The 115,343-nt window shown below is 41.7% G+C and carries 98 protein-coding genes and 1 pseudogene (2 of these 99 only partly in view); 50 read left to right on the forward strand and 49 right to left on the reverse strand.

Features of this window, described 5'->3' with window-relative positions; all coding sequences use genetic code 11:
- Together LP316_RS03850 and chrA are read left to right on the forward strand one after the other, a co-directional pair.
- A protein-coding gene (locus LP316_RS03850) for a hypothetical protein (RefSeq protein ID WP_193022767.1) crosses the window boundary here: on the forward strand, positions 1–12 show its 3' end. The gene continues 399 nt to the left of window position 1, outside the view; only the last 12 of its 411 coding nucleotides appear in the window; its start codon lies beyond the left edge, outside the window; its stop codon occupies positions 10–12.
- A gap of 370 nt (positions 13–382) precedes the next feature.
- A complete protein-coding gene (gene chrA, locus LP316_RS03855; RefSeq protein WP_193022768.1) occupies positions 383–1,546 on the forward strand; it encodes a chromate efflux transporter in 1,164 nt (387 codons plus the stop codon).
- Between the two features lie 65 nt (positions 1,547–1,611).
- Here the strand turns inward: chrA and yihA are convergent, their stop codons facing one another.
- On the reverse strand, positions 1,612–2,253 hold the full coding sequence (gene yihA / locus LP316_RS03860) for a ribosome biogenesis GTP-binding protein YihA/YsxC (RefSeq protein WP_193022769.1): 642 nt from the start codon (positions 2,251–2,253) through the stop codon (positions 1,612–1,614).
- 194 nt (positions 2,254–2,447) lie between these two features.
- Here yihA and LP316_RS15975 point away from each other — a divergent pair, with 194 nt between their 5' ends.
- The 4 genes from LP316_RS15975 to LP316_RS03885 all read left to right on the forward strand — a co-directional run bounded on the left by LP316_RS15975 (position 2,448) and on the right by LP316_RS03885 (position 8,021).
- Complete coding sequence (locus LP316_RS15975; RefSeq protein WP_226960796.1) at positions 2,448–3,677, forward strand: c-type cytochrome; 1,230 nt, start codon at positions 2,448–2,450, stop codon at positions 3,675–3,677.
- A gap of 130 nt (positions 3,678–3,807) precedes the next feature.
- A complete protein-coding gene (locus LP316_RS03875) occupies positions 3,808–4,419 on the forward strand; it encodes a paraquat-inducible protein A (RefSeq protein ID WP_193022770.1) in 612 nt (203 codons plus the stop codon).
- A 70-nt stretch (positions 4,420–4,489) separates the two neighbouring features.
- Positions 4,490–5,023, forward strand: a complete 534-nt coding sequence (locus LP316_RS03880) for a paraquat-inducible protein A (RefSeq protein ID WP_193022771.1) — start codon at positions 4,490–4,492, stop codon at positions 5,021–5,023.
- Positions 5,016–8,021 (forward strand): PqiB family protein, encoded by a 3,006-nt coding sequence (locus tag LP316_RS03885; protein WP_193022772.1) that lies wholly within the window; start codon positions 5,016–5,018, stop codon positions 8,019–8,021. Before LP316_RS03880 ends, LP316_RS03885 begins: the two co-directional genes overlap by 8 nt.
- A 15-nt stretch (positions 8,022–8,036) precedes the next feature.
- Here LP316_RS03885 and LP316_RS03890 read toward each other — a convergent pair whose 3' ends face one another.
- Positions 8,037–9,041, reverse strand: coding sequence for a 2-hydroxyacid dehydrogenase (locus tag LP316_RS03890; RefSeq protein ID WP_193022773.1), 1,005 nt, complete (start codon positions 9,039–9,041; stop codon positions 8,037–8,039).
- Positions 9,042–9,111: 70 nt separating this feature from the next.
- Positions 9,112–10,650, reverse strand: coding sequence for a methyl-accepting chemotaxis protein (locus LP316_RS03895; RefSeq protein WP_193022774.1), 1,539 nt, complete (start codon positions 10,648–10,650; stop codon positions 9,112–9,114).
- Positions 10,651–10,913: 263 nt separating this feature from the next.
- Here LP316_RS03895 and LP316_RS03900 point away from each other — a divergent pair, with 263 nt between their 5' ends.
- Entirely contained in the window at positions 10,914–12,419 is a 1,506-nt protein-coding gene (locus tag LP316_RS03900; protein WP_193022775.1) for a S10 family peptidase, read from the forward strand.
- A 71-nt stretch (positions 12,420–12,490) separates the two neighbouring features.
- Here the strand turns inward: LP316_RS03900 and LP316_RS03905 are convergent, their stop codons facing one another.
- On the reverse strand, positions 12,491–19,048 hold the full coding sequence (locus tag LP316_RS03905) for a LamG domain-containing protein (RefSeq protein ID WP_193022776.1): 6,558 nt from the start codon (positions 19,046–19,048) through the stop codon (positions 12,491–12,493).
- Positions 19,049–19,354: 306 nt separating this feature from the next.
- On the opposite strand from LP316_RS03905, the gene LP316_RS03910 reads away from it, so the two are divergent.
- Together LP316_RS03910 and LP316_RS03915 are read left to right on the forward strand one after the other, a co-directional pair.
- The gene (locus LP316_RS03910; RefSeq protein ID WP_193022777.1) at positions 19,355–20,287 is read left to right on the forward strand and encodes a hypothetical protein; all 933 of its coding nucleotides are present in this window, start codon (positions 19,355–19,357) and stop codon (positions 20,285–20,287) included.
- Between the two features lie 237 nt (positions 20,288–20,524).
- Positions 20,525–21,073: a PEP-CTERM sorting domain-containing protein gene (locus LP316_RS03915; RefSeq protein WP_193022778.1), complete on the forward strand. Its 549-nt coding sequence runs from the start codon at positions 20,525–20,527 to the stop codon at positions 21,071–21,073.
- A 56-nt stretch (positions 21,074–21,129) separates the two neighbouring features.
- Here LP316_RS03915 and LP316_RS03920 read toward each other — a convergent pair whose 3' ends face one another.
- The 4 genes from LP316_RS03920 to coaBC all read right to left on the reverse strand — a co-directional run bounded on the left by LP316_RS03920 (position 21,130) and on the right by coaBC (position 25,525).
- Entirely contained in the window at positions 21,130–22,083 is a 954-nt protein-coding gene (locus LP316_RS03920; protein ID WP_193022779.1) for a sulfotransferase family protein, read from the reverse strand.
- Positions 22,084–22,100: 17 nt separating this feature from the next.
- Positions 22,101–23,564 carry an aminoacyl-histidine dipeptidase gene (locus LP316_RS03925; protein WP_193022780.1) on the reverse strand — a complete coding sequence of 488 codons (1,464 nt, stop codon included), beginning with the start codon at positions 23,562–23,564 and terminating at the stop codon, positions 22,101–22,103.
- Between the two features lie 69 nt (positions 23,565–23,633).
- Positions 23,634–24,218, reverse strand: coding sequence for a nucleoid occlusion factor SlmA (gene slmA / locus LP316_RS03930; protein ID WP_193022781.1), 585 nt, complete (start codon positions 24,216–24,218; stop codon positions 23,634–23,636).
- A 104-nt stretch (positions 24,219–24,322) separates the two neighbouring features.
- Positions 24,323–25,525 carry a bifunctional phosphopantothenoylcysteine decarboxylase/phosphopantothenate--cysteine ligase CoaBC gene (gene coaBC, locus LP316_RS03935; RefSeq protein WP_193022782.1) on the reverse strand — a complete coding sequence of 401 codons (1,203 nt, stop codon included), beginning with the start codon at positions 25,523–25,525 and terminating at the stop codon, positions 24,323–24,325.
- 97 nt (positions 25,526–25,622) lie between these two features.
- Here coaBC and radC point away from each other — a divergent pair, with 97 nt between their 5' ends.
- The 8 genes from radC (at position 25,623) to mutM (ending at position 29,847) form a co-directional block, all read left to right on the forward strand.
- On the forward strand, positions 25,623–26,300 hold the full coding sequence (radC, locus tag LP316_RS03940) for a RadC family protein (protein WP_193022783.1): 678 nt from the start codon (positions 25,623–25,625) through the stop codon (positions 26,298–26,300).
- A 120-nt stretch (positions 26,301–26,420) separates the two neighbouring features.
- Positions 26,421–26,720, forward strand: coding sequence for a PilZ domain-containing protein (locus LP316_RS03945; RefSeq protein WP_193022784.1), 300 nt, complete (start codon positions 26,421–26,423; stop codon positions 26,718–26,720).
- A 43-nt stretch (positions 26,721–26,763) separates the two neighbouring features.
- On the forward strand, positions 26,764–27,432 hold the full coding sequence (locus LP316_RS03950; protein WP_193022785.1) for an AAA family ATPase: 669 nt from the start codon (positions 26,764–26,766) through the stop codon (positions 27,430–27,432).
- A complete protein-coding gene (locus tag LP316_RS03955) occupies positions 27,419–27,766 on the forward strand; it encodes a replication protein RepA (protein WP_193022786.1) in 348 nt (115 codons plus the stop codon). Before LP316_RS03950 ends, LP316_RS03955 begins: the two co-directional genes overlap by 14 nt.
- Positions 27,767–28,013: 247 nt before the next feature.
- A complete protein-coding gene (gene rpmB, locus LP316_RS03960) occupies positions 28,014–28,250 on the forward strand; it encodes a 50S ribosomal protein L28 (RefSeq protein WP_189769050.1) in 237 nt (78 codons plus the stop codon).
- 9 nt (positions 28,251–28,259) lie between these two features.
- Positions 28,260–28,415: a 50S ribosomal protein L33 gene (gene rpmG, locus LP316_RS03965; protein ID WP_033078277.1), complete on the forward strand. Its 156-nt coding sequence runs from the start codon at positions 28,260–28,262 to the stop codon at positions 28,413–28,415.
- A 110-nt stretch (positions 28,416–28,525) separates the two neighbouring features.
- Positions 28,526–29,053 (forward strand): hypothetical protein, encoded by a 528-nt coding sequence (locus LP316_RS03970; RefSeq protein WP_193022787.1) that lies wholly within the window; start codon positions 28,526–28,528, stop codon positions 29,051–29,053.
- Positions 29,032–29,847, forward strand: coding sequence for a bifunctional DNA-formamidopyrimidine glycosylase/DNA-(apurinic or apyrimidinic site) lyase (gene mutM, locus LP316_RS03975; RefSeq protein WP_193022788.1), 816 nt, complete (start codon positions 29,032–29,034; stop codon positions 29,845–29,847). The genes LP316_RS03970 and mutM overlap by 22 nt, the downstream gene beginning before the upstream one ends.
- Positions 29,848–29,932: 85 nt before the next feature.
- Here mutM and coaD read toward each other — a convergent pair whose 3' ends face one another.
- Both coaD and LP316_RS03985 read right to left on the reverse strand, forming a co-directional pair.
- The gene (coaD, locus tag LP316_RS03980; RefSeq protein ID WP_193022789.1) at positions 29,933–30,415 is read right to left on the reverse strand and encodes a pantetheine-phosphate adenylyltransferase; all 483 of its coding nucleotides are present in this window, start codon (positions 30,413–30,415) and stop codon (positions 29,933–29,935) included.
- Positions 30,416–30,501: 86 nt separating this feature from the next.
- Positions 30,502–30,903, reverse strand: coding sequence for a nuclear transport factor 2 family protein (locus LP316_RS03985; RefSeq protein ID WP_193022790.1), 402 nt, complete (start codon positions 30,901–30,903; stop codon positions 30,502–30,504).
- Between the two features lie 512 nt (positions 30,904–31,415).
- Between LP316_RS03985 and LP316_RS03990 the strand changes: the two genes are divergently transcribed.
- A complete protein-coding gene (locus tag LP316_RS03990) occupies positions 31,416–32,072 on the forward strand; it encodes a TetR/AcrR family transcriptional regulator (protein WP_193022791.1) in 657 nt (218 codons plus the stop codon).
- On the opposite strand, the gene LP316_RS03995 is transcribed toward LP316_RS03990, so the two are convergent.
- Positions 32,069–32,812 carry a 3-deoxy-D-manno-octulosonic acid kinase gene (locus LP316_RS03995; RefSeq protein ID WP_193022792.1) on the reverse strand — a complete coding sequence of 248 codons (744 nt, stop codon included), beginning with the start codon at positions 32,810–32,812 and terminating at the stop codon, positions 32,069–32,071. The two genes, LP316_RS03990 and LP316_RS03995, sit on opposite strands and share 4 nt — an antisense overlap.
- Positions 32,813–32,990: 178 nt before the next feature.
- On the opposite strand from LP316_RS03995, the gene LP316_RS04000 reads away from it, so the two are divergent.
- A complete protein-coding gene (locus LP316_RS04000) occupies positions 32,991–33,242 on the forward strand; it encodes a YdcH family protein (protein WP_193022793.1) in 252 nt (83 codons plus the stop codon).
- A gap of 88 nt (positions 33,243–33,330) precedes the next feature.
- Here LP316_RS04000 and waaA read toward each other — a convergent pair whose 3' ends face one another.
- A complete protein-coding gene (gene waaA, locus LP316_RS04005) occupies positions 33,331–34,629 on the reverse strand; it encodes a lipid IV(A) 3-deoxy-D-manno-octulosonic acid transferase (RefSeq protein ID WP_319020970.1) in 1,299 nt (432 codons plus the stop codon).
- A 268-nt stretch (positions 34,630–34,897) separates the two neighbouring features.
- Here waaA and LP316_RS04010 point away from each other — a divergent pair, with 268 nt between their 5' ends.
- The 4 genes from LP316_RS04010 (at position 34,898) to glpG (ending at position 38,496) form a co-directional block, all read left to right on the forward strand.
- Complete coding sequence (locus LP316_RS04010) at positions 34,898–36,094, forward strand: glycine C-acetyltransferase (RefSeq protein ID WP_193022795.1); 1,197 nt, start codon at positions 34,898–34,900, stop codon at positions 36,092–36,094.
- A gap of 69 nt (positions 36,095–36,163) precedes the next feature.
- Positions 36,164–37,198 (forward strand): L-threonine 3-dehydrogenase, encoded by a 1,035-nt coding sequence (gene tdh, locus LP316_RS04015; protein ID WP_193022796.1) that lies wholly within the window; start codon positions 36,164–36,166, stop codon positions 37,196–37,198.
- 96 nt (positions 37,199–37,294) lie between these two features.
- Complete coding sequence (gene glpE / locus LP316_RS04020; protein WP_226960797.1) at positions 37,295–37,630, forward strand: thiosulfate sulfurtransferase GlpE; 336 nt, start codon at positions 37,295–37,297, stop codon at positions 37,628–37,630.
- Positions 37,630–38,496 (forward strand): rhomboid family intramembrane serine protease GlpG, encoded by an 867-nt coding sequence (gene glpG, locus LP316_RS04025; protein ID WP_193022797.1) that lies wholly within the window; start codon positions 37,630–37,632, stop codon positions 38,494–38,496. Before glpE ends, glpG begins: the two co-directional genes overlap by 1 nt.
- 42 nt (positions 38,497–38,538) lie before the next feature.
- Here glpG and LP316_RS04030 read toward each other — a convergent pair whose 3' ends face one another.
- A complete protein-coding gene (locus LP316_RS04030) occupies positions 38,539–38,919 on the reverse strand; it encodes a flagellar basal body-associated protein FliL (protein WP_193023802.1) in 381 nt (126 codons plus the stop codon).
- 93 nt (positions 38,920–39,012) lie between these two features.
- A complete protein-coding gene (locus tag LP316_RS04035) occupies positions 39,013–40,368 on the reverse strand; it encodes an MATE family efflux transporter (protein ID WP_193022798.1) in 1,356 nt (451 codons plus the stop codon).
- 94 nt (positions 40,369–40,462) lie between these two features.
- Between LP316_RS04035 and LP316_RS04040 the strand changes: the two genes are divergently transcribed.
- The 3 genes from LP316_RS04040 (at position 40,463) to LP316_RS04050 (ending at position 42,899) form a co-directional block, all read left to right on the forward strand.
- Entirely contained in the window at positions 40,463–41,029 is a 567-nt protein-coding gene (locus tag LP316_RS04040; RefSeq protein WP_226960798.1) for a chorismate--pyruvate lyase family protein, read from the forward strand.
- Positions 41,030–41,037: 8 nt separating this feature from the next.
- Positions 41,038–41,901 (forward strand): 4-hydroxybenzoate octaprenyltransferase, encoded by an 864-nt coding sequence (gene ubiA / locus LP316_RS04045; protein WP_193022800.1) that lies wholly within the window; start codon positions 41,038–41,040, stop codon positions 41,899–41,901.
- Between the two features lie 149 nt (positions 41,902–42,050).
- Entirely contained in the window at positions 42,051–42,899 is an 849-nt protein-coding gene (locus LP316_RS04050) for a M48 family metalloprotease (protein ID WP_193022801.1), read from the forward strand.
- A gap of 182 nt (positions 42,900–43,081) precedes the next feature.
- On the opposite strand, the gene plsB is transcribed toward LP316_RS04050, so the two are convergent.
- Positions 43,082–45,523 carry a glycerol-3-phosphate 1-O-acyltransferase PlsB gene (gene plsB, locus LP316_RS04055; RefSeq protein WP_193022802.1) on the reverse strand — a complete coding sequence of 814 codons (2,442 nt, stop codon included), beginning with the start codon at positions 45,521–45,523 and terminating at the stop codon, positions 43,082–43,084.
- A gap of 269 nt (positions 45,524–45,792) precedes the next feature.
- A complete protein-coding gene (locus LP316_RS04060) occupies positions 45,793–47,619 on the reverse strand; it encodes a DUF885 domain-containing protein (RefSeq protein ID WP_193022803.1) in 1,827 nt (608 codons plus the stop codon).
- 211 nt (positions 47,620–47,830) lie between these two features.
- Between LP316_RS04060 and LP316_RS04065 the strand changes: the two genes are divergently transcribed.
- Genes LP316_RS04065 through prsR form a run of 4 tightly spaced genes read left to right on the forward strand, consistent with a single transcriptional unit; the run spans position 47,831 to position 55,303 of the window.
- The gene (locus tag LP316_RS04065) at positions 47,831–48,835 is read left to right on the forward strand and encodes an efflux RND transporter periplasmic adaptor subunit (RefSeq protein WP_193022804.1); all 1,005 of its coding nucleotides are present in this window, start codon (positions 47,831–47,833) and stop codon (positions 48,833–48,835) included.
- 3 nt (positions 48,836–48,838) lie between these two features.
- A complete protein-coding gene (locus LP316_RS04070; protein ID WP_193022805.1) occupies positions 48,839–51,874 on the forward strand; it encodes an efflux RND transporter permease subunit in 3,036 nt (1,011 codons plus the stop codon).
- A complete protein-coding gene (gene prsK / locus LP316_RS04075) occupies positions 51,875–53,920 on the forward strand; it encodes an XrtA/PEP-CTERM system histidine kinase PrsK (protein ID WP_193022806.1) in 2,046 nt (681 codons plus the stop codon).
- A 33-nt stretch (positions 53,921–53,953) separates the two neighbouring features.
- Positions 53,954–55,303, forward strand: a complete 1,350-nt coding sequence (gene prsR, locus LP316_RS04080) for a PEP-CTERM-box response regulator transcription factor (protein ID WP_193022807.1) — start codon at positions 53,954–53,956, stop codon at positions 55,301–55,303.
- 43 nt (positions 55,304–55,346) lie between these two features.
- On the opposite strand, the gene LP316_RS04085 is transcribed toward prsR, so the two are convergent.
- The 6 genes and pseudogenes from LP316_RS04085 to LP316_RS04110 all read right to left on the reverse strand — a co-directional run bounded on the left by LP316_RS04085 (position 55,347) and on the right by LP316_RS04110 (position 62,012).
- Entirely contained in the window at positions 55,347–56,285 is a 939-nt protein-coding gene (locus LP316_RS04085; RefSeq protein ID WP_193022808.1) for a glycosyltransferase family 2 protein, read from the reverse strand.
- A gap of 14 nt (positions 56,286–56,299) precedes the next feature.
- Positions 56,300–57,343, reverse strand: a complete 1,044-nt coding sequence (locus LP316_RS04090) for an XrtA/PEP-CTERM system-associated ATPase (protein WP_193022809.1) — start codon at positions 57,341–57,343, stop codon at positions 56,300–56,302.
- A gap of 4 nt (positions 57,344–57,347) precedes the next feature.
- Positions 57,348–58,934 carry a TIGR03016 family PEP-CTERM system-associated outer membrane protein gene (locus LP316_RS04095; RefSeq protein WP_193022810.1) on the reverse strand — a complete coding sequence of 529 codons (1,587 nt, stop codon included), beginning with the start codon at positions 58,932–58,934 and terminating at the stop codon, positions 57,348–57,350.
- A complete protein-coding gene (locus tag LP316_RS04100; protein ID WP_193022811.1) occupies positions 58,903–59,787 on the reverse strand; it encodes an XrtA-associated tyrosine autokinase in 885 nt (294 codons plus the stop codon). Before LP316_RS04100 ends, LP316_RS04095 begins: the two co-directional genes overlap by 32 nt.
- Positions 59,788–59,790: 3 nt before the next feature.
- Positions 59,791–61,379 (reverse strand): annotated as a pseudogene (locus tag LP316_RS16175) (XrtA system polysaccharide chain length determinant).
- A gap of 33 nt (positions 61,380–61,412) precedes the next feature.
- Positions 61,413–62,012, reverse strand: coding sequence for an XrtA/PEP-CTERM system exopolysaccharide export protein (locus LP316_RS04110; protein WP_413470670.1), 600 nt, complete (start codon positions 62,010–62,012; stop codon positions 61,413–61,415).
- A 253-nt stretch (positions 62,013–62,265) separates the two neighbouring features.
- Here LP316_RS04110 and LP316_RS04115 point away from each other — a divergent pair, with 253 nt between their 5' ends.
- Genes LP316_RS04115 through LP316_RS04130 form a run of 4 tightly spaced genes read left to right on the forward strand, consistent with a single transcriptional unit; the run spans position 62,266 to position 67,036 of the window.
- Positions 62,266–63,669: a TIGR03013 family XrtA/PEP-CTERM system glycosyltransferase gene (locus LP316_RS04115; protein WP_193022813.1), complete on the forward strand. Its 1,404-nt coding sequence runs from the start codon at positions 62,266–62,268 to the stop codon at positions 63,667–63,669.
- 35 nt (positions 63,670–63,704) lie between these two features.
- Positions 63,705–64,769, forward strand: a complete 1,065-nt coding sequence (locus LP316_RS04120; RefSeq protein WP_193022814.1) for a Gfo/Idh/MocA family protein — start codon at positions 63,705–63,707, stop codon at positions 64,767–64,769.
- The gene (locus tag LP316_RS04125; RefSeq protein ID WP_193022815.1) at positions 64,769–65,743 is read left to right on the forward strand and encodes an NAD-dependent epimerase/dehydratase family protein; all 975 of its coding nucleotides are present in this window, start codon (positions 64,769–64,771) and stop codon (positions 65,741–65,743) included. The genes LP316_RS04120 and LP316_RS04125 overlap by 1 nt, the downstream gene beginning before the upstream one ends.
- 9 nt (positions 65,744–65,752) lie before the next feature.
- The gene (locus LP316_RS04130; RefSeq protein ID WP_193022816.1) at positions 65,753–67,036 is read left to right on the forward strand and encodes an O-antigen ligase family protein; all 1,284 of its coding nucleotides are present in this window, start codon (positions 65,753–65,755) and stop codon (positions 67,034–67,036) included.
- 102 nt (positions 67,037–67,138) lie between these two features.
- Here the strand turns inward: LP316_RS04130 and LP316_RS04135 are convergent, their stop codons facing one another.
- From LP316_RS04135 to LP316_RS04210, 16 genes are all read right to left on the reverse strand, one after another.
- Positions 67,139–68,638, reverse strand: a complete 1,500-nt coding sequence (locus tag LP316_RS04135) for a polysaccharide biosynthesis C-terminal domain-containing protein (protein ID WP_193022817.1) — start codon at positions 68,636–68,638, stop codon at positions 67,139–67,141.
- Positions 68,639–68,647: 9 nt separating this feature from the next.
- On the reverse strand, positions 68,648–69,676 hold the full coding sequence (locus LP316_RS04140) for a glycosyltransferase family 4 protein (protein ID WP_193022818.1): 1,029 nt from the start codon (positions 69,674–69,676) through the stop codon (positions 68,648–68,650).
- Positions 69,677–69,761: 85 nt separating this feature from the next.
- Positions 69,762–71,459, reverse strand: coding sequence for an asparagine synthetase B family protein (locus LP316_RS04145; protein ID WP_193022819.1), 1,698 nt, complete (start codon positions 71,457–71,459; stop codon positions 69,762–69,764).
- On the reverse strand, positions 71,456–72,628 hold the full coding sequence (locus LP316_RS04150) for a hypothetical protein (RefSeq protein ID WP_193022820.1): 1,173 nt from the start codon (positions 72,626–72,628) through the stop codon (positions 71,456–71,458). Before LP316_RS04150 ends, LP316_RS04145 begins: the two co-directional genes overlap by 4 nt.
- Positions 72,612–73,607, reverse strand: coding sequence for a polysaccharide deacetylase family protein (locus LP316_RS04155; protein ID WP_193022821.1), 996 nt, complete (start codon positions 73,605–73,607; stop codon positions 72,612–72,614). The genes LP316_RS04150 and LP316_RS04155 overlap by 17 nt, the downstream gene beginning before the upstream one ends.
- A complete protein-coding gene (locus LP316_RS04160; RefSeq protein WP_226960799.1) occupies positions 73,604–74,773 on the reverse strand; it encodes a hypothetical protein in 1,170 nt (389 codons plus the stop codon). The genes LP316_RS04155 and LP316_RS04160 overlap by 4 nt, the downstream gene beginning before the upstream one ends.
- Positions 74,773–75,915, reverse strand: a complete 1,143-nt coding sequence (locus LP316_RS04165; RefSeq protein WP_193022822.1) for a glycosyltransferase family 2 protein — start codon at positions 75,913–75,915, stop codon at positions 74,773–74,775. The genes LP316_RS04160 and LP316_RS04165 overlap by 1 nt, the downstream gene beginning before the upstream one ends.
- A complete protein-coding gene (locus LP316_RS16105; protein ID WP_193022823.1) occupies positions 75,916–76,425 on the reverse strand; it encodes a serine O-acetyltransferase in 510 nt (169 codons plus the stop codon).
- A gap of 105 nt (positions 76,426–76,530) precedes the next feature.
- On the reverse strand, positions 76,531–77,640 hold the full coding sequence (locus tag LP316_RS04175) for a glycosyltransferase (protein ID WP_193022824.1): 1,110 nt from the start codon (positions 77,638–77,640) through the stop codon (positions 76,531–76,533).
- 22 nt (positions 77,641–77,662) lie between these two features.
- The gene (locus LP316_RS04180; RefSeq protein WP_193022825.1) at positions 77,663–79,267 is read right to left on the reverse strand and encodes a right-handed parallel beta-helix repeat-containing protein; all 1,605 of its coding nucleotides are present in this window, start codon (positions 79,265–79,267) and stop codon (positions 77,663–77,665) included.
- A gap of 115 nt (positions 79,268–79,382) precedes the next feature.
- Positions 79,383–80,396: a THxN family PEP-CTERM protein gene (locus LP316_RS04185; protein WP_193022826.1), complete on the reverse strand. Its 1,014-nt coding sequence runs from the start codon at positions 80,394–80,396 to the stop codon at positions 79,383–79,385.
- Between the two features lie 151 nt (positions 80,397–80,547).
- On the reverse strand, positions 80,548–81,885 hold the full coding sequence (gene xrt / locus LP316_RS04190) for an exosortase (RefSeq protein ID WP_193022827.1): 1,338 nt from the start codon (positions 81,883–81,885) through the stop codon (positions 80,548–80,550).
- A gap of 6 nt (positions 81,886–81,891) precedes the next feature.
- On the reverse strand, positions 81,892–84,642 hold the full coding sequence (prsT, locus tag LP316_RS04195) for an XrtA/PEP-CTERM system TPR-repeat protein PrsT (protein WP_193022828.1): 2,751 nt from the start codon (positions 84,640–84,642) through the stop codon (positions 81,892–81,894).
- A gap of 47 nt (positions 84,643–84,689) precedes the next feature.
- A complete protein-coding gene (locus LP316_RS04200; RefSeq protein WP_193022829.1) occupies positions 84,690–85,541 on the reverse strand; it encodes a ThiF family adenylyltransferase in 852 nt (283 codons plus the stop codon).
- A gap of 27 nt (positions 85,542–85,568) precedes the next feature.
- Positions 85,569–86,330: a PEP-CTERM/exosortase system-associated acyltransferase gene (locus tag LP316_RS04205; RefSeq protein ID WP_413470665.1), complete on the reverse strand. Its 762-nt coding sequence runs from the start codon at positions 86,328–86,330 to the stop codon at positions 85,569–85,571.
- 203 nt (positions 86,331–86,533) lie between these two features.
- The gene (locus tag LP316_RS04210) at positions 86,534–87,367 is read right to left on the reverse strand and encodes a patatin-like phospholipase family protein (RefSeq protein ID WP_193022831.1); all 834 of its coding nucleotides are present in this window, start codon (positions 87,365–87,367) and stop codon (positions 86,534–86,536) included.
- Between the two features lie 118 nt (positions 87,368–87,485).
- Between LP316_RS04210 and LP316_RS04215 the strand changes: the two genes are divergently transcribed.
- The gene (locus LP316_RS04215; protein WP_193022832.1) at positions 87,486–88,244 is read left to right on the forward strand and encodes a S1 family peptidase; all 759 of its coding nucleotides are present in this window, start codon (positions 87,486–87,488) and stop codon (positions 88,242–88,244) included.
- A gap of 29 nt (positions 88,245–88,273) precedes the next feature.
- On the opposite strand, the gene LP316_RS04220 is transcribed toward LP316_RS04215, so the two are convergent.
- The 3 genes from LP316_RS04220 to gpmI all read right to left on the reverse strand — a co-directional run bounded on the left by LP316_RS04220 (position 88,274) and on the right by gpmI (position 91,992).
- Entirely contained in the window at positions 88,274–89,020 is a 747-nt protein-coding gene (locus tag LP316_RS04220; RefSeq protein ID WP_193022833.1) for a divergent polysaccharide deacetylase family protein, read from the reverse strand.
- A 287-nt stretch (positions 89,021–89,307) separates the two neighbouring features.
- Positions 89,308–90,447 (reverse strand): murein hydrolase activator EnvC family protein, encoded by a 1,140-nt coding sequence (locus tag LP316_RS04225; protein ID WP_193022834.1) that lies wholly within the window; start codon positions 90,445–90,447, stop codon positions 89,308–89,310.
- A gap of 3 nt (positions 90,448–90,450) precedes the next feature.
- On the reverse strand, positions 90,451–91,992 hold the full coding sequence (gene gpmI, locus LP316_RS04230) for a 2,3-bisphosphoglycerate-independent phosphoglycerate mutase (protein WP_193022835.1): 1,542 nt from the start codon (positions 91,990–91,992) through the stop codon (positions 90,451–90,453).
- A 186-nt stretch (positions 91,993–92,178) separates the two neighbouring features.
- On the opposite strand from gpmI, the gene LP316_RS04235 reads away from it, so the two are divergent.
- Genes LP316_RS04235 through gpsA form a run of 4 tightly spaced genes read left to right on the forward strand, consistent with a single transcriptional unit; the run spans position 92,179 to position 94,418 of the window.
- Positions 92,179–92,607, forward strand: coding sequence for a rhodanese-like domain-containing protein (locus LP316_RS04235; RefSeq protein WP_193022836.1), 429 nt, complete (start codon positions 92,179–92,181; stop codon positions 92,605–92,607).
- A gap of 6 nt (positions 92,608–92,613) precedes the next feature.
- Positions 92,614–92,871 (forward strand): glutaredoxin 3, encoded by a 258-nt coding sequence (gene grxC, locus LP316_RS04240; RefSeq protein WP_193022837.1) that lies wholly within the window; start codon positions 92,614–92,616, stop codon positions 92,869–92,871.
- 42 nt (positions 92,872–92,913) lie between these two features.
- Complete coding sequence (secB, locus tag LP316_RS04245) at positions 92,914–93,408, forward strand: protein-export chaperone SecB (RefSeq protein WP_193022838.1); 495 nt, start codon at positions 92,914–92,916, stop codon at positions 93,406–93,408.
- 5 nt (positions 93,409–93,413) lie between these two features.
- The gene (gene gpsA / locus LP316_RS04250) at positions 93,414–94,418 is read left to right on the forward strand and encodes an NAD(P)H-dependent glycerol-3-phosphate dehydrogenase (protein WP_193022839.1); all 1,005 of its coding nucleotides are present in this window, start codon (positions 93,414–93,416) and stop codon (positions 94,416–94,418) included.
- 91 nt (positions 94,419–94,509) lie between these two features.
- Here the strand turns inward: gpsA and trmL are convergent, their stop codons facing one another.
- The gene (gene trmL, locus LP316_RS04255; protein WP_193022840.1) at positions 94,510–94,974 is read right to left on the reverse strand and encodes a tRNA (uridine(34)/cytosine(34)/5-carboxymethylaminomethyluridine(34)-2'-O)-methyltransferase TrmL; all 465 of its coding nucleotides are present in this window, start codon (positions 94,972–94,974) and stop codon (positions 94,510–94,512) included.
- Positions 94,975–95,170: 196 nt separating this feature from the next.
- Here trmL and LP316_RS04260 point away from each other — a divergent pair, with 196 nt between their 5' ends.
- Complete coding sequence (locus LP316_RS04260) at positions 95,171–96,049, forward strand: cation diffusion facilitator family transporter (RefSeq protein WP_193022841.1); 879 nt, start codon at positions 95,171–95,173, stop codon at positions 96,047–96,049.
- Between the two features lie 47 nt (positions 96,050–96,096).
- Here the strand turns inward: LP316_RS04260 and LP316_RS04265 are convergent, their stop codons facing one another.
- The 6 genes from LP316_RS04265 to rsgA all read right to left on the reverse strand — a co-directional run bounded on the left by LP316_RS04265 (position 96,097) and on the right by rsgA (position 102,198).
- Positions 96,097–97,164: an alpha/beta fold hydrolase gene (locus LP316_RS04265; protein WP_226960800.1), complete on the reverse strand. Its 1,068-nt coding sequence runs from the start codon at positions 97,162–97,164 to the stop codon at positions 96,097–96,099.
- Positions 97,165–97,203: 39 nt separating this feature from the next.
- Entirely contained in the window at positions 97,204–99,045 is a 1,842-nt protein-coding gene (locus LP316_RS04270) for a M56 family metallopeptidase (RefSeq protein ID WP_193022842.1), read from the reverse strand.
- Positions 99,046–99,051: 6 nt separating this feature from the next.
- Positions 99,052–99,441, reverse strand: coding sequence for a BlaI/MecI/CopY family transcriptional regulator (locus tag LP316_RS04275; RefSeq protein WP_193022843.1), 390 nt, complete (start codon positions 99,439–99,441; stop codon positions 99,052–99,054).
- A gap of 88 nt (positions 99,442–99,529) precedes the next feature.
- A complete protein-coding gene (locus LP316_RS04280; RefSeq protein ID WP_193022844.1) occupies positions 99,530–100,279 on the reverse strand; it encodes a glycerophosphodiester phosphodiesterase in 750 nt (249 codons plus the stop codon).
- The gene (gene asd, locus LP316_RS04285) at positions 100,279–101,106 is read right to left on the reverse strand and encodes an archaetidylserine decarboxylase (RefSeq protein ID WP_193022845.1); all 828 of its coding nucleotides are present in this window, start codon (positions 101,104–101,106) and stop codon (positions 100,279–100,281) included. The genes LP316_RS04280 and asd overlap by 1 nt, the downstream gene beginning before the upstream one ends.
- Positions 101,107–101,163: 57 nt before the next feature.
- Positions 101,164–102,198, reverse strand: coding sequence for a small ribosomal subunit biogenesis GTPase RsgA (gene rsgA / locus LP316_RS04290; RefSeq protein ID WP_193022846.1), 1,035 nt, complete (start codon positions 102,196–102,198; stop codon positions 101,164–101,166).
- A 244-nt stretch (positions 102,199–102,442) separates the two neighbouring features.
- On the opposite strand from rsgA, the gene orn reads away from it, so the two are divergent.
- The 3 genes from orn to LP316_RS04305 all read left to right on the forward strand — a co-directional run bounded on the left by orn (position 102,443) and on the right by LP316_RS04305 (position 107,280).
- Positions 102,443–102,991, forward strand: a complete 549-nt coding sequence (gene orn / locus LP316_RS04295) for an oligoribonuclease (RefSeq protein WP_193022847.1) — start codon at positions 102,443–102,445, stop codon at positions 102,989–102,991.
- Between the two features lie 146 nt (positions 102,992–103,137).
- A complete protein-coding gene (locus tag LP316_RS04300) occupies positions 103,138–103,626 on the forward strand; it encodes a DUF4442 domain-containing protein (RefSeq protein ID WP_193022848.1) in 489 nt (162 codons plus the stop codon).
- A gap of 96 nt (positions 103,627–103,722) precedes the next feature.
- Entirely contained in the window at positions 103,723–107,280 is a 3,558-nt protein-coding gene (locus tag LP316_RS04305; protein WP_193022849.1) for a hypothetical protein, read from the forward strand.
- A gap of 18 nt (positions 107,281–107,298) precedes the next feature.
- On the opposite strand, the gene queG is transcribed toward LP316_RS04305, so the two are convergent.
- On the reverse strand, positions 107,299–108,486 hold the full coding sequence (gene queG / locus LP316_RS04310; protein WP_226960801.1) for a tRNA epoxyqueuosine(34) reductase QueG: 1,188 nt from the start codon (positions 108,484–108,486) through the stop codon (positions 107,299–107,301).
- Between queG and LP316_RS04315 the strand changes: the two genes are divergently transcribed.
- From LP316_RS04315 to hflX, 7 genes are all read left to right on the forward strand, one after another.
- Positions 108,465–110,006 (forward strand): NAD(P)H-hydrate dehydratase, encoded by a 1,542-nt coding sequence (locus tag LP316_RS04315; RefSeq protein ID WP_193022850.1) that lies wholly within the window; start codon positions 108,465–108,467, stop codon positions 110,004–110,006. The genes queG and LP316_RS04315 overlap by 22 nt on opposite strands.
- Positions 109,975–110,448, forward strand: a complete 474-nt coding sequence (tsaE, locus tag LP316_RS04320) for a tRNA (adenosine(37)-N6)-threonylcarbamoyltransferase complex ATPase subunit type 1 TsaE (protein WP_193022851.1) — start codon at positions 109,975–109,977, stop codon at positions 110,446–110,448. Before LP316_RS04315 ends, tsaE begins: the two co-directional genes overlap by 32 nt.
- A 38-nt stretch (positions 110,449–110,486) precedes the next feature.
- On the forward strand, positions 110,487–111,809 hold the full coding sequence (locus tag LP316_RS04325) for an N-acetylmuramoyl-L-alanine amidase (protein ID WP_193022852.1): 1,323 nt from the start codon (positions 110,487–110,489) through the stop codon (positions 111,807–111,809).
- A gap of 9 nt (positions 111,810–111,818) precedes the next feature.
- Entirely contained in the window at positions 111,819–113,645 is a 1,827-nt protein-coding gene (gene mutL, locus LP316_RS04330) for a DNA mismatch repair endonuclease MutL (RefSeq protein ID WP_193022853.1), read from the forward strand.
- 3 nt (positions 113,646–113,648) lie between these two features.
- The gene (gene miaA / locus LP316_RS04335; protein WP_193022854.1) at positions 113,649–114,584 is read left to right on the forward strand and encodes a tRNA (adenosine(37)-N6)-dimethylallyltransferase MiaA; all 936 of its coding nucleotides are present in this window, start codon (positions 113,649–113,651) and stop codon (positions 114,582–114,584) included.
- 87 nt (positions 114,585–114,671) lie between these two features.
- Entirely contained in the window at positions 114,672–114,941 is a 270-nt protein-coding gene (hfq, locus tag LP316_RS04340; RefSeq protein ID WP_193022855.1) for an RNA chaperone Hfq, read from the forward strand.
- A gap of 33 nt (positions 114,942–114,974) precedes the next feature.
- Positions 114,975–115,343, forward strand: the start of a protein-coding gene (gene hflX, locus LP316_RS04345; protein WP_193022856.1) for a ribosome rescue GTPase HflX. Its footprint extends 912 nt past the window's final position; 369 of the gene's 1,281 nt are visible here — the first part of the coding sequence; the start codon lies at positions 114,975–114,977; the stop codon falls past the right edge of the window.

Consider the following 115,343-nt stretch of genomic DNA (forward strand, 5'->3'; position numbering starts at 1 on the left):
ACCCTCAAATAAGGTACTTAATTGACTTATTGATCATTCAGAATCGTTATATTCTTGGTCGTCTATACAGACTTATAAACATAATTTTCAAACAATCGTTTAATTTTTTAGAGTAATCACTTTACAAGCGTAAAGTAATTACTCTATAATGCATTTGTTCCTTGCGAACACCTGTTGTAATAATTTGTATATTTTCTAGCTTTCCCCATAGCTAATCCGCCGATGATTTTATCATCGGCTTTTTTCTTTCTGCCTTCCGTTAAACAAGCTAAAGCTTTACTTGCCTTGCTCAAGCATCCCGTTAATCACTCACGGAATCTATCCTTTTATTTGCTTTGGTTATTTTTTACAATTCGATAACTTCAGTTTGTTGTTGAACTTCATGAAACAATACCTCGACATTTTTGTTAATTTTTTTACTTTAGGTCTAATTAGCTTTGGCGGCCCCGCAGCTCATATTGGCTATTTCAATCACAAGTTTGTCCAAAAGCTCGGTTGGTTGTCACAACAAGAATATGGCCAACTCGTGGCGTTGAGTCAGTTTTTACCTGGGCCTGGCTCGAGCCAAGTTGGCTTTGCTTTAGGGTATAAAAGGGCAGGGGTTATTGGCGGCTTTACTGCATTTATTGCTTTTACCATGCCTTCAGTAGTATTGATGTTGTTGTTGGCAAGTTTGAGCCAGCTATGGGTTGATAATGTCTTGTTTTTTGGGGTTGTTCACGGCTTAAAACTATTAGCAGTCGTCGTGGTGGCTGATGCAGTATTGACTATGTTTACTAGCTTTTGCCAATGCCAACGGACCAAATCTATCGCGGTTATTGCCGCCCTATTTTTACTAGTGGTCTCGGGTATTGCTTCGCAAATGTTAGTTATTGTCGTTGCTGCATTATGGGGTGCTAAGTTTTTAGCAAGTGAAGCATTGCTCCAAAACCGCAAAGTTGATGTCAGGTTTAAACTTGATTGGTTGCCTTTTGGTTTGTTTATTTTATTGTTTGTTGGCTTGCCTGTTATTGCGTCATCATCAAATATAGCGAGTATTTTTGCTGATTTTTACTATGCGGGCAGCTTAGTGTTTGGCGGCGGACATGTTGTATTACCGCTGTTACAAGAGTTACTGGCTGATACGCTCTCAACGGATACTTTTTTAACGGGATATGCGGCGGCACAAGCCGTACCAGGGCCAATGTTCACCTTGGCAACATTTTTAGGTTTCCATTTGGCGCCAGAAGCCCCAATACTCGGTGCTTTAACCGCAACTATAGCTATTTTCCTTCCCGGATTTTTACTGATGTTAGCGTTTTTAAAATATTGGCAAACTATCGCGCAAATGCCCAAGCTGTCTGGCGCTATTCAAGGGGTAAATGCTGCCGTTGTCGGCTTGTTATTTAGCGCTTTGTATCAGCCACTATTTACGTCTGCCGTCGTAAGTGCCCAAGATATGGCGATGGTGGTACTAGGATATTTTTTATTGAAACAAGTGCGATTGCCGATTGTTTATTTAGTCTTAGGTTTTGCCGCTACTGGCGCATTAGTGGCTTGGTTGTAAGCCCGAGCAATTAGCTGATAACAAAAAGGCAGCCTGCGCTGCCTTTTTCTGTAGGGGGAACGCGATTACACGTCGTTTTCTTCTATTTTAGCGCTGTCATCAGGCGTGGCAAACCAATTGCTGATCACTTGCGTTGCTTGGTCAACGCCGGTGCGCTTGAGTGAAGAAAAGGCGAAAACTTTAATATCACCGCCGAGTGGTTTTAACTTCTTTTTGACAGACAGTACTTCAGCACTCGCTTTACCTTGTGAGAGTTTATCGGCTTTAGTTAATAGCGCCAAGACGGGTAATTCGCTATCAACTGCCCATTCAATTAATTGGTGATCTAGGTCTTTAAGCGGGTGACGAATATCCATTAGCACAACTAAGCCTTGCAAGCTTTCACGTTTTTCTAAATATTCTCCTAGTGCTTTTTGCCACTTCTTTTTCATTTCAAGTGGGACCTTGGCAAAACCATAGCCAGGTAAGTCAACAAGACGTTTACCGTCTTCAACGTCAAAAACATTGATCAGCTGTGTTCGGCCAGGCGTCTTACTGGTACGCGCCAAACTCTTTTGGCGTGTTAGTGTGTTTAACGCACTTGATTTACCAGCGTTTGAGCGACCTGCGAAGGCAACTTCAATGCCATCGTCATTAGGTAATTTTCGAATATCAGGTGCACTAATGGTGAAATGTGCTTTATTTAAATTAATCGTGTGATCTGACAAAGTCGATTCCTCGTGAAAGAATTGTCAATATTATATCTAATTTTTTGATCCCGCGGATAAATAACCTGAAATTTAGTAGGTTTTTTTACAGCTTGTTATTACACCGTGGCAAGAATCGTGTAAAATATGCCTAATTTTTACAGTTATACGAAGGTTAATTGAAATTAACCACCTATAAAAAAAGAGAGTGATCAATGAAAAAAGTAATCTTTTCTCTAGTGTTGGGTGTTGGAATGTTAGCTTCTGCAAATGCATCAGCTGGCGACGCTCAAGCTGGTAAAGCTAAGGCTGCAACTTGTGCAGCGTGTCATGGTGCAAACGGCATCGGTACTGCAGATATGTATCCAAACTTAGCTGGTCAGCACGCTGACTACATTGTTAAACAATTAAAAGCATTCAAAGATGGCTCTCGTAAAGATCCTTTAATGTCGCCAATGGCTGCTCCGTTATCAGACACAGATATGGCTGATTTAGGTGCTTACTTCGCGGCGATGGATAGCTCAGGTGAAACTGCGTCAGCTGATGCAGGTTCAACTACTGTAACTGCAGCTGCACCAGCTGCTGCGAAAATTGTTCCTAATGCTGCAGCAGGTAAGCACTTGTACGAGCAAGGTGCTGAGGCTCGCGGTATTACAGCGTGTATTGGCTGTCACGGTAAAGATGGTGATTCTTTAGTGTTAATCAATCCTAACCTATCTAATCAACACCCTGAGTATATCGAAAAGCAATTAAACCACTTTAAAGATGGTTCGCGTGAAAATGCAGCAATGAATCAAGTTTCGATGAACCTAACTGAGCAAGATATTGCTGATTTAGGTGCGTATTTTAAAGATCCAGCTGTTAAAGCCGTTGCTCAAGCAAGTGGTTCTAAGTCTGCGCCAGTGATTGTTTCTGGCGATGTTGCAAAAGGTAAGGCGCTATCAGGTACTTGTGTTGCATGTCATGGTGCAGATGGCAACTCGTTAGTTGCGATGTATCCGAAAATTGCTGGTCAGCACGAAGAGTACATTACCAATCAGTTAATGGACTTTAAATCAGGTGAGCGTGCCGACCCAATCATGGCAGGTATGGTTGCCTCATTATCTGAAGAAGACATGAAAAATTTAGCGTCTTACTATGCGTCACAAAAAATGTCTGAAGGTACAGGAACAGACAACGAAAAAGGCCGTAAGTTATACCTAAGCGGTGACGCAGCACGTGGTATTACAGCATGTACAGCTTGTCATGGTTATGATGGCGCAGGCATGGCTAAAGCTGGTTTCCCAAGCGTAGCTAACCAACACGTTGATTACTTAAAAGCACAGCTTACTAAGTTCCGTAGTCAAGACCGTGCAAATGATAGCAACAAGATGATGCGTAATATTGCGGTCCGCTTAAAAGACGAAGATATTGAAGCGTTAGCACAATACATGTCGTCTTTATAAAACGCGCATTACCCAAAAAAAAGCAGCTTAGGCTGCTTTTTTTGTCTCTGGCTTTTAGCAATTCGGTTTGCTATTTTGAATTTCCTTCATTTATTATTAAAGTATTCATACTGTTGTTAAGTAGCCATCTATGAGCCACGAAAAACTCGCATGCCCTCGATGTGACGCACTATATCCTGCAATTAAGCTTGCTGATAAACAAATAGCGTTGTGCCCACGCTGTGGCTGTAAAATGGCCGAGGCAAAAGCTGATTCGATTAATCGCACCCTAGCTATATCTCTTGCTGGCTTGCTGATGTTCATCCCCGGGATTTCTATGCCCATGGTCGGCGCAACGCTTGTTGGCCAGTATGCTGAAGTTTCACTTATTGATTGCTTGTTTGTGTTACTGCGAAGCGAATTTTTTATTGTCGCACTTGGTTTGTTTTTGTTTACCATCGCCATTCCATTGATTCGATTATTAACCGCGTTTTATATCTGCTTAGCGATAAAGCGCAATCGAGTTACCCATACCCATTTACAGTTTTTCCGCTCCTATCATTTTCTCGATAGTTGGGCGATGTTACATGTCTTCTTTTTAGGTATTAGTGTCGCTGTATACAAGTTAGCCGAATACGCCGACGTATCGTTAAATATAGGACTTGCGATGTTTATCGGTTTATTACTGTGTTCAATTCTTACGCATTTAACGTTAGACCACCACACTGTGTGGCAAAAATTAGAGCAGTCGCCGAATGTCTAATACGGTTCATAAACACGGGTTAGCACGCTGTCCGAGATGCCATAAACTTCAACCTCGACTTGAAAACTATATGCGTTGTAGCCGCTGTCATGGTTATTTTTATCAACGTCATCCACGCAGTTTACAGTATACATTGGCTTGGACAATTACCGCGCTAATCATGTTTATCCCTGCCAATTATTTTCCCATCATGATTTATTATGAGTTTGGCGTGCCAGACCCAATGACAATCTTAGAAGGTATCAACTCGTTAATTAACAACGATATGTTGCCCATTGCGTTTATTGTTTTTACCGCGAGCTTCTTTGTGCCATTAGCAAAATTGTTTGGCCTTTTGTTTTTGGTTTTGGCTACGTATCAAAAAGTTACATTTTCGCCAGTATATTCTGGCAAAATATACCGAATTGTTGACTCTTTAGGCCCTTGGTCTATGTTAGATGTGTTTGTCGTTGCGCTTTCAGGAGCTTTAGTTAAATTTGGTATTTTTACCGACGTTCAGCCTGCTTCTGGTGCGACATATTTTACCCTCATGGTAGTGTTTAGTATGTTTGCGGCGCACAGTTTCGATCCTCGCTTACTTTGGGACAAAAAGAATAATGACTGATCAATCTGCTACTGTGGTAAACCGTAATAGTATTTCTGCGATCTGGCTTGTACCATTTATTGCTTTTATTTTTGTTGGTTGGTTGTTAGTGAAGTCTGCCGCTAACCAAGGGGTATTTATTACCATTGAATTTGAAAGCGCTAACGGTATTGAGGTTGGTCGTACAGAGGTTAGGTACCGTGGTTTAACGGCAGGTAAGGTCACTAATATCACTGTTTCAGATAGTTTAAAAAGTGTTATTGTTGAAGTTGAAATGATAGGTTCAACCGCCGAAGCACTCACTGAAAATACGCAATTCTGGTTTGTCACCGCTGATGTTTCTCTTCAAGGGATCAAAGGGCTTGATACCTTGATTTCAGGTAGCTATATCAACATGAAACCTGATCTTACCGGTGAAGGTAAGGCTAAAAGAAAATTTATTGGCTTAACTGAGCAACCACCTTTAGATACGAGTACACCGGGTTTACATATAAAACTAGCTGCTGATACCTTGGGCTCCGTTGAGAAAAACTCGCCTGTAACCTTTAAGCAACTCACTGTTGGTTATGTCTCGGGCTATCGTTATGTTCAACAAACAAACCAAGTTGAGATTGACGTCTTTATTGAGCACGAATTTATGCATTTAGTTAATGCTTCCTCGCGCTTTTGGAATGCCAGTGGTGTTGACGTTTCAGGCTCGATTAGCGACGGAATAAAAGTCAGAACAGAGTCTTTAGCGTCGATAATTTCTGGCGGTATTGCGTTCGATCACGATAGTCAAAGCAAGAATATCTCGCCCGTAGAAAGTGGTCATAATTTTGTCTTACACCGAGATTTTGATACTGCCAAATTGGGCTATGAAATTGAGCTTAATTTTGCTTGGGATTCAGGTATTGAAAAGGGCGCTCCTATTGTATATCACGGCATGAGTATCGGTCGTGTCGATGAAATTACAGCGATTGATGCAACAAACCATATGCTGACCGCGAAAGCCAAAATGAATCCGCGGATAGCACCATTCTTAACCGATGAAAGCCAATTTTATGTCGTTACACCAAATATTGATTTAGGCGGTGAAACCAATGTAAGTAGTTTGATAAAAGGCGCTCACCTGAGTGTTGTATTGTCTGAAGATGGCGAACTGGCTAATGCTTATAATGTGCTAAGTAAAAAACCACCTTTGTCATATAAAGAGCCAGGCGTTCATCTAGTTTTAAAGGCTAAAGAGTTAAAGTCAGTCAATGTTGGCTCCGGTGTTTTTTACAAAGACCAAAAGGTAGGTAATGTTCAGTCGATAGCACCCAATGGCCACGATAGCTTTGAACTTGGCATTTTTATCGAGCCCGACTACGCTCAGTATGTCACGGAAGATAGTCGTTTTTGGCATGCTAGCGGCCTTAAAGTTTCTGCCGGACTCCAGGGGCTGTCAATTGAAACACCAGCGATTCAAGCATTACTCAAAGGCGGTATAGCTTTTGACCATGGCAAGTTAGAGGGTGAACAAACGCCTGAGAATGGCAGTGAATTTATGCTGTTCGATAATCGAAACATTGCTAAACAACGACTTGGTTTGACATTAGCGTTTGCACCCCAAATGAAGGATGTAAAGCCGGCAATGCGCGTTATTTATCAAGATGTCGAAATAGGCTCGGTTCATCATACCTCGACAGATGGTAAAGTGTCTTATGCCCAAGTTGGCTTGCTGCCCGAATATGAATTTTTACTGACAGAAAATAGCCAGTTTTTCGTGATTGAACCTGAAATTTCACTTTCGGGTATTACCGATACTACAGCGCTATTTGGCGGTGCTTATATCAGTTTATATGCCGGAGACGGGCAGGCTAAAAACCAGTTTGTTTTGAGCCAACAGCCTCCGAAAAAACCATTACACGCTGAAGGCTTGCAGTTAGTGTTAAAAGCCGAGCATGGCGGTGGTATTAATCGCAACAGTAAAATTAGTTATCGCGGCATTCAGGTCGGTCAAATTGACCATGTTGCATTGAGTGAAGACCCGAGTTTAGTGGATTTACATATTACCATTGATGAGGAATACCAAGGCTTAGTTAGTCCATTTACCCGTTTTTATAATGCCAGCGGTGTTAACGTTAGCGGTAATTTAAGTCAATTTAAAGTGCAAACAGAAACTTTAGATACGGTATTAAAGGGCGGTATTAGCTTTTACAACCCTGAAGTAACATTAACCGAGCCATTGCCTGTTGAAGAGGGCAGTAGCTTTGAGCTATTTGCCGATCAGCAATTAGCACAATCAGCGGGTAAGGCCATTTCGATTTATTTTAAAGACTTTGCAGATCTCAAGCCGAGCATGGATATTACCTATCGCGGCCAACAAGTCGGTCAAATCACTAAATTAGTCTTTGATAAAGAGGGCGTAGGTGCAACTGCCGTCGGCTTCTTGAACGAATTGGGCAAGGGCCTAGCGCTCGAAGGTAGTCAATTTTGGTTTGCAAGACCACGAGTTGGACTAGTGGGCAATAAAAACTTCGAAGCCATTATTAGTGGTGGTGCCATTGCTATGATGCCAGGCAGTGGCGAGCCGAAACAAAACTTCGTCGCTAAATCGTATGAGCCGGCGCTTAAATCAAAGCCCTATGGCTTAAATATCACACTAGCGACAAAATATTTAGCATCGGTTCGTGTGGGTAATCCGGTTTTATATCGTCAGGTCAAAGTGGGTGAGGTGATTGGTGTTGAATTAGCCGATACTGCTGATAGCGTGCTTATTTATGTCAATATTGCAGAGCGTTACGCGCCGTTAGTAACAGCTAATAGCCAGTTTTGGAATGCTAGTGGTATTGAGTTTGATGGCGGCTTATTTAGCGGCGTATCAGTTAAAGCCAGCTCGATTGAAACCTTAATGGCTGGCGGGATTTCATTTGCTACGCCAAGTGATGAGAGCTTAGATAGCGACGTAACAACAACCGTCTTTACCTTACACGAAGGGCCACAAGAAAAATGGCTAAATTGGCAACCTCAAATTAGCCTAGCGAAAGAGGACTAGGCTAGTCTAACCGCGTTATTGGCTGCGAATGATAAACTCGTCGTCCAACACTTGGTTGCTCAATAATGTTTGCAAGTTGTTAATAGTAGTACGTGCTATGGTATTTAAGGCTTCGGAGGTAAAAAAGCCTTGATGACCAGTGATCATAACATTGTTAAATGCAGTGAGTCGTTGGAAGACATCGTCTTGAATAATCTCTTCTGATAAGTCTTCGAAAAATAAACCGCTTTCAAGTTCGTATACATCGAGGCCAAGATAGCCAATTTGGCCGCTTTTTAATCCTTGAGTAACGGCTTTGGTGTCTATTAACGCGCCTCGGCTAGTATTAATAATCATGACGCCCTTTTTCATGTTATTAACCGCAGATTCATCAATAATGTGGTAGGTTGGAGGCAATAAAGGGCAGTGCAAACTGATAATATCTGATTGTTGGAACAACTCATTCAGATCGATGTATTTGGCACCCAATGCTATTGCTTCAGGGTTTTGTACGGGGTCCGAACAAATAATATGGCAACCAAATCCTTTTAAAATTTTTAACGTCGCTATACCGATATTTCCGGTGCCGATAAGGCCGACAGTTTTTTGGTAAAGGTTAAAGCCCATTAAACCGTCTAAAGCAAAATTCCCTTCTCGAATCCTGTTATAGGCTTTATGGAATTTGCGGCTTAAGGTTAACATTAAGCCTACAGTGTGTTCGGCAACGGCTTCGGGTGAATATTCTGGTACGCGGCAAATGGTAAAGCCAAGCTCATCAGCGGCTTTAATATCGACATTGTTGTAACCAGCACAACGAAGGGCAATAACCGTAATATTAAAGCTTTTAAGTTTCTCTAAAATGGTTCTGTTGGCTTCGTCATTAACGAAAATACAGATAGCGTCAAACCCTTGCGCTAAATGAACCGTTTCTTCAGAAAGTGCCGACTCGAAGAATGTAAACGCCAGCGGCGAACTCTCTATATGAGAGTCGGCAATTATACGATCATACTTTTTACTACTAAAAACAGCGACTTTATTCATTACACTTCACATCCCTGGCTAGTTTTAATGCTAATTTATCACAAGTATTATGAGAACCTGTTAGCTATTGTTAGCGAAATGTTGCACTCAAATGTTCAATATCTTCAACGCTTTTGCTCACCGCTTTACCATTTTCATGTACCGACATTGCAATATCTTTGTTTTGTTGAGAGATGTCGGCGATATTATTAACACGAACATTGAGATTGTGAGCGACACTTGCTTGTTCGTCCGTTGACGAAGAAACATCTTGTGCGACACTGCTTACTTGATCGACAAGTCTAATAACTTCGTCCATTGCTATGGTTGCTTGGGTTGATTCTTCATTACAAGCATCAACATTATCTTTGCTTTGCTGCATGGTTTTACTCCAGTGGCTGATCGTCGATTGGAGTTCGCGCACTGATACTTGAATTTGCTCGGTAGCAGATTGAGTACGACTAGCTAATGTTCTCACCTCATCAGCAACAACAGCAAAACCACGACCCTGTTCACCAGCTCGGGCAGCTTCAATGGCGGCATTTAAAGCGAGCAGGTTGGTTTGATCGGCAATACCTTCAATTTCAGCCATAATCGTGGCAATTTGGTCGGCATCGGTAACTAAAGACTCTGCAACTGTTGCTGCTTGATCAACTTCATCCGCTAAACCACTAATGGTTTTTTTGTTGTCATTAATACTGTCTTTCGTTGTTGAACAAATGCGTTGCACGTTACTAACGTTCTCAAACACTACATTTGAATGGTTGCTCACTTCGCTGATACTGTTACTCATTTGTTCAATAGCACACGCCAGTTCATTTAATTGGCTATTTTCTTCTACCAAGCCATTTAAACTTTGCTCTGCTGAGCTTGCTAGTTGATGCGATATACCAACTAAATTATGGCCGGCATCTTCGGCTCGCCCTAGTACGGTTCTAATTTTTGCAAACGATAACTTTTCAGGGTAGGAGAGTAATGCACGCAAGCCGTAACCGGAAAATAACCAGCGCGAGGGGCTGTCTACTTTGGCCTTTAGTTCTTGTACGTATTGCGGCAGACCAATTAATTCTTGATTAAAGGTTGCGAACAAACAAGCAGCAAATAGCACGGGCATAATCGCTGCTAGCAATGAGCCGCTAAAGGCATAAGTTAGACCAGAGAACACAAGTAGTGCGATAACGGATAATGCGTATTTTAGCGCGTAATTAAGGCTCAATTCATTAACGGACTTACCTGCATTTATCGCGTCATACAAGGCTTGGGCATCGCGTTTTTGTTGTTCGGTTGGGCAACAGCGCACTGATTGATAACCAATGATTTCACTGCCCTCGTAAAGTGGTGTTACGTAGGCATCAACCCAGTAATAATCACCACTTTTACAGCGATTTTTTACCAACCCGCGCCAAGAGTCGCCGCGCTTTAGTTTTGTCCATAAGTCGGCAAAGGCAGCTTTTGGCATATCTGGATGACGCAAGATATTGTGTGGTTGACCAACGAGCTCCTCAGCTTGGTAGCCAGCAACACGACAAAAAACCTCATTAGCGTAGGTGATTGTGCCGTAGACATCAGTGGTTGAAACGAGTTGTTCATGTTGGGAAAAGACTACTTCGGTATTGGTCGTTTTAGTCATCAATTTTTGCCTTCGGTATTCGCGGAATAAGGGGAAGCCCCTTCGAGTATAGTCATAAATCGGTAAAGAATATCGTTAAATCAATTGTTAGTCACTTTTTTTGCTCAAGATAATAATCGTTTAATTCTTTATGTAAACAAAGAGTTAATTTGTGGTTTTTGAACTACACTGAGCGACGAAAAGCGTAATTTCATCTCGATTTTATTCATTTTCTTAAGCGTAGCATTTAGTCTGATAATGACAAAAACTAAATAGGGTATAACATGATTAAAAGGATTCAGGTTTTACTATTAACCGGTGTTTTTTGTTTTGCGGTTCAGGCGCAAAACTCACGTTTATTAGTCAGTGATGACGCAACGACGACAAACCACACTACGGTTATTCAAGGTAATAAGGTGCGTTACAGCGCGACGGTAGGTACTCAACCTGTTTGGGATGAAGAAGGTAATACGACAGCTAGCCTTTTTTATACTTATTATCAGCGCACTGATATCAAAGACAGCGCTACGCGTCCGTTGCTTATTTCCTTTAATGGAGGGCCCGGCTCAGCGTCAGTTTGGATGCATATTGCCTATACGGGCCCGAAAGTACTCAATGTTGATGAGGAGGGCTATCCATTACAGCCTTATGGCGTGAAAACTAACCCTCATTCAGTATTAGATGTTGCTGACATTGTTTTTGTTAATCCTGTGAATACTGGATTCTCTCGAGTTTTAGCTGACAAAAATGGCAAAATGCCATCAAAAGAAGAGCAAAAGAAGGCTTTTTTTGGCGTTAATGCTGATGTTGAATATTTGGCGGAATGGATATCGACCTTTGTTAGCAGGTACGAACGTTGGCGATCACCTAAGTATTTGATTGGCGAAAGCTATGGGACAACACGTGTTTCTGGTTTGGCGTTAGAATTACAAAATCGTCAATGGATGTACCTAAACGGTGTTATTTTAGTGTCGCCAACAGATATCGGTATTGAGCGCAAGGGCCCAGTTAAAGCGGCTAATCGTTTACCGTATTTTGCCGCAACGGCTTGGTATCACAAGGCGTTATCAGAGCCTCTTCAATCAAAAGATTTATTCAGCTTATTAGACGAAGTTGAAGCGTTTACCATTAACCAATATTTACCGGCAATAGCCAAAGGTGGCTTCATTACTGAAGCTGAAAAGCAAGCTGTCGCTAAGCAGGTGGCGCTTTATTCAGGTTTATCAATTGATGAAGTTATGGGGTCAAACTTAACCATTGATACGGCATTTTTCTGGAAAGCGCTGTTAAGAGAGCGTCAGCAGACGGTTGGTCGTCTCGATTCGCGTTATTTGGGGATTGATAAGCAAAATGTCGGTGAGCGACCTGATTATTACGCCGAATTAACGTCATGGCTTCATAGTTTTACTCCGGCGATTAATTACTATTTACGCGATGAATTAGGTTATAAAACCGATGTTAAATACAACATGTTTGGTCCCGTTAGACCTTGGGATCGCAGCAACGATAAAACAGGTGAAAATTTGCGCCAAGCCATGGCACAAAACCCGTTTTTAAATGTCATGATCCAAGCGGGTTATTACGATGGCGCGACCAACTACTTTGATGCTAAGTACACCATGTGGCAATTAGATCCTAGCGGTAAAATGGCCGACCGTTTATCGTTTAAAGGCTATGAAAGTGGTCATATGATGTATTTACGCGCGCCCGATCTAGACGCGGCGAATCAAGATATTCGCGAGTTTATTAAAGCGAGCCTGCCTGCAAAAAATCAACCCGCTAAGTACTAAAGATAAAGCTAAAATGTTTGAAGGTGGCAAGGTGGGAAGTTATCTGCCTTACCGCCTTCAAGCATTGCTGTCTAATTCCCTTTCTCTCGCCAGTGGATCACGCGATCATTACCTCTATAGCGGCCAAAACTGGCAATCCCTTCAGGGTTTTCATCAAGATCGCCACTTGTGGTCCAAGTGTATTTTAGCCATTCTGGGGCATCGTAAATCACGATAACCTCACCTGCTTGATTTGATGCGGTTAATACTACCGTGTCATTTTTACCTGAGGCTATACTGCCGCTCGTACCTGAGACTGAACTGCTACCTAAGCTAGTTGCACTGACGTTTGCGAGGTTAATTGCCGAGCAGTGATCTTGGGCATTGGTAATGAAATTGCCATCGCGTAAATATTGCGTTTGGATTGATTGGCGAATATCTGCGGTTTCCGGACCATAGCTATTGTCTACCATCATGCGGCCAAAGCGCATTTCTATACCCGCTGGTGAAACACTTTGCATTGCCGTTGCACTAATGCCGTCACTATCAATGACACTGTTGACCACTAAATCAAATGAAGCAGTAAAGGGCTCTACTTGGCTAAAGGCCGTGCGCAGATAGTAGAAGTTATCTAACGGTGACAATTGATAATCAACACTGCCTTGGCCGACATTAATTTGGACTATCTGACCATGGTGTATTGTGCCTGTCATAGCGAGTAAATTGTTATCTGTGCCAAGCGAAGTTGAATCCGCTGTTGGCGGTAAGACTTCAATGCTGTCATCTTGTAACTTAACAAAGTCACCTAAATAGTTGGTAGTCACTGCACCTTGTTGGTTGTAAGCGGTAATCTCAAGCTGCGGTATGGTGTTGTATCGCAAGCTACCTACTGCGTTGTCTGAGGCATCTTTTTGGCCTATGTAAGCAAAGGACTGATCTAAGTTACACGTGCTGATAATACTTGCGTTGTGGTTATTGTGTAATGAGCCCGTTAATTCAGAAACTGCTCCGCCCGCATCAACAATAGAGGCAATGGTTTGAATGTAATATGCCGGCGTAAATCGGCCGATAGTTATCGCTTGAGCATCGATAACTAAGCCATCGCCGTAATTGGCATCTTGTAAATCGACTTCAATGACGCCTACTTCACTGAAACTAGCATTGTTGTAGCTAGATGTGCCATTGTTAAAGCTAGCTAAGGTAACCTGGTTAAAACTCGGTGTTGTACTTGAGGTAAGTGACTGTGAATCAGCAAAAATAAAATCGCCATCGACAGTACCCGTATCAAGTGGAGCAATGCGGGCCACTGACATGTTTATGTCACCTGGCTGATAGTTCACGGTGGTATCACCTAAGGTATTCAGCGCGCTAACCTCAAAGGTGAAACCTGTCCCTGCTGGCTGATGAGCAGCCGCGTCAGCATTGCTGCCATCGAGGTCACCTTGGGTGTTGTTAGCCTTTAACACCAGTGATGCAGGGGCAACCCAAAATGGATTACTGCTACCACTAATTGAAATTTCACCATCATCATAGGCTGCGTGTACCCTAATTTGACCTGCGTCGAGGTAATTCAAGGCAATAGTTGCGATACTTTGCGAACCAAAGTTAACCCCGATATTTGCTGAATAATCGGGTAGGGCTGGTATGGTTGTATTGTCGAGCAGTAGGGCAAGGCCCTCGGTTGTCGGTGAGGCGAGTTGCTTGGCAAATTTAATATCAACATTACCGGTAAATAACCCCTCACAAACGCCGTTGTTATCTTCAACGGCCTGTATTCTTAAATCGAAGGCTTGCCCCGCAATTTGACTCACTAAGTTAGTATCACCTGTGGCACTTAAAAACCTAAATCCAGCGTTCTTAAACTCAATCTGACAACTGTTATTGAAGCCATTTGTGCATCGCGTTGCTTCGGTTGCTGGGATTGATTCATTGGCAAGCCCTAAGGTGAGTACTTCTGCACTGGTGTGATTGAAACTTACCGTGGTTGAGCCGGTAAAGGTTGTTGATGCTTTGACTTGGTTGTTACCCAGTAAATCTAAGCTGACACTTTGATCGCTTAACTCAGTGCAGTTTTCATCCATACACGCTTTAATTGTCGCTATTTCGGCAGCACATGTTAGGCCAGTAGGGTTGTGCTCAATTAAGTAGTGGTTTGGCTCTGATTTAATATCACATGGGCGGAATGTGTTGATATCTTGATTGATTGCAGCACTATCTTGCACTGAAAAATACAGGCGAACTTCATCTAAATCACCATTGAAATTGCGGCTTGTATCAATCGCGTTACCGTCAAACTCGGCGGCCAAGAAAATATCTTGGTCAATATCAGTCAGCGATACAAGCGCATTAGCACTGTTATTGAGGCCGCCATTTAAGTAAAGTTTTTGCTCGTCTGCGCCAAACGTAACGGCGATATGTGACCATTTATTAATGATTAAAGGTGTGGTTGACGTGAGTACTTGATCGCCATAGTGCCATTCAACATAGCCATTGGCATTGAGGTAAATACCTAGGCCGTTACCTTTGGTTAATAATGCTTGTAAGCCACCATTAAATGCGTTGGCTTTAGCCCACAATGAGATGGTTAGTTCAGGTATTTGACTGACTTGTGCGGTATTTTCGGCACGACTGTAATTACTGCCATCGTATTCAGTGTAGTAACAGGTGCTTGTGGCACTGGCAACAGGGCCATCTTTGGCGCGGTTGGTATTACTAAAAGTTGGGTTATTAACGGGTGTTAAGGCTACCCCTTGGCCTGAGCTGTCAAGCCAGTCTTGTTCAAAATACCACAATGAGAGTACGTCTTGACCGACAAAGAAGTCGTCAACTGAAAAATAACGTTGGCCACTCGTGCTATGCCAGTATTGGCGGAATCTAAAGCGAACGTTGTCGCCTTTATACTGGTTTAAGTTGTAAACAAATTGCTGGTAATCGGTGGTGTTATCGTCGTTGTCAAAGCGCTTGAGTACTCGCCAGTTTCTTTCACCTTGGCGCTGGACCTGAAGATCAACATATCCGCTAAAAGTTGAGGCGTTATAGTAAAAGCTCACTTTAGGGTCGTTGGCTGAATCTGGGATCGGGACAAAACCGCGCATCGTTGCATAATGGTTGCGGAAATAGCGCTGATTGTCATCATTGGGGTTTGAATCTAGGAACCAGTTACCTGAATAAGCACCACTAGTTACCTCATCCTGATTTGACAAACCCCAGTTACCTTCGTCATTCCAGTGATCTCGACCGCTCGTTGAGGCTGTAGATGTGGCCGATTCAAAGTCATTAAAATACGGATAGCTGTATAGCGTATTTTCAAAATTACCAATGCGGACGTTATCAACAGTGAACAAGCGAGGACCAGAAGCACTGTTCCAATATTGTCTGAAGCGAATAAAGACTTCATCACCTTTATAAGCATCTAAGTTAATTTCTGCTTTGGTGTAATTACCGTGGCTAAGCTGAGGTATATAAGTTTGTAGATTGTGCCAAACGGGCTCATTACGTCTTTTTATCTGGACATAGATTCGGCCTGAATAAATATTGGCCTTGTACCAAAAGGTCAGGGTCGGCAAGGTCGCATTACTCGGGATCGGCACGTAACCGGCGAGCGTAATATAATGGTTGCGATGGTAGCGTTGATCTTCTAACCCAGGGTTATTATCAATAAACCAGTCGCCTTCATAAGGCAGATAGTCGGTATCGTGCGCTTGAGAAATTCCCCAGTCGTGTTCACTGATAAATTCTGCACGGCTTAATGGTGTTTCTAAATCATTAAAATATGGGTAACCAAGTGAGCTTTGCATATTATCGCCGATGCGAAAATCATCAACGCTAAACACTCGACCACCGTTGGCTGAGTTCCAGTATTGGCGGAAACGCACTCTTATCGATTGACCTTTGTAGTTGTCTAACGGGTATGCATATCGGGCATAAGTTGGGTGAGTATATTGGTCGTTAAAAGTCGTTAGATTAATCCAATTGTTGGAGCCTTCAACTTGTAACTGAACATAAGTTTGACCACTAAAAATATCGGCGCGATACCAAAAGCTCAATTCTGGGCTCTGGGCATCGAGTGGAATTGGCACAAAACCATTCATATCAACATAGTGGTTGCGGTGATAACGCTGATCTTCGTTGTCGGCGTTATTGTCGAGAAAATAGTTACCACTTCTCGGATAATATTTGTCGTCATGTGCTTGTGAAATATTCCAATCACCTTGGTGATTCCAATGGTCTTGGCCATTAACTTCATCGGTAGAAATTAATGTTTCAAAGTCATTTTCGTAAGGGTAGTTATAGGTATCGCGGCTAAGCTCGGCAACTTTGAAATCATCAATGGTAAATACGCGCGGGCCATTGCCACTATGCCAGTATTGTCTGAACCGAAAGCGGACATTTTTGCCTTTGTAATTATTCAAAGCATACTCATGACGAGCGTAAGTTTTATGGTTGAGTTGCTCGGTAAAGGTGGTTAACGTTTGCCAGTTATTTGAGCCTTGCTCTTGGATTTGAACATAGGTTTGGCCAGAAAAAATATCAGCTTTGTAATAAAAGCTCAGTGTTGGCGCTTGTGAATCACTAGGAATAGGAATAAAGCCCTGTAAATCAATGTAGTGATTGCGGTGATAGCGCTGATCAACAAACTGCGCATTGTTGTCGATAAAGCTTAAGCCGCTGTAGGGGATATATTCAATATCATGGGCTTGTGAAATTCCCCAATCGGCAGCGTCATTCCACTGGTCTTGGCCATTGACCTCATCGGTTGAAACAGGCGTTTCAAAGTCATTAAAGTAGGGGTATTTGAGTGTTGGTAACAGACTTTCACCCACGTAAAAATTATCGACACTAAATACTCGTCGGCCATTGGTACTATGCCAGTATTGACTGAAGCGAAAGCGAACACTTTGCCCTTTAAAACTGGTTAAATCGATTTCATGATTAACATAATCTTCATGGCTTAGTTGGTCGGTAAACCGGAATAAGTGTTGCCAACTATTACTACCAGCAACTTGAATTTGGACGTCAACTTGACCAGAAAATATGGTTGGGTTGTACCAGAAGCTTAATAGCGGGGCACTAGCATCGGCTGGAATAGGAATAAAGCCCTTGAGTCGAGAATAGTGATAACGATGAAAGCGTTGGTCTTCGTTTTTACTGTTGTTATCAAGGAAGTAATCACCCTGATAAGGGATGTAAATATCGTCATGTGCTTGACTGATATCCCAGTCACCCTCATTGACCCAATGATCTCTACCATTAACGTTTGGTGTTGATGTTTGGCTTTCAAAGTCATTAAAGTAGGGGAAACTATACGTTTCTACTGGCACCTCACCAACATAAAAATTATCAATACTAAAGACACGCGGCCCTGTGGTGGCATTGTGGTATTGCCTAAATCTAAAGCGCACTTTTTTACCGGCAAACTGACTTAACGCATATTGAAAGTTGGTATAGGTATCGTGATTTTCTTGATCTGTGAAGGTCTTTAAATTTTGCCAATTGGCTTGACCAAACTCCTGTACTTGAAAGAACACGTAGTCATTAAATAATTTAGCGCGGTAGTCAAAACTGGCAATGACATTACTCACATCGGCGGGGAGTGTGATATATCCTGCCATAGTGACATATTGATCGCGATGATTACGCTGATCGAGATTGCGAGCGTTGTTATCTAAGAAATAGCTTCCTTGTGCCGGGTAATAATCATCGTGCGCGGTATTTATGCCCCAATCGGCTTCATCGGCAAAATGATTCCGTTCTGTCAGCGCTTCAAAGGTATTTAAATAAGGATAACCTAGATCAGGTAAATCGAGATCGCCAATGGTTAAATCATCAATGAGAAACAGCCTTGGCCCAGGTGCACCATGCATATATTGGCGAAAGCGAACTTGTACATTTTGCCCTTTATAAGCGTCTAAACTGATTTCGTGATAAGTGTAAGTATCGTGATAGTACTCTTCGGTTATGCGCCTTAACGATTGCCAAGTTGTCCCGTCTGTCGAAACTTGCAGGTATATGTCGCCATTGTATAGCTTAGACTTATAGGCGAAGCGCAGGGTTGGGTTAATAGCCGATGACGGAATGGGCACAGGTTTGTTTAATGTTGCGTAAACATTGCGATAATATCGCTGGTCGACTTCATTCGGGTTATTATCTAAAAACTGGACTGGCGAGTTAGCAACGCGATCGCCTGTCGTATTGTTACTGATCGCCCATTCACCCTCTAATGTCCATTCCGTGTTGCTAGTCTCAAAATCTGTTTTGTAGGGGTAGGTTAATCCGTCTTTATCACACAAGGTACTGAAATCGGCTGCTTGAATAGCATTGGCATCAAAAATAACACCACCATTACCCGAGCCAGAACTAGCCGTTATTGATCCTTTAAGGATGGAACCGCCGCCACTTTGACTGATGGCACCTTCAACATAAATAATCGCATTAATTTCGGTACTCCCACCAGATAAGGCTAGGGCGCCAGCTATGTATATAATAACGTCTTCTGGTTTGCCAAATCGGTTGATTTTAATATTTTGCCAACTGACCGAACTGCGAATATATATACGGCTGGTTGTTTCGGTACCGGTGGCAGGGCCAATTTTTATCTCGCCCTTGTTACCTATCGGGCTATTGAGATAAAAATTGTCGCCACGTGGCACGGTTGTGCCATTAGTAAGTGGGGTTATTGAGTTATTAGGGGGATATTATCAAATGGTTCAGCCGTGCTACCTAAGATATTGAAGCCAGCAGGAAATACTTTGCTACAGGTTGCCGCGAGCGCTGGATTACAAAGCAATAACAGGATAAAACTGATGATTAGTCGTAAGTTCACTACAAATTCCTATTTTGCATTGGCTAACCAATTAAAATATAAAGTATAAATGATATAGGTAGAATTGTTAATTTACAGCAAAAATCGGTTAAATTATAGCGCTGTCTAACGTCACTTAAAAAGGCTAGGGTAAATGAATAAACACATCTCAACTTATGTGCTAGCGTTTAGTATTTTTTGCTTAGCCGGCGCGATCATTTATTTTACGGTAACGTTAACCCATGTTAACAACGCATTGCCACGGCTAATCGAGCAAGTTGATGAAACCGCGCTGCGGGTAACGCCATTGATTGACGAGGTTGCTGATATAAAAGCGCTAGTACCAAGTATTGTTCATGAAGTTGAACAGGTCAGATTAATGGTGCCTGATGTGCTAACTCAGGCTGAAAAGATAGAAACGCTTACCCCTTCGGTCTTAGCTGAAGTTGCCGCCGTTCGAGTCAGCATTGCGCAAATAACCGAAGAGGTTGCCCAAGTTAGAGCGCTAATGCCTGATGTGCTAACTCGAGTTGATGATGTTAATCGACAAGTACCTACTATTACCCGAACGGTTGATGGTTTTACCCAAGAGCTTGGCGCGACAAATAACCACATTCCCGCTATTTTGACTGAGATTGAGACCACCCGTACGAGTATTCCGCCTATTTTGAGCCGTGCTGAGGCGATGGTTGCTGAATTAGGTACCGTTGGAAAAACTAGTGGTGAAGAGGCCGTTTATGGTGTTGTCAGTGGCATTATTAAAGCGCCTTTAAAAGTCGTTGAAGGGCTCGGTAAAGCACTAACACTGCCGTTTGAGCAAAGTGAGAGCTGGATTCAACCAAGTGATAAAGCCTTGATGAGAACACTGATTGAGCAGTTTCTATCGCAAAATAATGACAAAATGTTAGTGGCAACCAATCCGGAGACCAAAAATGTTAGCAGGGTTTCTCTTGATGAAGACAAAAAGCTTCAAGGTAAGACCTGCAAAGTGCTCCAACTCGAGGTTGACTCGGTGAAGGGGCAGCATGTCGAGCACAAGATGACCTTGTGTCTATCACAGAATAATACGTGGCAGGTTGTCAATTAGTGTTTTTCGCACAATGCGAAGCAAATTGCCAATCACGCAGATAAACGGCTAATGATTCAGATGTTGTGTTTAATCGATATTCTGTGTCGATTTACTTTACATCAAAGATCTCTTTACGTTATTTGTTTGTCTATAAGCCTTTGTTTTATATTGGTTTAGCCTTGTTGGTACAGTGTTTGCTTCTTAGGGTGTAGTTGTAGTGCGTAACGATACGCACGGTAGTAGAGGTATCAAACAATGCGAAACTCAGTATTAGCTTTATTTGTTGGTTTAGTTTTCTTTCTCAGTGCGAATCAAGCATCCGCAGGTATTATTCACCATGACTTTAACCAGTTATTGCCTGGTGGCTTTATGGCAGAGTATTTCGATTTAGATCAAGATGGAATTCCTGCTGACGATTTAGGCTTGGGGGACGCAGGTTTCTTGCAGTCAGGTATGATGTTAGTTGATAACACTAATACTATGATGGTAACCGATGGCGTGTTAAGTATCGGCAGTATCGTTAATAGTACAGCTAATATGCGTACTGATGATTTTTTAGTCACGCTTTCTCAGGGTGAAAATTACTTAGGTACCAGAGGCGTATCAGGTTGTTCAATGTGTTATGGCTTTTTAACGATCACGCTTGATGGCGACCAAATGTTTTTAAGTAGCTTTACTTATGAAGAAGTTGCAAATCAATCAATAACCATAGCTTCAACGGTTTCTGTGCCTGAACCAGGTTCAATTGCACTTTTAGGTGCAGGCCTTTTTGGTATCGCTTGGATGCGTCGCAAGCGCATTTAGTTTTTCATCGATTAACATAAAACGCCTTTAATCAGGCGTTTTTTTATGTCGGTTGATTATTGTGGTGTGTGAGAAGTTATTAGCTTGTCTTTAAGGCGCTTGAGCTTTGATAGCGGTGTATAAAGCCTTTGTTTCAATTTATAGCGCAAGGTTTCTTTTAGCGTTATTGGTTTGGGGTCCGCTAACAGCAACGTCATCCCGTAATGTTTCATCCAAGGTTGGCATTCGGATTGGATAATTTCAGCTTCTCTCTTATCGATTGATTGTTGCCATGCGTGAATTCTTGTCGCATCTGGTGCTTGACCAACTAACTGGTGTTGTTTCAATGTGTATTGAGGTAACTTGATACCGTTACCTGCATTCATTTCTCTGGTATAAGGTATTCCGATAAATCGGCACAATTTAGGTAATATCGTTGCTTGCTCAGTTACATACTCCTCATAATTTAGCTCAAATGTTATATCGGGCTGCGAACAACAAGCTAAGTGTGAATAGGTGATCGCTCGCTGCCATTTTTTGGCAAAGGCCACCGGATCTTGACTGTTCCAACGGATAAGATTATGCATTGAAGCATAAACAGCTCGGGGATCTCTGACAATATGAATAAATTTGGCATTTGGAAATACGGCTAAATATTTTTCAACCCGCTCTCTATTGTGCGGCGTATGCTCAATCCAAAAGCGCTTATCACCTTGAGACAAACCAAAATGCAGTCGAAGGATATGAAAAACACGCTCTGCCCGAGGAGCGTTTGATTTAAACGGCTGGGCAAATTCATCAAACGTGATCGACATCCCAGATGCTTGGTAATGAAATTGCTGGGTTAGCTGATTATATAAGCTGCTTAGCTCTTCATCAGTTTTGGCATTACTTTCAATAATATCGAGCACGAACGGCATTTCTGGCAATGCAATGGCGTGCTCACTAGAGGCAAGGTGAGAAGCGAGCATGGTTGTCCCGCTTCGATAGGCTCCCATAATAAAGATTGGCGTGATATTGAGTTCATCCATAAACTTGCGTTCCGTCTTTATTGTGACTTTTCAGGGATGTTTTGTAATACAGCTGTCAATAGTTGCCAATATTGACCAACCGTTACAATCTCAACCTTTTCATCCGGTGAATGTGGAAATTTGATCGTTGGCCCAATCGACACCATATCCCAGTGTGGGTAGGCGGTTTTAAATAAACCACATTCAAGGCCTGCATGGATCACCATAATGTCAGGCATTTTGTTGAAAATAGTCTGATACGTATCACGAACAACCTGCATAATGGCTGAGCTAGTATCTGGTTTCCAACCCGGGTAGGCACCACTAAACTCAATAGTCGCACCAGCTAATTCAAATGTTGATTGAATCATGCCTTGAGCATCATCACGGCCATCGTCATGTAAGCTACGAATTAACACTAAGGCATTAAATTTATTACCTTTTGTTCTGAGCACACCGAGGTTAGATGAGGTTTCAACAATGCCTTCAATATCGTCACTCATGCGAATGACCCCGTTGGTGCAAGCATTTAATGCACGTAAAACGGCAAATTGGCTATTAAGTGTCCAGCAGGTGTCGAAGGTTTCCGGTGAGATAAGCGATAGCGCTAAATCGGGCTCAACGGCTTTTAAGCTAGCTTTTACCGTTTCTAGGTGGCTGACTAAATAAGCTTTTAATGCATCGACCTTAGTTGATTCAACAACAAAACTCGCATTCGCTTCACGCGGTATCGCATTGCGCAAGCTGCCGCCGTTTAATTCAGTTAGCTGGATATTAAATTGACGTGTTGCTTCGAGTAAAAATCGCACTAATAGCTTATTGGCGTTTGCTCGACCGGTGTGAATATCAACACCTGAGTGACCACCTTTAAGGCCAGAAATAGACAAATTAAACGATTCAAAGCCCGATGGCACTGCCATGGTTTCGATGTCAAAGGTTGCACTGCCATCAATACCGCCAGCACAGCCCATGTAGACTTCACCTTCTTGTTCTGAATCAGTATTGATCAAAATGTCGCCGTCAAGCCAGCCAGGCTCGAGGCCGAATGCGCCAGTCATACCTGCTTCTTCATCAATTGTCACGAGTACTTCTAATGGACCGTGGGCAATGTCATTACTAGCGAGAATCGCTAGCGCCGATGCTAAGCCAATACCGTTGTCAGCGCCTAACGTTGTATCTTTTGCTGTTACCCATTCACCATCAATATAAGGTTGGATAGGATCAGTGAGAAAGTCGTGCTCTGTGGTTGCATTTTTTTGCGGCACCATGTCCATATGGGCTTGTAAAATTACGCCACGGCGATTTTCCATGCCAGCTGTCGCCGGTTTTTTAATAAACAAGTTACCCACGGCATCTTCTTTAACGCTTAAACCTTGCTCTTTAGCCCAGCTTTGGATCCATGCTGAAATGCGCTGTTCGTGTTTAGATGGGTGTGGAATTGAGCAAATTTGCTCAAATAATTGCCACAATGTACTGGGGTGAAGTTGTGATAATTGACTCACGTAAGTTCCTCAAAATCTGATAACGACCTAGTCTATTTTAGTAACAAAACTCGTTATGCATTATATTTCTTATTTATCGGCTAATAGAAATAGCCATTGCTCGTTAAAATCTTCGCTGGGCTTTTTAGTAAAACCTGAACGCACATAAGCACTAATTTTACCTTCACAGAACGACACTAAAATATTAGCTAATGCTTGCTCATTGATAGTAAAGCCTTTGCCTTCACGCAGCTTACGCTCTCGCAATACTTGCTTGTACTGTGATTCTAGTTTTTCGAAAAACTGATGAACGCGTATGCGCAAGCGCTCGTTTTCGCCCATTAATGCATCGCCTGTTAAAATGCGACACATACCAGGGTTACGCTCAGCAAAAATTAGCAACACGTGGGTAATGTGATGACAACGAACAAGTGCTTCTTTGTGATCGGTGAGAATTAAATTAATACGTGAGAAAATTGACTCTTCGATAAATTCAATTAACCCTTCAAACATCCTCGCTTTTGACGGGAAGTGACGATAGAGTGCTGCCTCTGATACGCCAACTTCTGCCGCGAGCTTTGCCGTGGTAATGCGTTGACCTGGACTGGTTTGTAACATCAGTGCTAAGCACTCAAGGATTTGCTGTTTTCTACTTGGTTTTTGTGTTGCAGGCATAATGCGACTTTCTTATTATTCATGCTTTTAAGAAATTTGATTGTAACGTGAAGTTTGCTTGTTGCCAATCTAAAGTCGCTAGTTTGTGTGCGCTTACTTACTACTTATTTACTATTTTGCTTGATAATAAGTTCGACGAGTTGCTGGGCGACCTGAGCTTTACTCGCTAATGCAATATCAAACTTCTCCGTGGTACTGAAAACGTGTAATGCGTTTTGATCACTATTAAATCCTTGTCCTTGCTTTGCAACATCGTTGGCAGCGATCATATCGAGATTTTTTTTAAGCAATTTTCCCTTGGCGTAAGCTTCTACATCTTGTGTTTCTGCGGCAAAACCAACAACGAAAGGTTTGTCTTCAAGCTTAGCGACATCGGCGACAATATCGGGATTTTTCACCAAAGTTAGCGTCAATTCATCTTGAGACTTTTTGATTTTTTGATCGGCGACTTGGCCAATACGGTAATCGGCTACCGCGGCACAAGCAATAAACACATCTGCCTGTGGCGCTTGAGCAATCGCTGCTCGGTGCATTTCTAACGCGCTTTCAACGTCAATTCGATCGCAACCTAACGGTGTTGCTAAATTCACTGGGCCACTGATAATAGTCACTTTAGCGCCAATACGACGTGCTGCCTGAGCAAGCGCATAGCCCATTTTCCCCGATGAATGATTACTGATATAGCGCACTGGATCAATTGGCTCGCGCGTTGGGCCTGCGGTAATTACCCAGTGTTGGCCAGCCGCTGATAGTTCTGCATCCTGGAATTGTTCAACACAGGCATCAATTAATTCAGGCACATCAAGCATACGCCCCAAACCCACATCACCACAAGCTTGATCGCCACTACCGGGGCCAAATATTAGGTACTGCCGATTGCGCAAAACAATCAGATTTTCTTGAGTCGCTTTAGCATGCCACATTTGTTGGTTCATCGCGGGTGCGATAGCAATAGGCGCAGCGCTTGCTAAACAAACTGTAGTCAATAAATCATCGGCAATGCCATGAGTAATTTTCGCTATTGTGTTGGCCGTTGCCGGCGCAACTAAAATAAAGTCGGCCCACTTAGCGAGCTCAATGTGTCCCATAGCAAGTTCAGCTTGTCTATCGAGCAAGCTCTCAGAAACATCATTGCCTGAAACGGCCTGTAAACTTAACGGTGAGACAAACTCTTTAGCACTTTGAGTTACAACAACACGGACATCAGCGCCTTGATCTTTTAAACGACGAACCAGCTCGGGCGTTTTGTACGCCGCAATACCCCCTGATACACCTAAAAGAATTTTTTTGCCCTGTAAAATTGTCATAACCTGCTAATCTTAATCTCGAATAAAGCGATAGCTTATACCAATTTCGCTAAATAGTTAATTATTCAACGCTACGTCTAGGAAGGATAAAAGCAAAATGGAACGGATATCACAATGGCCGCAAAATGAGCGCCCCAGAGAAAAACTATTACAACTTGGCGCACATGCGCTATCAGATGCAGAGTTGTTAGCGATATTTTTACGCACTGGAACTAAAGGTAACCACGTGGTTGATCTTGCTCGGCAGCTGATCAAAACCTTTGGCAGTATTTCAGGGATCTATCAGGCGACAGAGCAGCAGTTTTGCCAAGCTAATGGCTTAGGCCAAGCAAAATATGTGCAGCTGCAAGCGTGCTTGGAAATGACTAAGCGATATCTCGCCGAAGATTTGTTTACCAGTGACGCTTTGACCTCTAGCCAACAAACCAAAGACTATTTGATTGCTCAACTACGCGCTGAAAAGCACGAAGTTTTCGCTATGCTAGTGCTTGATAATCAACACCAAATTATCGCCTTTGAAAAAATGTTTTTTGGCACGATTGATGCGGCGGCGGTATACCCCAGAGTATTAGTGGAAAAAGTGCTTGGGCTTCACGGTGCAGCGGTAATCTTGTGTCACAACCACCCGAGTGGTTTAGCAAGTCCAAGTCGGGCGGATTTACAAATTACCGAGCGAATAAAACATGCGCTTAGTTTAATTGACGTGACTGTACTTGATCATATTATCGTCGCGGGGTGCCGAAGTTACTCTTTTGCTGAGCATGGCAAGTTGTAATATCAAATCAAAAATCTAATTCACTTGGTATAAAGATTGAACAATGCTTGCACTTCATTCAATATCACACTAGTTTTTATATAAAGCATCGCGATGAATTTCAGCGCTTAAGGAGTAAAAATGAGTGATGAAGAACAGATGAGTGAACGTCGCCGACATATACGATTAGATATGGAAGGGGAGGTTGTTCTTTTAGAGTGGCTAGAGGGCAACAATGGATGCTCTGAAAAATTTGTTTGTGTTGATTTCTCGCGTAAGGGGATAAAAGTCAGTAGTGATAAAAAAATAGCGCTTTATACGCCGGTAGATGTCACGTTAATGCCTGATACGTCGAAGCAACATACATTAAAAGCTCGCGTTATTAGGTGTGTGATTGATCGCGACGATCAATACAGCATAGCGATGCTATTCCAAGATTAATGACCTGATAGGTAAAGATGTACAACATAGGGGTTTTTTAACAATGATGATTTTAGTTGGTGGAGAAAAAGGCGGCAGTGGTAAAAGTTGTTTAGCACAGAACTTAGCTGTGTACTTCGCGAAGCACAAAAAGGCGATCGTGCTGATGGTCGATTGTGATCCTCAACGAACCACTTCAGATTGGATCCACGCACGAAATGCAGACCCGAGCTTACCAGCGATTAATTGTATTCAGCTTTACGGAAAAATCAGGAATGATCTGCTGAGCCTAGTACAACATTACGATTACGTAATTGTTGACTGCGGAGGGCAAGACAACTTAGCTTTGCGTGCGTCAATGTCAGTTGCTGATCATGTGTTGATTCCCCTTAGACCTAAGCGTCGAGATCTAAAAACTGTTCCTCATATGGAGGATATGTTGAGTACTTGTAAAATGGTCAATCCAAAACTCAACGCATCATTTGTTATCACCCAATGCCCGTCATTACCAAACCAAGCTAATCGAATACTTGAAGCAAAAGATGTTTGCCGATCCTACGGCATCAATGTATTGAATGCAGTGACTTTTAATCGAAATGTCTACGATGACAGTGAAGAGTTAGGTTCGTCTGTTATTGAGGTTGAACCCGAGGGCAAAGCGGCGCTTGAAATAATTGCTATAGCAGAAGAAGTATTAGCTATGAAGCCAGGTAATTCCCATGAGTTTAACTGATTTAAAAAAAGTTAACACGGGGAAAAAGCAGAAAAGGAAAAAAGTGTCGGTTGATGCATTTATTAACGATGCTGTTAACTACGCAAAAGGAAAACCTAAGGTTGTTAGTGCACGGCCATCACAATCGACAGTTAACCAAGAAAAAGTCGCTAAAAAAAACTATAAACACGCAACGTTTACTTTAAATCAGCAGGCAATTGACACCTTGCAATTATTAGCCGATGAAACTGATTTGGCTAAATCGCACATTCTTAGGATTCTCTTGGGTAGTGATCCTGATGAAGCGCTAAAACAGAGGTTATTATCGATTATTGATAAAAAAGCAGATCAATAGTGGGGAAATAAACATCGTAATGAACAAATTTTTATCAGTTTAAGGTCTTGTTTTATACAGTTAAGTACGTGAGTTATTGTTCTAACTCGTTGTATTTTAGTGGTTTATTAATATACCTGTATGAAAATGTTATAAAAACTAGCATTACCTTCGAACTTTCCCTATAATATGCCACCTTTTTCGGGATCCTGCGGCGACGGCCATGGGTGAAAAATAACTCGAGCTGAAATTAATTTTGGAGTGACATATGTCTAGAGTTTGTCAAGTTACTGGCAAAAAACCAGTCGTAGGGAACAACCGTTCTCACGCAAGAAACGCGACTCGTCGTCGTTTCTTACCAAACCTTCAATCTCACCGTTTTTGGGTTGAGAGTGAAAACCGTTTCGTAAAATTACGCCTTACTCCTAAAGGTATGCGTATTATCGACAAGAAAGGCATCGATGCAGTATTAGCTGATATCCGTGCTCGTGGCGAAAAGATCTAAGGAACCATCATGCGTGATAAAATTCGTTTAGTATCTTCTGCTGGTACAGGTCATTTTTATACTACTGACAAGAATAAAAAGACGATGCCAGAGAAAATGGAAATCAAAAAGTTTGATCCTAAAGCACGTAAGCACGTGATCTACAAGGAAGCTAAAATCAAGTAATTGATTGTTAGCATAAAAAACCCGGCAATTGCTGGGTTTTTTTATGACCAAAATTCAGTATTATTGAGCCATTAATACCGAGTGAATCAGATTGGTATATAGAAGGTCAAATGATTAGATTATCCCGAGCCGGTTGGAATAACGTTATTATTTACTCTGTGATGGCGTTTATTTTGCTGATCAACCTAACACAAAAAAACTCACAAGATGAAAGCGCACCTGCGGCTGAGGTTAGTCAGTTAATCGCTGATCATCAAGTGATTTTAACCTTGACGATAAATCAATGGGTGTCCGTTGAGCGCATCGGTCAAACATGGCGGACATTACCTAATGTCCTTACGGGGCAGCCACTAGACCAAATGATGATGAGTTGGCACAACCTTGAGGTTCAAATGGTTGATAAACCGGCGGATTTTGATCAGTCTAATGCGGTGATTGTTTCTGCACTCCTAGCCGGCGATAGTGATTTACACTATTTCATGTTGAAACAAACGGCCAATGGGTTATTGATTTTTAAGCAAGCACCAAGTGGTGAAGAACTGTGGTATGTAACCCAGTCACAGCGTTATCAACAACTCTTGCCACCGCAAGTAATAGCACCACAAGGGGTGAATAAATGCCTGAATTACCTGAAGTAGAAGTTTGTAAGCTCGGCATTTCGCCACATATTATCGGGCAAAAGGTCGACGAGGTGGTTGTGCGTTATTGGCAATTGCGTTGGCCAATTCCCGAAGCCGTATTAACGGTTAAAAATCAAATTTTGCGAGATGTTCAAAGGCGCAGTAAATACCTAATGTTGGTTTTTGACCATGGTACTTTGCTGATCCATTTAGGTATGTCTGGAACAATTCGCGTGGTTAATAAAGATATTGAAGTGGTTAAACACGACCACTTTGATTTAGCCTTTGTTAACGGCAATATTTTACGACTTAATGATCCACGACGTTTTGGCGCGGTGTTGTGGTTACCCGATCATCAAGATATTGATGGCGTGTTGGCAAAGCTAGGCCCTGAACCTTTAACCGACGCGTTTAATGCTGATTATTTATTTGCTTGTGCCAAAGGACGAAAAACGAATATCAAAAATTTTTTAATGAGTAATCCTGTGGTCGTAGGTGTTGGTAATATCTATGCTAATGAAGCACTGTTTCTCGCTGGTATCTTGCCAACTGCGCTTGCCGGTAATATCTCTAAGCGTCGTATCGCTATTTTGGTTGATACCATCAAAGCCGTGCTTGAATCAGCTATTTCGCAAGGTGGCACGACGCTAAAAGACTTCACCCAAGCCGATGGTAAGCCGGGGTACTTTGCTCAATCGTTAAATGTTTATGGTCGGGGTGGCCAACCTTGCTTAGTATGTGAAACTGAGCTCAGTGAAATCAGGCAATCCAACCGAGCGACAGTTTACTGCAAAAAATGCCAGAAAAAATAAAATCTTAAAGGCGATAAGGCGATAAGGCGATAAGGCGATAAGGCGATAAGGCGATAAGGCGATAAGGCGATAAGGCGATAAGGCGTTATCGCTTTAACGCACTAACAATCGCTTTTTCTACGATGGGATCAACAAATTGACTGACGTCGCCTTTGTGTAGTGCAACTTCTTTCACTAAGCTTGACGAAATGAATGAGTTTTCTTCGGCAGGCGTTAAAAATACACTTTCTAGATCTGGACTTAATCGGCGGTTCATATTCGCGAGTTGAAACTCGTATTCAAAATCAGAAACCGCTCTTAAGCCACGCAGTAGTACATTAGCTTGATGAAATTTGGCAAAGTCCACCAATAGACCACTAAAGCCAACCACGGTGACGTTAGGTAAATCTTTGGTGATTTGTTCGATAAACTCGACCCGTTGTTCAAGAGAGAATAACGGCTGCTTGCTTGGGCTCGCCGCTACGCCGACAATGATTTCGTCGAATAGTTTACTACCGCGAGTTATCAGGTCGCAGTGGCCATTGGTAACAGGATCAAAGGTGCCTGGATAGATAGCTTTTACTGGCATTTTTAGTCGCCGCTTATTGATTTATTTAGCTTTATTGTAAATGCCAGTTAGGTATTTTCATAGTGCTTTAGACAAGCGTTTGTTGGTTAGCTGAACTTCATGCCAAGTTTTTCAAGCATTGCCATCATCTGTTCGTTAATCAAGTTAAGCGCTTTAAATGGCCTAACCATCACTTTGAATTCGACAATTTTTCCCGCCTCGTTAAAAGTGATCATATCGATACCATTAACAAAAATACCAGTAATTTGTGTGGTGAATTCTAAAACAACTTTCTCACCGCCCTCGCGCCTTTCATGTGCTTCGGTAATATATTCAAAGGTTTCGTTTAAAAACGTGTGAAATGCAGCGGTCAAATACATTTGTACCATTTGCTTACCTTCAATTTTCCGGTGAATAACTGGAGAATGCAGCACAACATTATCGGCTAGTAAATCAGCCAATCCAGTTAAATCTCTTGATGTTACTACCTGATGCCATTGTTCAATCATGATAATTATTCCGTTTTATTAAATTTTCACATGAGTTGTTATAGTTATTCACCGTATCTGACATATGTCAAGTTTAATTGTTGGGAGACAAAATGTTAATTGTGATAGTAAGTTGCTGATAGATATACCAAGTGAATTAAATATTTGATCACTCAGCGAGATTTAAAAGGCTTTTAGGCAAGGCTTTGATTGCCGATAATGGTTATTCCCTTATCAAAATCAGTAACGAAGCATAAAAGCCTTTTAAACTCGCCCTTGGGAGCTCGTCAGAAAAGTGATAATTTCACAAATTTACTTGATGGAGAATGCTACATCTGCATAAATTTCTTTTATTCTAACTTCCCTGACGCAGCTCTGAGTCGGTCAAATATTTAGTCCAATTGGTATTTGTTAGGTATTTGTATTGATTGTTGAATATTTGAACTTAAAGTATTTGCTCGAAAATACTTCCGTTTTGTTAATAATTGATAGTATGATAGAAAAATTCGAGGCTGTAAGAGTAAATAATTATTATGAAAACGCGGGATAAAATAATTCAAGCCAGTATTGATTTATTTAATGAGCATGGAGAGCGAAACGTTACCACTAACCATATAGCTGCTCATTTAGGTATTAGCCCGGGTAATCTTTATTATCACTTTCGAAATAAAGAAGACATTATTCTTTCGATTTACGAAGAATATGCAAGAAAATTATTACTTGATACCTTCCCAATAGCTTCACCAGATATTGAGCCACTTGATGCCATCATCAATTACATGGATACGGTGTTTCAAGCGATGTCGAGATTCCGTTTCTTTTATGCAAACTTACCCGTTTTACTCGATAAAAACCCAAGTTTGCGAGAAAAGTATGTTGAAGTTCAGGAGCTTATTCGCACGCAAGTGAGCGATTTACTCATTTCATTACGCGACGTAAACATGATTTCGTTTGAAGATGAAGAGTTGCCTGATTTAGTCAGTGTGTTGCGGATTGTTAACACGTTCTGGTTGAGTTTTTACCAAACACAAAACTTACATCCAAATATTGATTCGTCAGTGTTTATTGAAGGTGTATTAAAAATCTTTGCTTTAATTCGCCCGTACACGACACCGGCAGCATTACCTGAATTTATTAAAGCGCGTGACTTATACCTCAAGCGTCACCAAGAGATGCAAACGGTTGCTTAAGTGCTTTGGTAACCTGCTAATAAGTGTTGCCAATCAGACTCTTGCCAATAAAACTCGCTTAGGCGAGTTTTTTCTTTTCTGAAGGAGCGCAACAAGCGATCAAGATTCGCGCGCTGCCATGTCTCATTGCATTTGCGTTGTTCACCGCGATCAAAGTCGATAAGCCAAACTTTATCACCTTGGTCGAGTAAAATGTTATGGCAGTTTAAATCGTCGTGATAAACCCCTAATTGATGAAAGGATTTGATAGTGCTGCCTATGGCTTGCCACTGATTTTCAGTTAGCGGGCGATTTGCTAATATGCTGACGACATCGTTGGCATTTTTAATTCGCTCGGTGATGAGATCCGCGCTGTAACACAGGCCATATTTTCTAATACCGATAGCAATAGGTGCCGGGCAGGGTAAACCATGTGCTTTCATGTACACCAAGAGTTCGAACTCGCGCTTAGCTCGGGTGTGTTCGATGCCTAAGAATACGTATTTATCTTTGATGAGCTTGCCAATTAAACCACCGCGATAGTAATGCTTTAATACCCATTGCTGCTGATTGTGTTCAACAAAGTAAGTGGTGCCACGCCCTTGAGCAGTGCCACTAATGGCATTTTTACTCAGCCAGAATTGGGGTGAAAAAATTGCCATATCAGCTTCTGCCAATTTGGACTCATCAAATGCTAAGTAACATTTTGAGCTTTTAACAACTTTTATCTGACCTGACTTTTCAATTGCATTGGGATTCACAGGGTAATAGCTTCTCTATTTTATATCTGCGCCTATTGTGGTTTTTCCCATCTGCTAGGTCAATTGGAATTAAACCATTTTTTCACTTGGTATCAGTATTTGCTTGCGCTAGATCAATGAAGATTCTGCTTTGGTAGGTACTATGAAGGCAACAAAGATAACATTAAGGGTAAACAAGATGTCTATTGAAAAGCACGATCTACACCACGAGTTTCCAGAGTTTCATGATGAGATCCACGACTTAAAAATGAATGATGCTCACTTTGCAAGACTATTTAAAGAGTACCATGAAGTAAACAAAGAAGTGATCCGCATTGAAGAAGGTGTTGAAAACACCACAGATCAGTATCTAGAAGAACGCAAGCTCAAGCGTCTTAATTTAAAAGACAACCTATTTGTTATGCTGAAAAAGCAACAAGAACAAGCGTAAGTTTCTCTCTAAGGGCTTACTGGTAAAGTAAGCCGGCAGTTATAGCTATAAGCAACTAATAACAATAACAAAGACCATTGGCCAATACTTAGTTTACTAGGTGTTGGCTTATTTTTTGGTGGGTTGTCACTAATGCTCCTTGATTTTGGTTGACGACCTTACGAGCGTTGTCACCAAGTGCTTGGCTACGCTCGGGGTTGGCAAGTAAATAACAAACCTGCTCACTCAATTGAGTTTGATAATTCACTGGTGCGATACCTTCAGTTAATTGGATAATTGCCCCGCCATTGAGCATGTTAGTCATCACTTGTTTGAAATTTGACATATTGGGGCCAACAATAATCGGCTTGTGATAAAAAGCTGGCTCTAATGGGTTGTGACCACCTACTTGGCTAAAGCTGCCACCCATAGTAACAACATCGGCAAGCTTAAATGCCGCCATTAATTCACCTAAACTATCAAGTAGCCATACTTGATGGTCGGCTAGAACCGACGCTGCTGTGCTGCGCCTTACGGTGTTAAATTGCGCTTGGCATAGTGTCGCGATTTCTTCAAAACGCTCAGGGTGTCTTGGGACTAATATCAACAGCAAATCAGGTTGTGTTTTTAAGATTTCGCTCAATGCGCCTAAAACAATTTTTTCGTCACCTGGGTGAGTGCTGGCAACCAGCCAAACAGGTCGTTTGGTTGTAATTAATTGATCAAGCTGCTGCTGCTTTTCTATGACATCCTCTGATAGGACAATATCGTATTTGAGATTGCCCGATACCTGCGTGATGTTAGTTGGGGCCCCTAAGGCAAGAAAGTTTTCTTGGTTATCAATACTCTGGCACAGAATATCATCGAAATTCTGTAAGCACGGTGTGATCAACCAAGTTAGCTTGCGATAGCTTTTCATTGAATTATTCGATAACCGACCATTGATTAATTGTAAATGGATACCTTGATGGCGCGCTTGCTGTATCAAATTCGGCCAGAGTTCTGTTTCCATGACGACTAAGCTTTTAGGCGCGAGGGTTTTGAGAAAAACATAGCTCGACAATGGGTTATCGATAGGTAAGTAAACGTGTTGTACCCGATCGCCAAATAATTTTTTGACCTGCTCTGAGCCCGTTGGTGTAAATGTCGTGAAGGTGATCGGTGTTTCGGGGTGAGTCAGCAATAACTTTTGTACCAAAGCTTTTAGTGCTAATACCTCGCCAACACTCGAGGCGTGAATAATAAGGCCACCTTTTGCTAAACCTTTGGGTAGAATACCTAAGCGCTCAATAAGTCGATGGCGATAGGCTGTTTGACGTGTTGAGCGAATAATTAAAGCGAGCAAAAGTACTGGTGTTAAAAGTAACATCAGCAGGCGATAGCAAAGCAAAGCGAAGAAGTATTTCAAAAACGACTCATTGGATGATTGTTGATATCAAGCAGTATAACGAAGTCTGATATCGCTCAACAAGCGTGAAAATGTCCAAGCCTCTGCTATCATTGCTTTAATTGGCAAAAATGATGAACAAATCGAACAGTTTTATTGATAAAACTAACAGATAAGCATGTGCTTTTTATTTGGTTATCGCGTAAAATTCGCTAAAAATGATGCCTAGTTCGCATAATAAAATGCGGTTGGGTGGCTATTATCACAAATTATTTACAACGAGGCGGTTATGTCATCGAATTTTTATCAGTATTTGCAACAGCAAATTGACCAAGTAAAAGAAGAAGGTTTGTACAAAGACGAACGCGTTATAACCACTGCTCAACAGGCGGCAATAGCCGTTGCGTCTGGCGAACAGGTGATTAACTTTTGTGCTAACAACTACTTAGGATTAGCAAATCACCCGTCATTGATTGAAGCGGCAAAAGCAGGCTTAGACGACCACGGTTTTGGTATGGCATCTGTGCGTTTTATTTGTGGTACGCAAGACATTCACAAAACCTTAGAGCAAAAATTAAGTGACTTCCTCGGCATGGAAGACACCATTTTATATTCGTCTTGTTTCGATGCTAACGCTGGTTTATTTGAAACCTTATTAGGACCAGAAGATGCCATTATCAGTGACGCCTTAAATCACGCATCTATTATCGATGGTGTACGTTTGTGTAAAGCTAAACGCTTTCGCTATGCAAACAACGATTTAACCGAGCTTGAAGCCTGCTTAAAAGCTGCTGATGAAGCCGGTGCACGCTATAAACTGATTGCTACTGATGGCGTGTTTTCGATGGACGGCGTTATTGCCAACCTAAAAGGTATTTGTGATTTAGCCGATAAGTACAATGCATTAGTCATGGTTGATGATTCACACGCGGTTGGTTTTGTCGGCGAACAAGGTCGTGGCAGTCACGAATATTGTGATGTTATGGGGCGCGTTGACATTATTACCGGCACGCTTGGCAAAGCTATGGGCGGTGCTTCTGGCGGCTATACCTCTGCGAAAAAAGAAATCGTTGAGTGGCTGCGTCAGCGCTCTCGTCCGTATTTATTTTCAAACTCATTAGCACCAGCGATTGTGAGTGCATCGATTCGTGTTTTAGACTTGTTAGCCGAAGGTGATGAGCTGAGAAAAACACTAAAAGATAACGCCAAATACTTCAGAGAAAACATGGAAGCGGCTGGCTTTACTTGTGCCGGTGCCGACCACGCCATTGTGCCGGTTATGCTAGGCGATGCCAAGGTTGCCAGTGAAATGGCAAATCGCTTATTGGCCGAAGGTATTTACGTGATTGGTTTCTCTTTCCCTGTCGTACCGAAAGGACAGGCGCGAATTCGCACGCAAATTTCAGCTGCTCACACTAAAGCACAGCTAGATAAAGCGATTGAAGCTTTTGTGCGTATTGGCAAAGAAATGGCTGTTATTGCTTAGGCATAAGACAAAGCTAGTAGGTACGTATTTACTAGCAATTTAAATCGTTAAATATTTGAGATTAATGACATGAAATCATTAGCTAAGTTGCACGCCAAAGAAGGCATTTGGATGACTGACTCACCCAAGCCGGAAATGGGGCACAATGACTTATTAATAAAGATTAATAAAACCGCAATTTGTGGTACCGATATTCATATCTACAACTGGGACGAATGGTCGCAAAAAACGATTCCCGTCCCTATGGTTGTTGGCCATGAATACGCGGGTGTGGTTGTTGATATGGGCCAAGAAGTGAAAGGCTTTAGTGTTGGCGATCGCGTTTCGGGTGAAGGCCATATTACCTGTGGCCACTGTCGTAACTGTCGCGGTGGTCGCACCCATTTATGTCGCAACACTGTTGGTGTAGGCGTGGACCGCGAAGGTTCATTTGCTGAATACTTAGTGATCCCTGCGTTTAACGCTTTTAAATTACCTGATGAAATCTCAGATGATTTAGCCGCGATTTTTGACCCGTTTGGCAATGCAGTTCATACCGCATTATCGTTCGATTTAGTCGGTGAAGATGTGTTGATCACTGGCGCTGGTCCGATTGGTATTATGGCTGCCGCAGTAGCAAAACACGTTGGTGCTCGCCATGTCGTCATTACCGATGTTAATGAGTATCGCCTTGAACTTGCTCGAAAGATGGGCGCAACACGCGCGGTTGATGTCAGTAAAGAAAAACTCAGCGACGTGATGGCTCAATTAGGTATGACAGAAGGCTTTGATGTTGGTCTTGAAATGTCAGGCGTGCCAATGGCGTTTACGGATATGTTAGAAAACATGAACCACGGTGGTAAAATTGCCATGCTAGGTATTCCTGGTAGCGATATGGCCATTGACTGGAGTAAAGTCATTTTCAAAGGGTTGACGATCAAAGGTATTTACGGTCGAGAAATGTTCGAAACTTGGTACAAAATGGCAAGCTTGATCCAATCTGGTTTAGACTTATCGCCGATTATCACGCACCACTACGATATTGATGATTTCCAACAAGGCTTTGATGTCATGCGTTCTGGTCAATCGGGTAAAGTGATTCTCGATTGGACAAAAAACAGCTAAGCAATCATTTTAGCGATTGCTATAGTATGATGAATAAAAAGGGGGCATGGCTCCCTTTTTTGACAAGAAAATATAAATTGAATGAGAAGGTGAGTTATGTCAACAAATTCTGTTGATAGTTTTAATCATATGAGTGCAAACCAACTAAACGAACGCTTGGCTAACGAAGCGCTAGTTATTGTTGATATTCGCGATGCCAATGCCTTTGCCAATGGCCGTATTTTAGGCGCTCAGCACTTAACGAATGACAACTTAGGTGATTTTATCCGAGTAGCCGACTTAGATGCGCCAACCGTTGTTTGTTGTTATCACGGTATTTCGAGCCAACAGGCTGCTCAGTTTCTTGCCAGCCAAGATTTTAGTGATGTTTACTCGCTCGACGGCGGCTTTGAAATGTGGCAAACCACCCATCCAGAAAAAGTAGAGCGCTAATGTCTGATCACGGCTTAACGCCACTTGTTGAGGTTAACCAACAAAATATAGCGCTGATTTTCTGTGATTATTTAAAAGCACAAGAGATTCGCGCTGAAGTTATCTCATCTGAGGCAGGTTATGTCATTTGTTGCCAACCTGACGCCATTGGTCAGGCGCGAGAGCTGTTCGAGGTTTTTATTCAAAACCCCTACGACAAACGTTATCAAAAGGCCGCTTGGCATCAAGGTCAAGTGACCGAGCTCGATGATAATCAAGATAACTTATTAACGGTGTTTAAAAATAATTTCCTCGCTCATGCTGGGCCAACGACATTAACCGTGTTTATTGCTTGCTGGGCTGTTTACGGTTTGAGTGTGTTTGGCTTTGCCATGGACATGTTTAATAGCTTGAAGTTCTACAGTGACTTTTCTTGGTCTGAAGTTATTATCCAACCACACCGTTTAATAACGCCTGCGCTGTTTCACTTCTCCCTGTTACATATCGCCTTTAACACCATGTGGTGGTGGCAACTAGGTGGCGCGATTGAAAAGGAGCAGGGCGTGCAACATTTACTGCTGATTTTTATCATCAGTGCAGTGGTGTCGAATGTTAGTCAGTTTCTTGTATCTGGGCCCAATTTTGGTGGCTTGTCTGGTGTTGTTTATGCCGTTGTTGGCTATGTTTGGTTTATGGGATATTTAATGCCCGAAAAAGGTCTGCAATTATCAAAGCCAGTGATAGGTATGTTGTTGGTTTGGTTAGTGTTAGGATTTGTTGACTTATTGCCAGTAAATGTTGCCAACACCGCACATCTAACCGGTTTAATTAGTGGTTGTGTCTTGGCTTTGTTGTATGTGAACTGGCATAAAAAAAGGCAGTCTTAACTGCCTTTGTTCACTACCAATACTTGTTATCCCGAGTTCGGGTTAGTTATCAAGCCATTGGGTAAAAAGTAGTTTTTTAACCAGTGGCTGACCCGTCTCTTGAGTAAGTAATTCTTTAACGCGATCTTCACAGAGCTTTTGAATTTCGCTGCGACCGCGAATCGATTTGATTTTTTCTTCAGGTTGTTGACCGATCACAGTAATGATCGCATCACGCAATAACGGCGAGTGGTGTTCGACAACTTCTAGATTAGACGTTCCTTCGATCATTAACTCAACGGTTAAGCGAACAAAGCCCATTTTCTTTTGCGTTGAAACATAATTCGTCACAATATCTGGCTCAAACCCATAATAAGCGTATTCAGCCGCTTTAGCTGTGCTAAGGCAAGATAATAATAACAAACAAGAAATCAGCTTTTTCATAACTTGGAACGTTTTTCTACTCATAATCAATACTGTGGATCATAACCTGATTTTATGCAATGGTCAGGTATTATTTAATCAATATTTTTCGTATTACGCATTGGCTAAGTTGCGCATCCACTTTTTCTGTAAAACACGGGCAAAAAATAAAAATGCTTTGGCTACTTCTTCTGAATAAGTCGCTAAGGCAACCCAAAACAAGGGTAATTGCAGCACAAAAGCACAGTAATAGGTTAACGGAATACTAATCAGCCACATGCCAACAATATCAATGTATAAGCAGGCTTTGGTTTCTCCACCGGCGCGCAATACGCCCATGGCTTGGGTCATATTAGTAATTTTTATCCACGCACCTAAGCAGATGATTAGAAAGACGTCACTGGCTAAATCAACAGTGGGGACAGGAAGATCAGCAAATGGAATAAACACCCAATGCTTGGCGAAATAAAGCAGAGCGCCCAGCAGCAAGCCAACAATCGGCGCAAGTGTAATAAAGCTTCTCGCCGTTGACCAAGCTTCGTCAAATTTATCTGCGCCTAGTTTTTGCCCGACCATAATCGCGCAAGCGCTAGCAAAGCCAAAAAACAGTGAAATATACATACCTTCAATTGGTGATAGCAGGCTCATTACAGCGAGCTCTTTAGTGCCCATTTGACCGTAAATTAGCTGATAAACAAACGTGCCAAGTGACCATACACCGAAACTAAACATCATTGGCCAAACAATTTTTAATAACTTCCACCAAGGTCTCGGGTTAGCCAAGAGTTTGATATCTTCACTATGAGGGATTACTGGATGAAGTGCTCGCATGAGTACATAAAGAAAAATCATCAAGTGAATAGCGCGAGAAATGGTGGTTGCTAAAGCCGCACCGTCAACACCCAATGCCTCGATACCTAAACCGCCGTTGATCAACCAATAGTTGAGCACGATATTGACAGCAATGGCAATGGTGCTTAAGGCCATGGGTAAACGCACTTGGTTGATACTGCGAAGCGCATTTTCTAACACCATGATCACGGCGATTAAACAAAGGCTAGGCATGGTGATCCACAAGTAACTTTGGCCAAGCGCGATCACTTGTGCGTCGTTACTGCCGATGGCAATCACATCGTCAGCTAGATAGAAAAAGCCAAAAATAATCGGGAGCATCGCCAGTACACCAATGAGAGATCCCATTAATACGGTACGACGAATTTTCTCGTGTTGTTGCGCGCCCCAATACTGAGCAACTAGGATACCGACCCCCCAAGATAACCCCATAATAATCACTAGTACAACAAACTGAATGCGATTACCTAGGCCTACCGCTGCCACCGCTGCGTCACCTAAATGACTGACCATCATGACATCGACCATGCCCAATAGCGTGACTAGGGTATTTTGCAGGGAGATTGGCCAAGCGAGCTTGAAGCTAGCTTTTAAAGAACGGGTATTGAGCCAAGACATGTAAAGGGGGGACTCCAGAAAAGTGCAACTAAATTAGGCAATGACATCATAGACTTGTTATTATAAGCGCTAGATAAAATTAATGTTGCCGAATATGAGTAGTTTACAACACTTATTCCCGATTAACCTTAGCGCCGACTGGCAAAATCAGATTCCAGAAGGACTGAATACGTATGTTAGAGACTGGTTGTTAGATGAAAGTTCACTTACGGCGCGTTTGAAAGCCAACGCAACCACATTTCGCTTAGCTGTTTTAGGTCAGCAAATTACTTATTGCAGTGAGCGTGAAGCGTGTATTTATATCAAAGCCGGCGAGCGTGTATTGGCGCGCGAAGTGGTGTTGTTCTGTGACGATAAACCTCAGGTTTTTGCCCGCAGTTTACTACCATTAACCAGTTTGACCGGCGAGCAAAAAGCGTTGGCTGAGTTAGGTGAGCAGCCATTAGGTCAGGTGATATTTAGTTCGCCTAAGTTAAAACGCAAAGCACTACAGATCGCTGAGTTTTCTTCAGACAATCAGTTAAAAGCCCTTAATCACCAGTTAGGATTACCCCAACAAACAAGCGTTTGGGGACGAAGATCGACGTTTTTAATCGATGATAAGCCGATTTTAGTGGCTGAAGTTTTTTTGCCTAATAGCTTGGCGTATAAGCAAGGTTAGCAATAAGTATGAGTACGATACTTTCACAACGCATTCAAGGCATTGTTCAAATTACCCGGATGGACAAACCCATCGGCACCTACTTGTTATTGTGGCCAACCTATTGGGCTTTATGGGTTGCGTCAGAAGGCTTTCCGTCGTTACATTTGTTATTTGTCTTTACCCTAGGTGTATTTTTGATGCGCAGTGCTGGATGCGTGATCAATGACTTTGCCGATCGCAAAGTTGATGGCGCAGTTAAACGCACCAATCAAAGGCCATTAGTTACCGGCCTCATTACCCCTGAGCAAGCGATTGTTTTATTTGTGTGTTTACTAGCGGCCGCCTTTGGCTTGGTAACTTCGCTTTCACTTTATACCATTAAACTCTCTGTTGTTGCGGTATTACTCGCGACACTTTACCCGTTCATGAAACGCTATACGAACTTACCTCAGGTTGTCTTGGGGGCGGCTTTTAGTTGGGGGATGATTATGGCGTTTGCAGAAGTCATGGGTTACATACCACTTGGTGCTTGGTTTTTGTTTTTTGCTAACGTTACTTGGACGGTCGCATACGATACCATGTATGCCATGGTCGACCGCGATGATGATTTGCGTATTGGGGTAAAATCAACCGCTATTTTATTTGGTGATAACGATAAAAAAATTATCGGCTTACTACAGATAGTAACATTGGGCTTGTTATTCAGCGCTGGCGAGCTGTTTGCACTAGGTTGGCCATTTCATTTAAGCCTGATCATTGCTGCAGGTTTCTTTACTTATCAACAAATGCTTATTGCCAATCGCGATAGGCAAAAATGCTTTCAAGCGTTTCTCAATAATCATTATGTTGGCATGATTATCTTTATTGCCATTTTGATTGAATATTTCTAAGCCGTGATGGGATTGCGTTACGAATTTCTACAATTTCGAACGCTTTCTTCATACGTAAACTTGTTAATTTTTCCTAAAATAAAAGCAAATCACATATTAATAGTGCTGACTTCGGTGATCTGAAGTTACTAACAAGTTAGGAAGAAAAGATGCTTTGGCGAATTATTCGAACCATAATTGCAACGGTGTTATTCATCGGCTTACCTTATTTTATTTACGTTGGCTTTATCGCTGATGAGCCGTTAATGGACGTAGAAAACGATGTTGATATGGGGAAGCGGGTGGTTGAAAGTTTATCACGCGATGTTATTGAATACCCTGTGTTATCTGAACAAGATTATCCTGAGGCCTATCGTTACATCCAAAATATGATTGATGAAATTGTTGCTAGTGATGAAATTAAATATCGCGACACGTTTGAGTATCACACCGTTAAAATAATTGCTCGTGATGATGTGCTGAATGCGTTTTGTGCGCCAGGCGGCTACATTTATGTCTATTCTGGGCTAATCAAATACCTTGATAGTAAAGATCATTTAGCCGGCGTGCTAGGCCATGAAATAGCTCATGCAGAATTACGTCATTCAAGCATCCGGATGCAGAAAGAGTATGGCCGTGACAAGCTATTTGAGTTTCTTATTTTTGCCACCCCTGCAGACTTAGGTACCTTGATTGGTGCTAAGATTTTGCAAGAGTTGATGACGCTAAACTATAGTCGCGATCAAGAAGCCGCCTCGGATCGGTTATCGGTAGATTATTTACAAGATACTCAGTATGCCTGTAATGGTGCTGCGGGATTCTTTGAAAAGCTACTAGACAAAAACAACGATGTTCGGATACCAGAATTTTTAAGTGACCATCCTGCATCACAATCAAGGGTAGACGATATCAATCGACGAGCGGCACAATTACAGTGTAACACTGAAATTGGCGATCAAAGTGATTGGCGCGCCTTTCAGCAAATGTTACCCGATGCCCCTGGGCCAGAGAAAAAATAGTAGAATAGATATGCTAGAGATGCCCGACTACTCGGGCATGACGACGGTTACCTGGTAGAGATGCCCGACTACTCGGGCATGACGACGGTTACCTGGTAGAGATACTCGGCTACTCCGGGCATGGCGACGGTTACCTAGTAGAGATGCCCGACTACTCGGGCATGACAATCACTAAGTGTTAATTAGCGAGTTATACTCTGCAACACATCGATACTCACTAAGTTACTGACGACCTTTTTAATGTCTTCAAGGCTTGGTTGGGCAATGAGCTCATTATTGTCAGATACTTTAATATAGCCATTGTCTTTCATCGCGTTGATTAATGCTGATTGTGCTTTTGGCTCAATAAATTCAGGTGCATTAATGTTGTTTAACACAGATAAGCGTTGCGCGATTGATACCATACTTTGCTCTAATGATTTCTTGCTGATCGGGGCCAAACGAGCGGTTAATTGGCTGACAATAACTAAGCGCTGAATGGTTTCATCGATAACATCGCTCATGAGGGTTGCATACGCCTTCATATGAACATCATCTGTCAATGACCAAAACCCAGCTTTGGTCGATTTAGCTACTTGCTGTAACTCAAGCGCGCTTAGCACGCGGTCAACTTGCTTCGCCAATGTCTCTTGATCTTGCCACAAGAAAAACTCAGCTTTGAGTAATGGCCAAATTAACTGTGCTTGCTCAATAATTTCATCTCGTGCCATTTTGTGGTTGTTGGCAAGGATACGGCACACCAAAGACGGCAATAAAAAAGTATGCAAAATATTGTTGCGGTAGTAGCGCATTTCTAAAGAAGCGCCTTCCTTTAACGAAATATATGCACCTAAGCTATCTTTATCAACGGTGACTTTGTTAAGTGATATTAAGTGCTCAACTAAGGCCTTACCTGACTCTTCTGGAATGGTTATGGCATCACTATAAGGTGCTAGACGAGCGGTTTCGAGGAAGAAATCCATTTGTGCTTCTAATTCACCTTGAGCTAAGGCTTGATTGTCAGTTGCATGAAGGATTAAGCCGGCTAAAGAGACGGCATTAAGTGCAGCACTTTTATTGATTTTAGTCATCACCACGTCACCAAGACCGTTAACGGTTGGCGTTAGCCACGAAGGTTTTTGTGGATCAACCGGGTCAATATCCTCTTTCCACTGCGGTACTTGGTCATTTAAATATTGGTTTAAATGAATCGGCTCGCCAAAGTTAACAAAACCTTTGCCGTAGTTACGCAGTTTTTTAATTGCGCCTAGCACACCGAGAATCGATTCGTTTTTCTTTTTACTACCACTGAGCTCTTTGTGGTAAGTCGCAACTTCCATTACGTGCTCGTAACCGATGTAAACAGGTACTAGCGTTAATGGCCGATCGATGCCGCGCAATAAACTTTGAATAGTCATGGCTAACATCCCAGTTTTTGGTGCAAGTAAACGCCCTGTGCGGCTGCGACCACCTTCAGTGTAATATTTAACCGAGTAGCCTCGATCAAACAGCAAACCTAAGTATTCCCTAAAAATTGCTGAGTAGAGGCGATTACCACCAAAACTACGTCGAATAAAGAAGGCGCCCGCCTTTCTGAAAATTGGTCCGGCAGGCCAAAAGTTTAGGTTAATACCTGCGGCAATACGCGGCGTTACTAGCCCCTGATGGTAAATTACGTAGGTTAACAGTAAGTAATCCATGTGCGAACGATGGCAGGGTACATAGATAATTTCGTGGCCATCTTCTGCTGCTTGGCGCAGGGCACTGGTGTTTTTTACTTCGATATTGTTGTATAAGCGATTGAATAACCAACCTAAAACACGCTCACCTACACGGATCATTGATTCGCGATAATCGCCGGCGATCTCATACATCATGTCTTTGGCTTGCTTTTTCACTTTTTCGACGGGCAAGTTTTTCGCTTTTGCTTCATCGGCTATGACGCGCTTGATCGACGGGTTGGCAAATAGCGCGGTAAACATTTGTTCGCGATCCATAAGACGAGGTCCTGTTGCTGCGATGGTTTGGCGATGAAAATGGAACCGAGCGACACGCAACAACTTGTGTGCTGTATCTTCATCGCTACCGTGTTTGTCAGCCATATAACGAAGTGATACCGGATTAGAAAAGCGTACTAGGGTATGACGGCCGAGAAATAACACGATAAAGAACTTTCTGAGCCATGTAGGTGATTCTTGGTCGGCTAAAATTGTCCCGACATTGGCATTGTTTTTTTCAACCGTTGGTGCACGCCCCCAAGTTAAGTTTACTGGGATCAGCTGTGCTTCTTGGCTAAGGTCATCTCTGTGCTGTTCTAAGAGACTAAGTCCTTGTTCTATCGCGTTGGTTTTACCTGCTTTACGCCACTTGAATAGCGGTGTTGGTTTGTCGATACACAAGGTACGGTTAAATGTTTTTCCTTTAATCTCAACATGCTCAAGTGGATCAGGTAAGCCAAGCTTTTTACAGGCTTTTTGTAATGACAATAAATCACTGGCCGATTGATGGCGAACGACATAAAAAATAGGTTTATCAGTTTTTACGCTACCGGAGCTGATAAAGTCGTCAGGAACGATTTTACACCTCACGAGTAGTTTAATGGGTAGCGTTAATAATAAATAAAATAATGAACGAAGTGCTAACATGTTGTATCGAGTTATATTATCTGGACGGCTTATTTTAGCACTAAGAATTTGCTTTGTCTTTTACTGTGATGTGCGCAAGTGAATGATTCGGCCCTAGTAATCATCTCGCGATGTCAGTCTTAGTCGTCATCCCGTGATGTTTTAACACGGGATCTCCAGATGTTTTGACGAAGTGGTGAGATTCCCGCAAACAACATGCGGGAATGACGCTGTTGTTGACAGGAAAGACTCAGCTGTTTTGCAGGGCTGAGTCGGCTTTTGTTTGTCGACTAACTCGCTTGTACCTCTGCGATATAGTTATCTATTAGGCGCTCTAGAATATCAAGTGGTACAGCGCCATTCTTCAAGACGACATCGTGAAAATCTCGTAAATCAAACCGTTCGCCTAAGGCATTTTGCGCTTTAGTTCTAAGCGCTAAGATTTTCATCATGCCCGTTTTGTAAGCCGTCGCTTGGCCCGGCATCACAATATAGCGCTCAATCTCGGAAGTGACATCACTTTCCGCCATACCTGTGTTAGCAAGCATATAGTCAATCGCTTGTTCGCGAGTCCAGCGCTTGGCGTGAATACCCGTGTCAACAACTAGACGGACAGCACGGAATAATTCAGCCTGTAGGCGACCAACATTATCAAGAGGATTGTCTTGAAAGCCAAGTTCCCAAGCAACTTGTTCGGTGTAAAGTGCCCAGCCTTCCGTATATGCAGTAAATGGCGACATTCTTCTAAACAGTGGCATACCTTCGAGTTCCATACCTATAGCTATTTGGAAATGGTGGCCAGGAATGCCTTCGTGATAGGCAAGTGTGCGCATACTGTATTTCGGTGTCGCCTTAATATCGTATAAATTTGCAAAGAAGCGGCCAGGGCGAGAGCCATCTATTGCAGGTTGCTGATAATAAGCACCTGGCGATGTCTTTTCTTTAAACTCTGGAATACGGACAACTTCCATGCCTGCCTTAGGGCGAATTCTAAACGCGCTATCTATACCTGCGTCTATCTCATCCAAAATGGCTTGGTAGTCTTTGAGTATTTGCGCGCGACCTGCATCAGAATCTTCATAATATTGACTTTCATCCGCAGCTAAGGCATCTATTGCCGCAGTAAAACCATTGCTAGTGTCGTAACCTTCACTAGCTAAAATCGTCAGTATTTCTGCTTGGATGCGATCAACTTCAGCTAAACCTGTTTTGTGGATCTCATCAGCCGTATAGTTAGTTGTGGTAAAGAATTTTAAAGATTGACGGTAGGCTTCATCACCGTTGGGTAGACGCCAAAAACCATCGTCTGTGGTTGCTTTTGGTGCAAGTTCGGTGAAGTAATCAATAAACAGTTGATAGGCCGGATGAACATAATCACTAATGTTGCTTTTTGCCGATGCTAAAATACGCGATTGTTCTTTTTCAGGAATATTCTCGGCTTTTGTTAGCTTTTCTTGCAGTGAGGTGTAAAGAATATTTTCTTCTATTGGGGTCGCGACAAAGGTTGTCATTTCTTCTAGTACGCGGTCAATGACAAAGCGCGGAGGAATAATGCCTTTTTCTTCGCGTATTTTTAACCCTTGTAAATTTTGCTCAAATTTAACTTTAACTTTTGCTAGCCGAGATATGTAATTTTCAGCATCTTCAATATCGTTAACTTGATGTTGGGCTTCCATAAAGCTTGGATAACCATTTTGTACACCAAATAGCTGATTTACTGGGTAGTTATGGTATCTAAATTGTTCGCTGGTTTTGGCGAAGTCAAGCAGGTATAGCGCAATTTCCTTTGATAATTGCTCTTCTTCTGTTAAATCTTCATCAGGATAGGAAAGCAGTGTTTGATGAATGTCGTTGAGTTGGGCAAATAGTTCATCGCCTTTTTCTGGTCGGTCGTCATCAAGCTCTGCGTTGTGGCCTTTGATCCCGATGGATTCTAAAAAGCCGAGTGATGTCAACGTTTCTGGGCTGTCAAATGCCATTTTTACCATAGTACGATCTAAAAATACGCGGAACATAAATGGTTTTTGTGCGTACCATTCATGAGCGGCAAAACTCGTACCTAATAACACTACAATCAGTAGCAATTGGCCAAGACGTTTAAATATTGTTTTTATCATCTTGTTTTCCTTGTGTTTAATTTCTGTTAATGACGTTAGCACGAAGCGATATTTTGCACTAGTGAGAAAGTATAATAATTGTTAGTCAGTGTATCTGCTTGCCGTTCTCTGGCAAATGCGCAATAGATTGGTAAATTTGATGTACTTTAGCTGTTAATCCGCCTAAAGTATTGACTATAGTTACTTTATGGTTAAAGCAATTACTTAGCATATGGATATTTTCAAACAGTTTCTCTTGTTAGCCATAACACCCCTGCTATGGCTTGGATTTAGCGCCTCTGCATTGGCACAAAACTTTGACGTAGAAGAAGTAAGCGTCATGCCTTACCAACAAACTATTACGCGAACAGGACGCTTGGCCTTTAAAAAAACCGTCAACTTGTCTTTTAAAGCCAGTGGTTATCTTGAATTTTTAGCGGTCGATGAAGGTGATTATTTTGAAAAAGGCGCACTACTTGCTGCCTTAGACAACGAAGAGCTTAAAGCGGAAAAGAATCGTCGATTTGCCGAATTATTGCAGGCAAAACGCGAGTACAAACGCGCTCAAGAGTTATTTGAAAAAGCACTGAATACTGAGCAAGAGTTAGATTTGGCTAAAACTAACTTAGAATCGATCCGCAATGTTTATCAAGCGGCATACTACAACCTTGAAAAGGCAAAAATCTTCGCGCCTTACAACGGTGTGGTATTAAGCCGTAATACCGATTTAGGAGAACTGCAAGCGCCGGGCTCACCCGCATTACAAGTTGCAGCGTTAGAGAAAAACTGGGTGGTAAAAATAGCCCTAACCGATGCTGAAATAAGCCAAGTGCGACTTGGCCAAATAGTCGATGTAATGCTACCGAGTTTAGGTCAGGTCAAAGGTGAAATTAACCGTATTCCGATGATCGCTAATACCGCGAACAGTTTATTTTTAGTTGATGTACTACTACCGGAATTAGTGCTTAAGCAAGGCGTTGTTGCAGGGCAAATGGCGCAGGTGAGTATAGATGTCTCATCACCTGATTCCGTTTATCGCTTACCTATTGACGCATTAGTTGCTATTGATGATAACGGCGATGCAATTATTGTTACCCAGCAGGGTAGTGAGGTGAGCCAGCGCAGTTTACCGATCTATAAATTAGACAATCAATTCATTTATTTGAGCGCGACGAGTGACCAATCAGATTTGACGGTGGTCGTTCGCGGTTGGCAGCACTTAGATGTGGTGAAGTAATCGATGAAGTTACCTTTAATCGCATTAAAAAATGCCCAGTTTACGGTGACAGTTATCGTATTGATGGTACTGCTTGGCTTAGTTTCATACCTGACTATGCCGCGCTCGGAAGATCCGCAATTTGATATGCCGATAACGCTACTTGAGATTGTATACCCAGGTGCATCACCCGCTGATATTGAAACCTTAGTGGTTGATCCCATCGAAGCCTCTTTTGCTGAAATAGAAAATATAAAGAAGATTGAATCGCAAATTAAAAATGATGGCGCTCGTATTGAAGTGACGTTCATTTATGGCGTTGATGCCGATCTTTCGTATGATAGGATCAAACAAGCCGTCGCTGAAGTAAAGCCGACTTTGCCAGAAGGCATACAGGAACTGTTGGTCTTAAAAGCGACCCCTAAAAGTGTCGCGATTATGCAGCTCGCGTTGTGGAGTGAACCAACAGATTATAAAACCATGGAGTTTTACGCCAAGCAGTTAGAGAAAAGACTCGAAGCTATTCCGGCGGTGCGCAAATCTGATATTTGGGGCTATCCACCACAAGTTGTCGCGGTTGATTTAAACCTCGAACTGTTGCATCACTACGGTATCGGTGTCAATGATGTCAATAACGTACTCCAAGGCCGAGCACTCAATATTACGCCGGGCTTTGTTGATGCATCAACGCGGCGATTTAATGTCAATACCAGTGGTAATTTTACCGATTTAACGTCACTGCAAAATACCATTATCGTGACCAATGATGACTACGTGCTACGACTCAAAGATATTGCTCAAGTCAGCGCTGCTGATTACGAGCCAGCATATTTAGCGTATTACGATGAAAAGCCGGTTATTTTTGTCACTGTTGAGCAACGGGAAAATACCAATATTTTTGACTTAACTCATGCCATTGATGCCGAGATTGCCGCATTTAAAGCAACGATTCCCGATAATGTTCAAATAGAGCCACTATTTAAACAAGCACAGAGTGTTGAGTATCGAGTGAATGGCTTTTTCGATAACCTCATTCAAGGTTTGGTGCTCGTTGGCGTGATGTCGCTGTTGTTTTTGGGCTTACGTGAGGCGCTAGTGGTCGTTTCGGTCATTCCCCTTAGTTTTATGATCGCAATTGGCTGGTTAGATCTCAGTGGCTTTGGTTTGCAGCAGATGTCGATTGTCGGCTTGATCATAGCGCTGGGCTTATTAGTTGATAATGCGATTGTTGTGACTGAGAGTATTCATCGAGAAATGCCAAAGCATAGCGATAAGCTAACGGCATCTGCTCAAGGTGCTAGTATCGTTGGTTGGGCTATTACCAGTGGTACCATTACCACCATGTTCGCTTTTCTACCGATGCTGATGCTCAATAGCTCAACCGGTGATTTTCTCCGTTCAATGCCTGTAACTGTAGTGCTAGTACTACTCGCCTCGCTGTTATTGGCTTTGACGTTAACACCGCTACTTGCTCGTTTAACCTTTAGTCAAAAGCCTAGCAAAATTAAAACGTTACAAGTGTATTTGAATCGTTTTGCTGAAAAAATTTACGCACCGATCCTGGTTGTACTGATTCGCTTTAAATATGTTGTTTTAGCGTTGGCCATGATGATACTAGTCGGGATGTTTTCAGTATTTGGTCAAGTAGGGGTGAGCCTGTTTCCAAAAGCTGAAAAGCCGATGGTCATGGTAGATGTTGAAATGCCAGCTAATACGGCGCTCAGCGCGACTAATGAAGTCATGCAAGATGTTGCCAAATATATTGGCGAGTTCGATTTTGTTGAAAGTGTTGGCTTAAACGTTGGTAGTGCTAACCCACGGATTTATTACAATCAAGTACCGAAACGCGGTGTTTCTAAGTATGGTCAAATGGTGGTGGTGCTCAATGATTACCAAGAGCAAACCATGAGCCAGTTTGTTGCAGATCTGCGCCAAGAATTTAACCGTTGGCACCAAGCAAAAATTACCGTTAACGAATTCACTCAAGGGCCAGTAACCGATAAGCCGATTACTGTGCGCTTGATGGGCGAAAATTTAACTGACTTAGAAAAGGTCGCCAAGGATGTCGAAGCTTTTATGATAAAGCAGCAAGGCATGATCAATGTTGATAACCCGATTGGTGAAGCAAACACCATAGTGAGTATGGGCATTGATTATGAAAAGGCGGGTTTGGCAAACGTTAACATTCAAGCGCTAGATATGACATTGCAAACGATATTGTCAGGCGCTTTTGTTGGCTGGTTTAATGATGACAATGGTGAGAGCTATCCGATTGTTGTGCGCAATCAATCGCCTGAAGTTGAGAGCTTTGATCAGGTTTACATCAGTAATATGCGCAATGAGTTACTACCACTCAATCAAGTGGTCAACGTACAGCTAATGCAAGGCCAACCAGAGTTTTTTCACTATCAGAAATTGCGCATGGCCAAAGTCTCCGCCGATGCTGATTTGGGCTACTCTATCAATGAGTTAACACTGCAGGTTGTCGATTATCTCGATAATTACGATTTACCCATTGGCATTAGCTACAACTTAGGTGGAGAAGAGGAATCAAGGCAAGAAAACTTTGCCGGTTTGTCACAAATTTTATTAATAACCGCTATCGGTATTTTTGCCATTTTGGTGTTGCAGTTTAAATCGATTCTTCAGCCAATGATCATTTTTACTTCAATCCCATTTGCTATTGCTGGTTCTGCGATTGGTTTGTTTATCACGGGTAGTTCATTCTCGATGATGGCCTTTATTGGATTGATTAGTTTATTTGGTATTGTCGTTAACAACGCGATTATTTTAATTGATACTGCCAACCGAAATTTACTTAGTGAAACCAACAAAGTGACAGCAATAACGCAGGCAAGTGCTACCCGTTTTACGCCGATTTTACTTACCACGTTAACCACAATAGGTGGTTTACTGCCTTTGACCTTGTTTGGTGGCAGTTTATGGCAGCCATTGGGCATAGTTATCATCTCGGGGTTATGTGTATCAGCCTTATCGAGTTTCTTCCTTGTACCGGTATTAACGGAGCTCTTTACTAAAGCGAAACAACTGGACGAATAAATGGAGTATGTAGGATTTATTGGCTACGCCCTAGCTGGCTTGGCCTATGTGGTTTTTGCCTTGTTGCTGTTTGCTGCGCGCAATAATAGTTTATTGGCTCGTTGGTTAATTGGCTGTGTGTTGGTGACCGCAACCGCTAATATTGTTGCCGCTAGCCAAGTGGAATTTGGCTTTAGTTTGTTGTGGGTTATGGCAATTGATACGGTTAAAATTGCCTGTTGGGCGGTACTGATTTTATCGTGCAATATCGAGTACAAGTCATTTAAAGAGCTACTCACTAATCATTATGTAAAACAGTATTTGTTGGTGTGGTCGAGTTTGAGTTTGGCAAGTTACCTTGGTGTTTACTTCGGGTTGTCGACCAAGTATCTGTTCTTGTTGTTTATCATGCTCAACTTATGGAGTTTAGTACTGCTAGAGCAGCTTTATCGGAGCTCTACCGGTGAAGTTCGCTGGGCTATTTGGCCTTTAGTTATTGCGATAGCTGGCGTTTCACTGTTTGATTTTGTCTTGTACGCGCAAGCTTCCATGTTAGGACAATTAGACTTTGATTATTGGTATAGCCGAGGGTTTATTGCAGTCATCGTTGCGCCGTTATTGTTAATTAGTACACGCCGTGTGCAAAATGGCCAAGTGCGAGTATTCGTCTCGCGCAACGTGGTGTTTTACTCCTCAATGCTACTGATTGCTGGCTTGTACTTGTTGATAATGGCTTTTGCCGGTTATGCAATTAACTACTTTGGCGGAGAGTGGGGGACATTAGTTTCTGTTTCATTCTTGATGCTGGGCGGGGTTGTTTTAGCGGCCTTATTGATGACCGAAAGCTTGCGCAAACAAGTAAAAGTTTTTATCGCGAAAAACTTTTTTGCCAATAAATATGAATATCGTGAAGAGTGGTTAGAGCTAATAGAGCAGCTTGAAACGACCAGTGCTGAATCAGCTCACCAAATGGCGTCACAAATTATGATGGCGAAGTTTCAAGCGAAGTCTTGTGCGTTAATCAAAGATAATAGTGTGCATTTTGGCGAGATAAAATTTACCCATAATTGGTCAATCAACGAACAAGAGGTTACCGAATTTCAAGAGCAATACAGTCTTGTCGTAAGTTTTGTTAAGCAAAATCAGTGGTTGATAGATCTGGCGGAATATAAAAAATCACCAAATCTTTATCAAGGCTTGGTTTTAGATTGCACATGGTGCGAAAAACAAGGCATTGAGCTCATTATTCCCCTGTTTATCGGTAAAGCTTTTTATGGCGTTTTCCTCATTGGTGGTCGCAAAGAGCCTAAACCGTTAAATTGGGAAGATAGAGATTTGATTTTTGCGATTTCAAAGCAACTGATCAATTACATATCATTGCATGAGGCGAATGATAGATTAGCTGAATCAAGGCAGTTTGATGCTTTCAACCGCATGTCAGCTTTTCTTGTACACGATTTGAAAAATGTTCAGGCCCAGCTTGCATTAATTAATGCTAATGCCAAACGGCATAGAGATAATCCAGAGTTTATTGATGATGTTTTTGAAACGATAGACTCTGCAACTTCTCGCTTAGATAAAATGCTGTATCAATTGCGAAACAAGCAAGTTCTGTCATCAAAACAAGGTTATGTAGAGTTGAATCAATTGGTATCGTCGGTGGTTGAACAATGTAATGTTAGAAAGCCCGAGGTACTCTTTGAACCCGTTACTGATGTTAAAACCTTTATCGATGGCGAGACAATGCACTCAGTGCTCAATCACTTAATTCAGAACGCACAGGAAGCGTCTGAAGTTGACCAAAAAGTTAATGTGATGTTGCGTCAAGACAGTGATATAGTAGAAATTGTTATATCCGATTCAGGTTGTGGTATGACGGAAAGCTTCATTGAAAAGCGCTTATTCAAACCTTTTGATACCACTAAAGGAAATGCTGGTATGGGGATTGGAGTGTATGAAGCGAAGCAATTTATCGAATCACTCTCAGGGCGGCTTTCAGTAACCAGTCGGCCAGGTGAGGGGAGTCAGTTCACGTTGCGGTTCCCATTGATAACGAAAGAAGAATAATTTAAGAATAATAAATAAGGTTTGTATTTGAACATGGATAAATTACTGATCGTAGATGACGACAAGGGTATTCAAAAGCAGCTTAAATGGAGTTTGTCTGATTATGATGTTGTGTTAGCTGACGATCGTGAAAGTGCGATAGCCGCAGTAAGACGTTTTGAGCCAAGTGTTGTAACGTTGGACTTGGGCTTGCCACCAGATGAAGCAAATGCCTCTGAAGGTTTGGCGTGCTTACAAGAAATATTAACTATTGCACCTCACACCAAAGTCATCGTTATTACCGGTAATGATGATCGCACGAATGCCCTTAAGGCAATAGCCGCCGGTGCCTATGACTTTTATCAAAAACCGATAGAGCAAGAAGTGATAGAAGTGATCGTTTCTCGTGCAATGTCGTTAGCTAGTATTGAAACTGAAAACAGAAAAATGCGCTCGGTAGCAGGTAGTGACATCGGGATTATTGGCAACAGTGCAGCAATAGAGCGAATGCGAATGATGGTTAAACGTATCGCGCCAACCGCTATTACTGCGTTATTGCTAGGGGAAAGTGGTACGGGTAAAGAAGTCACAGCGAATGCCATTCATCTAGCCAGTGATCGTAAAGAAAAGCCGTTTATAGCGATCAACTGTGCATCTATTCCTGAAACTCTGTTGGAAAGTGAGCTATTTGGCTTTGAAAAAGGTGCTTTTACCGGCGCCCATAAAACGACCAAAGGTAAAATTGAGTGCGCTGAGGGCGGTACGCTATTTTTAGATGAAATTGGAGATATGCCATTTAATCTTCAGGCAAAACTGCTGCGTTTCCTACAAGAAAAGAAAATTGAGCGTTTAGGTGGTCGCCAAGAAATTGCCGTCGATGTGCGCGTAGTTTGCGCTACGAATCAAAACCTTCAAGAGATGGTTAAAGAAAAAACCTTCCGTGAAGATTTATTTTATCGCGTAAGCGAGATTACTTTGGATATTCCGCCGCTGCGTGATAGAGATGAAGACATAATAATCCTTGCCCAGTACTTCTTAAACCTTTATGCGCAAGAATACAATTCAAAGGCTAAAGGCTTTGCTGAGGACGCATTGAAAGCACTACGCAAATACAATTGGCCTGGTAATATTCGAGAGTTGCAAAACAAGGTGAAAAGCTCGGTTATTATGAGTACTGGCATTCAAGTTACCGCCTTAGATCTCGGCTTTTTTGACGAAGTTGATGAAGATTACACGCTTGATTTGAATTTGCGCTCAGTACGTGAGTCGGCCGAAACAATCGCTATCCAAAAAGCCTACGCGTTAGCAGAGGGTAACATGTCAAAGACAGCTGATTTGTTGGGCATAACTCGTCCAACACTATATAGCTTAATTGAAAAGTATGAGCTAAATATTAATAGTTAAACTACGAGCTGTTTAATGATAAAAAGTCGCATTCAGCGACTTTTTATTTGCCGTGAATCGTATTATATTCATCGTGTTTAATGCCAAAAAAGCCAGCTATAGTACCGATAGACGATGCAATTCTAAATAAGCCATTAACGAACGTTGTTTTATTGAAAGTCACAGCGCCTAAAAGCAAATAACCGAGACCACGGATAAATCGAACAGCCGAGAGTGCAGATGAGCGCGCTATCGCCTTTAATACCGGTTCTTCAAACAGATGGCTTCGAGTGTAGCCGATACCAGAGCGAAACCCGCGTTTTATAAACCACTTTACATTAGCTCGACTAGCAGGAAACTCTTCTATCACTGGTGCATCCGTATATACTGCTTTAACACCTTGCTTTAGCGCTTTAAGGGCGAAATGGTAGTCACTTGCGCCGGTCATAGCAAAACGTTGGTCAAATAGCGGGTTAAACTTTTCGATAACCTTACGGGTAAGTAACAAATTACCTGTGTAAAATGTTGGAACCGACACCCCTTCCGAATATGGGTTTTTACCGTAGATTAAATCAATCGCCCACGCAGGAGTACCTGCTTCACCTACAGAGATAACATGACTAGTTACAACATCGGCTTGATATTTTACTTGTGCCGAAAGCATGTTGTTAGCCCAGTGTTCGTCACTAGGCCATTCATCATCATCAATAAAAAATAGAAACTGTTTATCAGTTGTCAAAAAATATGAGACGCACTTATTGCGCGCTGCAACAATACCGGGGGTTGATTCCGTTTGATAAGTGATGGGAAAAGGAGATAGCTCATTAACACTATCGACAACCTGTTTGGCTTCATCTTGGCAGGCGTTATCAACCACTAAAATATCAAGTGTTATCGAAGCATCGACAACTTGCTTTGTTAGTGCTGTTAGCAAACGCTCTAACCATTCAGGTCGACGACAAGTAATAATGGCGATAGTGGCTGATTTTACCGAGTTTGTCATGATACGTTAACTCGCTATTGTGAATCGTTATTAGATTGTAGTTTGGCTAATTCATCTGACTTTTGCTTGAGTAGCTTATCAACATATCTTGCCATTTTTACTTTTTGCTTAATAGAATTATCTAGATATTCATCAAGATCTTTTAGTGTTGATAACATATGTTCAACGTTGGTATGAGTAGCAGCTTGCCCTTCGAGTTGCTTACTCGGCTCGGTACTTGGCAGGTTTTTCCCTGTCAGAGAACCTGTAAGCTCAATTTCCATTTCCTCAGCAACTTGGGTGACGGCCTCCACGTCAATGATGTCAAGCTCTTCAAGAAAGCCAAAAAGTAGAATACGATCAACAAAAATATTTATTTTACGCGGTACACCGAGTGTTTTTTGATGAATGACTTGGTAGACACCATCGGTAAAAACATGTGATTTTTGACAATCAGCTTGGCTTAAGCGATGGTCTATATAGTCTTTTACTTCTTCTTCGGAAAGTGGCTTTAGGTGGGCTGAAGCAATAATCCGCTGGCGGAATTGTTCCATATCAGGTGCTTGAATAATATCTTTCAACTCTTCTTGGCCGAGCAGAAAGCTCTGAATAAGCGGCTTATTATCTAATTGGAAGTTAGATAACATTCGCAACTCTTCTACTGTTTCTGAGGGTAAATTCTGTGCCTCATCTACAATTAATAGCGCTCTTTTCCCCTGACGGTGTAAGTCAATTAAAAAGGACTCAATAGCCTGTAATAATTCAGCTTTTGTTGAACCCGGCTCATGAATTTTGAACTCAGATGCTACTAATGCTAGTAACTCCTGTGGATTTAATTTAGTTGTTACTAATTGAACGGCGACAATGTTATTGTCGTCGATGTTACTGAGCAAGTTACGAGCGATTGTTGTTTTCCCTGTGCCGATAGGGCCTGTAATAACGATAAAACCCTCGCCTTGGTCTAAACCATATTGCAAATATGAAAGGGCACGTTGGTGATGATTTGAGGCAAAGAAAAAACGTGGATCTGGGCTTAATTGGAATGGTCTTTCTTTAAAACCATAGTAACTCTCATACATGTTGTTAGAAGTCCTTAACTACACTAATGTAGATGCGGCTTTCTTCATAATTAAAGCTATCTTCACTAGATTGACGGTTTATATGTGTGAGGCCTAATTTGGCATTGAGGGTTCTGTTTAACTTGCGATTGTAACTGGCAGTGTACCTGCGGTAGCGATCGAGCCTTTCAGTGTCAGTATCAATATTATAATTGTCTTCGGTATATTCAACGTTTAAATCAAGTGTTGAATAACCACTTATTTTTCGACTCATCAGCAATCCTGCTGTGGCGTATCTGTCTGACACCCTTGTTTCGAGGTTCTCTTTATCGCGATGATTCAGCGTCATCGTAAACGTTGTTCTAGCTAATGCTAACGTGGAATTCCAGCTAGCAACCTTATTTAAGGTAAAGCTGTTGTCCTCGATAATTTCATAATCGTTGAGCGTTATTAACCTGTAATCATCAAAGTTAAAATCATCACCGGCTTGGACATAACACTCGGTAATATCGACAAATTCTAATGGGCACCAATAAGCGCCTTGTGGCAACAACTCATAATTATTTCGAGTAAAGCTCTCAATCTCTTCACTGTATTTTATGTCATTGGTTAGGCGTTTGTTTCTGTGCTTAATATTGAGACTATAGCTTTTACCAAAGAAGCGTTCACCATAGCTTGCGACTAGTTGTGTTCTTGATGTTGGTTGCCAGTTTACTTCAGCGTTTACATATTCTTTTTGTTCGTTACCATCGATATCAAATTGATCATCTTCAGGTTTGTTATAACTTACATCAACAAAAAGCCTTGGTTGCGCTAACCAACGAAAACCGACGCCATAGGCGTTAGATTCATATGTGTTATTGCCGGCAATATTGCCTGAATTGTCTTCGTAATAGTAGCGAATAAATGGATTGAATTTGTATGGGGTAATCCAGCCTAGCCGAAGTTCTATCTTTTCTTGGGTGGCATCTTGGTCGTTATTTTTTATATCGCTGTAACCAATATTGGTATGCCAAAAGACATTGCGCGCTGCCTTACCGTTGTAACTTAATAGTTGTGCACTATAACCATCACGTTCACCAATACCGTCTTCTGTTGCTCGCAAATTATAATTTGTATTAAAGTCGACTAAAAAATCGCTGTTATCAACCCTGTACTCCACGCCAGCACTGTAATTTTCAACTTGTACCGTGTCACCCGAAACTAAATCAGCAAGTGCATTTCTTGCTCTATTTCGCGATTGGTTCTCAACCGTTGCACTTGCAGTTAGGGCGATGCCGTTGGGCCATAATAAAAAGCGACCAGAGGTATCTAGGGTTAAAAAGTCGTCATTTAGGTCACTATCGTGACTATACATCGCGTATATATTTGAGGATTTGAAGTTAAATTCACTGTTTTGTGATAGGTAATTAACGTCAAAATTTAGACCGAACTGACTTACTAGACTCGACTCTTCTTGGTTCGAGACTAAACTCACATTATCGGTAAAGTTTTCTTCAATAAAAACTTGCGGTGTTACCTGCCAGTCACCTGCAAATACGCTCGAAGAGGTTACTAACAACCCCCAACACAGTGCTTTTTTATTTACCGTACCCATAGCCATAATAGCCATACATATCCTTGTGTGATCTTATTGCTTTATTCACAACTAAACCTAGCGCAAGGTTTTCATTTAGGTTTTCGGTTGCTTTTTGAATGTCAGCTAATTTAGTTTTATTTTCTTCGACAACAACAACTGCTTGCCCCATTAAATTGGCTAGTACTAAAGTTTCGGTTACGCCAATCAGTGGTGGGCAATCAAAAATTACAATTCGGTCAGGGTAGCGGTCAGCAAGCTCTTGGGCAAGCGATGCCATTTTATCACTGGCTAATAATTCATTCGATAGATGATGAGGGGCGCCCGCTGGAATAAGCTTCAGTTTATCAATATTTGTACTATAAATGATTTCATTGATACTTTGCTTTTCACCCAGTAAGTATTCCATTAAGCCTGGCTGTGTTGAGAGGCCAAGCTCACGATTTACACTGGGTCTTAAAACATCGGCATCGACTAATAAAACAGTTTTGTCTTGCTCGAGCGCTATACTCAATGCCAAGTTAATCGAGACAAAGGTTTTGCCTTCATTGGGTGTTGAGCTCGATACCATCACGAGGTTACTGTTGTTCAAAGTCTTTGATGCACTGCCAAAAGCGTTGTTGAGTAGTTTTCGCTTAATTTGACGGAACTCATCTTTGATGCTCTTTCGCTCACCACTATCGATTAGGTAACCGCGCTCATCCATGCTTTGTTTATCGATATCCAGCTTTAAGTCTTTGCTGGTGATAGGGCCTTGAGCGGCTGTCGTTTGCGCTGCGCTTTGCGTTGGACTTTGCTCGACAACTTCTGCTTGTTCAGTGGTGTTATCGCGCTGGTTTTTCTGCAAGCTTGCTTTTTGCTTTGCTAAAGCTTTTTCTATCGTACTCATAATTTAAAAAAGCCTTTTAATTGGAGCCTGAATGACTTCTGGAAATAGAGAATAAGCGACAAAGAAGCATAGCAGGGTGATCAACAAGGTATTAGATAAGATGAAAATCCAAGTTTTCTTCTTATGCCATTGCTGTAAGCCTAAGTTTTCTGTTGCTGAAACAATACCAAACACCGGAATACCTGTCGCTTTAGATACTTGTGTACTTGACGTTACTACCGGGTTGAGTTGGCTAAATAACAACGATAAGCCAATGCCAACACCAAAGCCAAAAACGGTTACCACCAAGTATAGCAATAAACGCTTCGGGCCAACTGGCTCTGAGCCTGTGCGAGGAGGATCAATGACGCGAAATTGAATCTTGTTAGTGGTTTCATCGGCTTGTTTCGCTAACGAGGCTGTTTCTTTGCGAATCAAAAGTTCTTCATATTTTTTCTTGGTGATTTCATAACCGCGATTTAATGCCGTAAGCTCTGCTTCAATTTCTGGCAGGGTGTGAATTTTGTTTTCTAACTCTGCAACTTGATTTCGATAGCTTTCAGCTCGAACCTCTAAAGAAGCTACTTTGGTTTCAAGGGTGTTTACTTGGATTTGCACTTCTTGAATTACTGGGTTTTGACTAAACACTGACGTTGATTGCGTCGAGTCTTTTTGCGCAGATAAAAACTCGTTTATCTCTTTGGCTCTTTGTTGCTTTAAATGCTCAAGACGACGACTGACTTCGATCACTTCAGGGTGCTTGTCGGTATACTTCAAATTTAGCAAGTCTAAACTTGCTTCAAGCTCAGCTATGCGGCCATCAAAAGTTGTTTCAATGGCTGAGCTTTTAACTGAATTGTCTGGATTCACTTCATTTTGAGGGGTTATTACCAACTGCTGTCTTGCAGAGCTAAGCTGTGTTTTAGCCTCTAGGAGTTCTAGTTCAATATTACGCAGTTGCTCTTTCGTTGAACTAAGCTTTTGGTAGTAACCCCCGTTTGGTCTGGTAATACATTACTGTATTTTTGTTTGAAGTCGGTAAGGCGCTCTTCTGCGGCTAGTAAGCGAGATTCATATTCTTTGATTTGGACATCGAGGAATTTTTGTGCAGCGTCAGAATCACTGCGATTTTCACCGAGTGTATTTTCAATAAACACCGTTAGTGCTGATTGAACAACATTTCTCGCCATTTCCGGGTCTTTGTTGCGATAAGAAATGGTAAAAATATTTTCTCTACGGCCACCGGTTTTTTTGATGTAAATGTCTTTTTTTAAATCATCAATTAGCTCTTCGTACTCTTTTGGAGTATTTGCTTGTACGTCGAGATCAGTCATGCGAGAAATGCGCTCTAAGTTTGGACGACTTAGTAGTGTTTTCACCATTAATTGAATTTGCTCATCTGGGTTGGTTTCCACTGTCATACCTTTTAACAATGGTCGCAGTATCGACTGAGTATCCGCATATACTCGAGCCTCAGACTCGTAAACATCATCTAAAATTGCCGTTATCGACCAACCAATTGGACATATAATCCAAGTGGCAACCATGATGTAACGTCGCTTTATCCATATCCCTTTGAGATAATCAATAACCTGCTCAAACAGCTCTTGCATTCCTGACCTCTAACTACTCGCTACTAGGAAAAATTAAAACCATGTTTCAGGGATAACGATAATATCGCCAGGTAGCACATCAACATTGGCTGAAATATCCCCATTTTTAATTAAGTCTTCGATTGCGATGTCGTATTGCTTTTGAACACCGTTTTCAATGCGTACTAAGACCGCATCGTTACCATCAGCAAACTCTGTTAAGCCACCCACTTTGATCATGACATCGAGTAGGGTCATGTTTTGGGTGTAGCTAATTGACTGAGGCTCGGTTGCTTCACCGATAACCCGAATTTGCTCGCTAAATGGCCCAACAAAGTTATTTACCGTCACGGTGACAATCGGGTCGCGTAAATAAGTTGATAAGGTTTGTTCGATTGAACGGGCTAATTCTGACGGTGTTTTGCCCGATACTTTGATATCTTCAACAAGTGAAGTTGTTATCATGCCATCAGGGCGGACAACAAATGTGCCTGATACTTCTGGGTTTCGCCAAACAAAAATGTTTAGCACGTCACCAGGACCAATGAGATATTTATAGTCGGTCACATTGTTGGTGGCTGAAGGGTGTAAAGTGGCGCTTGGTAATGTTGAGTTACTGCTGCAGCCTGCAAACAGAACTGTAACCATTAGCATTACAAGTGCATTGAGGGTTTTAGTTATACGTTTTTCCATGGTAACGACCTGTTTCAACATTATTATTACGATTTTTTCAATAACGTAACAGATTGTATTTTATTTTTATATACGTTGCACTTAATTAATCATGTTAATCGTTTGTTATTAAATTTTCGAGTAAAATGCGCTGTTACCTTTACATTTTGTATGCAATCAATTCTAATATTCAGCTAGGAAATGTAAGTATCACGCATAGGAAGACAGTTCTCAGATGGCTAGCCCCAAGTTTAGAGATGTATCTACAGGTAGTAAGTCTTTAGTTTTATTAGAATTACTCATTTTTGCCGGTGCACTAGTTAGCTCTATTTATATAAATGACAAGCTAAATTTTGTTACACACAAAGATGTGCCGACTAACGTAATTATTATATATGCGCTCGTTTTTTCGCTCATTGTGCAATTATCTTCTCTAGCGCTGGGTTTGTATAACTCTAAACTTAGAGAAAGTTTTCGTGGGGTTTTGCGACGAGTCTTAGTGTCGGTCGCCATTGGTTTCTTTATCGTCACTATTATCAACCCATTTTATGGAGATAACTCACTGCCTGTCGAAGTGCTAGCAATAGCGTCTTTTGTTAGCTTTATCGCTGTGGGAATTTTGCGCGCTTTTACCTTTAAAGTTGACTTTTTTGGCTTTAATAAGCGAAAAGTACTGGTACTTGGCTCAGGTGAGCGAGCGTCAATTATCGAAAAGCGTATGCGCCGCGATGTTGACCGACAAGGCTTTAATATCCACGGCTTTATTATTATGAATGGCGATATTGAAGATGGTATTCGTCATGAGACCAAAATTCTCTTAGAAGACTCTTTGGTGTCTTATGCTCTTGAACATGAAATTGACGAAATTGTCGTGGCCAATGATGAACGTCGAAACAATCTGCCGGTTGATGAACTCTTTGCCTGTAAAATACGCGGCGTGGAAATTACCGAAATTTTAGATTTTATTGAACGTGAAACAGGCCAAATAGCGGTTAATTTAATCTATCCTAGTTGGGTCATATACTCCAATGGCTTTGCTTCAACGAATTACTTGCGCAATACGCTCGATTGGATTTTTAACGCAAGTATGGCTTTTTTCTTATTCATCTTTGTCTGGCCGATCATGCTAATCACGGCCATTTTAATCAAGTTAGACGAAGGCATGAAGGCGCCGATTTTTTACCTCCAAGAACGTGTGGGGTTAGATGGACAGGCGTTTAACATTATAAAGTTTAGAAGTATGCGGGTTGATGCGGAAAAACACGGCGCGCAAATGGCCAGTGAAAATGACGATCGGACAACTAAAATTGGTAAATTCATTCGCAAATATCGGATTGATGAGTTACCGCAAATTTATAATGTAATGCGTGGCGATATGGGGTTTGTTGGCCCTCGCCCAGAGCGACCAGAATTCGTGCAAGGCTTAATTAAGAATATCCCATATTACAATGAGCGTCACAATGTTAAGCCGGGGTTAACAGGTTGGGCACAACTCAAGTACCCGTATGGCTCTACAGAAGAAGATTCATTAGAAAAGTTAAAATACGATCTTTACTACATAAAGCACCGCAGTTTTTTACTCGATTTGCTGATTCTGATTCGCACAGTCGAAATTGTATTATTTGGTAAGGGACGATAATCCTCACTGGTTGTAATTAAGACAGGAAGTATCCATTGAAAGTTTGTATTGTAGGTGCTGGTCAAATCGCTGAAGCACATATTGAAGAAATTCAGAAAATCAAGGGCGCGGAAGTCGTCGCACTTTGTGATTTAAGAAGAACACCAACTTGGGCGTTGGCAGAGAAATATAACATCAAAAGCACTTATACAGCTTTGGAAGAAATGCTTGAGAACGAGGAGCTTGATGTTGTGCACATTACAACTCCGCCCGGTTCTCACTTTTTTATTGCTCAAAAGTCGCTTGAAGCTAATTGTCACGTATATATTGAAAAACCACTAACGTTAACGGCACAAGAAACCAAAGAGTTGTTGGTGCTTGCACAGCAGAAAGACTTAATGGTGTGCCCAGGAACACATCGATTGCGCTCTCATGAAACCTTATCTACTTTTGATATTGTCAATAATAAAGAGCACTTTGGTGAGATGGTTCATATCGATGCGGTCTTTGGATATAACCTCGAAGGGCCATTTGGTAAAATGGTCATTTCAAACCCAGATCATTGGATAGCTAAACTACCTGGACAAATTTTCCAAAATAATATTTCTCACCCGATTGCGATGATTGCCCCATATTTGAGTGATGATTTAGACATATCAGCGATTGCTTTTGATAAAAGTAATAATGGCATTATTAATGATGAATTAAGGGTGCAAATATTTGATAAGAAAAATAAGATTACCGCATCGGTTAACTTTATTTCAGGCGCACGTCCTGTGCAGTTTTTAGTGCGTTATTTTGGTAGCCAAAGCACGGTCAATCTGAATTTAACAGAGCACTTTTTACTCGAAGATAAAAGTCAATCATTGCCAGGTGGTTTGGGGCTGAGTTTAAATGTTCGCACAAAAGCAAAATCATTAGCCAAGCAGTTTAGAACAAATTTTATGGCGTTTTGGACGGGCAAAGAAACGTTCTTTTCCGATATGCGTCGACTAATTGATGATTTCTATCAAGCGATCGAAACCAAGGGTAAACCACCAGTACCTTATGACGAGCTGCAGCGCACTTCAGATATTATTGATGCAATTAACGCCCAAATTACCGCTCCGGGAGATAAATAATGAGTATTTTAGTCACTGGAGCAAATGGCTTTTTAGGTAGTGAAACAGTAAAGGCAATGCTTGGCCAAGGGCAAACAGGCATTCGTTGTTTAGTTCGTGAGGGTAGCTCAACCAATGGCCTAGAATCACTTGATGTTGAGATAATGCGCGGTAGTTTGAACGACCAAGGCGTTGTTGCTAATGCACTATCAGGCGTTGATACCGTTGTTCACATTGCAGCCTCTAAGTCGGGCAGCCCAATGGGCATGTTCAACGAAACTGTCGTTTCAACTGAAATTTTATTAGATGAAATGGAGCGATTAGGTACTAAACGCCTTGTTTTTATCAGTTCATTTTCACTATATGGAACCTCACTGTGTAGCAAGGGCTCTGTTGTTGATGAAAACACCCCTGTAGAGCCTCATCCAGAGTGGCGCGATCCATATTCTTGGGTCAAGTATTATCAAGAAATGCTGTGTGTGGAGCGCTGTAATGCGCTAGGTATTGAGCTTGTTATTCATCGCCCAGGTGTAATCTACAGTGATGAAAAAGATATGTTTTCTCCTCGGGTTGGTTTTGCATTACCGGGCATGCCATTTTTCCTAATTGTTGGTGGCAGCGCAAAAGTGCCTTTCGTACATGTCAAAAATTGTGCCTTGGCCGTCGCTTTATCTGTAGATAACCCTGATGCAACGGGTGAAGTTTTCAACCTAGTTGACGAAACGCCAAAGCAAACTGAAGCGATTAAACTTTACGAGCGTCATTTTCCTAAAATTAAGAACAAAATTAAAATACCGCTAAGCCTCTATTTATTTGGTGGCAGAATAGCGGAGTGGATCCACAAAAAATCAGGTGGAAATTTTCCAAACATTTTTAGCCCGTATCGAGCTAAAACAATGTATACGCCATTTGAATTTAGTAATGAAAAAATCAAGAACATACTAGGCTGGAAACCAGTCATAAGCTTAGAGCAGGTGCTGAGTTCTAAAGATTAAGGACGTATTTTGACAACGCTACTTGCCATAGTTTTTACCTTTTTAGTTTTTATCAGGCCGCAAGATTGGTATGAACCATTGATGACTGTGCCTGTTGTGATGATAGCAGGCCTGTTTGGTGGTTTTTTTGCATTGTTTCAACCAAATGTAATTAAAAACAAACATTTATTATTACTGTTTGTTTTTTGTTGTATCGGGTTTATTTCAGAGCTTTTAAATTTTTGGTTAAGTGGTGCCATAGCTGACTTTCTCAAATTACTAACGACAGTATTGCTCCCTTTCCTGATCATGTTTGGCCTAGCTCAGAAACTCAGTACTAAGGAAATGGTGTTCTATACGGTTATCGTGGCTGCCATGCTAGCTGTATTCAATGGCCAAGGGCAACTAGCGGATCCTAATGGATTAGGCTGGGCGAACAACCCTATTTTGAATCAGCATGGTGAGCTGAGAATTCGTTACGTTGGTATTTTTAATGATCCTAATGACACAGGTTTATTGCTAGTTATGGCAATACCCTTGTTGTTTTATTTTTATCAATGTGGCGGCGCAGCGAAAAAGTTTCTTGCGTTATGTGCTATTTGCTATTTGGTGTACGGTATCGGCCTGACAAATTCTCGGGGCGCTATATTGACACTTATCTCGATGATTGGTTTTTATATGTGGCGCAGATACGGAAAGATTGTTGCCTATATGGGAGTGGCTGCAATTGTCCCTGTGTTGTTATTACTTAACACAGGTGGTCGAGGATTCAGCGCCAGTGAGGAGTCAGCGTATTCGCGGTTAGATGCTTGGTATGCCGGCAGTGTGATGCTCAAAAGTAGTCCGATTTTTGGTGTTGGCTTAGGTAACTTTTTGGAGCATCATCACCTGACAGCCCATAGTACTTATGTATTGTGCTGGAGCGAGTTAGGGATAACGGGCTTTATTGTTTGGTTTACTTTTCTATTCTCTATTTTATTTATGCTCTATAAGGTTGGCTATAACGATAGCCTAGAGCTCCGTGAGGAATTCAAAGACGATAAGCAGATTGTCGAGCAGTTTACCCGTTATCAAATTATGTCTCGGACCATGCTTTATAGCTTATTAGGCTTTTCTGTAGCGGTGGTCTTTTTGAGTCGATTGACATTTGTCCCGCTGTATATCGTTTGTGCGATTTCTTTAGGGACAATTTTTTGGCTAAATCAACATAGCAATTATCAAATAGCGCTAGATAAAAAGATGTTTACCAACCTTGCGATCATGTCATTTTGTGTGTTGATAGGTATTAATATTGGTTTCAGGCTACTAATCTAGCGCACTCTAATCGTTAGCTAGCTCTCTTTAAATGTTTTGGTGGGAGCTAGCCTGACTGTTTTGTATTTAAGGTATCAAGGTTACACAAGTGACTTTTGAGTGTTACCTTGAGTACCTTTTAACACCCCATTGCACGTAATTACCTATCGCATTAGGCAGTTTCTTAGCTAATTGGTTAAGTAAGCTACAAACTGCATTGTCAAACCCCTTAGCAATAAATAATACATTTAGGTAGGTCGCTGCGAATATCAACCCGCCAAATATCGCGCCTAAAAAGCCATCTATTATCATATCTACGGCTAACATAGGAATCGCACTTAACAATGAAATAAAAACGATTTTAGCAGTGATCGATGCTTTGATCATTTTGTAGCCAGCTTTTTTAGCTAGCTGGGTATAGATGATAAATAAAAGCGAAATAATAGAAACATAGGTCGCAAGTGCGCCATAGAGGCCATATTGCGGTACAAGCGCTAAACTTAGGGCAAATGCTACAGCAAATAAGAAAATGTGGGTTTTGGCCATGCTCTGCTGTTTGTCACTGCTAATGAGTGTAAGGTTTGCCCCTTGAGCCATAGTGTGAATAACTTTCGCAAGCGCTAAAATTTGTAGTGGTAGCACCGCAGGTAAATACCTTTCGCCAAACAATAATAAAATGATTTCATCGGCATAGTTAACGACTGGTATCGCTATCAGTAATGATAGGATCAGCAGGTAACGTTCCGCTTGACCCACTTGGCTTTCTACTTTGCCGGCTTGAACCGCTTCGGTAATTTTGGGTAGGAGTATTTCTTGGTAAATTCCAGGTACAAGTGTTGTTGCTGCCGTTGCGAGAATGAAGGCGATATTAAAAAATCCGGCTTCTGATAGCAAATCATTGCGCTCTAACACGAACACTTGGCTTTGTTTAAAGATAAGCGCACCTAAAAACACAATAATAGTTGATGATATTAGTTGGGTGGCGAGACGTGATTTGTGCTCATCAATAAATACTTGATTGGCTAGCGGTTTTGGTAAGTGGTGATTAAAAATACGAGTACTTAAGCCATATATTAACGAAGTTAAACAAAAGACAATGACGAAGTTAATTAAACTAGGCGCAATATAAGCACATATTAAAACCGCGATAATGTTAAACGGATTAGCGATTAAGCTAGTTTTGGCAATAATATCAAAGCGCTTTAATCCTTTAAACGCGGATACGCGAAACATATAGTCCGCTTTGATGATAATACAAATAATTAAAACAGCACTGAGAAACAGTGGAATGGTGTCAGCGACTAAACCGAAAAAGACTAAGCCAAATAAGACTATGCTCACTATAGCAACGCGTTGGAGTTGAACGTTGCGAAAATACGCCATAACCGCTGGCAGTTTGGTAGCGTCTTTAAAATTAAATTCAGCAATAAATTTTGTAATATTGATAGTTACGCCAGCATTAATCGCTATGGTTCCTATCGCAGCCAGCCAAATAATCGTTGAATAAAGGCCGTAATCTTCTGTTGATAAACTACGAGCTATCGTCATCGAAATAATTAAGCTGAGAAAATACTCGCTGTATAAGTTAATCGCTGCCATTGCAGCTTGAAGTGATGTTCTCATCTATTTACTCTACTGGTACTGCTGGATGTATTTCGCAGCACATGAACTCATTGAAAAGCCATTTTGGTATAGTGTTAATGATTTTGATGCAAAGCGTTTATATTGCGATTGATCGGTCATTAAATTCTCGATTTGCTCAGCGAGTTTTTCACTATCTGAAAATGGATAAAGCAGACCATTTTCGCCATCGTGAACAAGCTCCGGATTACCACCCACATGTGAAGCTATAACCGGTGTCGAGCTAGCTAGCGCTTCGAGTATTGCCAGTGACAGTCCTTCGGTTTCTGACGTCACCACTAATGCATCGGTCGCTTGATAAATTACCTCTCTGTTGGTAACAAAACCGTGAAAGTGGCAGGGTATTCCAGGGATTAACTCATCAGCTAATTGTTGATTGTGGCTCATCAAATCGCCAGTGCCATAGAAGTTGATCGATACTTTATCTTGTAACGACTTAGGTAGTTTTGCTACTGCTTCTATCAGCACATGTTGGGCTTTTAATGGCACAAAACGGCCAACATGACTCAATCTAAATCTATTACTCTCGCTTTTTATATTCGACATAGGCAGCACGCCATTTAAAATAGTGCAAGTTTGCAACTCAAAGCTTGGATAGGTTTTTAAGTACTTATCTCTGGCATTATCAGAAACAAAAATCATTCTGTGCAGCATCTGCTTGGCAAGCGTGTATGTCATGCGCCATTTCAATGTGCTATGGACAAGCTCATTGTGGCGAGTGTAGATCAGTGTTTTGTTTAGGCCTATACACGCAATTAATGATCTTAATAAGGCGTGGGAGGTGTGAATGTGAATGATATCGAATTGCTTGAAGATTTGTCTCAGCGATTTTAAACCAACGGCATGGAAGAGCTCAAAACCAGATGATGAAACGGTTGAAACAAGCGGGTCAGCTTCATTTCCCATGGATAGAATGCCAATCTGACATTGATGTTCACTTTGTTGAGCCGTTGCTAAATCAATCACAAATCGCTCTGCGCCGCCGACTTGCAAACTACTCACTACGTGCAATATTTTCATTTAGTCCTACTTGTGAACAGGGGGTTATAGCTAAGTGTAATCAGCTTGTTAATATATCAAAATCAACTGACACTGTAAGCGAAAATCAAGATTTAATCTGTGCTATGTGTTCAAGGTGTTGGTGCAACAGTTGCCAGTTGATAAAAAACCATACTAGCTCGTAATCCTTTGTTATTTCGAGCCGTCTGACAGCCTGGCCATCAAACAACTTTGCCTCATGGTACACCGCTTCGACAAGTTCTTTTAAAGGTTCTTCAAGCCAGCGTATCATTGGTACTGGAAAGCCATATTTCTTTTGATAGATAGTCTCTCTTGGAAAATACTGGCAAGCGAGTTCTCTTAATACCGGTTTAACATGGCTTTCGCCAAAAAAATTAGTATCAGATAGCTCACTTGAAATCTTAATTACTTCAGTATCAAAAAACGGCGATATAACCGCTTTGTTAAATAGCGAGGCAATATACTCCATTTCTTCAAAGTGCTTTTGAACATCACTGGCAATGATCATTTTCTGTGCACTAAACCTCAAGTTGCTTGTAATAGCTTCCGGCTCTTTGAGTATGGCATGTACTTCAAGGTCATCGGTATTTAAATACTCAGCGATAATCTGCTTTGAGCTTGCCGAATATTGAATTTCGGTCAGCTGGCTAAAGATATCAAGGATACGCTTGCTTTTAATACTTTTTAATAACTTGGCTTTTTCAGGCTTAATGAGTCGAAGAAGACTTAATGCAAAATTGGGCATGTTTTTTAATCGACTATGCCATTTGCTATGAATGGTCAGTCGTTTCATGCCATTTGAGCCAAATAAGGTGTCAGCCGCCTCGCCATATACCACCGCTTGAGCATCGTTAGGTACTGCTCGCATCATCGCCATCAATGCCAATGAACTGTAATGGCGCAGTGGTTCGCGTTTTATTTCAATCAGCTGCTTGAGATCAGCTATTAAATCAGACTCTTTAATTGATACTAATATAGGCTCGATATTAAGTACTTGAGCAAAGTGCTTTGCTGTTGCTAGCTCGGGGTTTTCGCCAAACTCAAAGACAGGGGTAATCACATATATTTTCTTGAATGTTTTTTGCGATAAAGCAGCCAGAATGGAAGAATCTACCCCACCACTCAAAAATACCGCAACGCATGAATATTCTAAACTTGCTTTATCCAGTGAGCCTTGCAGTGCGGCTTGGGTTTTCTCGACGAGTAATTGGCGAGCATCATTGCGATAATTCGGTCTTGGCAATTCAAAATAAGCTTGCTGATTTATTGAGAGTTTATTTAAAGTCGCCACACTAGCATAGCGCAGCTTGTCAATGCTTTGGTGTAAGGTACGTTGTTGTGTAATCCAACGATACTTAAAACACTCGCGCTCACTTAGCGTATTAAAAGCTTTGTTGTCGATAGGTTGGAGCTGCTGTGCTGTTGAGATCAACAATGTGTTATCTTGGCGTTGCCAATACCAGGTTTTAGCGCCAAATCTATCATTGGCAAAATACACGTTTGACGATTCGATAAGGCAAAAACTGAAGTGGCCGTCTGTTTGGTGTAATGGCTTATAATTACCCGCTTTTAACGCTTGTGTGATATCACTATGCGATATACCTATCGGTTTGCCATCCCAGATGAGCAGTGCATCACCTTCGAGCTTTGTGTAATTAATGCAGAGCTTGTCTAGTGCTGTGATTATATCGCTGGTATTACCTTCAACATCTATTTGAGATTGTTTGGTTGTAACTGATATTAGCTGATTGTCTTGATTGAATGAAAGCGCAAAAGATGTCATCTAACCCTCAGTTTCTTGAATAAATTGCTCAATATTGCCTTACTTTGAGCGCTAGTCATATGCCACCATGGCGCAGGATCACGAAATGCAAAGTAAATAAAGTAGTGTGGCTTTAGCATGTTTTTTATATATGTTGTCAGTATTTGAACAATGCTTTGCCCATCTTTACGGCGAGAATAAATATCCTCAAACAGGCTAACAAACATAATGTTGTTGCGTTGTGGTTGCTCTTCAAAAGGAAGACCTGTTGCGACGCAGTAAGTGGCATAAACGTTATTTTTGCCACATCGGGTATCAAAATAATTGCACAGCCCTAATCTCGGGTTAACCTCAATGTAAAAATAGCGTTTTCTCGCGTTGCAATATTTGAATTCAAACATTGCTGGGCCACGGTAATTTAGTGCTTTACCCACTTTTTTAACTTGCGCGATAATGTCTGTATTTTCTTGGCTAACTGCATAGCTAGTTACCCCAAAATGTGGTGGCGCAAGTTGTAGCCGTTGAAAAGTGAAGCGATTAATCAAGTTTCCTTCCATGTCGAAAGTGCAATTACACACCCAAAGATTACTGTCTTCGCCCTCGATAATTTCCTGAGCAATACAATAATCGAGCACATCACTAAATTGCTGATAAAAGACTATTACTTGTTCTTGTGTGTAAAGCTGTAGATTTTTTCTACCTAGTTTATTTAACTCGTTTGATCTGGGTTTAATGATGATAGGCAAGGTAAGTTGTGTTAATAGCTCATTGGCGTGAGTAGGTAGTTGCGTCACTGATTTAGGTAAATTGGCGTAGTTTGCTATTAAATTAACTTCTTCGCGCTTGTCGATCAGCTTAGAAGAAAGGTCGTCAGCAGGTAAAACCACTTTAGCATGGTTTGGCAACATGTGCTGATGGCGAACTAGCACATCGACATACCAATCCGAGCAAGGAATAATGACAAAATCTTCCATTTGCCATTGAGCTATTAAATGAATCAGTTCTTGCTCGTGATCACTAGAACTTAAGCAAGTACTTCTGCGTATTAACCTTGAAGCTAATACGGGATCATGTTGACGATTTGCAATAACATCAACAACAACGCCTTCTAATGCAAGGCTGCGAATCGCACCTAAGCCATTAGGTCCTGTGGCTAAAACCAATGCAGACGGCTTATAGTCCAATGTCATAGCGTAGCTCTTTTACTGAAGACGTAGCAACGCTATAGCGATATAGCTTATATCGACAATGCGTAAACTGGTTAATCCCCGGCTCGTTACTGAAGCCAATTTTGTAGTTGCAATTCTTTACGATTTCGACTGAGGTATCATTAAAACAATAGTGCCGTCCGACAGGGTAAGCAATTGTCTCTATTGTGGTATTTAGCCTTTCTTCTATTAACGTTTTAGAGCGCTCGATTTCTTCTCTCTGGCCTGCTTCGTTGAGCTGCGCAAGAATGAAGTGATTCAATGTGTGTGAGCCAATGGTCATACCGTTATCGTGCATCTCTTTGGCCATTGTCCAATTTAAGAACAAGTTAGGATGCTGCTGGTTTAATAAATCATTAGCAGAGGGAAAGCGTTGTTTAATATCGGCCAACATTTCGGAAGTACTAAAGGCTTTGCTTTGCTTTATGTAAAACATTATTTGCCTAATAGTGCGATCTATATCGTGATTGGCTAGCTTAAATAGTTTGTCGGTACCTGGTACCTGATATTTTTTGCCGATAGCATGACGCAGAATAAAGGCAACCTGATCCCACCAGGGAATCGTGTTACTATCAACAAAATTAGTCGTGAGGAAGAAAGTTGCGTTAATTTGGTGCTTTTTGAGGATTGGAAATGCGTCAGTATAATTATCGATATAGCCATCGTCGAAGGTAATAAGTGCATAACGTTTATCGAAAGACTGATTCTTTTCGTATAACTCAGCCAACTCTTTAGTTGTTATAAGCGTAAAATTATTCTTTATATCAACTACTTGTTTTTCGAATGAGGCGGCATCGCAAGAGAAAATTGCTCGGTCAAATAATGTCTTTTGCGACTCACCAATTCTGTGGTAGTTGAAGATATAAACGCCGGGCTCAAGATTGCGCCAGCGTTTTTCAATTAACCCAAATACATCGGCTAGAACAAAGAATAGTTTTTTTGCTTTTGCCTTTAAGCTCATACTGACTCAGGTGTTAGTGGTTTAAAAGTGGGTTTTGCAAAGTAAAAATCTCGGTACTGATTTGGATTTCCCGATTTACCAGCTTCAGCAGCTTTAGCAATATTGTACATTTCACGAGCAGAAACATAATGTAAAACGTAGTTTGTACCGTCATTATATTTTTCTTCTAAATAGCTGTGCATGTCATGTCTAGGTTGCCCAAGCAAGGTATCCATATCTTCTTCTTGTGTACCGTGTGTATGTACTTTGATGAATATCCATTCTGGTCGGCCTTTGACGTGGATATGGCTTTTTACCCAGTGATCAATACGACTTTTAATTGGCGGTACTTTTTTGCGGACATCAGCATTTTCTATGTGAGGAATACCTTTAGCGTTACGCCATTTATAGTTAATACCAATTGGCCCTTGAATGAGCATTAGTTCGCCTTGTTGAGGCTTACCAACCTCAACTTCTACCCCTTTATCGTGCGACTTACATTGGCCATCTTTACCGGTTGCATAATAAATACTGTTAACTGTAGATGTTTGCGTGTCACTTGGTGATGACGGTAACGTCATGTCAACGTAGCAGCCAGTATCTGCTAACGCTTTTATTTCGTTGTCGATGCCACAATACATACCATCAGCACGAGAGTTATCAAGTGCCCAGTTGCCATGAATAAATGCATATTTGATTTCACCGGTATGCGGGTCAACAGGCAAAGCACCGTGTTTGTGATGTAAAGTGTGAGCAAAATCGGTTATCGTTTTGATAAAGTTTTCTTTGGTATCGTCGTGATGATGCAAGTGGATTTCGATTTCACCAAAGCCTTCATGACACATAGCTGATAACTTGGCTAAATGTTCATAGCGATATTCTTCTTCAGGGTAGAAAAAGGAATGTTGTGGCATAACACCGTCAGCATCTTGGTGTTGCTTCGCCATTTCTCGGTAATCTTTACACCAACGATCAACACGTGCACGCTCAACTTCAATATCATCGTTGCGCCACTGAGGCTCGTAGTGATCTACGAAACAAAATAAGACGTGTTTGGTTTCTTTTACATTAGGACGCTTTAAAATGCTAATTATGTATGGCAAGAGCCAGTTTTCCATGTGTTTGAGCTTTAGTACGCGATAAAAAGCAACACTGATAATTGCGACAACAATAATCGACACAAGCATTATGAGTTTTCTCCTGTTCGGGCTGTTCGTTTCCAGCCGCCTGATGAATTACCTTGACAAAATTTGATGAATCCTTGGCCTAATGCCACATTCATCGAGACAAAAAAGCTAATAATTTTAACTAACTTGTGTACTTCTTTATTTTTCTTCGCTTGCTTTTGCCCCCAAACGGCTAATACATAAAAAATGATTTGGCAATAAAACAGCGCTTGAAATATTGGTTGCTCTATCAAAGCAAGGTTGGTTAAAAACAAGATTAATAAAAGGTGAGGTCCAAACCAACGGATAACTTTATGTGACCAATAACACCAAGACAATGTGCCTTGAAGTGGTGAAAGTGCCCATAAATTTGCAAAGAATGCTTTGTAATTCCCCGTACCAATTCGAACGCGACGCCCATATTCTTCGCTTAACGAAGGTGCGACTTCTTCTCTAGCGATAGCTTGGTCATTATAGACGACATCAAAGCCTTGTTTTTTAACGTTCATTACAATGCAAAAATCGTCGACGATTGTATCGGCAGGTAGCTCTTGATAGAGCTCTCTTTTAATCGCGTATATTGCGCCATTGGCACCTAACAAGGAGCCAAGTGAAGACTCTGATTTCTTTAAGAATTGTTCATATTTCCAGTAAAAGCCATCTAAGTTCTGATTGCCATCATCAGTTTCCAAATGCAATTCTCCACAGACTGCACCAACATTTCCAGTGATGCTTTGGGCTAACACGGTTATGGCATTTGATTCAAAGTGGGTATTGGCATCGGTAAACACTAAAAGGTCGGCAGTTGCTTTACTTACTAAATCATTCAATACAGAAATTTTTCCGCGATTCACTTCAAAATTGTAAGCTTGTATTCTTGGATCATCAAAGCTCTCGATAATCTCGCCGGTTTTGTCTTGACTACCGTCTGATGCAACTAAAACCCTTAAACTTCCTTGATAATCTTGTGCAAGTAGGTTTTCTAACCTTTCTTTGATACAACTCTCTTCGTTATATGCGGCGACAATTACCTCTACGCTTGGCAATGGTGCTTTTGTTTCTAGGCTAAGTTTTTGCTCTTTTGCTATCAACTTTAAGATCAAAGGATAGATAAAATATGAATATACAAGCAATGAGAGGGTAACAATAAAAGCAATTACCATTTAACTATCCTTTTTAATAATTCTAGCGGGTATCCCGACGACAGTAACATTGTCTGGAACGTCTTTTACAACGACGGCGTTAGCACCAATATTGACATTGTTACCTACCTTAATTCCGCCAATGATTTTTGCTCCTGCACCAATGAATATATTATCACCTAGTGTTGGTGATTTACCTTTTTCATCACCGATGACAACGCTACTCTCTAGGGTAATATTTTTACCCCCAACAACTTTTGAATTAATAACAACACCAATTGGGTGCGCTAGCACAAAGCCATCATCAAACTTACTGTTAACACCGATTACGCAACCGTGTAGTAATTTATTGAGCCATTGACTTAAAAAAGCGAGTGGAAATAATATTTTAAATCTTGAGAAGAAGGATGCCAAACGATACAAAACGTTTGCTAAAGTGCCATCTGTAAGGAACACTTTTAACATCGAAGCATTAGCTCCGTCGTTATTATATATCTCCTGTTTTCGGCTTAAATCTTTAGTTATTTTCATTAGCGTATGGTTTATGTTAATACACGTTACAAAAGTTAATAGAGTATTGATGATAAAGTATTTAACTTAGATTGTTTAGCGTTATCTTGAACAAAAAAATTAACGTTAGATGTATTTCTCAAATGTCTCTTTTAGCGTTTGAATATTTCGCTGCCATGTAAAGGGCTTCGCGTACTTGATGATCGCTTGTTTATCCCAATGTTGATTGAGCGCTAAATCAAGTTTGTTGGCTAGGTCTTGATAGTTGTGAACATTACATAAATAGCCATTTTGCTCGTTGAATAGAATTTCTGGAATACCACCAACGGCTGTCGCTACCGATGGTACACCACAGCTCATTGCTTCTAACACGACATTAGGAACACCTTCGGCATGACTGGGAAGCGTCAGCACTTGACAGTTTTTTAGGACATCAGCGATTTCGTGATGACTTTTGTTGCCCAAAAACTCGACTTTACCGACTAGACCTTGTTCTTCGGTGTAGGATTTTAAAGTAACTAAGTCAGGGCCATCACCAATAAACAACAACTTGTGTTGTGGGTGTTTATCAATGATTTGTTTAAAGCCGTCTACGGCATCAAAAGCGCCTTTGCTTCGTTTGATATTACCAACAAAAAGAATCGTTTTTGTCGGTGGTGTATCAGAAGGGGTGAATAGTGCTTGGTCGACACCGTTGTATATCACGATGGGGATGTCTTGTCGCACCCCGATTTCTATTAATCTTTGGCGCAATGCATCACTGACACAAAATACGTGTTTTGCCTGATTCGCGACATATGTGATTTGCTTTCGCAAGCTCGGTTTTTGGGTCAATACATTGATGTCACTGCCATGTACTTTAAGGAAAAACGGAATTTTAAAAAGTTTGGCAAACCAACATCCCGCTAAACCATCTGGTAATGCCCAACAGGCTAAAAGAGCATCGGGCTTTTGTTTTCGCATCCACAACCAAGAATTAAGAAACAAAGAGAGAAAAAGCAATAAACCATTAATGGGCGCGCCTATTACAGGTAAGTGGATCTGCCAAGCGTATCTTACATTGCTTTCCTTGGGAATATCGTTCTTTAACCACTCACTTAAAAGAATAGGCACTAGAACAGAAACATTGAAGTGTTCTTGTAGCATTGCTGTTTGAATGCCGTTGTAGGTACCTCTTGTTTTTTGCCAAGGTACTGGGTGGATTTTAGTAATAACCAATAAATTTTTTTTGTTCATTGTACGTCTTTTACTTTGCTTGTTAGCGTGCTGTGTGTTCGTATGCACCTAAATCCAATAGGTTTGCACGTGGTATTAATTTTCTACTAGTCATTAATTGTTGTTGCTGATCTAAGTCTGTCGAGTGCTGTGCTCTAGGTGGAGCCTGGATATATTCATAAGCGCCCAAGTCGAATAGACTCTCTCGAGGCATTAATCGACTTTTTGTATTGAGTTGCTCGTTTAACAGGGTACCTTCTAATTCGAAAACAACGGGCAGGGCTTGCGCTTTGTAACGAGCGGGTGAGTCTGAGGTCAGCCTGAAATCGTTATACTGCTCATTCTCAAAGCCTATATAGGTGCCATAATGAAGCTTGCCTGTTTTTTCTACCGCACCCGCAAATACTTGGTTGTCTGCACCCTCGGTAATTGGGTGCTTAAGCCAATTTCCGCCAGCAATCTCTAATTGACCAAATTTAGACAGCCAACTTAAGGTTGTATCGCCTTTTGAGTAAATAATATTATTCGCAGCAAATACTTTTTCCTCATTGGTATCCATAATAAATAAAGCCGTGCGCCAACGAGATTTTCTTTGGTTATCACTTTGATTGATATCAAGGTAGAGCGTGTTATATAAAAAGAACAAGGTGCCTTTGCGATATATATTATAAACCGTAGTATCGCCACCATAGTGAATTAAGCGTGACGCAAAAGGCCTATCATCACTACGACTCTTACTGATAATGACATTACCAACAACATAAGTTTTGTCGAAATCCGGCTCATTGAGCATCAGGCTATAACTATCTTCAGGATCCACTAAATCGATAGCATAGGTGCCGGCATAAATTTTGTTGTTTTTGATGACGGTACCCGCTGAACGATCTTTTATCGCGGCACCTTGTGAGAGTTGTTTGAGTGGTTTGATTAAGTTGCCTTCAATTCTAACCCCAGATGCTTGGGTATAAATATTGTGTTGGAAATAACTATTTGCAACACCATTATCGCTAAAAGTATTGTTTTTTATTAGGATATTTCTAGATAAATCCGCTTCCGAATCTTTTGAAAGGACAAATATGGCATTGCCATTATTGACAAACAAGCAGTTTTGAATGGTTAAGTTTTCAATTAAGTTAGCCCAAATTGCCGAAGAACTCTTGCTGTATTCTCGTTTATTGCCAAATTGGTCGGTAAAAGAATTGCCGATTAATGCATCCCTAAATTCGATTCCTTCAATAATAATATTTTGAGGTTTTTCTCCCCACTTCATTTGACTGGAGCGCTTAATAAATATTAGTGCATTAGCTTCATCCCATTTAGCATTAAAAAAGCCGTTTAATGATTTTGGCGTTGTAGCATTTTGACCTGAGATCACAGGAAATTTACCGTTGCGACCACGCACACCTTTAATGGTTAGGGGTTGATCTTCGCTAGCCATAGTATGCAAGCCAATTTTGGTTCGATAAGGAATATCTCGACCAAAGATCAACACAGTATCTCCGCCTTTTAGGGATAACCAGTCGATTTCATCTAGCTCTTTAAACTGTTGATTTGGACCAACATTATAGGTTGTAGCATATAGAGGGTTGGCAAAAACAATATGACAAAAGACACATAAAGTTATGATGTTGAGAATTTTTGAAAACATGGTGAGCTCTTAGCTTTACGGGCAAGTGACTAACTTTATATATTGCATCTTAGTTTTGTTTACAAAAAAAAACCAGATGATTTACATCTGGTTTTTATTGCTAAAGTAGTAGGGATTACTTGATGCGTCTACGACGACCAGCAAAACCTGTAGCTACTAAACCTAAGCCGAATAATGCAATTGCTGCAGGCTCTGGAACAGTGCTTACTTTGAATTGAGCTAATAGTGTGTTGGTTTCTTGCTCTTTAGTAACAAAACCAAAACAGTCAGCTGAATCTTCACACTCATAGCCGTCAGGTAATGTTGATAAACCTGATAAGCGAGTTGTAACGTAGTACACTGTGTCACCCCAACCCGTTAAAGGAAGGCCTTGGTCATCTGTTAAGATGAATGGAACAGTGAATTGGATGAAGTCTGCACCAACAACAGGCTCAAATGGTAAATCAGATAAACCAGTGATCTCGAAGATGTCACCACAACCGTTGATATTGTCACCGCTGTAGTTAGCTTCGCCATTTGGACAGTTGCCATCTTGGTCTACTTGCTTGTTCGGTGTTTCATAGAAATTAATACCAAACTGTAATTGTGGTGCAAAGTATGGAGCAAATGCATCAGGGTCACCTGCATCACCAGGCTCAGCAATCCAAGCTGTTGGCGTAAGTGTTAAACCATCTAACAATGTTGCTTCTTTTAATGAGTCACCAGTGATAACCCAGTTTTCGTGCATTACAGACGTACCGTCTGCCCAGCTCCAGTCGTTAGTGCTGATTGAACCTGTAATAGGGCTATCAATATCTAAACTACTTTTAGGGTCACCGCTGTTAGCGCCAGCCGCTGGAATACCCCATGTAAGTGATGTGTTTAACGAATTGTCAGTGCCGTCAACAGCGAAGTCACCATTTGTGTCTAAGATGTTGTTAGCATTTACTGAAAGTAAATCATTAGCACCTGTAGACGAGTTACCTGAAGCTGTTACGTCATCAGCAGTAGTTGCTGTGTTTGTTGAACCGGTCCAAGTCGCAAAACCGGCTTGGTTGTCGTATGACCACTCGGTAACTATGCCAGCATTAGCAGATGTTGCTAAAACTGCAGTTAGTACACCAGCGCATACTTTTAATTTAGTTTTCATAATCTTTCCTTGGTCGACAGTATTTTTTAAGAATATCGCTTACAAGAAAGCATCAAGTGTGCCAATGTTTATTTTTTCTTTATAAACAGTGGTTTATGTTGTTGCTCGATTCTTGGCTTTGATGAGGTGTAAAAAAAACGGACATGAGGTATCAAGGCATACAACCTAGGCTTTTACACTGCGTTACTTGCCATTGCAACTTAGTTCCTGAACGGTTAACAAGCGCATTTTTTAGTCGCTCTAACTTTAACTTATGGATTGGCGTGGATTTATCGTGATGACTAGACACTTGTAGGTTTATTTTAGTTAAGTTTTTACCGTTATTAATATGGTATGTCTTGGTAGCACCTACTTGTTCTTCATGTATTACAGAATAACCAGTAGGTGTTAGTTCATTAGCAAAATAATCGACTTTGCTATCTAAATTGTTAGGTTTAAAGTAATAATCAATAGCGATGTAGTCATTTGTCGTCTGACATATTTTGTACGTATTTTCTAAGGTTGGTAAGGGTAATGTTGCCAGGGGCTCAGATTCTTCACAGGTGATGGCGTTATAGTACGACTGATAACTTACTTGCTTTAAATAATAAAAAGTTACTATTGCGATACAAAATATCGCGATATTAACTTTAGCTAGCGAAAGGCTGCTTTGGATTGGCGCGATTTTTTTTGGGGCACTCAATGAGCTAGTGATTTTGTGACCATAATAGAAAAGACCCATCATGTACGGTATGTATAAATACCAACCGAAATTGTTGTGGTCCTTCATTAACGGACTTTCCATATTGGTTTCGTGACCGATAATGATAAGGAGTGCGATCCTGATCCAATTGGTTAGCAGTGCACCTAATATAGCGAAAGCAAAAAACTTAATTGCTGATTGAGTATCTCGTAAATAGAGATAAATATAAAGACAAGAAATGGCTAATGAGACCAACAAGTACCGAAGACCAGAGCACCCGCCAGCAATTTCGAAAACGCCCGCAGGTATGGTAATAAAATTACCATCGACATAGACGGGGATGTTGGTAAACGACATTAATTTAGTCACCGCGACAACAGATAATTGCTGTAATGGTGTCACTAAAACTCCCCAAATAGGCAGTAAAAAAATTAGAAAAGCAGCTGGGAAAAGTGATTTTATTGATGGTTTAAAGAATAGGTTAATACTCGAGAGTAACAATATTAGTGTAGCGAGGCGTGCTATATTGGTTAACTGCGCTAGTGTTGCTATATGGGTAGCGTAAGCTGCTAATATGAATATCGCGATAGCTATCGTCGAGATTTCACTTCTTAACGTCAATGCACCTTCTTTGATATTTTCCCAATATAAGTATCCAGTGATCAAAACCACCAAATAAGCGTGAGAGTATGTACCATCATCGAAGCTGTGAAGCCATATGTTCTCTACCACATTTACATGTGATAGAAGAACACCCAAAAATACGAGTACTAGTGAAATCGTACTCGCTGAAAATGCTTTTAACATAACGCCTTAGTTTGCACTCATAAGTTTTAGGATTGACTCTCTATCTTTACTAGCGTATCCGTTTAGTAGCGAATCAAGCTTTACTTGGTTCTTGTTTAATTTATAGGCGCTAGCTAATCGAGCCGCTATCTCAATGTTGCCACTGTCAATACTATTGGCACGCTCTAATACTTCAATTGATTCTTTTAGTGAGTTTTTATTGAGATAAATCATTCCTAGTGTATCTAAAACTTGTGGGTTGTTTGGGGCCAAGTTTGCCGCTTGTTCGGCATAAGTTAATGCTTGATCAAGTTGGTTGGCATCAGCAAGTAACCAAGCTAGGTTGTTAAGACTGACGATATCTTTAGGATTCGCTTGGACTAATCTTTGATAGCTGCTAATTGCGTCATTTGGTTTGGTTGAGATCTGAAGTTGCGCTAAATACTGTAAATATGTCTTAGTATGTCGATTATTTGCTATTTCACTTTCAACAAATGATATCGCTTGTTCAGTACCTTCATTTTCTTGAATGGCAATAGCTAAGTTAATCCCAGTTGCGGCATGCTTTTTCTGTGCGTAAGACGCTGAGAGATATTTTTGTGCTTGCGCGAACTGCTTTTGAGCTAAATAAGCTTGTCCTTGAACTCGTTGAACAAAAGCGTTGTCACCATAACGTTGCGCTAGCGTATTGATTTTTTTGCTTGCAAGCTCTGTCGAGCCCGTTGCTAGCAGAAAATAAGCTTCGTAGGACAATAATTCAATATCATTTGCAAGGCTACCGACTGATAGCGCTGATTGAGTCACTTTAAGTGCTTCGTCAAATTGCTTCGTTGTTTCAAAAAAGTTGATTGACGATAGATAAGCGACTTTATTCGTAGGCTGGCTCGTTTGCCATTGAGTAAAGACATCAACCGTTTCTTTTGCTTTGCCTGCTTCAATTAATGTTGTGGTATAACTGATAAGGTAATCATTGGACAAAGATGCAAAATCATCAATCCCTTGGAAGATATTAATAGACTTGTCGATTAGCCCTTGTTTGGCATAACGACGAGCGAGTACGATTCTTGGCCATTGAGCCCCTTGATTTTGCTCAACTTGCTTAATTAGCTTCTGCTCTAATTGAGGCTCTTGTTGTGTTGATATGGCATTTTTTATCGCCAGTTGAAACGCAAATTTAGACTCGAGAGTAATAGCAAATATCTTATCGAGGTACTCGTTTGATTCATCGAAGTTTTGACTGCTAGATGTCATAACTGCTAGGTTAAATAGTGCCGTAGTATTATTGGGCTCTACCTCAACCGCTTTTAAAAAATATTGCTTGGCCAAGGCGTTATTGTTGGCATTCAAAGCAACGTTACCTCGAAGAATTAATGGCTCAGGGTTTGTTGGTTCCTGTTTTATCCAATTATCTGCGACCTTAGCTGCTGCCTCCGTATTGCCGTCAGCTAAATGCTTCATTGCAAGCGCGATATTGGCGCCTTTAAAGGTTGGATCAATGGCTATTGCTTGCTCTAGATCCGATATCCCACTGGCATCTTGGTTGTTAATTTTAATCATCCCAAGCTGAGCTTTTACCTTGGCATCTTCTGGCGATAAATCAGACGCTTTTAAGAACAGTTCTTGTGCCGCTTGATTGTTGCCTTGATAAAACTCTTCCATACCAACAGCGGTTAATAACTCAACGTCTTCTGCACTGAGGTTGTCGTTGCTCAATAGCTCTTGATCAAAGTCATCTACATAACCAAGCTTGACTTGTAATAATGCTAAAACGCGATGGATTTGATGGTTTGCAGGCAAGGCGTCAGCTATCGCGTTTAATTGATAATAGGCTTGCTCATAATTGTTTAAGTAGTAACTACTTAGCCCTGAAATCATTTGAGCAAGACCGTTATTAGTGTTATTGGCAACTCTATCTGAAAGCTCTTTAGCTCGTTGGTAATTCTGCTCGGCGAACTGGATTTGAGCGTCAATCAAATTGATCGTTGGATGGCGGTCATTGATTTTGTTTAATTCACTAATGTGAGATTTAGCGCGTTCGATATTGCCTGCTCTTACATGGTTATATGCTGCCAGTAATCTAACGGCAAAGTTTTGAGGTTTTAGTTTGAAGTATGCCTCATACGCACTGGCTGATAACGAAAACTCCCCTTGATGGTTATACAAATTACCTTGAAGTAACAATGCTTCGACAAACGTTGGGAACGTTATTAGTAATTCATTAACTTGACTTAAAGCCGTTGCGTGATCTTGTTGAGCAGCCGTGTAGAGGATTTGTCCAAGCTGACTTTCCTTAGCGGTGCCATCTATTTCAGAAGCAAGGTCAAAGTGCTTTTTGGCATCGGTGTTGTTGTCGAGTGCTAAAAATGATTTACCAAGTAAAAACTCTTTCTGTAACATTGCCGTTTGGTCGGAGAGTGCTACGTCGCTAAGCATATCTATAACATCTTCATTCTTATTTAATGCGTGAAATGTGCGTGCTAACAACATTCTCGTCGTTTGATCATTAGGCGCATATTCAATTGAACGAAGTAATTCTTTTTCTGCAGCTAAGTATTGCTCTTGATCAAAGTAAAGTTTACCTAATAAAAATCGAGCTTGAGCATTTTTGGGGTTTTCTTTAATAACATTTTTAATGTTGATAGAAGCTTCGGCTATTTTGCCTGCAGCAATATTTTGCTCAGCAAGCGCCAGTGTTTCCTCTTCAGATAACGGTTTAGAGCAAGCTGAAAGAATAGATAAAGTTAAAGCACTTAAGAGAACTTGTTTGCGAAAGTTCATGAATAAATTCCTTTTAACAACGCATTAGCGATTATTTAAAAGGAATATTACTTCGCCACCACTTTTTTCGCAATCATAAACATAATTCTTGGTAGTAAACCGGCGTTGCCGAAGGGGCGCCATGTTTTAACGAGCTTGTTTCTGTACGCGTCAAAATGCAGGCCATGGGGGGCGTGGAGAATTTCGCCACGGTTGAGTAAAATTTTCAAAGCGTAAGTTTCAGCAATGCCGGCACAAAGGTTGACTGCCATGCCCGTCGATGGCCCTCGCTTTTCATGGAAGCTTACCGCGCTTTCATCAACTAAATACGGTCGTTGTAACATAGCGGGTGATAAGCCAATTAAAAATTGGATAAGTTGGTCTTCTTCGTTTTTGCCTTCAAAGCGAAAATATTCTTCATAGCTCATTTTGCCTGGCATAAAGCACAAAAACGCACACCCCATTCCCAAAGGCGCTGCAGTGACAACCGGAATATTTTTCTCATAACATTTTTGAAAAACAACTTTGCGAGCTTCTAGGGCAAAAAAGTCTAGGCTATCAACATAAAGGTCAACGCCTTCGAGGAAATCATCGACGTTATGAGCAAAGATACCGTCAGGATAGGAACGAATATCGGCTTCTGGGTTTATATCTCTGGCCATCCTCTCCATTACAGCGACTTTATCTTCGCCAATCGTTGACATAAATGCGCCAAATTGGCGATTGAAGTTGTGTACTTCAAAGTCATCAAAATCAGAAATACAAAATTTGCCTATGCCTAAACGAGCAAGTGTCAGTAAGTGAGCGCCGCCAACGCCTCCGGCACCTGCTATAGCAACGCGTTTATTGCGTAATTGCGCTTGTTCTTCTTTAGTAACCCAGCCAATATTGCGGCTAAATGCTTTATCGTAATCGAACATAAAGCTCCTCTGAGTGATTTTTTGGGGTTAATTTTCGGTGGCAGTCGCGATCAGTTGCTTCGCTAGGTCATCATGAATCGCGTCGTACAGTGCTCTAAAACCTGGCGTTAAATTACTTAAAAAGATATCAGGGTTGATGTAATAAGGTCCGCGAGTACCGTGATACTCAACCGGCGTGCCTAAAGGCTCAAACTTAATACCAACAAATTTCATGCTGCGAGCAAGCCGAGGCTCCATCATTACGTAAACGTGTTTAATACCCGAGTCGATAGCCATTGATGCGGCAACCATGTACAGCCCTATGGCGATGAAGGGGAAGCAGCGGAGTTCTTTTTCAGAGTAGTTATGTTCGCTAATAACACCGGTTGCAGAGCCTTTAAATTGGTCAGTGCGACGACGACGAAACTCTGACCTAACAGCCAACCGAGATATTTCACAAATCTCATTTCTGTTGAAGTTTTTTGGATCTAACGCTGGGTTTTCAATCGCTGCGGCACAATATTTTTCTATTGGCAGTAATTCGCCTTCGTTGAGCGTTCTTACTATTCGTACACAACTGGCAAAGTTATCTGAAGGTTTGTGTTTGATCATGGCAAACAGTGATTGTTGGTCAAACTCGTCGGTTTCCATGCCGTCATGTCTGACGGGTTCAAAACCAAGTTCTTCACAATAAACGTTATGGCGGATTTTAAACACTTCATTTTTGAGTTCAGGCGAATCAGCAAAAACAGGTTGTAAAAACTGAGTGAAGTGCGAAGCAATATTCTGCGCATCACTATTCGCTTTCATCGAAGCAACTTTTTTTGTTACATCTCCAATGATGGGAGCGTTGAGTATCTTTTTACTCCAGTTCATCCTGATTTTGTCCCCTTAACTTCTATTGCAGGCCATTTGAAAGAGGAGGCTCGCAAACAACACGTAAATTTAGTATATCGTAGATTTTTGACCTAGCTAGCTTTTTTCTTGATTATTTGAGATTTATACCAATTGCTTTAAATATGTTCCACGCCTACTTTAACGGGTAACACATCACAGGCGGTTTGGTAACCGGTTTGATATAACTGCTCTTTCTTTTCGCTAGTCATAGTAAAATCTACCGCTGAGCTATTTCCCGTATTGACCACAACAGTATTGTGCCAAAAAGCATCATTGATATATTCACGTGAAATAGTTGTCATGAACGTACGGATCAATAACGTGATGTAGTTAAATATCGGAAACATTCCGTTGGTGCTGAGCTCGTCTGTTTCATGCTCGCCTCTAAGCCTAAAGCATAGCACAGGTGTACCATCTTGCGCCCAATCACGGTGTAAAGCGTCTTCCGAGAGTATACTGCCATCTACCATCAAGTGCTGACCAAAGGTTTTAAAGCTAAATACCAGTGGAATAGACATAGAGAACCTCACCGCGAGTGAAACTTTTAAATCAGGCGTGTGCTCTGCATCAAAAATTACTGGGCTACCCTTTTTCACATCAGTCGCGACAATATGAAGGTTTTTATCGAGCTCTTTGAACGTTTTTCCTCGCAGGAGGCGATCAATCCACCGCTCGAAGACGTCACCAGAGCTTAAGCCGCCGTTACGCAATAATTTGAATAGTGAAAACTCTCTAAATTGGTTGTAGTTGGTCTCTAGCGCGATATGCTTTATTTCTTCGCAGGTCAAACCGCTAGCATACAAGCTACTTACTATACTGCCTCCAGAAACACCAACGAGGTGGTCAAATTCAACTTGGTGCTCTTCAAGCGCTTTTAAAATACCAACATGAGCGGGTAAACGGGTGCCGCCACCTGCAAAAATAGGCACTACTTTTCTTTTCGATTGCATTTTACCCTTTGACTTACGAGATATTCCTTACATGATAGTAAGTATGGTCAAAACGAATATTTTTGCTCACAATAAACTAAAAAATTTACCCTAATAGTTAGAAATACAAGGAATTTTGATGAGAAGCCTGATTTTTTGCATTGTTTGTATGGCATTTATCTCGCCGACAATGAGTCAAGAGCTCGTTGCACGTATCAAGCAAATCAAGCCAGCGGTAGTGGCTATTGGCGTATATACACCCACTGGGCGACCACAAAATCAAGTTTTTGGCTCAGGCTTTGTTATTGGTGATGGTACGTACGTAGCAACGAATTATCACGTCTTGCCCGAAATGCTTGATCAATCGATTAATCAACAGCATGTGGTCTTTAGTGGCCAAGGTAAGCAAGTGAAAACGTTTCTAGCCTCAGTGGTAGGTTACTCAAAACAACACGACTTAGCGATATTAAAGTTAACACAAGGCCAACTGCCAACAGTCAAGTTGGCTGACCAACACTATATTGATGAAGGCCGTGAAATCGCTTTTACCGGTTTTCCTATTGCTAGTGTGCTCGGTTTATACCCGGTAACCCATCGCGGCATTATTGCCAGTGTGACGCCAACAATTTCACCTGTTGCTGATAGTAGACAAATCAATACCCATATGCTCAAACAGTTGAGAAACCCATATCTAGTGTATCAGCTCGATGCCACTGCATATCCGGGTAACAGTGGTTCTGCCCTATATCGCATAGATAGCGGTGAAGTGGTTGGCATTATCAACAAGGTCTTTGTTCAGCAAAGTAAAGAAGGGGTGATCAGTAACCCAAGTGGTATCACCTATGCCATTCCAGTAAAACATTTACACGAATTAATGAAAAAACATCAAATACAGTAACGAGCGAAGATTTTTACTGTTTAGTTGGGTTATTCGGCAGATGCGAGTTTAATCTGTGATGTTTCTGAATCAGAAAATAATGACGATACAGGTACTAACTCAATGTTGTGCTTGGTTAAAGTCGGTAGCAGTTGTTTGAGCGCAATAATCGTTTCAGGGTGAGGGTGTGCAATGCCGATGGCAAATTCATTGTGCTTTGCTTTTTCGACTAACTGTTCAAACTGCTGCTCGATGTAATCAGCGTCGGTGTGGTTATCGAGGAAAACGTGACGATGTAAGTGGGGTACGCCATACACGTGAGCTAATGCTCGCGTTTTAGATTTTGATGTCGTCATGCTATCAACAAAAAATAATTTGTGTCGTTTCAAAAACTTCATTGTGCTCGCCATGGGTTTTTGGAGCTTGGTCAGGTGGCTACCCATGTGGTTATTGATACCAACGGCAAACGGTATTTCATCTAGTGCTAACGAGAGTTGGTGATTGATGTGATCATCGTCCATATCACTGGTAATTGCCCCAGGGCCTAATAATTTACCACTACTGGCTTCCATTGGGATATGTAAGAGTACATCTTTTTTCGATTGATTCGCTTGTAAAGCGAGTTCTTTGGCAAATGGTGTGTGCGGTAAAAACGCGTAGGATATTTTGCCCGGTAAGGTGAGGGCGTGTTGATCGGTTTTTCGATAACCAATATCGTCGATAATGATCGCTACTTGGCCTGCGTTGAGGCATAAAAAAGGTTGCAACAATAAAATGGAAATTAAGACAAATCGCACGATGTTATTATTATTTTTAGATGATTTTTCTCTAGCTTATCAGCGCGTTTAATTTGAGTAAACCCATGGTCGTTATCATTTCAGAAGAACCAAGTAATAGCGAACATCATTCTAGTGTTGTCAGAGGCCAGAATCAGGATGACGAAAATAAAAGAGGTGTCATTCCGGTGTTGTCTTAGGCCGGAATCTCTAATCGAGCTAGCCTTGATTGTTAGGCTTGTAAGATCCTGAGCTCGCTTTGCTCCTCAAGATGACGAAAATATAAAGGGCGAAATAACCTGTCAGTATTATCGGCACCACAAGCGAGGATTAACAGCTTGGCCTTTGTGGCGAATCTCAAAATACAAGCCTGATTCCACTCGGCCACCACTTTGCCCTGCAAGCGAGATCGGTTCACCTGATTCAACGCGATCACCAACATTCTTAAGCAAGGTTTGGTTGTGGCCATATAAGCTCATGTAGCCATCACCATGGTCGACAACAATCACTAAGCCATAGCCTTTTAACCAGTCAGCGAATAACACGGTACCACTGTGGATGGTTGATACGGTTCGGCCAACAGGGGTTTCGATCATGATGCCTTTCCACTTGAGGTAACCTTGTTTTTTGCTGCCAAATCGATTGAGGTGCTTGCCGTTTACTGGCCACGTAAGTTTATGCTTTAATTGGCTCAAACCTTCTAATTCTGCTTCTGCGCGCGCGAGCTTCTCTATTTCAGCAAGTGCAGCAACTAAACTTTCTTCTTCGCGTTTTAATCGCTCGAGTTTATCACTACTCGATTCAATCGACTTATTGAGTTTTGCGACACTTTTTGCTCGCTGCGCTTTTTGCTCTTTGAGCTCCTGTTGTTGAGCTATTTGTGTCACTTTTAAAGCGTTGAGCTTTTCTGATTGGGCTTGATACTGGCTAGTGACTTCAACAAGTTGCTCAATGGTTTTTTGAAATGCTTCAATTTCAGCAATGCGAGCGTCATTAAGGTATTGGTAATATTTTAAGGTGCGTTGAATGTCGCTAGTTTTTTCTTGATTGAGCAACAATTTTAAGTAATCGTGTTGGCCACTCGAGTAGGCCGCTCTTAATTGTTGTGCGAGCAATGCTTCTTGCTTTTGCTTTTGTTGAGTGAGATTTTTTTGTTGTTTTTTTAATTCGACTAATTTTTGTGATGTTTCAGTTAGCGATTGCTCAGTCTTGTTGAGTGCTTTCGCCGCTTTTGCAATGGCTATGTCATCGCGTTTTAATGCGCGAAGTATTGTATCGCGTTGCTTGTTAGACGCATTCAATGCGGCCTGTTGTTTCGCAATCGCTTTTTTTACTTCATTGAGTTGCTCATTAGTTACTGACTTGTCGTCGGCAAGCACTGAAACAGGCATTAAGTAACTTGTGCTACCTAATGCCAACATGAGCAAAAACGCTTTTAACCGCAACATGTGTTATTTTAATTGCATTAAGTTTTTACCAGTCATTTCAGCTGGCTGCTCTAACCCCATTAAATGAAGAATGGTTGGAGCAATATCACTTAAAGTACCTGATTGCGCAGGCGTTGCATCGCGACCAATGTAAAGTAATGGTACCGGCTCGCAGGTATGTGCCGTGTGTGCTTGACCCGTTTCAGGGTTAACCATTTGTTCGGCATTACCGTGATCGGCAGTAATTAAACATTCGCCACCCGTTTTTTCAAGCGCTGCTAATACCCGACCAATCGAGGCATCTACTGCTTCACACGCTTTTACCGCAGCGTCAAATTTCCCTGTGTGGCCAACCATATCACCGTTAGGGTAGTTACACACGATAAAATCAAACTCACCACTTTCAATCGCGCCAACTAATTCATCGGTGAGTTTTTCTGAGTTCATTTGTGGTTGTAAGTCGTAGGTTGCCACTTGTGGCGAAGGCACTAAAATGCGCTTCTCACCAACGAATTCATCTTCACGACCGCCAGAGAAGAAGAAGGTAACATGGGCGTATTTCTCGGTTTCCGAGATGCGCAGTTGTGTTTTGTCGTTTTTCTCTAACCACTGACCTAACACATTATTCAATGACTCAGGTGGAAAAGCGCAACTGGTTTTGATGTCGGCTGCGTATTCGGTAAGCATAACGAAATCTGACAAAGTTGGCGTTGCCTTCTTTTTAAAACCATCAAAGCCTGGTTCGGTAAAGCAACGAGTAAACTGACGAGCGCGATCCGCGCGAAAGTTCATAAAGATAATACTGTCACCGTCGTTTACCTTAATAGTGTCTCCGTTGGCATTGGTAATTGCAGAAGCACTGACAAATTCGTCATTTTCATCGCGTTGGTAAGCTGCCTCTAACGCCTCAATTGCAGAGCCGTATTGATGATCTGCTTGGCCACAAACAATCACATCGTAGGCTTGCTCAACACGGTCCCAACGTTGATCTCGGTCCATGGCAAAGTAACGACCACTAATTGAGGCGACTTGGCCGCAATCTAGTTTTTCAAACAGTGCTTGCGCTTTTTCAAGTGAGGGTTTAGCGCTGCGCGGCGGTGTATCGCGACCGTCTAAAAATGCGTGTAAGTAGACTTTACTTGCGCCTTTGGCTTTAGCAAGCTCGATCATGGCAAAAATGTGCTCTTCATGGCTATGCACACCACCCGGTGACATTAAGCCACAAAGGTGAACTGCACCACCTTTGGCAATGGCTTTTTCAACCGCAGAAACCAACGCAGGATTATGATTAAATTCACCATCTTCAATGGCTTTGGTAATACGTGTGAAGTCTTGATAAACCACGCGGCCGGCGCCTAAGTTTACATGACCAACTTCAGAGTTACCCATTTGCCCGTCAGGTAATCCAACTGCCATTCCCGAAGTATTGATTAGCATGTAAGGGTATTTAGCGTTTAGCTCATCGAGCACAGGCGTATTGGCGTGATAAATCGCATTTGACTCTGTGTTTTCGCTGTAACCCCAACCGTCTAAAATTAATAATACCGTTGACTTCTTGTTTGGCATTGCTGCGTTCCTACCTAGGTGAAAAATATGGGTGAATAAAAAACAGGCTCTATTTTACACACTACGGTTTAAAATACACTGGCAAAATAGCAGATTTTATATCGTGAAAAGGAAATTATTATTCAGTTTAGTATTAGCGATTAAGCCTGTATACTGTAGCGAATTTTTAACTTCTTGGATTTTTTTATGGAAGCGTTTTTTACCTTTTTAGCCAATAACGCGGTATTAACAGGCGTTTGGTTAGTGTTATTTGGTTTAATTATTTTTACTAGCATTAAAATAAAGCTGTCACCGATCAAGCAACTATCAACGCAAGAACTTACTTTTTCAGTAAATAAAGAAAATGCGGTAGTAGTTGATATTCGAAGTGAAAATGACTTTAGAAAGCAGCATATTATCGATTCGCTCAATTGCACCAGTGAAAAAATTAACAAAGGCGAACTCGCTAGCCTTGAAAAATACAAAGACAGACCCATCATTGTGGTATGTGCGCAAGGAATTTCGGCAAGTAAAGCAGCTAATCAATTAGCTAAAGCCGGTTTCTCGCAAGTCAATTTATTAAAAGGTGGTATGAACGCGTGGGTATCTGCGGGTCTACCGACTGTTAAGAAGTAAAAAATCATGGCAACTGTAGAAATTTATACTAAAGCGTATTGTCCATTTTGTGTTCGTGCTAAAGCTTTACTCGAGCAAAAACAAGTGAGATACCAGGAGTACAAAATTGATCAAGAGCCGCAATTGCGCGACAAAATGATTGCCCGCAGTAATGGCGGATATACAGTGCCTCAAATCTTTATTAATGATCAGCATGTTGGTGGTTGTGATGACCTTTTTGCGTTACACGCGAGAAACCAACTTGATGAGCTATTAAATAGCTAATTTATATATTTAGCCCCAAAGTTAACGATAGGAAGTAAAACAATGGCTGACGAAATTCAATCAGGTGCAGAGCAAAACGAACAAGCAGCACCACAATTCCATGTACAACGCATTTACACAAAAGATATTTCTTTTGAAACGCCTAACTCTCCAGCCATTTTTCAAGCGGAATGGAAACCAGAAATCAAGTTAGACTTAGATACCCGTTCTAACCGTCTTGCTGATGATGCCTTTGAAGTTGTATTGGCGGTTACTGTTACGGCTGAAATCGACGGTAAAGTTGCGTTCTTAGCGGAAGTACAACAAGCAGGTATTTTCATGATCGCTAATATGCAAGAAGGCCAAATGGCGCATGCGATTGGTTCATTATGTCCTGCAACGTTATTCCCATATGCGCGTGAAACTGTTGCTAGCCTAGTTAACAAAGGTTCATTCCCGCAGTTAAACCTTGCGCCAGTAAACTTTGATGCATTGTTTGCTCAGTACGTTGAGCAACAACGCGCTGCAGCACAGTCTCAAAGCACTGAGACTCACTAATTACTATGCAAGCTTCGCATGATATCGTTGTTGTTGGTGCTGGCTCTTACGGGACTGCACTGGCAATTTGCTTAGCACGCAACGGCAATAAAACGCTGTTGTGGGCGCGCGATAGCGAACACGTTGCCGCGATGCAAACGCAACGCAGTAATGATAAATACCTGCCTGGCGTTGGCTTTCCTGAACAATTAACCGTGTCAGCGGATTTAGCTGAAGTGGTCGGTGCTAGCGACAATATTTTAGTTGTTGTACCTAGCCACGCGTTTAGCGATATCCTGAGTCAAATCAAACCTCATTTAAGGCCAAACGCTAAATTAGCGTGGGCAACGAAAGGGCTTGATCACAAAACAGGTCGTTTACTGCAAGATGTTGCTCAAGAAATCTTAGGGCACGACATTTCACTTGCTGTGTTATCTGGGCCTACTTTTGCCAAAGAAATGGCTGCCGGTTTACCGACCGCTATCTCGATGTCGTCAACCGATGAAGCGTTTGTTGAAGTACTTTCAGCAATGCTACATTGTGAAAAACGCTTTCGAGTGTATCGAAACAATGACTTTATCGGGATTCAGCTAGGTGGCGCAGTTAAAAATGTGATTGCTATTGCCGCCGGTATCGCCGATGGTATTGGTTTTGGTGCAAACGCACGAACGGCGTTGATCACCAGAGGTTTAGTCGAAATGACCCGTTTAGGTGAAAAGCTGGGTGCTCAGCCAACCACCTTCATGGGGATGGCAGGTTTAGGTGACTTGGTGCTAACTTGTACCGACAACCAATCGCGCAATCGCCGTTTTGGCTTAGCACTTGGCCAAGGCCAAGATGTTGATAGCGCACAAAAAGAAATCGGTCAAGTAGTTGAAGGTTATCGCAACACCAAGGAAGTAAATATGTTGGCGCAGCGCTTAGGCGTTGAAATGCCAATTGTTGAGCAGGTTTATCAAGTGCTTTATGAAAATAAGTCAGCACAAGAAGCTGCTCAAGAATTACTTGCCCGCACGCCAAAAGTGGAATAGCGCTAAAACAAGTCGTCATTCCCGATTGTTGTTATCGGGAATCTCCTGATGGTGGCGTAAGGCTTGAAAGTAGACAGCCATACAGCTTCGCCTAAACTGCGTTTGGAAAGCCCAGTTGGCGCCAGCTTTCAAAAATAATGACAGCCGTAGCATTTGATAAATTCATGCTACGGCTTTCTTTGAGCATAGGGATCCTGATTTTGTCTTGATCGGGAATTTGCTGTCTAACCGACTCAGGTAAACCTTTCGTTTCACTGCCAAATAGCAAATAATCACCTTGTTTAAATTCGACTTGATGATGGTAGTTAGTCGCTTTTGTGGTGATCGCATAGACGCGTTGAGGCTGCTCGTTTTTCACGAAATCCTCATAACTTTTGTGGCGTTTGAGATTAGCAAACTCGTGGTAGTCTAAACCGGCACGTTTTAAGCGCTTATCGTCAATATCAAAGCCCAGTGGTTCAATTAGATGGAGTCGATAGCCAGTGTTGGCACACAAACGAATAATATTACCGGTATTAGGTGGTATCTCTGGTTGAAATAGTACAACGTCAAGCATCTGTTTTAATCTCATTTCTTAAAGTGGCGAAAGTATATCATTTGTCTAGCACTAAGAAAAAATCCCTCGCTAGGATTGTTCATTTTGGTTATTCAAGCCTTCACATCTTATTTCAATTGGTATAAGGCATATCTTCTTTTATTTGCTTGCGCTATGCTAGATCTCATCTAGAAAGGGACCGTCGTATAAAGTCAAGATGAAACAAGCTATTACTCCCCAAGATTATGCTAAATATGTCCGTATAGCGGCAATTAGCGCATTAGTTGGTGCAATGTCGATGATCGCTATCAAATTGGTTGCATGGCTAGTGACTGATGCTAGTGCGATGCTTGCATCGGCGAGCGATTCAATGCTTGATCTATTTGCTTCTAGCATTAACTTGGTCATCTTGCGCTTTGCCTTGGCTCCCGCTGATGAGGTGCACCGCTTTGGCCACGGCAAAGCGGAAAGTTTAGCTGGCTTATTACAATCGGCATTTGTCATGGGCTCTGCCGGTATTTTAATCTTTGCTGGCATTGAGCGTATTCTCTCACCGGTAGAAATCAAACAATTAGCTGTCGGGATTGGCGTCACAATAGCATCGTTGGTGATCACTTTTGTCGTGGTTTTTATTCAGTCGTGGGTGATCAAAAAAACCGATAGTGTCGCAATAGGTGCAGATTCGCTGCATTATAAATCTGATGTGGTATTAAATATTGGGGTGTTACTTTCACTCGTGTTAACCCAGTACTTAGCGCCCGAAGTTGACGGAGTTTTTACCTTATTGGTAGGTCTGTATTTATTCCGCGGTGGTTTTACTATCATCTCAACGAGTATTCGAGCCCTGATGGATGAAGAAATCCCTGAGCAAGATAAGCAGTTACTAGATCAAATAATTAACAGCCACTCATCGGTACTGGGCTACCATGATTTGCGAACACGACGATCTGGTCCTACGGCGTTTATCCAGTTTCACTTAGAAGTTTCAGGAGCGTTGAGCTTGCATCAAGCTCATGAAATCGGCAATCAGGTTCAAGCAATGGTACAAGAAAGGTTTGCCAATGCCGATGTCATTATTCACCTCGATCCCAGGTAAGCCAATTCATCTGAGCTTGTAAATTTAGCTCCGGTTTAGCGATTGAGCTACTGAGCGTGTTGTTCAAACCAAGCAAGCGTTGCATCGATCGCAGGGTTGCGAATTTCGTCAACTTCAAAAAACAATTCGTGATAGGCGTTTTCAAATACTTGAGGTTCGCCATTAGGGCATGATTGTGGTTGCTGTTGGTGAAGCTGTTGGCAAAAACTGAATTGGTCTAAATTATCGACGACGCTATCGCCACCTGACTGCAATACGGTTATTGGTGTAGTGATTTGGTCAAGTGATGCGAAAATGTTTTGCCGAGCAATAAGTGACTGTTGCAACCATGCGTTGGTTACACCACCAAGCTGTAATTCAGCCGTTTGGTCATAGGTTTGTTTAAAGTAATCAAAGCGAACCTTTGAATGTGTTAATACGTTATCTTCAAATGGGTACTCGTCATAGTCTCCTTGACCAATAAAATAGCTACTTTCTTGGTTAAAGTGCTTATCCCACCATACACGGGTATTGATCAGTGCTTTGCCCAGCCACATTGGCAGACCCCCGGTATTAATGCCGATCATCGGTGAAGCCAAAACTGCCGCTTGAATACTATTGCTGTGCTTTGCTAGGTAAAGTGCCGAGATGTTGCCACCCATTGAGTGCGCCAACAAATACGGTTTGGTATTAGCTGAGCAATGAGGTTTTACGATATTTTCAACAAAGTTATCGAGATCATTGACATAATCGTCAAAGCTTGCAACATAACCCTTGTGAGGATTACTGAGCATACGCTGTGACACCCCTTGGCCGCGATGGTCTATGATAAACAAATTAAAACCTTGATTTACCAAATCATAAGCGAGCTCTTGGTACTTTAAATAGCCTTCAGTTCTGCCTGGCACAATGACTAAGCATTGGTGGTTTTTAGCTTGGCTAAATATCGCATAGTTAATCCGTATATCATCGACGCCTTGAAAACTTGAGAACTGGCCTTGCTGCCAAAATTGCTGAATACTCGGCAGTGTTTGTTTAAATGTTTGCTCTTGGGTATAGCGTTCAGCGTGACTTGTCATAGTGATCATCAATAGTAGAAAGGCAATTACAGGGGGTAGCGTTGTCGTTTTAGACATATAAAGTCCATTTAAATAGTTAATTAACCAAGGCTATTACTAATGCGCTAAACTAAATGAGAATATTTTTGACATTTGGCTTTCTACTGCTTTGCCATCTTTTTGTGCTGGCTTAAAACGCCATTCGCTTAACGCATGACGAATTGTTGTTCTAAAGTAGCTAACCTTGGGCTGGTAGTCAAAACTAATGTCTTTTACAAAACCTTGTTTGTCGATCGTGAAGTTTACTAACACTTCTATCTCTAATTTCTTACGCTTGGCGGCAATCGGATATTTAGGCTCTTGTGACTGAATTAATTGCGCGGGTAATTCACTAGGTTGCTGCGTTTTAGTGGCAATTTTCTTGACCGATTGATCGACTGGCTTGTTCACCTTGGGTGCGCTCTCAACTCTTGGTGTTGTTAACGCTTGAAGCTCTCGTGAATATTTGTTTTCTTCAAGTGTCTTGGGGCTCAGTTGGTTAATTTTAAACTCAACAGTTTGGTCAATCTTTTTAGTACTTGGTAAAGCTTTAGCACTTATAAGCGTGTTGCTTTTTATCGATGGCTGAGTCAACACTGAGTTTGATGAAGGTGCCGGAGGCGTGATAGGGGCGTTCTTTTGTTGCTCTGTTATTACGCCTTTTTCATTATCGTATTCTGAAGGAATTGCTGCCGGACGAGAATAACTATTGGGTGTTGATGCGTAATTATCTCCGTTCGATACGTTATCATCGCTCAATAATTGTTGGGCGATAGACAGCGGCGGCAGGGTTTTATCATCAAATAGCGCAGTGCTAGCTTCATATACGGTCAAACTTTGTGGTTTGGCGACGGCGTTGATTAACAAACTTGGTGAAGCGTTCAATACAATATTGTTTATTTTGGCAAATTGGCTAGCTGCAAATAAAATAATTGATGTAACGACCACTATAGATGCCAACCAACGACTGGTTTCATTATTTTGAGTGCAGTGATGTGGTTGCACCAAGCGTATAATTCTCGCTTTTAAATCACCACCTGAAGCTGCCATTGCCATCATTGGAATCGAGTGGTTTCTATGCTTGTGACATAAGCTAGCGGTATCAGCTAACGTGTGGGCATAGGCAATCGGATTACCGCACTGCTTAACTGCCATATCATCACTGCAAAACTCTCGTTCAACCCGCATTTGTTTTGAAATCCAATAAACTACAGGATGGAAAAATAGGATAATTTCCGCTAGTGATTGAATGAGATTCACAAAGTAGTCATGACGACGGATGTGTGCCAATTCGTGTAAAATTAGCATGTCAAGTTGAGTTGGGGTTAGACCTGTAATCATGGCTGCCGGTAAAATGACAACCGGTTTGATAAAACCAATCGCCATAGGTACATTGGCTTTCAACGAAATACGCAAGCGTGGCAATTTGTTTGTAAACCCCATGCGATTACACAACTCGGTAAAACGCTGCTCCAGACTTGCGCTAGCATCGACGCTTTGTTCAAACGGCAAACGCGTAACACTGCGAATTTCGACTAAAAACTTAATCGCAAGTAAAAAGACAACACTAAACCAGATAATGGTTAAATGCGGTAGTGTTTCGGCAAAGTTTTGTTGCCAGACGGGCTGCATCCCTTGGTTAGCTTGTAAATCAAACAGCGTCGTAATCGGTGCTAATAATGTCGATTGGTTGGCAATTTGCTCGGGCTGATATATGTAGAAAAAGGTTGCAATCGGCAGCACTAAACAACTAACTAACGCAATAGTGGCTGCAAGGTAGCGAGCTTGTGCGTTTGACTTTGGCAGTGTAATTAAAGCAATTTTTAGCGTGACAGCGATGGCAACACCTTGCCATAAAAAGTGGACAAGTGTTAAACCGATACTAGAAAGTAATATGCTCTCGTCTAAAAATATTTGCATGCCAAGTTAACTAACTTCCTGCTCGTATTTGTTTAAAATTGATTTGATGTCTTCTATTTCTTGTTTAGTCGTTGAATCGTCAAGTGCTCTCATGACCAAATTTGACGTAGAGCCACCAAATGCTTTTGCGATTAAATCTTTTAATAGTGACGATTGCGTATGAGTCTGGCTGTTGGCTGCTGCATACACGTGGGCACGCTTGCTTTCATCGCGGATCACAAGGTTTTTGTCATGCATAATTTGCAATATTTTAAGTACTGTAGTGTAGCCCGTTTTTTGTGTTTGGCTTATTTTTTCATGTACTTCTCTAACTGTAGCTGGTCCTAAGTCCCATAGGATATTCAATAATGAAAGCTCAGCTTCAGTTGGCTTGATTTCAGACTTATCTCGAGCCATTTTAAGGTTCCTTTACCCAAATTCTATGACGTATTACGACGTTAATCGTATACGTTGGTGAAAATATCGGCAAGTAAAAACTGATATTTTACTTAATTCTACTTACAAGATCTTCAATAATTTCTCGACTGCGCTCGGGAAAATCAGTAAAAATAGCATCAACGCCAAGTGCCATGCACCACTTAATATCTTGTTGATTGTTAACCGTATAGACCCAAACCTGCAAGCCGGCATTATGGGCGTGTTCGACAATCGCGTGATTAATGCAGTCGATTGCTAAATTAATCGTGGTTGCTTGTAATTTGGCAGCAAAATCAGCGTAATCGACCGGGCACGAGGCACTCAAGGCACCTGTATTCACTTTGGGTAACAATACTTTCGAAGTAGCAAGTACATGGTGATTAAACGACGAAATACTCAATTGCTGATAGCGATAAAGCCCTTCGGTGACAAGTTTATCAATAATGGTTTTAATCGCACTGATTGCTTGCTCGATGCGCCCTTGTCGATGTTGTTGACAGAACAAAGACGCTGATTTTACTTCAATGTTGACCTCACATCGACCGGCTATTAAGCGCAGAGCCGGTTCTAATAAAGTGAGTTTCGAACCATCGTGAAAGGTGATTGACTCGATTTGCTCGAGTGATAGGTTGCGCAATTGCTCAACCTGACCGTTATACATGACATAAGCATCGTGGCTGACAACTAATGCGCCACTTGGGTGAAATTGCACGTCGAGTTCAATTGCATCACAACCATCAGCAATCGCTTTGTCGAATGCTTCTAGGGTGTTTTCAACCCGAGTGCCACTGGCACCGCGATGCGCAATAATTTTCATTAGTCGATAAGATCTGCGTAGTGCTCGCCCATGCGAGTCACGGTTTTTGGCCCCGCTTGTTGATTAAATTCAACCATGTTTGGCGCGAAAGTGGTGATAACGGTTGAGCCCAATTTGAAACGGCCCATTTCATCGCCTTTTTTCAGCTTAATTGCGCCGTGGCCAGTGGTTGGATATTGCCATCTGAAAATATCTTTACCCGCTGGTGGCGTAATTGTACCTGCCCACACAGTTTCAATACTGGCGACAATTGTCGCGCCAACGAGCACCATCGCCATAGGGCCTTTTTCTGTGTCAAATACTGCGACAACGCGTTCGTTTCGGGCAAATAAATCAGGGACGTTATTCGCGGTAAGTGGGTTTACTGAAAATAACTCGCCCGGCACATAAATCATGTCGGTGAGCGTGGCATCCATTGGCATATGAATACGGTGATAATCCTTTGGTGCGAGATAAATACACGAGAACTTGCCGCCTTGAAATGGTGCAGACGTTGCTTCGTCACCACCTAATAAGCTGTTCAAACTGTAGTTGAATCCTTTTGCTTGAATAAGCTGCCCGTCAACAATATCACCTTGCTGACTTATTGCGCCATCAACAGGATAACAGATGGTATTTTCGTCAGCGAGAATAGGACGCGCGCCTTCTGCTAGTTCGCGGGTAAAAAAATCGTTAAAGGTTTTGAAGTCACTTGCATTTTTATACTTGGCTTCAGCCATATTGATATCGTAAGCCTTGATAAACCAAGCAATCGCTTTGGTCGTCAAACCGCCCATTTCCGCTGCTGCGAATTTGCCAACTAAGCGTGAAATTAGGTGCTTTGGCATTATGTATTGTAAAGTGATTTTTAATTTATCAATGAACACTTATCGATCCTTAAATCTTTATTGGTTAAATCGGGTGGTTTGTAAGTTTTCATGGATGCTTTCCATGATTCGCTGAAAACTGGCAAGTCGTTCTGGGTGAATTTTACCCGCCTCCATTGCTTCAACGAGTGCACAACCTGGGTCTGTTTTGTGCTTGCAGTCTCTAAATTTACAGGTGCCGATAAAATCAGCAAATTCGACAAATCCGTCGCAAACTTGCTCTGGTGTCATGTGCCATAAGCCAAACTCGCGAATGCCCGGTGAATCGATTAAATCGCCTCCCTCTGGGAAGTGATATAAACGCGCGACGGTTGTTGTGTGTTGGCCTAAGCCTGAATTTTCCGATACTTCTTTTGTTTCTAAAACTAATTCGGGCATTAAGCTGTTAGTAAGTGTTGACTTACCTACGCCTGATTGGCCGACAAAAATACTCGTTTTGTCTTTTAATTGGTTTTTAATATCATCTAAACCATCACTGGTTTCGCTACTCGCAAGAATAACTTGATAACCAATATCAAGGTAAATTTGCAGGCTTTCTTGAATCACTTGAAAAATTTCTTCATCGAGTAAGTCTATTTTGTTTAACACTATGATGGGGGTGATTTGGGTTTGTTCACAGGCGACGATATAGCGATCAATAATATCGGGGTTAAAAGCAGGCAGTACTGAAGAGACGATAAATATTTGATTAATATTGGCGGCAACAGGTTTAACACCGTCATAAACATCTGGTCGAGACAATACGCTGTCGCGCTCGTGAACTGCTTCAATCACACCTGAAATCGCATGTTGAGTCTCTTTGCCCTGGCGCCACATGACTTTATCACCACAAACTAGTGAGTCGATTGAGCGGCGAATGTTACAACGAAAGATCTCACCACTGGGTGCTTCTACGTCAGCGTGTTGACCAAAACGGCTGATCACTAAGCCTTGCAATGGCGCTGATAGCTCGTCGTCTTGCCATTGAATCTGGTCTTTTTTCGCGATCTTCTTCTCTTGATTCGCTTTGATACGACGAAGCTGACCTTTTGTTAATTTTTTAGATTTAGCCACAAATACTCATTAATGTTGATGATTTTAGTATTGTACTAGGGTACATCTGGCGTATTATACTGCTTATACTTAGTTGATAAAAGATTTGTACAATGGATTGCCGATTGTGCTCGCGTATCAGAGCGATTTATTGTCAATTCACTTTATGCTTGTCGACAGTTAGATAATACCGAGTTCATTAAATTTGCACTGAATAATTAATGATTTAATGAAATTGGTCTAAATAAAGTACGTAAGGAAAATTATGAGCCAAAGCAATGACAGCAATTTAATCTGGTTGGATCTGGAAATGACGGGGTTAGATCCGGCAACTGATGTTATTTTAGAAATTGCGTCTATTGTTACCGACAGTCAATTGAATATTCTCGCTGAAGGACCAGTATTTGCTATTCACCACAGTGATCAAGTACTCGACAACATGAGTGATTGGTGTATCGAACATCACGGCAAATCTGGCTTAACCCAGCGTTGTCGAGACAGTAAAACAGATTTAGCTAGTGCCACAAAAGAAACGCTCGCCTTTGTTTCTCAGTTTGTACCCGCTGGTAAGTCGCCTATGTGTGGTAATAGTATTGGTCAAGACCGTCGCTTTATTAATAAATATATGCCTGACTTTGAAGATTATTTTCATTATCGCAATCTTGATGTTTCAACGGTTAAAGAGCTCGCGCGCCGATGGAAGCCTGAAGTGTTAGATCAGGTACAGAAAAAAGGCGTGCACTTAGCTTTAGATGATATTCGCGAATCGATTGAGGAGTTAAAAATCTATCGCGAGCACTTTTTTAACGTGTAATTTAGTTAATGTTAATTGTGCTCCTCAGGCAATATTTGAGTTAACGAATTATTTGAAAGCTCCACTGTGGAGCTTTTTTTATCTGCGGTGTTTGCAGGTCAGACCAGTTTGAGGCAGAATGTCAAAAAACGTTAAAGGACATAGTTATGGCAAATAGATTTTCAACGGTGGTAAACCGTATTAACAAGGGCCCAGCAGCACTGCGTTCATACTTACTAACGAAAGTGTTTAACTCACAAGTCAAGTACGCTAAAACATCGAATATCAAGTTGATTTCAGTAACAAATAAAGCTGTTGAACTGAAAATCGCCAATAAAAAACGCGTGCAAAATCATATTGGTGGGGTACATGCTATTGCAGCTTCGTTATTAGCTGAATCCGCGACCGGTATTGTCTTTGGTATGAATGTGCCAGATACACACGTACCTTTGTTAAAATCGATGAAGGTAGATTTTCAACGGCGGATGGTCGGCGATCTAACCGCTCATGCCAATTTAACTGATGAGCAAATTCAGCAAATTGAAACACAAGACAAAGGCGATATGTTGGTTGCCGTTACCATTACTGATGAGTCAGGTCAGCAACCGATAGCATGTTTTATGGAGTGGGCTTGGGTTCCTAAACGCAGAGACTAGTTTGTTGACTAACCTGAACTCAGGTTAACTAATTACTACTGCAATTTTCTGAAAAACCTACATATAACAATAGTATTGTTTTATAGTAGGTTTTTTATGAGTTTTTCAGTTGATAAGGAAATTGGTTTGGCTGAGCGTCAATCAGGTGCACAATTATTACATACTAAAGCCTTAAGCATTGTCTTTTTTACCCTGTTAATCTTTGCAGGTTGCGCAGTTGCATTGTGGCAAAGTTATGATTATTACAACAAAATCAACCTGGATTACTTACCAGCAATTGAAAAGCAGCAAGTGCTGTTTACTGAAATTACAGCGTTGCAAAATCAACTATCTGATATCAGTCAGGGTAATCAACAAACATCCCTTGCCGATACTCATCAACAACTGCGCGATAGTTTAAATAATCTTAAGCGAGCTGGTAATTTCTCACGTTCGTTTTTTCCTTTGCTGAACAATGATGATATCGACAGTTTGGCTATACGTATTTCGAGTAATGAAGAGCGCAACCAGGCGCTAACTCAAGAAACATTAGTGCTCATTAATACCATCAACCATTCGATGATTGATTTACTCGCACTGATGAAAGATCGTCAAGCTAACTTATATAATCAGGTGCTTGCTGATAAAGTCAGTGATCGCGTCACTACCTCCAGAGCGATTGCTCATACTAATGTCAGCCATGACATTCAAGATTATCAAGAGGCTAATCGCCACCTCAATCAAGTTGCCATTACCCTAGAAGGATTGACTTTTCTATCACCAAGTAATGATATTGATATCTTAGAGCTCAATGCGGAAAAGTTTAATCAATGGCGCAGTGTCTACCAAGATCAACTCGCTGCTGAAAACGACGAGCTCGCCAAACAATTAACTCAATTGATGAATTTATTGTTTAATGACGCACGCTTAATCGCAAAGTGGCGTGGACATACCCGTTTGGCAACAGAATATCTCGAAGTGTTGGCACAACAAACAACTAAGTTACAATCCCTTGCTCAGCTCAATCAACAAACTATCGAGCAACCCAAATTTGCTTTCGAACAGATGTTAAGTTCGAAGGTGCTGGCTATTGAGCCGTCTGCTTTTTATCTTGTTGCTATGGGCCTGATGTCAGGGTTGGTCTTATTGATTTTCCTTGTCTTATATCGGATGTTGAGAAAAGTACAGGGTGTAGAGCAAACGACTAAGCAGCTTGTTGAACAGTTAATTCATGACAACAACGCCGAAGTCATCGAGGTAGCAACCCAAAGTCAGTACGAGATTGCTCAATTACTTAAACAAGTTGTCCAACCAGAACACGATGAACAGGCCTATCAAACATTAAATCAGCAATATCAATACTTGCTTGATGCTTTGCTCAATACTCAAGGGCTTGTATTCATCGAGGGTTCGCAGTTAATTGGCTATAACGTTTCGCCAACACCAACGCAACTTGAATGGTTTAACCGTATAACCAATGCTCAACATCAGCATCAAGATAGCTTGCCGTGGAGGGCTTTATTGGGCCCTGAGTTAACCCATGAATTAATAGCCAAGCTGCGCGAGATGGCGCAAAATTCGCAAGACGTTGCCAGTGTCACCTGGTTATTTGATGAGCAACAACTCACGTTTACCATACTCAAAACTGAAGATCATTTATCTGTCTTTGTTCGAAATAGTTCAACTACTTATCAGCAAGTTAACGAATTAACGCAGCAGGTTGAACAATTAGAAATACAGCAACAAAAGCAGTGGCAGGGTACCCAGTACATTTTCGCCCATATTCAGCGTAAGCTTGGCCATTTGTACCTGAGCCAGCAAAGTCGTCAGCGGCTTGATAAGGCTGCCCTTAGATATGCTCAACTTCTACACCAAGTATTGCAATGGAGCCAAGGCGGTCGCTTGTGGGCAGCGACCCATTTGACGAATAGAAATGTCGAATTTACTGATGTTAAACTATCACAAACACTTGCAGGCTTGGTAAGTACTGCGCAATTTGCTAGAAACCACTTCTCGAGCGAACATTCGGGGCGTTTAAGCTTTGAGCATTTTGAACATGAGCACTTACCGCTGGCTAATGCCAACGTATTCTTAGATAGTGCGAGTTATCAATTTGTTATTTCTTACTTACTTGATTTGCAGTTCGTTAGACAAGTTGGCGATTTGTCATTAAAAACTAAGGTCGTCAACCAAAACGCTTCGCAACTCATCGTGAGGTACCAATTTACCTATCGCCAAAGTGAAGTGTTAGAAGCTGTGCCACCTTCTATGTTGTTGGTCAGCCATCAAGTTGATAGTCAGCCTAAAACAGCGACTTTTGACCAAGGTTATTTTGCGCGGGCAATGCTCGAGTATTTACACGCCGATAAGATTGAACTGGTGCAAAATACTCATGGTTGGCAATTCTCTTTTGAATTACCACACTCTACTCAACAAACGGTTGAGAAAATCAAGTCTGCTTATCAGGCGCCTAATTTAGCAAGTAGAATAATATTGATCGTCAAAGATGAAGCTAATCGAAAATATCTCGATAGTCTATTACAGCCCCACACTACTGAGGTGATCGCGGTGAGTAGTATCGATCATGCCCACCGATTTTTAGAGGCGAGCCGATTAGAAAAACACAAAATTGGCTTAGTTATCTCTGCTAATGAGCCGGCCCATCACGACGAACATCAACTAACAACTTTGATCACGCAATTACCTGAGCGTCTGCAGCCTAAACTGTTCATTATTGATGAGTTATCTACCATGCCGCTCAGTCAATACAATAGTCATAGCTACTCGATTAACCTGAAGCTTGGTAGTGACTTATTGGCAACTTTATGGCGCTTTATCAAGTCAGACAATAAAGATAACTTGAGATATGATCACCAAGTATTGCAAGCCGTAACAACGGTTAAAACCAGTGTAACCGTGCTCTTAGCGATCGAGGATATCAGTGAACACTATGCGCTTGGCGCGCTATTGCAGTGGTTGGGCTTAAAGGTCACTGTTGTCACTCATCAAAAGCAAGCACTAGAGTCATGGCAAACAGGGCTTTATCGAATTTTAGTCACCGACTTTTCACTCAGTGCTATCGATAGTGTTGCGATCAAAAAACAACTTAAACGCTGCGTAATTTCACTCTCTGAACAGGCATATCAAGCCAGTGATGTACTTGAGTGTCACCAACTTGCCCATGATGCGTCTGCTCAAGAGTGGTTGGCAGTGTTACAATCTTGGCTAGTGATTAAAAGTGCTACATCCGCTGGCTCTAATAAGTCAGCCAAAGATATTGCAACTGAGTTTAACGTTCAAGCACCTGAAGGTCACACTCAGCAAATAACACCCAAAATAACAGTGACACCGCTTAGCTTTGATATCGTTGAGTATGCTAATAATGTCGGTGGGCCAGAACTAGCGGCGCTAATGGCTGATGAGTACTTTGCCAAGCTTGAGCAAAGCTTCGAACAACTCAAGTATTCACTGGCAGTCAAATCAGTCACTAATGCGCGCGAACAGGTAGAGCAGCTATTGTCTATTAGCCGCATTATTGCCTCGAAAGAATTACAAGCATGGGCTGAACAATTACTACATTGTATTGAACAACAGGCATTTAGTGATGCTATTCGTTTAATGCCAGAGGTTGAGCGCGATATTAAAGGCTTAAAACAATTTGCTGAGGCTATTTAATTCACTTGGTATAACGGTTTAAGCATCGCGCGGCAGACCTTTTTCAATGCTTCGAATGAGCCGCGCTTGCAGGCGCTCATTCGTTGGAATGATTTGTCGTTTTGCCTTTTCTGAGTGTTGATCAAGCGCCCAGTCGATATGCTCTTTTACCATCTGCGTGGCACTGTTACGCTTTTCGCGCAGCGCCTGAACAATCTCTATGTTATAAGGGGCATTACCCAAAGCGACGGCAATATTTCGTTGCCAACAGTCAAAACCAATGCGTCTAATGGGTGAGCCTTGAGTTTTGGTTAAAAAAGTTTGTTCACTCCACGAAAATAATTCAAGCAACGTAACTTCATCGAGGTTTTGCCTGGGTTGAAAGTCATCTTCTGTCGTTAATTGACCAAACTTATTCCAAGGACAAATTAACTGACAATCATCACAACCGTAAATTCGATTGCCCATTAGCGGCCGAAACTCAACTGGAATTGCATCGCGTAACTCTATCGTTAAATAGGAAATACAACGTCTTGCATCAACGACATAGGGTGCGACAATGGCTTGGGTTGGGCAAATCTTTATACAGGCAACACACGAGCCACAGTGCTCTTCGGCTTTCTGATCGATAGGTAATGGCAAATTAACCAATAGTTCGCCGAGAAAAAACCACGAGCCGGCTTGCTGGTTGATCAATAAACTGTGTTTGCCGACCCATCCTAAGCCGGCGTTTTCTGCCAATGGCCGCTCTAAAATAGGTGCAGAGTCAACAAAAGGCCGGAAATCAAACGCTAAGCAGTGTTGTTTAATTTTATCGCCGAGTTGCTTTAAACGCTTCCTGATCAACTTGTGATAATCTCGGCCCAAAGCGTAACGGCTAACAAAAGCGTGCTCTGGGCGTTTCAAGATTTTGGCAAACTTTGCCGACGTTGGCAGGTAATTCATTCGCGCACTGATAACGCGCAATGTACCAGGGTGGATCTGCTCTGGCTTGGCTCGATCTAAGCCATGCTTAGCCATGTAAGCCATTTGTCCGTGATAGTTATTGTCTAACCAAGTTTGCAACTTTTCTTCGTGGTTCGATAAATCAATATCGCAAATACCGACTTGGGCAAAGCCGAGTTCTTGCCCCCAAAGCTTGATTTTTTCTGCAAGTTCTTGATAGTTAATAGATGAGTTCACAAACGCGTTAACGATGATTTGATATGGTGAAGCAAAGTTTACCACAGCTTGCCTATTCAGGCACTGCTGTCCTTGAGCATGAGGCAAGTGTCGCCAATAGCCAGCATATTGCGATGTTCGATTTGATGAAAAGTGCTGGCCAAGCGGTATTTGATTATATTGAGCGTGCTTATGGTCAGCGATCTTTGCTGATTGTTGCAGGAAAGGGCAATAATGGCGGCGATGGTTTTATTGTTGGTCAATTAGCTTTGGCAAGCGGCATAGCTGTCCAATTGATATTACTAGGAGAGTTCAGTCAATTATCCGGTGATGCTAAGCAGGCCGCACAATTGTTTATTAATGCTGGTGGTAAAATTAATGAGTTTACCAATGATTCATTGTTGACTGATCTTGAAAACCCTGTGGTGGTTGATGCTATTTTTGGTATTGGCTTTAAAGGGCAATTGCCGACAGGTATCGCGCAAGTGATTGCTAGCATTCACGCCCTAGAATACCCCATTGTGAGTGTCGATACGCCATCAGGTGTCAATGCAACAACAGGAGAGGTTAGCCAAGGTGCCGTTCAAGCCAGTGCAACAGTAAGTTTTATCGCATTAAAGCAGGGGCTATTAACTGGTCAGGCACAAAATCATGTCGGGAATTTAGTGTTTGCCCCTTTATCGCTAGCCCAAGCATTTTGTCAGCAAGTTGATAGTCGCTGTTTTATTCAGCGAGCGTGTAATTTATCTAGTCTAGTACCTAGGTTGAGTCATCAGCATAAAGGTCATCTTGGTAAGTTGGTCACCGTTGGTGGTCAAAAAGGTATGCCCGGTGCTATTCGATTAGCGAGTGAAGCGGCGTTACGCAGTGGTGCGCCATTGGTCAGTGTCGTCACTGCACCTGAAAATCACAGTATTGTCATCGCCAATCGCTATGAGCTGATGCTTGGGGCAACAGATAAAACCTCACTCAAGCAAAGCCAGTTGTTGTTGAATGCTAAGTGCGTGGTGATTGGGCCAGGCTTAGGTCAAAGCCCTTGGGCGAATGAACTGTTTGACTATGTGATGACGACAAAGACTAACTTAATTATCGATGCCGATGCGCTATATTTGTTGGCAAAATATTTTCAACAACATAATCAGGTCGAGAATTACAATCCTTGGATCCTAACGCCACATCCTAAAGAAGCCGCCGCACTGCTCAATTGTACGGTTGAACAAGTCGAAAAAAATCGCTTTGATGCCGTCACGTCGATTGCCCAAAAATACCGTTGTGTCTGCGTACTCAAAGGAGCGGGGACTCTAACTAGCGATGGTGTCAATACATGGATTAATAGTACGGGCAATCACGCAATGGCAACAGGGGGAATGGGCGATGTATTATCTGGTGTTATCGGTGCACTAGCGATGCAAACTAATGAATTGATTGATGCGGCGCGATTAGCGGTTTATCTTCACGGTAAAGCAGGCGATAATATCGCAGCGAAGCAAGGCCATATCGGCTTGCTCGCAAGTGATTTACTTCTTCAATTTCCAGTATTATTACAAAGTATCTATGAACCAGTATCAAGCGACATTAATCGATGAACAAGCGACAATTGCTTTAGGAAGCCAGTTAGCGGATATCATTAAAAATGAACTAAAACATGGCGTTGTTGTCTATTTAAGCGGCGATTTAGGCGCTGGAAAAACCACGCTAACTCGCGGTTTTGTTCAGGGGATGGGCCATTGTGGCCATGTCAAAAGTCCAACGTATACACTTGTCGAGCCCTATGAACTACCTCCGTGGCAGGTATATCACTTTGACTTATACCGCCTTGCCGATCCTGAAGAGCTTGAATATATGGGCATACGCGATTATTTTAATGAAAATAGTTGTTCGTTTATTGAATGGCCTTCTCGTGGCGAAGGGATGATCCCAACACCTGATTTTCTCATCAACTTATCGTATAGTGGTGAGCAGCGAGAAGTAGAGATTGTTCCTAAGTCGTCACTGGGTGACCAATTAGTGGCAATGTTGCAGGGGTAATACCAATTATTCCAATTGGTGCAAGTTGTAGGAAAGGTATGAATTGGCAACGTCAAGTTAGCAAGGTAATGAGGTTTGTTTTTTGTAGCCTAGTGTTGATGTCATTTGGTGCAAATGCTGTCAATACCATTGACTCTGTTCGCGTGTGGCCGGCACCAGAAAATACACGGGTGGTTTTCGATTTATCTGAGCAGCCTGAATATACTTATTTTTCCCTGTCCGCACCGCATCGATTAGTCATTGATTTTAAAGACTCAAAACGCAACGTTAATTTGAGTAATATCGGTAAAAATGATCCGCGCATTAAAAAAATTAGAACCAGCAACTCGAAAGAAACCGGCACCACGCGCTTAGTACTGGAATTAAATGCCAGTTATAGAAAGAGTGTATTTCCGCTTGCGCCAGCGGGGCAATATGGTCACCGCTTAGTTATCGACTTATTCGACAAAGAGCAGAAAACACACATTGCGGTTAAGCCGCCAACACAACAGCAAGACATCGTTATTGGTATTGATGCAGGCCATGGTGGTGAGGATCCAGGTTCGGTTGGCCACAAAGGCACCTATGAAAAACACGTGACCTTAGCGATCGCCAAGCGATTGAAAACACTTATCGACCAAGAAAAAGGGTTAAAAGCTGAGCTGATCCGCTCGGGTGATTACTATATTCACGTTAATGATCGTTCGAGAATCGCTCGCAAAAAAAATGTTGATTTTTTAGTGTCAATCCACGCCGATGCTTTTCACACGCCGCAGCCTAGTGGTGGCTCGGTTTGGCTAGTAACAAACCGGCGGGTTGAGTCAGAGCTCGCGCGTTGGTTGGTTAACCGAGAAAAAAACTCAGAGCTACTCGGTGGTGGTGGCAGTGTGATTAAAAACACCGATGATGATAATTTGGCTATTACTATTGCTGATATGAGTAAAGAATATTCACTAGAGGTTAGCCATGGTGTCGCCTCTCATGTGATTAGCCGGATGCGTAAAATCACCAAGATGCACAAACGGACACCGCAAAATGGTAACTTTGCCGTGTTAAAAGCCTCAGATATTCCGTCTATTTTGGTTGAAACAGGATTTATTTCTAACCATCAAGAAGAGCGCAATTTAACTTCGCCAAGTCATCAACAGAAATTAGCACAATCAATTTTTGATGGTATTCGCAATTATTACCTTGATAACCCTCCCGCCGGCAGCTACTACGCAACTATTGCCATTAAAAAGCACACTGTAAGCCGAGGAGAGTCATTGTCGGTATTAGCGCAACGTTACAATGTCTCGGTCAGTAAATTGAAAAAAGCGAATAATCTCGATTCAAATGTGGTTAAAGTTGGCCAAACATTGAAAATTCCTCGAGCCGACTAAATAATTATTATGCCTATTCAAATATTACCCGCTCGCCTAGCCAACCAAATCGCAGCCGGCGAAGTGGTCGAGCGACCTGCTTCGGTTGTTAAAGAACTTGTTGAAAATAGCCTCGATGCTGGTGCAACTAAAATTCGCATCGATATCGAAAAAGGTGGCGCCAAACGCATTCGCATTGTTGATAACGGTAAGGGCATTGTAAAAGATGAGCTAACATTAGCGCTGAGCCGCCATGCTACGTCAAAAATTAAAGATCTAGATGATTTGGAAGCTATCGCCAGTTTAGGCTTTCGCGGTGAAGCGCTTGCCAGTATTAGTTCGGTGGCGCGCTTAACCTTGACATCAAAACCGCAGCAACAACCTCAAGCTTGGCAGGCACGTGCTGAGGGACGAGATATGGCTGTCGAAGTGTTGCCAGCGGCTCATCCAGACGGTACTACGGTAGACGTGGTTGATTTGTTTTTTAATACGCCTGCTCGGCGAAAATTTCTCCGCACTGAAAAAACTGAATTTACCCATATTGAAGAAGTGATCAAACGGATAGCGTTAGCGCGATTCGATGTCAGCTTTATCTTGACTCATAACGGCAAGCAGGTGAAACATTTTCGCCAATGCAACTCGCCAGAGACTTACGCCAAGCGGATTGGTCAAGTCTGTGGCCAACCGTTTTTAGCCAATGCTATTGAAGTGAAAACTGAACATTGCGATCTTACGCTATGGGGCTGGATTGGTTTGCCTAGCTTTGCTCGTAATCAAAACGATTTGTGTTATAGCTATGTCAACGGCCGTATGATGCGCGACAAGTTGATTAATCACGCGATAAAACAGGCTTACAGTGAATACCTTGGCAGCGAGCAATATCCGGCATTTGTGTTGTTTTTAGAGCTTGATCATCGAGAGGTTGATGTTAATGTTCACCCGGCAAAACACGAGGTTCGCTTTCATCAAGGACGTTATATTCACGATTTTATTTTCTCTGTCTGCCATCAAGCGATTGCCAACGCAAATGAACCTGCTTTAGCTGATGTTGAGTATGGCCATGAAGCACCTAGTGAAGCCAATTCGTCAATGGTATCTTCTGCCAATGTGTCAACGCGTGACTACGTGACGCCACTGACTTCAGCCAGTAATCAGCAAGCATATCAATCAAGTACTTCATTTGATGGCCGTCGTCAATATAGCTCGAACCAGGTATCATCGACAGCGAGTGCCAATTACCAACAATTGATGACACCTCATCCAAGCCATCAAGAAACTCAGCGGCAAACTGACAATGTCGTTTCTGCTGCTGAGCTGTTAGCAATAGTAGAAGGGAAATATGGTGTGTTTGTTGAGCAACAGCAATTACGCGTATTTGATGCGGCAAAGCTTGCTAAATCTAGCTATTTGATGCTGTTAAAAGAAAAATGGCAAACCGGTTTGGTCAGTCAACCGCTGCTGTTGCCGATCAAAGTGAATATCGATCAGAACCATCATTCATTGCTTGAAGAGTTTTCCGAGCTATTTAAGCGCTCAGGGATTGTTATTTCTTATTCGCAAGGCGTTGTTGTGCGTCAGTTTCCGGCATTGTTTCGGACATTAGACATCAATGACTTTATTCAACAAGCGATGAGCTTTTTAGCAAAATTAACCGATGTTCAGCGGCAACCTGAAACCATCAGTGATTATTGGCTTGATTTTTTAGCCGGTTATTTATTACCTCAGCCAATTGATCTTGCAGGTTATTTACCCGTTTGGCGACAAATTCAAAGTCAACAACAAGAATTTAATCAATACATTACCTTGAATTCAGCTATAGTTGACCTTACATCGAGTGTAAGCCAATTGAAGATGTAACTTATGTCCACTGAAAAAAAATTGCCACCGGTTATCTGTTTAATGGGGCCAACGGCATCAGGTAAAACAGCGTTAGCTATGGAGCTCTATGATGCGTTGCCCTGTGAAATTATCAGTGTTGACTCAGCCCTCGTATTTAAAGGGATGGATATAGGTACCGCGAAACCGACTGCGGAAGAGCAAAAAAAATATCCACATCGACTAATAGATTTGATTGATCCTGCCGATAGTTATTCTGCGGCAGAGTTTTGCAAAGATGCTTTAAAAGCCATTGATGAAATTCGCCAACGTGGTCGGATTCCTTTATTGGTTGGCGGCACTATGATGTACTTTAAAAGTTTAATTGACGGAATATCGCCTTTACCGGAAGCCTCACCAAAAGTTAGGCAGCAAATCGAGCAAGAGGCGAAAGAAAATGGCTGGGATGCATTACATCAAGAGCTAGCTGAGATAGATCCAGTCTCTGCACAGCGCATCCATCCTAATGATCCACAGCGATTGACCCGAGCACTCGAAGTGTTCCGTATAACTGGAAATACTTTGACACAATTAACTGAAATAAAAGGTCAACGTTTAACTGGGGATGTTTTACAATTTGCTATCGCGCCAAAAGAGCGAAAAACGTTGCACAAACGTATTGAGTTGCGTTTTAACCAAATGATCGAGCAAGGTTTTAAAGATGAAGTTGTAAAATTAATGGCGCGTGGCGACTTACATGAAAACCTGCCGTCGATTCGCTGTGTTGGCTATCGACAAATGTGGCAACACCTCAAAGGCGAGTACGATTTTGAAGAAATGATCTTTAAAGGTGTATGTGCTACTAGACAATTGGCGAAACGTCAATTAACTTGGTTGAGGGGATGGGATGAATTGACTTGGTTGGATATGGAAGATACCAACAATTTACAAGTAATTACATCACAGATAAGCAAATTATAAACAATTGTGTATAATGATTGTTAACAGCGAGTTAACCCGCTGAATTGAAAAATTTATTTTTACTAACAATAAGAAAAGGGGCCAATAATGGCGAAGGGGCAATCTTTACAAGACCCATTTTTGAATGCATTACGTCGTGACCGCATTCCAGTGGCAATTTACTTAGTTAACGGCATTAAGTTACAAGGTCAAGTCGAGTCTTTTGACCAGTTTGTTATTTTATTAAAGAACACGGTCAGTCAAATGGTGTATAAACACGCTATTTCGACGGTTGTACCGTCTCGTGCTGTAAACACTAATCCTGCTCCAACTGGCAACCAAGGTGGCTTTAACCAGCCAATGGACAATCAGGATTAATGCTTGTAGTACTAACAATTAGGAGTACTTCATTTGTTTGATCGTTATCAGGCAGGTGAGCAAGCGATACTAGTTCATGTAGATTTTCCTGATGAAAGTAGTCGAGAAGATCTACAAGAATTTGAAATGTTAGTGTCATCATCAGGTGTTACGGCACTTGATGTGATTACTGGCAAGCGAAACACCCCCCATAGTAAATACTTTGTTGGCTCGGGTAAGGTCGAAGAAATAGCGCAAGCTGTTAAACTACACAACGCCAATGTTGTCTTATTCAACCACAGCCTTAGTCCATCTCAAGAAAAAAATATCGAAGCGGTCTGCGAATGTCGGGTGGTCGACAGAACGACCTTGATCCTCGATATATTTGCCCAACGAGCCCGTACTCATGAAGGTAAGTTACAA

Origin of the sequence: Thalassotalea sp. LPB0316 (assembly GCF_014898095.1) — a bacterium.
Classification (GTDB): Bacteria; Pseudomonadota; Gammaproteobacteria; order Enterobacterales; family Alteromonadaceae; genus Thalassotalea_G.

Coding starts and splice junctions, on each gene's coding strand:
- chrA (WP_193022768.1), top strand. CDS start 383: ATGAAACAATACCTCGACATTTTTGTTAATTTTTTTACTTTAGGTCTA.
- LP316_RS15975 (WP_226960796.1), top strand. CDS start 2,448: ATGAAAAAAGTAATCTTTTCTCTAGTGTTGGGTGTTGGAATGTTAGCT.
- LP316_RS03875 (WP_193022770.1), top strand. CDS start 3,808: ATGAGCCACGAAAAACTCGCATGCCCTCGATGTGACGCACTATATCCT.
- LP316_RS03880 (WP_193022771.1), top strand. CDS start 4,490: ATGCGTTGTAGCCGCTGTCATGGTTATTTTTATCAACGTCATCCACGC.
- LP316_RS03885 (WP_193022772.1), top strand. CDS start 5,016: ATGACTGATCAATCTGCTACTGTGGTAAACCGTAATAGTATTTCTGCG.
- LP316_RS03890 (WP_193022773.1), bottom strand. CDS start 9,041: ATGAATAAAGTCGCTGTTTTTAGTAGTAAAAAGTATGATCGTATAATT.
- LP316_RS03895 (WP_193022774.1), bottom strand. CDS start 10,650: ATGACTAAAACGACCAATACCGAAGTAGTCTTTTCCCAACATGAACAA.
- LP316_RS03900 (WP_193022775.1), top strand. CDS start 10,914: ATGATTAAAAGGATTCAGGTTTTACTATTAACCGGTGTTTTTTGTTTT.
- LP316_RS03910 (WP_193022777.1), top strand. CDS start 19,355: ATGAATAAACACATCTCAACTTATGTGCTAGCGTTTAGTATTTTTTGC.
- LP316_RS03915 (WP_193022778.1), top strand. CDS start 20,525: ATGCGAAACTCAGTATTAGCTTTATTTGTTGGTTTAGTTTTCTTTCTC.
- LP316_RS03920 (WP_193022779.1), bottom strand. CDS start 22,083: ATGGATGAACTCAATATCACGCCAATCTTTATTATGGGAGCCTATCGA.
- slmA (WP_193022781.1), bottom strand. CDS start 24,218: ATGCCTGCAACACAAAAACCAAGTAGAAAACAGCAAATCCTTGAGTGC.
- coaBC (WP_193022782.1), bottom strand. CDS start 25,525: ATGACAATTTTACAGGGCAAAAAAATTCTTTTAGGTGTATCAGGGGGT.
- radC (WP_193022783.1), top strand. CDS start 25,623: ATGGAACGGATATCACAATGGCCGCAAAATGAGCGCCCCAGAGAAAAA.
- LP316_RS03945 (WP_193022784.1), top strand. CDS start 26,421: ATGAGTGATGAAGAACAGATGAGTGAACGTCGCCGACATATACGATTA.
- LP316_RS03950 (WP_193022785.1), top strand. CDS start 26,764: ATGATGATTTTAGTTGGTGGAGAAAAAGGCGGCAGTGGTAAAAGTTGT.
- LP316_RS03955 (WP_193022786.1), top strand. CDS start 27,419: ATGAGTTTAACTGATTTAAAAAAAGTTAACACGGGGAAAAAGCAGAAA.
- rpmB (WP_189769050.1), top strand. CDS start 28,014: ATGTCTAGAGTTTGTCAAGTTACTGGCAAAAAACCAGTCGTAGGGAAC.
- rpmG (WP_033078277.1), top strand. CDS start 28,260: ATGCGTGATAAAATTCGTTTAGTATCTTCTGCTGGTACAGGTCATTTT.
- LP316_RS03970 (WP_193022787.1), top strand. CDS start 28,526: ATGATTAGATTATCCCGAGCCGGTTGGAATAACGTTATTATTTACTCT.
- mutM (WP_193022788.1), top strand. CDS start 29,032: ATGCCTGAATTACCTGAAGTAGAAGTTTGTAAGCTCGGCATTTCGCCA.
- coaD (WP_193022789.1), bottom strand. CDS start 30,415: ATGCCAGTAAAAGCTATCTATCCAGGCACCTTTGATCCTGTTACCAAT.
- LP316_RS03985 (WP_193022790.1), bottom strand. CDS start 30,903: ATGATTGAACAATGGCATCAGGTAGTAACATCAAGAGATTTAACTGGA.
- LP316_RS03990 (WP_193022791.1), top strand. CDS start 31,416: ATGAAAACGCGGGATAAAATAATTCAAGCCAGTATTGATTTATTTAAT.
- LP316_RS04000 (WP_193022793.1), top strand. CDS start 32,991: ATGTCTATTGAAAAGCACGATCTACACCACGAGTTTCCAGAGTTTCAT.
- LP316_RS04010 (WP_193022795.1), top strand. CDS start 34,898: ATGTCATCGAATTTTTATCAGTATTTGCAACAGCAAATTGACCAAGTA.
- tdh (WP_193022796.1), top strand. CDS start 36,164: ATGAAATCATTAGCTAAGTTGCACGCCAAAGAAGGCATTTGGATGACT.
- glpE (WP_226960797.1), top strand. CDS start 37,295: ATGTCAACAAATTCTGTTGATAGTTTTAATCATATGAGTGCAAACCAA.
- glpG (WP_193022797.1), top strand. CDS start 37,630: ATGTCTGATCACGGCTTAACGCCACTTGTTGAGGTTAACCAACAAAAT.
- LP316_RS04030 (WP_193023802.1), bottom strand. CDS start 38,919: ATGAAAAAGCTGATTTCTTGTTTGTTATTATTATCTTGCCTTAGCACA.
- LP316_RS04035 (WP_193022798.1), bottom strand. CDS start 40,368: ATGTCTTGGCTCAATACCCGTTCTTTAAAAGCTAGCTTCAAGCTCGCT.
- LP316_RS04040 (WP_226960798.1), top strand. CDS start 40,463: ATGAGTAGTTTACAACACTTATTCCCGATTAACCTTAGCGCCGACTGG.
- ubiA (WP_193022800.1), top strand. CDS start 41,038: ATGAGTACGATACTTTCACAACGCATTCAAGGCATTGTTCAAATTACC.
- LP316_RS04050 (WP_193022801.1), top strand. CDS start 42,051: ATGCTTTGGCGAATTATTCGAACCATAATTGCAACGGTGTTATTCATC.
- plsB (WP_193022802.1), bottom strand. CDS start 45,523: ATGTTAGCACTTCGTTCATTATTTTATTTATTATTAACGCTACCCATT.
- LP316_RS04060 (WP_193022803.1), bottom strand. CDS start 47,619: ATGATAAAAACAATATTTAAACGTCTTGGCCAATTGCTACTGATTGTA.
- LP316_RS04065 (WP_193022804.1), top strand. CDS start 47,831: ATGGATATTTTCAAACAGTTTCTCTTGTTAGCCATAACACCCCTGCTA.
- LP316_RS04070 (WP_193022805.1), top strand. CDS start 48,839: ATGAAGTTACCTTTAATCGCATTAAAAAATGCCCAGTTTACGGTGACA.
- prsK (WP_193022806.1), top strand. CDS start 51,875: ATGGAGTATGTAGGATTTATTGGCTACGCCCTAGCTGGCTTGGCCTAT.
- prsR (WP_193022807.1), top strand. CDS start 53,954: ATGGATAAATTACTGATCGTAGATGACGACAAGGGTATTCAAAAGCAG.
- LP316_RS04085 (WP_193022808.1), bottom strand. CDS start 56,285: ATGACAAACTCGGTAAAATCAGCCACTATCGCCATTATTACTTGTCGT.
- LP316_RS04090 (WP_193022809.1), bottom strand. CDS start 57,343: ATGTATGAGAGTTACTATGGTTTTAAAGAAAGACCATTCCAATTAAGC.
- LP316_RS04095 (WP_193022810.1), bottom strand. CDS start 58,934: ATGGCTATTATGGCTATGGGTACGGTAAATAAAAAAGCACTGTGTTGG.
- LP316_RS04100 (WP_193022811.1), bottom strand. CDS start 59,787: ATGAGTACGATAGAAAAAGCTTTAGCAAAGCAAAAAGCAAGCTTGCAG.
- LP316_RS04110 (WP_413470670.1), bottom strand. CDS start 62,012: ATGCTAATGGTTACAGTTCTGTTTGCAGGCTGCAGCAGTAACTCAACA.
- LP316_RS04115 (WP_193022813.1), top strand. CDS start 62,266: ATGGCTAGCCCCAAGTTTAGAGATGTATCTACAGGTAGTAAGTCTTTA.
- LP316_RS04125 (WP_193022815.1), top strand. CDS start 64,769: ATGAGTATTTTAGTCACTGGAGCAAATGGCTTTTTAGGTAGTGAAACA.
- LP316_RS04135 (WP_193022817.1), bottom strand. CDS start 68,638: ATGAGAACATCACTTCAAGCTGCAATGGCAGCGATTAACTTATACAGC.
- LP316_RS04140 (WP_193022818.1), bottom strand. CDS start 69,676: ATGAAAATATTGCACGTAGTGAGTAGTTTGCAAGTCGGCGGCGCAGAG.
- LP316_RS04145 (WP_193022819.1), bottom strand. CDS start 71,459: ATGACATCTTTTGCGCTTTCATTCAATCAAGACAATCAGCTAATATCA.
- LP316_RS04150 (WP_193022820.1), bottom strand. CDS start 72,628: ATGACATTGGACTATAAGCCGTCTGCATTGGTTTTAGCCACAGGACCT.
- LP316_RS04155 (WP_193022821.1), bottom strand. CDS start 73,607: ATGAGCTTAAAGGCAAAAGCAAAAAAACTATTCTTTGTTCTAGCCGAT.
- LP316_RS04160 (WP_226960799.1), bottom strand. CDS start 74,773: ATGCTTGTGTCGATTATTGTTGTCGCAATTATCAGTGTTGCTTTTTAT.
- LP316_RS04165 (WP_193022822.1), bottom strand. CDS start 75,915: ATGGTAATTGCTTTTATTGTTACCCTCTCATTGCTTGTATATTCATAT.
- LP316_RS16105 (WP_193022823.1), bottom strand. CDS start 76,425: ATGAAAATAACTAAAGATTTAAGCCGAAAACAGGAGATATATAATAAC.
- LP316_RS04175 (WP_193022824.1), bottom strand. CDS start 77,640: ATGAACAAAAAAAATTTATTGGTTATTACTAAAATCCACCCAGTACCT.
- LP316_RS04180 (WP_193022825.1), bottom strand. CDS start 79,267: ATGTTTTCAAAAATTCTCAACATCATAACTTTATGTGTCTTTTGTCAT.
- LP316_RS04185 (WP_193022826.1), bottom strand. CDS start 80,396: ATGAAAACTAAATTAAAAGTATGCGCTGGTGTACTAACTGCAGTTTTA.
- xrt (WP_193022827.1), bottom strand. CDS start 81,885: ATGTTAAAAGCATTTTCAGCGAGTACGATTTCACTAGTACTCGTATTT.
- prsT (WP_193022828.1), bottom strand. CDS start 84,642: ATGAACTTTCGCAAACAAGTTCTCTTAAGTGCTTTAACTTTATCTATT.
- LP316_RS04200 (WP_193022829.1), bottom strand. CDS start 85,541: ATGTTCGATTACGATAAAGCATTTAGCCGCAATATTGGCTGGGTTACT.
- LP316_RS04205 (WP_413470665.1), bottom strand. CDS start 86,330: ATGAAAGCGAATAGTGATGCGCAGAATATTGCTTCGCACTTCACTCAG.
- LP316_RS04210 (WP_193022831.1), bottom strand. CDS start 87,367: ATGCAATCGAAAAGAAAAGTAGTGCCTATTTTTGCAGGTGGCGGCACC.
- LP316_RS04215 (WP_193022832.1), top strand. CDS start 87,486: ATGAGAAGCCTGATTTTTTGCATTGTTTGTATGGCATTTATCTCGCCG.
- LP316_RS04225 (WP_193022834.1), bottom strand. CDS start 90,447: ATGTTGCGGTTAAAAGCGTTTTTGCTCATGTTGGCATTAGGTAGCACA.
- gpmI (WP_193022835.1), bottom strand. CDS start 91,992: ATGCCAAACAAGAAGTCAACGGTATTATTAATTTTAGACGGTTGGGGT.
- LP316_RS04235 (WP_193022836.1), top strand. CDS start 92,179: ATGGAAGCGTTTTTTACCTTTTTAGCCAATAACGCGGTATTAACAGGC.
- grxC (WP_193022837.1), top strand. CDS start 92,614: ATGGCAACTGTAGAAATTTATACTAAAGCGTATTGTCCATTTTGTGTT.
- secB (WP_193022838.1), top strand. CDS start 92,914: ATGGCTGACGAAATTCAATCAGGTGCAGAGCAAAACGAACAAGCAGCA.
- gpsA (WP_193022839.1), top strand. CDS start 93,414: ATGCAAGCTTCGCATGATATCGTTGTTGTTGGTGCTGGCTCTTACGGG.
- trmL (WP_193022840.1), bottom strand. CDS start 94,974: ATGCTTGACGTTGTACTATTTCAACCAGAGATACCACCTAATACCGGT.
- LP316_RS04260 (WP_193022841.1), top strand. CDS start 95,171: ATGAAACAAGCTATTACTCCCCAAGATTATGCTAAATATGTCCGTATA.
- LP316_RS04265 (WP_226960800.1), bottom strand. CDS start 97,164: ATGTCTAAAACGACAACGCTACCCCCTGTAATTGCCTTTCTACTATTG.
- LP316_RS04270 (WP_193022842.1), bottom strand. CDS start 99,045: ATGCAAATATTTTTAGACGAGAGCATATTACTTTCTAGTATCGGTTTA.
- LP316_RS04275 (WP_193022843.1), bottom strand. CDS start 99,441: ATGGCTCGAGATAAGTCTGAAATCAAGCCAACTGAAGCTGAGCTTTCA.
- LP316_RS04280 (WP_193022844.1), bottom strand. CDS start 100,279: ATGAAAATTATTGCGCATCGCGGTGCCAGTGGCACTCGGGTTGAAAAC.
- asd (WP_193022845.1), bottom strand. CDS start 101,106: ATGCCAAAGCACCTAATTTCACGCTTAGTTGGCAAATTCGCAGCAGCG.
- orn (WP_193022847.1), top strand. CDS start 102,443: ATGAGCCAAAGCAATGACAGCAATTTAATCTGGTTGGATCTGGAAATG.
- LP316_RS04300 (WP_193022848.1), top strand. CDS start 103,138: ATGGCAAATAGATTTTCAACGGTGGTAAACCGTATTAACAAGGGCCCA.
- LP316_RS04305 (WP_193022849.1), top strand. CDS start 103,723: ATGAGTTTTTCAGTTGATAAGGAAATTGGTTTGGCTGAGCGTCAATCA.
- LP316_RS04315 (WP_193022850.1), top strand. CDS start 108,465: ATGGTGAAGCAAAGTTTACCACAGCTTGCCTATTCAGGCACTGCTGTC.
- tsaE (WP_193022851.1), top strand. CDS start 109,975: ATGAACCAGTATCAAGCGACATTAATCGATGAACAAGCGACAATTGCT.
- LP316_RS04325 (WP_193022852.1), top strand. CDS start 110,487: ATGAATTGGCAACGTCAAGTTAGCAAGGTAATGAGGTTTGTTTTTTGT.
- mutL (WP_193022853.1), top strand. CDS start 111,819: ATGCCTATTCAAATATTACCCGCTCGCCTAGCCAACCAAATCGCAGCC.
- miaA (WP_193022854.1), top strand. CDS start 113,649: ATGTCCACTGAAAAAAAATTGCCACCGGTTATCTGTTTAATGGGGCCA.
- hfq (WP_193022855.1), top strand. CDS start 114,672: ATGGCGAAGGGGCAATCTTTACAAGACCCATTTTTGAATGCATTACGT.